The sequence below is a fragment of the Streptomyces sp. NPDC037273 genome (genome assembly GCF_055603625.1).
The window spans coordinates 144,098-232,402 of sequence record NZ_JBVJVO010000012.1 but is presented as its reverse complement, the minus strand read 5'-3'; the positions used below and the strand labels follow the sequence as shown (position 1 = coordinate 232,402).

Sequence of the window (88,305 nt, the reverse complement as noted above, 5' to 3'; positions counted from 1 at the left end):
CCCCCCTCCTCCCCCCCCCCCCCCCCCCCCCCCCCCCCCCCCCCCCCCCCCCCCCCCCCCCCCCCCCCCCCCCCCCCCCCCCCCCCCCCCCCCCCTCCGCCGTACGCCTCAGGGGCAGGTCACGGTCGGGTTGTAGCGCGCGAACAGGCCGGCCGGGTTCTTCTTGTACAGCCAGACGTGCCGGTCGTAGATCTTGCCGAGCACCGGGTTGTCGAAGGGCCCGTCGAAGGGCCGGTCGAACATCTTCGGCGCCGGCTGTCCCGTGTACGCCACCACCCACTCGACGGCGACCAGGTGCCGGTCGCCGTCCTTGCCGGTCGCGTAGATCACGACGGCGGGCCGGGACGGGTCGGTCGAGCCGATGTTGGCCGGATTGACGTAGTGGTAGCCCATGCCGCCCTCGCCGGGCATGGCCACGCACACGTTCGTCTTCAGGTAGCCCGCCTTGACGGCCAGCGGCTCGTACGCGTACTTCGCCGTCGCCGTGTACGCCTTGCCCAGGTCCCGGGCCACGTCGCCGGGGCCGGCGGCCTGCGCGGGGCCCGCCACGAGCGCCGTGGCGGCGAGCGCGGTGAGGCCGAGGCCGGTGGCTATGAGCGGACGGTTGCGGCGGGGTCGTGCGGACATGGAGTGCTCCTCGGGATGGGGTGCGCCCCGCCCTGGGGGCGCCGGAGTCGCGTGGCCCCTCCCCTGAGCCCGCTGTCTGGAGCATGTGCCGCCGCCCGGGTGCCCCGCACGCGGGGGTGACCCATTGGAGGTCCCGTGGCATCGTGGAAACCGCCCCGAATGGTCTGTACCAACTGTCGAGAGGGGAAGCGTTCCGCATGCGTGGCACGACCGTCTTACCCGGCACCCCCTGCGCCGCCCCGAAACCCGGCGACCCGCCCATGCACCGCCTCGAACTGAGCCTCCCCGACGCCGTGCCCTTCGCCGCCGGGAGCTTCGACGCCGTCGGCCCGCTGTCCCGCGCCGCCTTCCCGCACCGGCACACCTTCCACGAGATCGTCCACGTCACCTCCGGCACCGGCACCCACGTCGTCGACCTGTCCCGCTGGCCGCTGAGCCCGCCCCACCTGGGGGTCATCCTGCCCGGCCAGGTGCACCGCTGGGAGGACGCCGAAGGCCTCGACGGCACCGTCGTCCTCTTCACCGAGGACTTCCTCCTCGACCACCCCGGCGACCGGGACCTCCTCCGCCGCCTCGGCGAACGCCCCTGGCACACCCTCGACGGCCCCACGCACGCGCGTACCGCCCGGCTGATGGCCGAACTCGTCGAGGAACACCGGCACGGCGCCGACGGCTTCGCCACCGTGCTGCGGTCCCTGCTGCACGTCCTCCTGGTCCGCACCGCACGGCTCCCGGGCCCCGGCGCGGACGGGCCACCGCCCGTGGCACCCCCGCAGGGCAGGACCGGGGCCGTCGCCGAGGAGTTCGCCCGCCTGGCCGCCCGTACCGGAGCGGAGGGCAGGACCGTACGCGAGTGCGCCGAGCTGATCGGCGTCACCCCCGGCTATCTCACCGAGGCCGTCCGCACCGCCACCGGCCGCACCCCCGGCGACCTCCTGCGCGCGGCCCGCACCCGCGAGGCCCAACGGCTGCTCGTCGGAACGGAGCTGTCGATCCGTCAGGTGGCGGCCAGGGTCGGCTTCGACGACCCCGCCTACTTCTGCCGCTTCTTCCGCCGCGAGACCGGACGGAGCCCGGGGGACTTCCGAAAACACCACGACCGCCGTGCTCCGTCCCTCGAAGGCGACGGCTCACCCGCCTAGGTTCGTGCCGATCCCGAAGCCCCCACCTCCGAGGAGCAGGCATGGAGAACGAGACCGGCACCGGGCACGTCACCCGCAAGGCGGTGCTGCGCGCCGCGCTGGCCGCCGGCATGGCGGCCCCCGCCGTCCTCATGGGCGTCCCCGCGCTCGCCCGCACGCTCACCACCGGCGACGCCCCGCCCGCGCTCACCCCGGCGTGCGACGACGGCGACGACCCCACCCCGTCACAGACCGAAGGGCCGTACTTCAAGCCCAACTCCCCGCTGCGGAGCAGCCTGGTGGACGCCGGGACACCCGGGGTGCGGCTCACCGTCAGCGGTTACGTCTTCGGTCTCGCCTGCAAGCCGGTCTCCGGTGTCCTGCTGGACTTCTGGCAGGCCGACACCAACGGCGCCTACGACAACACCGGATTCCGCTTCCGCGGCCACCAGTTCACCGACGCCGGCGGCGCGTTCAGGCTCACCACGATCGTGCCCGGCCTCTACCCCGGCCGCACCCGGCACATCCACGTCAAGCTGCAGGCCCCCGGCCGCCCGGTGCTGACCACCCAGCTGTACTTCCCGAACGAGCCCCGCAACAACACCGACACCATCTTCGACCCGCGGCTGCTCATGACCGTCCGGGACGCGGGCGGCGGCCGGGAGGCGGCCTTCGACTTCGTCCTGAACGTGCCGCAGGACCCGGGGCCGTCCCCGACGTCGACCCCCACCGGCACGCCCACCGGCAGCCCCGGCGGCACCTGGGCCGCCGGGACCGCCTACCGGGCGGGCGACACCGTCACGTACGGCGGCCTGGGCTATGCGTGCCTCCAGGCACACACGGCCCAGGCCGGCTGGGAGCCGCCGAACGTCCCCGCGCTCTGGCGGCTCCGGTAGGCGCGCGGACGGTTACGCGGACGGAACGATCCGGCCCCGGACCTCGCCCAGGGTCACCCGGGTGTCGTCCGGGCCGGGAGCCCAGGCCGTGAGGACGACCTCGTCGCCGTCCTCGAGGAACGTGCGCTTGCCGGAGGGGAGTTCGAGGGCGTCACGGCCGTTCCAGGTGAGCTCCAGGAGGGAGCCGCGCTGGTGGGTCTCCGGGCCGGAGACGGTGCCGGAGCCGTAGAGGTCGCCGGTACGGAGGGAGGCGCCGTTCACCGTCATGTGGGCGAGCTGCTGGGCCGCGGTCCAGTACATGGTGGAGAACGGCGGCTCCGAGACGACCTCGCCGTTGATGGCGACGGTGATGCGGAGGTCGAAGCCGCCGAGCTCCTCCGCCTCGCTGTCGTCGAGGTAGGGGAGAAGGGGGAAGTCGCGGGCCGGCGGGGCCGTACGGGCCGCGTCCAGGGCCTCCAGGGGGGTGACCCAGGCCGAGACGGAGGTCTGGAAGGACTTGCCGAGGAACGGGCCGAGCGGCACGTACTCCCAGGCCTGGACGTCACGCGCCGACCAGTCGTTCAGCAGCGTCAGACCGAAGACGTGCTCGCGGAAGTCCGCCAGCGGCACCGGCCTGCCCAGCTCCGACGGGGTGCCGACGAGGAAGCCGACCTCCGCCTCGATGTCCAGCTTGATCGACGGGCCGAAGACGGGTGCCGGGTCCGTGGGCGCCTTGCGCTGCCCGGAGGGGCGTACGACATCGGTCCCCGAGACCACCACGGTGCCCGCGCGGCCGTGGTAACCGATCGGCAGGTGCTTCCAGTTGGGGGTCAGCGCGTCGCCGTCCGGGCGGAAGATGTGCCCCACGTTCGTCGCGTGGTGCTCGCTCGCGTAGAAGTCGACGTAGTCCGCGACCTCGTACGGCAGGTGCAGCGTCACCGCGTCCAGCGGGTGCAGCAGCGGCTCGACGTCCGCCCGGTGCGCCGGCACCGTCACCCACGCCGTCAGCGCCCGGCGCACATCGCGCCACGCGGTCCGGCCGGCCGCGAGCAGCGGGTTCAGGCTCGGCTGGTCGAGCAGGCTCGCGTACGGGGAGCCGAGCGCGCGCGCCGCGGCACCCGCGTCCAGCACGTACCCGCCGATCCGGACGCCGAGCCGGCGCCGGCCGGGCTCGTCGGCGGTGGAGAAGACGCCGTACGGGAGGTTGTGCGGGCCGAAGGGATCGCCCTCGGCCAGATCGAGCGGGCTGTGCTCGGACATCTGTGCGTGCCTCGCTTTCCAGGTGTGTGGAGGACACGTTACGGGCCGGGCCGCCGGGCGAGGATGACATGGATCACAGAGAAAGTGCGGCCTCCGTGAGCAACTGTCAGGGTTTGTCCCGTATATGCGTGGCGTGAGTCTCGGGTATCGCTGTGAGCTGCGAAAACACAACTCCGGGTCAGGGCCCCCTCGTTTTACGATCACGCCTGCGGCGCGCCGCGTGAAGTCCCCGCGCGCGCCCGCCCCACCACCACACTTCGCACTCTTTCTCTGACCAGGAAAAGGTCCGCACCGTGAAGATCCGCCGCATTCTCGCGACCGCCGTGGCCGCCGCCGTGACCACCCCGGCGCTGTTCCTGTCGGCCGCCCCCGCCTTCGCCGACACCAAGCCGACCGCCCCGCAGTCCCAGAAGCCCTCCTCGCACGAGGACGGCGACGAGGACGAGCCGACGATCGAGGAGCTCCGGGCCGCCGTCGCCGCCGCGCAGAAGGCGTACGACGAGGCCGTCGTCGACGTGGCCAAGGCCATGGACGACCTGAAGGCCCTGGACAAGGCCGACCACCCGCTCCAGGTGAAGGTCGCCGATGCGAAGAAGGCCGTCGACGCGGCCGCCGCGGCCAAGACCGCCGCCGACGCCGAGCTGGCCAAGGCCGTCCAGGCCGAGAAGGACCTGCTCGCGAAGCCCGAGGCGACGGAGCAGGAGAAGAAGGACGCCGCCGACGCCGTCACCGCCGCGAAGAAGACGGCCGCCGACGCGGCTGCCGCCAAGACGGCCGCCGACGAGGAACTGCGCAAGGCCGACAAGGCCCTCGGTGACGCCGCTGTCGCGGCTTCGCGGGTCGTCGGCCTCGCCCAGAAGGTCAGGGACGCCGCCAAGGAGGACCTCGACGAGGCCAAGGACGAGCTGGAGATCGCCGAGGAGCTCGAAGGCGAGTGCAAGGTCGACGAGGACCTCAACGTCTCGATGAGCGGCCCGAAGTCGGTCACCGCCGGTAAGCCGGCCGTCTTCTCGCTGCGCGTCACCAACAACACCGACCACAAGCTGGACTTCGTCGAGGCCTTCGCCACCGGCGTGCGGCTGCCCAAGCCGGGCGAGATCATCGACGACGAGTCGCCCATCGAGGGCCGTCTCATCCCGATCGAGTGGTCGTCCCCGGACGTCCTGGAGTGGACGCCGATCACGGACAAGTTCGAGTCCATCGAGGTCGGCGAGCTGGCCAAGGGCGCCTCGTACGACGTGAAGCTGCGCCTGACGCTGCCGGCCGACGCGGCCGCCGGCCGGGGTGTCGTCTTCGGGCACGCCGAGTACGAGAACGACAACGGTTCGTGCGGCATGAGCGACGACTTCCCGGACGCCGGGTTCGCCATCGTCGCGGCCAAGGGCACCAAGCCGTCCCCGACCCCGACCCCGTCGACCTCGACGCCCACCCCGGCCCCGTCCACCGGTGGCAACCACAACACCACCCAGCAGGGCGGTTCGTCGAACACGCCGGTGAAGGGCTCCCTGGCCGCCACCGGTGCGAACGACACGATGCCGCTTGGCCTGGTCGCGGCGGGCGCCGTGGCGCTGGGCGCGGGCGTGATGGTCGTGTCCCGTCGCCGTAAGGCCGGCGCGGACGCGTAAGCGGTCGTGTGACGCGCGAGGGCCCGCATCCCGTCTCCGGGGTGCGGGCCCTTTCGCGTGGTCAGCCGGCGGTGCGGGGGATCTGTTCCTCCCAGGTGCGGTGGAAGACGACTTCGCCGCCCTCCTTGCAGATGAGCTCGTTGACGGTGAAGAACGAGTCGGCGTCGCAGGAGATCTCGGAGCGGGTGTCGACCGTGCAGTCCCAGGCGAGTTCGGGGCGGTGGAGGCGGACGGACCACTCGGAGCGGGTGCGGGCGGAGAGGGGGCCGCTCTCGTCGATGGTGTAGGTCTCGACGGCGTCCTCGGTGAATTCGAGGCCGTCGGGGTACACGCGCGTGCCGCCGTACTTCGGGTCGACGTCGAGCCGCCATTCGCCCTTGGCGACGTCGCGGACGACGACGCGCTCGGGGCGGGGCTCCTCCAGGGTGCGCGGGTAGACGACGCCGAGGGGCTCGGACTGCTCGGGCTCCTCCCATTCGACGGCGTCCTGGGTGGGGGTGCGGACGGGCAGGGTGAGGTGCGAGCCGGCCGGGTCGAGGGTGAAGCCGGCCGCGTCCGGCTGGGGCCAGATCCAGGGCCAGTACGTGGAGGAGACGGCGAGGCGGACGCGGTGGCCGGGCGGGAAGGTGTGGCCGATGGCGTTCAGCTCGAAGACGTAGCTCTCCGTCTCGCCGATCTGGGCCTCGACGGCCCGGTCGCGGCCGTAGCGGGCGGAGAAGTTCAGCGCGCCGCGGGTGACGAGGGTCGAGGAGCCGTCGGGGGCGATGTCGCAGAGCCGGGCGATGACCTGTCCGGTGGGGGCGGCCGTGCGCAGGGCGAGGCTGACGGTGGGGCGGCCGAGGATCTCGATGGGGACGCCGCCCTCGGCGGTCTCGGGCACGGGGAAGTCGAAGCAGGCCGAGTGGGCGTCCTCGTCGCGCTGGTCCGGGGGCAGGTCGGCGTCGTTGCCGAAGGGGAAGAAGCGGCCGGCGTCGAGCCCGGTCTGCTGGGGGGAGTCGACGACGACGGGCGCGCCCTGGAAGGCGTACGTGACGGGGGTGACGTTCGGGGAGGGCCAGGAGGGGTCGGCGACCCAGCGGCCGGGGAGCTCGTCGTAGACGGTGGCGGGCCGGTGGGACTCGCTGATCCAGGAGCGGAGCAGCGGTTCGGCCATCACGTCGTTGTCGACGCCCTTGAGGTGGTGGTCCCACCAGCGCAGGGTCTCCTGGAGGAAGCCGATGGCGGGGCCGGGCGGCAGGCCGCGGTCGGGGTACTGGTGGGACCAGGGGCCGATGATGCCGCGCACCCGGTCCTGGGGGAGGTGGTGGGCGAGCCGCAGGACGGTGTCGCGGTACGGGTCGTGCCAGCCGCCGACGGCGAGGACGGCGGCCCGGATGGCGCCGTAGTCCTCGCAGACGCTGCCGTGCTTCCAGTAGGCGTCGCGGGTCTGGTGGGAGAGCCAGGTGTGGACGAGGGGCTCGACGGTCTCCAGGCGCTTGAGCCACAGGGCGCGCCATTCCTCGCCGACGTACTGGGGGTCCGGCGGGCGGGCGACGAAGGCGAGCATGGTGGCCGCCCAGGCGTGCATGTCGACGCCGAGGACGGAGCCGCCCATGTAGTGGACGTCGTTGTCGTAGCGGTCGTCGGTGGAGCAGACGGTGACGATCGCCTTGAGGGGTTCGGGGGCGAGGGCGGCGATCTGGAGTGAGTTGAAGCCGCCCCAGGAGATGCCGAACATGCCGACCTTGCCGGTGCACCAGGGCTGCTCGGCGAGCCAGTTCACGACGGCCACGCCGTCGGCGAGCTCGACGGCGTCGTACTCGTCGCCGGGCAGGCCCTCGCTGTTGCCGTGGCCGCGGACGTCGACCCGTACGGAGGCGTAGCCGTGGCCCGCGTACCAGGGGTGGCGCTGCCAGTCGCGGGGCGCGGTCCAGTCGGTGAGGCGGTAGGGCAGGTACTCCAGGAGGGCCGGTACGGGTTCGTCGGTGACCGGGCGCCACACGCGCGCGTACAGCCGGGTTCCGTCCGGGAGGGGGATGCGGACGTCTTCGTGGCGGGTCTCGTACGGGAAGTCGGTACGGATCTTCATCACGGCTCCCTGAGCGGACTAGTGGACGGGGTGCATGGTGCGGCGCAGCCAGGGCGCCAGGGCGATCACGGCGAGGCCGACGGCGACGGCCACGGCGCCGTTGACGCCGAAGTAGGCGGGCTTGGAGACGTCGTCGTAGAGCTTCACGGTCTGGGCCTGGATGCCGTTGGCGAGGGCGAGGGAGAGGAACCAGAGCGACATCGTCTGGCTGGCGAAGGCCTTGGGGGCGAGCTTGCTGGTGGCGGACATCCCGGAGGTCTCCAGGAGCACGTCGCCGAGGCCGAGCAGCAGGTACGAGCCGACGATCCACCAGGCGGCCATCTGGTACGTGTCGTCGGCGTGCCCGGAGGTCGGCAGGACCATCAGGAGGAACGAGAGGCCGCCCAGGATCACGCCGTAGGCGATCTTGTTGGAGGCGTGCGGCTGCTTGTGGCCCATCCGGGCCCAGACGGCGGCCACGACGGGCGCCAGGAGGACCTCGAAGGCGCCCAGGGCGGAGGCGTACCAGCTGGCGGGGAAGTCGAAGCCGAGGATGGTCGTGCGGGCGTTGGTGGAGGCCAGCAGCATCATCGTGGAGTAGGCCTGGAAGAGGATGAAGTTGAACGCCACCGAGGCCAGGAACAGCACGATGTACGGCTTGAGGCGGCCGCGCTCCTCGGCCGTGACCCGGGGGCTGGTGAACATCACCCAGAAGTAGACGACGGGCGCGATCACCGAGATCAGGGTCAGCAGGTCGACGAACCGGTCCATGGTGAGCCAGCCCGCGAGGGCGAGGGCGGTGGCCACGGCGGCGACCGCGACCGTGCCGACGACGATCGACCTGACCGCCCGGCGCATGGCGTCAGGGGCGAGCGGGAACTCGGCGGAGTGCTTGCGTCCGGCCAGGTGACGGCGGCCGGCGACGTACTGGATCAGGCCGAGGGTCATGCCGAGGGCGGCGGCCGAGAAGCCCCAGTGGTAGCCCTTGTGGTCGGCGAGCCAGCCGGTGATCAGCGGTCCCGCGAAGGCGCCGATGTTGATCGCCATGTAGTAGAGCGCGAAACCGGCGTCGCGGCGGTCGTCGTCGGTGCGGTAGAGCTTGCCGACCATGGTTGCCACGTTCGGCTTCAGGAGGCCGGTGCCGGCGCTGATCAGGCCGAGGCCGACCCAGGTCATGGCGGCCGTCGGCACCGCCATGGCGTAGTGGCCGCAGGCGATCAGGATGCCGCCCCAGAGGACCGCGCGGTAGGAGCCCAGGATGCGGTCGGCGAGCCAGCCGCCGGCGACCGACACCAGGTAGACGAGGGTGCCGTAGGCGGCGGAGACGGAGGCCGCGGTGCCCGGGTCCATGCCGAGGCCGCCGTCGGCGACGGTGGCGGCGAAGTACAGGACGAGGATCGCCTGCATGCCGAGGAACGAGAACCGCTCCCAGACCTCCAGGCCGGAGAGGGTCAGCAGTCCCTTGGGGTGGCCGAGGAAGGCGCGGTCGTCCTCGGGCGGAGGCTGCTCGCCGTTCGGGTCGGTATCGATCGTTGTTCGGGACAAAACGCCTACTCCTGGTCGTATGAGCTGATCACGAACATACCGGGGGTGACGGGAAGGCGCCCACGGTGATCGAAAGGTGACCGGATACGCTGGCTTGAGTGAATCCAGCGACACATCGACAATCCGTGTGATCGTCAACAGTCCGTGTGAACAATCCGTGTGATCGTCAGCAGGCGTCAGCAGACAGGAGACCCCCTCGTGACCGTCGTCGGGCCGTTCGGTCTTAGCGTGCGGGACCAGGCTCTTGAGGCCGATGTCCAGACCGGTTTGGCGGCTGTGGAGGCGGGCCTCCTGGACGCCACCAAGAGCGATGTCCCCTTCATCACGGAGGCCGCGCAGCACCTCGTGCTGGCCGGCGGGAAGCGCTTCCGCCCCCTGCTCGTGATGCTCGCCGCCCAGTTCGGCGACCCCTACGCGCCGGGCGTCGTGCCCTCCGCCGTGGTCGTCGAGCTCACCCACCTGGCCACGCTCTACCACGACGACGTCATGGACGAGGCCGACGTCCGGCGCGGCGTCGACAGCGCCAACACCCGCTGGGGCAACTCCATCGCCGTCCTCACGGGTGACTTCCTCTTCGCCCGCGCCTCGCACACGCTCGCGGACCTCGGCCCCGAGGCCGTACGGATCCAGTCCGAGGCGTTCGAACGGCTCGTGACCGGCCAGATCCTGGAGACCGCCGGACCGACCGACGGCCGCGACCCCGTCGACCACTACCTCGACGTCCTCGGCGGCAAGACCGGCTCCCTCGTCGCCGTCTCCTGCCGCTTCGGCGCCATGATGTCCGGCGCCGACGACTCCGTCGTCGACATCCTCACCCAGTACGGCGAGCGGCTCGGCGTCGCCTTCCAGCTCGCCGACGACGTCCTCGACATCGCCTCCGACTCCCACGAGTCCGGCAAGACCCCCGGCACCGACCTCCGCGAGGGCATCCCCACCCTGCCCGTCCTGCACCTGCGGGCCGCGGCCGCCGCCCACGGACGCCCCGAGGACGTCGAGCTCGTCGCCCTGATCGACGGCGACCTCACCGACGACGCCCGGCACGCCGAGGCCCTCCGCCGGCTCCGCGCCCACCCCGCCCTGGAGCAGGCCCGCCGCGACACCGTCCGGTACGCCGAGGAGGCCCGCGCCATGCTCGCGCCCCTCCCCGACGGCTACGCCAAGTCGGCTCTGGAAGAGATGTGCGACGCGGTGGTCCACCGCGCGGGCTAGGGCATCTCAGGGTCGGGTCATCCCATAGCAGTACGCCAGGTTGATCCCGGGGTCTGACGATTCCGTGCTCCCCGTTTGGTCAGATGGAGGTATCGACCACACCAGGGCGCACGGAGGTAGCGGAGACCATGGCAGCGAACGAAGCCCGTAGCGAGACCCGTCGCAAGGCGAGCCGGTACGTCGTCCCGGTCGCGGTGGCCGGAGTGGCCGCGGCGACCATCGGCCTCGTCCCGGCGCTCGCGGCGTCCGGAGACCCGGACCTGCCGGAGATCACGGCCCAGCAGCTCATCGAGAAGATCGCCGCCTCGGACACCCAGACCCTGTCCGGCACGTTCAAGATCTCCACCGACCTCGGCCTGCCGTCCCTCGGCGGCCTGGCCGGCATCGGCGGCGGCGCGGGCTCCGGCTCCGCGGACCCGACGGAGAAGCTCACCGAGCTCGTCGCGGGCAGCCACACGCTGCGCGTCTCCGCGGACGGGCCCGAGCGCCAGCGGCTCACCCTGCTCGACGGCTCCGACGAGTACAGCCTGATCCACAACGGCGACGACGTCTGGGCCTACGACAGCAAGTCCAACGAGGTCTTCCACGAGAAGGGCGCGTCCGGCGCCCCCGAGGCCGACAAGCAGCTCCCCAGCACGCCCAAGCAGCTCGCGGACGAGGTTCTGAAGGCCGCCGGCGACACCACCTCGATCACCGTCGGCGGTACGGCGAAGGTGGCCGGCCGCGACGCCTACCAGCTGGTGATCAAGCCGAAGCAGGCCGGCTCCACGGTCGAGTCGGTGAAGATCGCGGTGGACGCGGCGAACGGCACCCCGCTGAAGTTCACCCTCTCCTCGGTCGAGGGCGGCAAGCCGGTCGTCGACGCCGGCTTCACCAAGGTCGACTTCGCCAAGCCGGCCGCCTCCGACTTCACCTTCAAGGCGCCCGAGGGCGCGAAGGTGACGGAGGGTTCCGCCGACAAGGGCGACGTCGAGGGAGACCTGCCCGAGGGCTTCGAGGGCGGCATCCCCGGCCTGGGGAACCTCGGCGACCTCGGCAAGGACGGCCTCGGGAAGGACGGCGGCCTCAACGTCATCGGCGAGGGCTGGACGACCATCGCCAAGCTCGACACCGGCGCCCCCGCGCCCAAGACCGACGAAGCGCCGAAGGAGATCCAGGGCTTCCTGGACTCCTTCGGCGACAAGGTCACCGGCAAGTTCGGCTCCGGCACCGTCTTCAAGACGAAGCTGGTGAACGCGCTCCTCACCGACGACGGCAAGGTCTACGTCGGCGCGGTGACGAAGGACGCGCTCGTGGACGCGGCGAACTCCGGCAAGTAACAGCGAAGTTGGGACCCCGGGCGGGTCGGGGGCGATGTTCACCGACCCACCCGGGAGTTTCGGGCTTACGGGCTTACGGGCTTACGGGTTTTACGGGAACGTCAGCTTGAAGTTGTTGATGTAGCCGGTGTCGGCGGAGGCCTTGTCCTGGACGCGGAGCTTCCAGGCACCGTTGGCGACCTCGGTGGAGGCGTTGACGGTGAAGGTCTGCTGGATGTTGTCGGCGCTGCCGCCGGAGCGGTTGGAGAGGCTGTAGACCGAGCCGTCGGGGGCGATGAGGTCGACGACGAGGTCACCGCGGTAGGTGTGGATGATGTCCACGCCGACGGCGAGGTTGCTCGGGGCGTTGCCGGTGATGCCGGTGACGTTCACGGTCGAGGTGACCGCGGCGCCGGGGGAGTCCGGGATGGTCACGTCCGCGGAGTTCTCGAAGACCGTGCCGGTCGGCGGGGTCGTCGTCCCGGAGAGCGTCCAGATCGCGTGCGCGATGGCGTCGCTGTTGCGGTCGAGGGCGGTGTCGTTGATGTTCGCCGTCGTGTCGCAGGACGAGTGGTAGCACCGGTCGAAGGCCTGACCGGACGTGCCGCCCCACTTCTGCGCCTGGGCCGCCGTCTTGATGTAGTCGGCGCCGGTGAACAGGCCGCCGACCGGGATGCCGACGTTCTTGAACGGGGCGTGGTCGGAGCGGCCGTCGCCCTCGGTCTCGATCTCGGTGGCTATGCCGAGCCCGGCGAAGTAGTTCTTGAAGGTCTGCTCGATCGTCGGGTCGTCGTCGTAGACGAAGTAGCCCGGGTTGGGCGAGCCGATCATGTCGAAGTTCAGGTAGCCCTTGATCTTCGAACGCTCGGTGGTCGCCAGGTTGTTGACGTAGTACTTCGAGCCGATGAGGCCGAGTTCCTCGGCACCCCACCAGCCGAACCGCAGGTGCTTCGTGGGCTGGAAGCCGGCACGGGAGACCGCGAGCGCCGTCTCCAGGACGGCCGCCGACCCGGACCCGTTGTCGTTGATGCCGGGCCCCGAGGTGACCGAGTCGAGGTGCGAACCGGCCATCAGGACCTGGTTCGGGTCACCGCCCGGCCAGTCGGCTATCAGGTTGTAGCCGGTCGCGCCGCTGGAGGTGAAGGTCTGCAGCGTCGTCGTGTATCCGGCCGCGTCGAGCTTGGCCTTCACGAAGTCGATCGACGCCTTGTAACCCGCCCGGCCGTGGGCGCGGTTGCCGCCGTTGGCCGTCGCGATCGACTGCAGGTCCGTCAAGTGCTGCTTGACGTTGGCGAGCGGGATGTCGGGCGCGGCGGCAGCCGCCTGCGACCCGGCGGACGCGGTCCCGGTGAGACCGCCGAGCGCGAGCGCCGCGAGGGCGGCGACCGCGGTGACACGTCTGGGCACGGAGATGTTCATCTGTGGGGGCTCCGGATTCCGAACGGGGATGGGACGGAACGTGCGAGACGCCCCATGGCTTGGGTGCCACGAGGCGCTGGAGCTGTGCGTGTGCGTGTGCGGTGTTCAGGTATTCGTGCGTTCTTCTGTGCGTGCTGAATGTTCAGTGAGAGTTTGACTCTGCGTCAAGAGCGGAAACCGGTCAGACGCGTTCGCTCAGCGGACGGAACGGCAGTGCGTCGCTTCTCCAATACGCCCTGAGCGGTACCTGGAAGGCTCCCCCCTGGGCCCGCCTGATCCCCGGCGCACCCTAAGGCGTGTCGGCCTGGGGATCACCTTTCGGCGGCGCGGTCGGAGACGAGGCCGATCTGCGGCAGGAGCTAGGCGGCTGCTCTCGCGGTGGTGCGGCAGTCCGTGCACAGACCGTCGGACGTCGGTGGCGGGAAGGGGCGTCCGCAGTCGTCGCACTCGATGAAGCGGGAGCCCGGCGAGGGTGCGGGCGATGGCGTGGCGGGCAGGGGCGGCGGCAGTAGGGACCTCAGGCGGTGGGCGAGGAGGCCTGCCGGGTGGGCGAGGTTGTCGGGAAGGCTCGCGCAGAGCGTGCGGCGGACGGCGTCGGGGCGGGCTCCCCGGTCGAGCCAGACGGTCACCTCCGGGGCCAGGCGCAGGACGTCCCGCTCCGAGAGCAACAGCCGGGGCTCGTGCACGCGCAGCTCCGCCAGGACGGCGGCGGCGACGCGGTGGCACTCCGCGAGCGGCGGGACGGGCGGGGGCGGGGGCGTCGGCGTCGGTGCTTTCGGTGCGGGCGCCGGCTCCTGCCGTACGGGCGGTGTCGTTGCGCCTGCGGGCGCCGGGTCCTGCCGTACGGGCGGTGCCGCCCTGCGTACGGGCTCCGGCTTCTGCCGTGCGGGCGGTGCTGTCCTGCGTACGGGCTCGGGTTCAGCCCCCGGGCGGTTGTACGAGATCGTGCGGTGCACGAACCGGCCGTCCGGCAGTCGCTCCCTGGTGCGCTTGAGGTAGCCGTAGGCCTCCAGCTCCCGCATCGCGCGGGCGACGACCAGCTCGGTGTTGGGCACTTGGGCCGCGATCGCCTTGACTCCGACGGGGGCCCCGGCGGGCAGCGACTGGAGGTAGAGGGCCAGGCCTCGTGCTTCCAGCGTGAGCTTGCGGTGCTGAGCGAGGTGGTTTCCGGTGACCACGTACTGCGTGTCGTGGCGGACGTTGACATGAACGAGCCCGGAAGGGGGCAGCGGCGCGTTAGGCTGCTTGGAAGCCATCGGGAAGGTGCTTCTTCCTCGTTGGTCAGGCCCTCGATCGGGAAGTCAGTCCCGGCCGGGGGCCGACGTGTTGCTGGGGTTGGCGCCGAGCATATGCCAGGCAACCAGCCTCAAATCCAGCCCAGTTGGACTAAGTCACCCTTGTGAGTGACGGGTGGGCAATGGGAGGGATGGAGGGGTTGGGTAGGGATTTCCCAGGGCTTTAAGTCTTTTACGTCCCGGGCCCCCGCGACGCCGATCCCCGCGACGCCGATCCCGCGACGCGGCGCGGCTACGACAGGCCCAGTTCCGCCCACACCGTCTTGCGCGGTACGGGCCCGGGCCGTACGCCCCAGCTCCGCGCGAGGCCCTCCACGATGAGCAGTCCCCGCCCGGCCGTGACGGGCAGCCGGTCACCCCGCGTATCGACCACCTCGATACGGAGGGCGTCCCCGGTGGCGGACATCGCGAGCCGGAAGTCCCGGCCCGGCACCCGGCCGTGCGTCACGGCGTTCGCGGCGAGCTCGGCGACGATGCTCGCCGCCGGCGCGGCCACGTACTCCAGCCCCCAGGAACGCAGCTGCTCCACGGCGAGCAATCGTGCGAGGCGGGCGCCGCGAGGTGTCGCGGAGAGCTGGATTCCGAATTGGCGTACGGACGCCACAAGTTGGGCCTGTTCCTCGTTCATGCCACCCAGCGTGGCGGCGTGTGCCTACGCTGCCCAGCGAACATGCCCTTACGTACGGTTACTGTCCTGCGTCTGTCCGGCCCTGTCCCGACTGTCTCGCGTGGCGCGCCGGGAAGGGCTGTGCCGAAGGAGGTGGGCACGCATGGGCGTGGACGAGGTGGACGGGACGGGGACAGAGGACGCGGGCTGGGAGGTGGAGCCGGGGGATGAGTCGGGCGCGGCGGTCGTCGCGGCGGTCGGGCGCCAGATCAGGCTGTGGAGAGAGACCAAGGGGCTGAGCGCAGTCGAGTTCGGTGCGCGCATCGGCTACGGCGAGGACCTCATCCGCAAGATCGAGCGTGGGGACCGTATCCCGCGCCCTGAGTACCTGGACAAGGTGGACAAGGTGGTGGGCGCAGGCGGGATCATCTCGGCGATGAAGGGGGACATCGAGCTGGTCCGATACCCGAAGAAGCTGCGGAGTCTGGCGAAGCTTGAGGAGCGGGCGGTCGAGTTCTGCATGTACAGCAACTACAACGTCCACGGCCTGCTGCAGACGCAGGAGTTCTCGCGGGAACTCCTGTGCACGCGGCGGCCCACGTACGGGCCGGAGGAGCTGGAGCGGCACGTGGCATCGCGCATGCAGCGCCAGAAGGTGCTGGAGTGCGCGCCCGGCCCCGAATTCAGTTTCGTCCAGGAAGAGGCGACGCTCAGGCGGCCCATCGGGGGGAAAATGGTGCTGCGCCGCCAGCTCGAACACCTCTTGGAAGTGGGTGAGTTGCCCAATGTGGAGATCCAAGTGATGCCGACCGCACGGGCCGACCACCCGGGGTCGGGCGGTTTGATCGAGCTGTTGAAGTTCGGGGACGGTACGGCGGTGGGCCGCTCCGAAGGAATCTTCAACGGCCGTCCGGTCTCTGACCTCAAGCGACTCCGGATCTTGGAACTGCGCTATGGCATCATCCGCTCCAAGGCCCTGACTCCTCTGGAGTCCCGGGACTTCATCGAGCAACTGCTGGGAGAGACGTGACCGGAAACCCCGAGCTGGACTGGTTCAAGAGCAGCTTCAGCAGCAACAGCGAAGGTGACGACTGCGTCGAGGTCGCCACCACCCCCGGCACCGTCCACGTCCGTGACTCCAAGGACATCGCGCGCCCGCACTTCGCCGTCGGCCTCGCCGCCTGGGCCGGGTTCGTCGCGTACGCCTCCGGCGAGTAAGACCCGCGCGCCCGCGCCCTCATCAGGCGGGGGCGCGGGCGGCCTCCGGCGTCAGTGGACGCAGAACTCGTTGCCCTCGGGGTCGGCCATGACGACCCAGGAGCCAGAAGGCTCGTCGACGCGGCGGAGGACTTTGGCGCCGAGGGCGCCGAGGCGGTCGACCTCCGCCTCGCGGGTGCCCGGGGCCGGGTGGAGGTCGAGGTGGAGGCGGTTCTTGGTGGTCTTGGGCTCGGGGACGCGCTGGATGAGCAGGCGGCGTCCCTTGCCGCCGCCGGTCTCGGGGTCGTAAGGGTCGTCCGGGTGGCGGACGGCGGCGAGATCTCGCCAGCCGAGGCGGGAGTGGTCGGTGCCCTCGTGGAGGGTGAGCGTCGCTTCGGCGGGGACGGCCCCGAACCCGAGGAGGCGCTGGATGTGGGCGTCGTGGTCCTCCTCCAGGTAGTGGAGGGCGGCTGCCCAGAAGGCGGCCTGGGCGTGCGGGTCGTTGGCGTCGAGGACGAGCTTCCAGTGCATCGCGGTCATGTAACTAGTTATAGTGGTTACATGACCGACCTCGCCACCGGAAACGCTGGAAACGCTGGAATCGCCGGGATGGTTCTGCACCACCCCGACGGGCAGCGCTTCCGTTTCGACGCCGGCGCCCTCTGCCTCGAACTGCTGCTGACCGGCGGCACGGGGCCCGTCGCCAGCCGCTTCGAGGTCCTCGACCACGTTGACGGGTTGCTTGACTGGGTCAGGGACTGCCGGCTCGCCCCCGGACTCGACGTGACCGTCACGGAGGCGGAACTCAGGGCCGTACGGGCCACCCGGGACGCGCTGTGGGGCCTGGCCCTCGCACGGGCCGAGGGCGGACCGTACGCACCCGACGAGCTGGCCGTCGTGAACGCCGCCGCGGCCGGGGCGCCGCTCGCCGCCGAGATCCGGCCCGACGGCACGCGCGCGTGGGCGCCGGGGGCGACCGGGGCCGGGCTCCTGGCGACGGTCGCCCGGGACGCCGTCGACCTCCTGGCGGGGCCGTACGCCGACCGGATCAGGGTCTGCGGCGCCGACGACTGCGCGCTCCTCTTCGCCGACACCTCGCGCCCGGGGCGCCGCCGTTGGTGCTCGATGGACCGCTGCGGCAACCGGCACAAGGTGCGCGCGCACCGGGCTCGTACCGGCGAGGCCTGACCTCGGGAAAGGGCCCGGTCGTCACGGGACGGAACGGGACGGCGCGCGGGACCGCGAGGACGTAGGGTCGGGCTCCGGAACAGCCGGTACGCGTACGGGAGTCGGGCTCCCGGGTCGGCCCGCCGGTCACACGTCCTCGAAGGAGCGCACGTACATGCAGATCGCCGTACTGGGAACGGGTGAGGTCGGCCGCCGCCTCGCCGGCAAGCTGGTCTCGCTCGGCCACGAGGTCACGCTGGGCTCCCGCACCGCGGACAACGCCGAGGCCGTGAAGTGGGCGGCGGAACACGGCGCCCGGAACGGCACGTTCGCCGACGCGGCCGCCGGCGCCGAGCTGGTCGTGAACGCGACCGGCGGGCTCGTCTCGCTCGCCGCCCTCCAAGCGGCGGGCGCCGAGAACCTGCGGGGCAAGGTCGTCGTCGACGTGTCCAACCCGCTGGACTTCTCCGAGGGCTTCCCGCCGAAGGTCGCGACGTTCGACGGGCTCAGCCTCGCCGAGCACCTGCAGAAGGCGTTCCCGGAGGCCCGGGTGGTCAAGACGCTCAACACGATGACCAACACGGTCATGGTCGAGCCGGGCCGTGTGCCCGGAAACCACAACGTCTTCCTCAGCGGCGACGACGAGGCCGCGAAGGCGGTCGTCACCGAGCTGCTGGTCTCCTTCGGCTGGACGGCCGACCGGGTCCTCGACCTCGGCGACCTCTCCACCGCCCGCGCGACCGAGCAGATGCTCCCGATCTGGCTGCGGCTCTACGGCGTGCTCGGCACCGGGGACTTCAACTTCGCGGTCTCCGTCGCCGGGTCCTGAACGAGCAGGTGGTCCAGGAGGCCGCCGGGCACCGGATACGGCTCCTCGCGGGGGAGCAGCCGGCCCGCGGCCTCCAGGTCACCGGCCCTGACGAGGCCGTGCACCTCGCGGGCGAGCGCGGTCACGTCGGTGATCCCGACCGTCCACTCGTCCGCGTACGCGCGGGAGGCCTCGCCCGCCAGCCCGAGCTGGAGCGAGCGGTGCGGCAGCGGCCGCAGGTGAAGGTCGCGCTCCGGGTCCCACTGGACCCGCGCCGGGGACGTCTTCAGCTGCCGCTGCCAGGTGGCGCGGTCGGCGTGGAAGCCGCGGACGTAGTGCGAGAGGCAGGCGTTCCGCAGGGCCCATTCGAAGCCCTCGCGGATGATCTCCACGGCGAGGACCGTCTCCTGGCCCTCCTTCTCGCCCCAGCCGCAGCGGTACATCATCCACAGGAACGACGGCTTGATCCACGTCATCCGGTCCCGCTTCCACGTGGACGGAAACCGCCCGTTCCGTGCCGCCGGCAGCCCGATCCCGGGCCGGTAGGCCTGGTAGACGGTGACGGTGTCCGGGGTGTGGAGCGCCCGGATCCGGTACTTCGGTTCTTCCATGGCCCCCAGAGTGCGGGGCGGCCGCCCGCCGGGGCCACCGGATTTCCGGGCCCTCCGGCGTGCCCGGCTGCGACCGAAGTCACGGCCGGGGCGGCCCCGGGCGGCCCTAATGTGGAGGGATGAACGATTCGCCCGGCTGCCCGCTGATCGGTGTCGCCGCCGCGTACCTGCCCCGGCTCTCGGAGCTCGCCTCCGACCCCGGGCTCGCGGCCGCCGTCGACCAGCACGCCGCGGCCGTCCGCGACGCCCTGATCCCGGCCCAGCGCGGCGCCGCCCGCCGCCGGGCCGTGCGGCGCGAGGAGCTCGGCGACTACGTCCTCGGCTTCACCGACTGGCTCACCGAGGCCCGCTGGACCGAGCCCGCCGGCCACGACTTCGCGACCCTGCGCCTCACCGCGGTCTGCTGGCTCATCCGCGAACACGACCTGCTGGCGGCGTAGCACCCTCCGCCCCGAGCGCCACCGGGGCCTCCGGCATGGGCGCCACCGGGGCCACCGGCGCCTCCGACCCGAGCGTCACTGGCGCCTCCGGCGCCTCCGGCGCCTCCGGCGCGGGCGCCTCGGCCGCCGACGTGGCCAGGGCCGCCTCGACCTCGGCGCGGCTGCGGCGGGCCGTGCGCAGGGCGTCCCAGGTGAGGAGGGTCAGGGCGAGCCAGACGAGGGAGAAGCCGGCCCAGCGCTCGGCGGGCATCGCCTCGTGGAAGTAGACGACGCCGAGCAGGAACTGGAAGGTCGGCGCCAGGTACTGGAGGAGGCCCAGGGTCGACAGCGGTACGCGGATGGCGGCCGCGCCGAAGCAGACCAGCGGCAGCGCGGTCACGACGCCGGTGGCGGCGAGCAGGGCCGTGTGGCCCGCGCCGTGGGCGCCGAAGGCCAGGCCGCCGCCGGCGCCGAGCCACACGAGGTAGCCGAGGGCGGGCAGGAACTGGACGGCGGTCTCGGCGGCGAGCGATTCGAGGCCGCCGAGGTTGACCTTCTTCTTGACCAGGCCGTAGACGGCGAAGGAGAAGGCGAGGGTGAGCGAGATCCACGGCGGACGCCCGTACCCGATGGCGAGGACGAGGACGGCGGTGAAGCCGACGCCGACGGCCGCCCACTGCGCGGGCCGCAGCCGTTCCTTCAGGACGAGGACGCCGAGGGCGATGGTGACGAGCGGGTTGATGAAGTAGCCGAGGGAGGCCTCGACGACGTGGCCGGTGTTCACGGACCAGATGTAGAGGCCCCAGTTCACCGTGATGACGGCGGCGGCCAGGGTGATCATGCCGAGCTTGCGCGGGCTTGCCACCAGCTCGCGGATCCAGCCCCAGCGGCGGAGCGCGAGCAGCGCGACGCCGACGAAGACCAGGGACCACACCATCCGGTGGGCGAGGATCTCGATCGCGCCGGCGGGCTTGAGGAGCGGCCAGAAGAGCGGGACCAGGCCCCACATGCCGTAGGCGCCGATCCCGTAGAGCAAGCCTGCTCTTCCTTCGTCTTCCGTCTTCACCGGACCTCCCGCCCTGCCTGCCCCGCGCCGTGCTGTCCTGTCGAAGGTAGCGCCGCGCGGGGCGGGTTGTCATGCCCGTACCGCGATACGGTCATGACGCCCTCAGGCGCCGGCCAGCGCCTCCTTGATCGTGACCGCGACCGGGGTCGTCGGGCGGCCGATCAGGCGGGCCAGATCGCCGGTCCGCCGGGCCAGCGCACCGCCCCGGACGGCGCGGTCGACGTCGACCAGGATCTCGGCGAAGACCTGCGGGACGCCGGCACCCGTGAGGATCGTGAGGTGGGTCTCGGCGGGCACGTCGCTGTACGTGATCTCCCGGCCGGTCTGCGCGGCGACCTCGGCCGCGTACTCCGCGAACGACCACGCGGTGTCGCCGCTGAGCTCGTAGACCTTCCCCAGGTGCTCGTCGGCCGGACCGGTCAGGACGGCGGCCGCGGCGGCCGCGTAGTCGGCACGGGAGGCGGAGGCGACCCGGCCCTCGCCGGCGCTGGCGACGACGGCGCCGTGCTCCAGTACGGGGGCGAGGTTGCCGGTGTAGTTCTCGGAGTACCAGCCGTTGCGGAGGAAGGTGTACGGCACGCCCGACGCCAGGATCAGCCGCTCGGTCTCCTTGTGCTCGGCCGCCAGGTCGAAGTCGGCCTCGTCCCCGCCGAGGACCCCGGTGTACGCGAGCTGGGCCACGCCCGCCGCCTTGGCCGCGTCGATCACCGCGGCGTGCTGCGGCACCCGCTGCCCGACCTCGCTGCCCGAGATCAGCAGCACCCGGTCGCCGGCCCCGAAGACCTCCGCGAGCGTCTCCGGACGGCTGTAGTCGGCGATCCGCAGCTCCACCCCGCGCTCCGCCAGCTCGGCCGCCTTCTCCTTGTTCCGCACGACGGCGGCGACGGACTCGGCGGGGACGGTGGCGAGGAGGGCGTCGATGACGAGACGGCCGAGCTGGCCGGTGGCTCCGGTGACGACGATGCTCATGATGCTTCCTTCTTCCCGGGGTGCGGTGGGGTGCTGCTCACTCGATGCACTCACCGTACGTGGGGCGCTAACTAAAGGAAAGTACCCACTTTGAAGTAAGGTACTGGCATGGGAGTAAGTAAGCCGGCGAACGTGAACGAGCCGATGTGCCCCTCGCGCCTCGTCCTGGAGCACGTCACCAGCCGCTGGGGCGTCCTGATCCTCGCCGCCCTGCTGGAGCGCTCGTACCGCTTCAGCGAGCTACGGCGCCTGATCGGCGGCGTCAGCGAGAAGATGCTCGCCCAGACCCTCCAGACCCTGGAGCGCGACGGCTTCGTCCACCGCGACGCCAAACCCGTCATCCCGCCCCGCGTCGACTACACCCTCACCGACCTCGGCACCGAGGCCGCCCGACAGGTCTGGGAGCTCGCCCGATGGACCGAGCGCCGGATCGGCGTCGTCGAGGAGGCCCGCGCCCGCTACGACGAGGCACGTCGCGAGCGTGCCACGGATCGGTCCCAATGATGTTGTAAGTGGGGCGAGTTGTCGGTGCCTCGCCGTACGATCTGCTCACTGTTCGTGGGGAAACCGTGAGTGACCGTGGGGGAACTGTGGCGTACGGGGACCGAAGACTGTGGCGTGCCTGCTGTGGCGTACTCCTGGGCGGGGTGATCGCCGCCGGCTGCACCAGCGGCGGTGAGAAACCCGACGACAACGCAGCCAAACCGAGCACGAGCGCGCCGGCGGCCCCGACCAAGGCCCCCACCACCGCACCCACCCCGACCGCGCTCGACTTCACGCCCGACCCCAAGCGCGCCCCCAAGACCGAGGCCGAGGCCCGCCGCCTCGCCCTCGCCGTCGTCGCCGGCCCCGACGCCTGGGCCCCGGGGTACGTCAAACGCACCCCGTACCTCAGCGACCCCGACTACTGGCCCGTCCTCGGCGAGAACTGCTCCTGGGAGACCGGCACCAAGCCCGCGAGCGTGCTCGCCAGCGTCACCGCCTACAGCGAGTTCCCCGCGACCGGTGGCAAGGGCGTCCTGAGGGTCGCCGCCACCGTCACCGTGCACCGGACTGAGTCCGACGCCGACTGGGAGATGGCCTCCACCCTCGAAGAGGCGCTGAACTGCCCTGACCAGAAGCTCCGGGACGGCGAGCGCGTCACCGGACTCATGTCGCTCGGCAACCCCTTCGGCGTCGGCGGCAACGCCACCGCCCACGACGCGATCCGCGAGGGCGGCTCCTACGTCAACGACGCGGTGAAGGGGAAGCAGCCCTACAGCTGGTACCAGTCCCGGCTGGGCCAGGTCACCGTCGCCACCGTCGTGAAGGGAGCCCCCGGCTACCAGGAGTTGAGCGACGCCACCACCACCGGCACGTCCCAGGCGCAGGTCCAGGCCCTCGTCACCATGCTCGAACGCGCCGAGGCCGAGCTGGAGGTCAAGTAATGAACCCCACCACACCGCAACCCGAACCCGGCGCCCTCCAGCCGCTGCTGCCCTCCGACCCCTCGGCCATCGCCGGCTACCGGCTCCTCGGCCGGCTCGGCGCCGGCGGCATGGGCGTCGTCTACCTCGGCCGCACCGCCGCGGGCGAACTCGCCGCCGTCAAGGTCACCCACGCCGACCAGGCCGACCAGCCCGACTTCCGGGCCCGCTTCCGCCGCGAGGTCGAGGCCGCCCGCCGGGTCTCCAGCCCGTGGGCCGTCCCCGTCACCGGCGCCGACCCCGACGCCCCCGAACCCTGGATGGCCACCGCCTTCGTCGCGGGCCCCTCCCTCGGCGAGGCCGTCGCCGCACACGGCCCGCTGCCCGAGCGGAGCGTCCGCCTCCTCGGCTGGTCCGTCGCCCGCGCCCTCGCCGCCGTCCACGCCGCCGGACTCGTCCACCGCGACGTCAAGCCGGGCAACGTCCTCCTCGCCGTCGACGGCCCCCGCCTCATCGACTTCGGCATCGCCCGCGCCACCGGAGAGACCGCCCTCACCGCCACCGACATGGTCGTCGGCACCCCCGGCTTCCTCGCCCCCGAGCAGGCCGAGGCCCGCACCGACGCCATCGGCCCGCCCGCCGACGTCTTCGCCCTCGGCTGCCTCCTCGCCTACGCGGCGACCGGCCGCCCGCCCTTCGGCACCGGCGCCGTCGACGCCCTGATGTACCGGACCGTCCACGACGAACCTGACCTCACCGGCGTACCCGAAGGCCTGCTCGACCTCGTCCGGGCCTGCCTCGCCAAGGACCCGGCCGGACGGCCTACCGCGGCCGAGATCGGCGTCCGGCTCGTCGAGGACAGCCCCGGCGACGGCGCCGAATGGCTCCCCGCGCCCGTCGTCCGGACGATCGCCGAACGCTCCGCCCGGATGCTCGCCCTCCCCGAGATCGACGCCACCGAGGCCGGCGCCACCACCGGCCCGGCCGCCCCGGAGAAGAGCCGACGCGGCTTCCTGCTGCTCGCCTCCGGCGCCGCCGTGCTGGCCGTCGGCGGCGGCGCGGCGGCCGTCTGGGCGGGGCTCGGCGACGACGACAGGACGGACGGCAAGGGCGGCGGCAAGAAGCCCGCACCGCCCCGCACCAGCTGGACCATCGGCGTCCTCGCCGACCTGTCCGGGCCGACCAAGGAGATCGGCCGTGCCCAGGAGAACGGCGCACGCCTGGCCGTCGAGCAGTTCAACGCCCGCAAGGACAAGCCCTTCACGCTCGGCCTCAAGGTGGTCGACGACCGCGGTGACGCGTCGCGGGCTCTGAAGACTGCCGGGGTACTCACCGCCGACCCCGGAGTCCTCGCCGTCCTCGGCCCCACCGGCGACGCCGTCGCCGAGGCCGCCATGCCCGCCTTCGAGGAGTCCGGCATTCCGCTGATCACGGTCTCAGCCGGGTACAACCTGCTCACCCTGCGCTCGGGCAGCGCGAAGAACGAGACGTTCCTGCGCGCCATCCCGAACCACATCAGCGCGGGCACGCACCTCTCCTTCGCCGCCACCCTGCTGCCCGAGATGCGTCGCCCCGGAGTCCTGGAGGACCGGACCGAGGACCGATACAGCTGGCAGGTCACCGGCGGCGTCCGCTTCGGCTTCGGACAGGCCGGCATCGCCCCGCACTTCCGGGTCGTCCCCGCCCACGGCGACGCGCGCGCGTACCGCCGGGTGCTCGGCGAGATGATCGACGCCGGCATCGACGCGTACATCCACTGCGGCGTCACCGAGACCGCCGTCCACGCTGCCCGAGCCCTCGCCGAACTCGGCTTCACCGGACCGAGGTTCACCGGCCAGGCCGTCTTCGGGCAGGACTTCGTCAAGCAGGCCGGGGCCGCAGCCGAAGGCTGGTACGTGTGCGCCCCCGTCGCCGACCCCGCCACGCAGAAGACGGCCGCCGCCTTCATCGCCGCCCACCGCAAGCGGTTCGGGACGGCCCCCGCGTACTACGCCGGCGAGTCGTACGACGTGGTCACGATGACGATCGGGCAGCTGGTGGCCCAGGCGAAGGCCGGCGGCAAACCCGCGCGCAAGGGCCTGTGGGCCGCGCTGCGCAAGCAGGACTACAAGGGCGTGATGGGCGGCTACAACTTCAACGAGTACGGCGACCTGGGGATGGGCGGGACGTTCGTCTTCGCGGTGCAGAACGGCGCGTACAAGCCGATCGGCTCCGCGCCCCTGCTGCCGAACAAGCCCAAGAACGACAAGAAGGCCTGACCCGTGCAGCCGCTCCGCAAGGCCGACCCGTCGACCCTCGCCGGCTACCGGCTCCTCGGGCGGCTCGGCGCCGGCGGCATGGGCGTCGTCTACCTCGCCCGTGGTGCCGGCGGAACCCTCGCCGCCCTCAAGCTCATCCGTGCCGAGCACGCCGCCGACCCCGGCTTCCGGGAACGGTTCCGCCGCGAAGCCCGCGCCGCCGAACGCATCACCGGCCGCTGGGTCGTCCGCGTCCTCGGCGCCGACCCCGAGGCCCGGGAGCCGTGGCTCGCCACCGAGTACGTCCCCGGGCCCTCGCTCGCCGAGGCCGTCGGCCTGCACGGCGCTCTCCCCGAACCGACCGTCCGGGCCCTGGGTGCCCGCCTCGCCTCCGCCCTCGCCGACATGCACGAGGCGGGGCTCGTCCACAGGGACGTCAAGCCCGGGAACGTCCTCCTCGCGCTCGACGGGCCGCGCCTCATCGACTTCGGCATCGCCCGCTCCGCCGGGCAGACCGCCCTGACCGCCACCGACGCCATGGTCGGCACCCCCGGATTCCTCGCACCGGAACAGGCACGCGTCGCCGGGGCGGGCGAGGTCGGCCCGGCCAGCGACGTCTTCTCACTGGGCTGCGTCCTCGCGTACGCGCTCACCGGCGAACGCCCCTTCGGCACGGGCGGGGTGGCCGCCGTCGTCTACCGCACCGTCCACGAGGAACCTGACCTCGACGGCGTCCCCGACTCCCTGCTCCCGCTCGTCGCCTCCTGCCTCGCCAAGGACCCGGCCGACCGGCCCACGGCCGCCGACGTCCGGCAGGCCCTGGGGCGCGCCGACGGCCCGGCCGGCGACTGGCTCCCGCCCGGTCTGCCCGCCCTGATCGCCCAGCGCTCCACCCGCGTCCTCGACCTGCCCGTCGCCGACCCGACCCTGCTCACTCAGGAGGAGCGGTCGTCGGGCGTCTCGCGGCGCCGCGTCCTCATGGCCGGCTCCGCCGCTGCCGTCGCAGGCGCCGGTGGCCTCACCGCCTGGCTGCTCACCCGCACTCCGGGCGGAACAGGCACGGGCGGCATTGGCGGCTCTCTCGCCTCGTACACGTTCGGCGTCGTCACCGACCTGAGCGGCCTCACCAAGTCGGACGGGCGCGGCCAGGAGCGTGGTATCCGGCTGGCCGTGGAGGAGTTCAACGCCCGCGCCGACCGGCCCTTCGACGTGCGACTCAGGGTCGAGGACGACGGGGGGAAATCGGAGCGGGCGAAGGCCGGGGCAGCCGCGCTGCTCAAGGACCCCGCGCTGGTAGGGGTGCTGGGGCCGACCACGGTTGACACCGCCATCGCCGTGGGGAACGAACTCGTCCGCCGCCGGACGGCATTGGCGAGTGTCATCGCTGACGTATCGATCGACCGGATCGAGGGCCAGGACACCAGGGTGACGTACTTCCAGCCGCGCCCTCTCCACGACCTGATGACCGTGCCCTTCGGCCGCTACCTCACCGCTCACGGAGCCGTCCGGACCGCCGTCGTGGAGGACCGGGCGGCGGGCCGGTACAGCTGGTACGCCGTCAAGAGCCTGAACGAGTACCCGCCGTCGGGAGACAAGGGCGGAGCGGTGACCTCGCACCCCGTCGAGGCGGACAGCGAGGACTTCGGCCCCGCCGTACGGGCCGCCCTCGCGACCGACCCGCAGGGCGTGATCTACGCGGGGATGTCGCCGCGCCGGGCCGCGCTGTGCGCCAAGGCCCTGCGCGAGCAGGGGTACCGGGGGCCCTGCGGCACCGTCGAGTACGTGCTTGAGCCGGAGTTCCTCGCCGTCGCCGGCACGGCCGCCGAGGGCTGGTATTTCGGCACCGGCTACGTCGACCCCGACGTGCTGCCGGCGGCCCGGAAGTTCGCGGCCGCGTACCGGAAACGCTGGGGCCTCGCCGGCGGGACCCCGGTCGACCGGTTCGCGACGGAAGCGTACGACGTCGCCAACTGGGCGCTCCAGGCACTGCGCACGGCGGCTGTGAACCACGCGGAGTCCGCCGCGTCGGGCGTCATCAACAGTCTGCTGGCGACCCCGTACACAGGGATCGCCAAGACGTACTCGGCCCGGACGACCAGGAACACGACCGCGGCCCTCGTGGGCCTCTACCTCTGGCAGGTGAAGGGCGGAGTGCCTCGATGCCTCGGGGAGTTCAAGGAGGCAGCCGCGAAGGGCACGTAAAAGGGCCCGGCCGACGCTCGTCGGCCGGGCCCCAGTGGCGTACGGGAACGGCCTCAGCCGACGACCGTCCACGTGTCGTTCCCCGCCAGCAGCCGGCCCAGGTCGCCCTGGCCGTTGCGCTCGACGGCCGTGTCGAGCTGCTCGGCCATCAGCGTGTCGTACACCGGGCGTTCGACCGACCGGAGGACGCCGATGGGGGTCTGGTGGAGGGTGTCGGGGTCGGCGAGCCGGGAGAGGGCGAAGGCGGTGGTGGGGGAGGCCGCGTGGGCGTCGTGGACGAGGACGCGGGACTCGTTCTCGGCCGTGACGGTGACGACCTCCAGGTCGCCGGTGGCGGGGTCGCGGACGACGCCCTTCTCGTTCTCGGCGCCGAAGCGGATCGGCTGGCCGTGCTCCAGGCGGATGACGGCTTCCTTGGCCTGGTCCTTGTCCTTGAGGGCCTCGAAGGCGCCGTCGTTGAAGATGTTGCAGTTCTGGTAGATCTCCACGAGCGCGGTGCCGTCGTGGTCGGCGGCCTGGCGGAGGACCTCGGTGAGGTGCTTGCGGTCGGAGTCGACCGTGCGGGCCACGAAGGAGGCCTCGGCGCCGAGCGCGAGGGACACCGGGTTGAAGGGGGCGTCGAGGGAGCCCATCGGCGTCGACTTGGTGATCTTGCCGATCTCGCTGGTCGGGCTGTACTGGCCCTTGGTGAGGCCGTAGATCCGGTTGTTGAACAGCAGGATCTTGAGGTTCACGTTGCGGCGCAGCGCGTGGATGAGGTGGTTGCCGCCGATGGAGAGGGCGTCGCCGTCGCCGGTGACGACCCAGACGGACAGGTCGCGGCGGGAGGTGGCGAGGCCGGTGGCGATGGCCGGGGCGCGGCCGTGGATGGAGTGCATCCCGTAGGTGTTCATGTAGTACGGGAAGCGGGAGGAGCAGCCGATGCCGGAGACGAAGACGATGTTCTCCTTCGCCAGGCCGAGTTCGGGCATGAAGCCCTGGACGGCGGCGAGGACGGCGTAGTCGCCGCAGCCGGGGCACCAGCGGACTTCCTGGTCGGACTTGAAGTCCTTCATGGTCTGGGCGGCCTCGGCCTTGGGCACCAGGTGCAGCAGGTTCTCAGCCATCGATGGCCTCCTTGAGGGCGGCGGCGAGCTGCTCGGCCTTGAACGGCATGCCGTTGACCTGGGTGTGGCTGCGGGCGTCGACGAGGTACTTGGCCCGGACGAGGGTGGCGAGCTGGCCGAGGTTCATCTCGGGGACGACGACCTTCTCGTACCGCCCCAGGACCTCGCCGAGGTTCTTCGGGAAGGGGTTGAGGTGGCGCAGGTGGGCCTGGGCGATGGGCTTGCCGGCGACCCGGAGGCGGCGGACGGCCGCCGTGATCGGCCCGTAGGTGGAGCCCCAGCCGAGGACCAGGGTGCTCGCGCCGTCCGGGTCGTCGACCTCGATGTCGGGGACGTCGATGCCGTCGACCTTGGCCTGCCGGGTGCGGACCATGAACTCGTGGTTGGCGGGGTCGTACGAGATGTTGCCGGTGCCGTCCTGCTTCTCGATGCCGCCGATGCGGTGTTCGAGGCCGGGGGTGCCGGGGACGGCCCAGGGGCGGGCGAGGGTCTCGGGGTCGCGCTTGTACGGCCAGAAGACCTCGGTGCCGTCGTCGAGCGTGTGGTTGGGGCCGGCGGCGAACGGTGTCCGCAGGTCGGGGAGCTCCTCGACCTCGGGGATCCGCCAGGGCTCGGAGCCGTTGGCGAGGTAGCCGTCGGAGAGCAGGAAGACCGGGGTGCGGTAGGTGAGCGCGATCCGGGCGGCCTCCAGGGCCGCGTCGAAGCAGTCGGCGGGGGTCTTCGGGGCCACGACCGGGACCGGGGCCTCGCCGTTCCTGCCGTACATGGCCTGGAGGAGGTCGGCCTGCTCGGTCTTGGTCGGCAGACCGGTCGACGGGCCGCCGCGCTGGATGTCGACGATCAGCAGCGGCAGCTCCAGGGAGACCGCGAGACCGATCGTCTCGCTCTTGAGCGCGACGCCCGGGCCCGAGGTGGTGGTCACGGCGAGTGAGCCGCCGAAGGCCGCGCCGAGCGCGGCGCCGATGCCGGCGATCTCGTCCTCGGCCTGGAAGGTGCGGACACCGAAGTTCTTGTGCTTGCTGAGCTCGTGCAGGATGTCCGAGGCCGGGGTGATCGGGTACGACCCGAGGTACAGCGGCAGGTCGGCCTGCCTGCTCGCGGCGACGAGCCCGTACGACAGGGCGAGGTTCCCGGAGATGTTGCGGTACGTGCCGGTGGGGAAGGCGCGGGTCGCGGGGGCGACCTCGTAGGAGACGGCGAAGTCCTCGGTGGTCTCGCCGAAGTTCCAGCCGGCCCGGAAGGCGGCCACGTTGGCCTCGGCGATCTGCGGTTTCTTCGCGAACTTCTGGCGCAGGAAGGTCTCGGTGCCCTCAGTCGGCCGGTGGTACATCCAGGAGAGCAGCCCGAGCGCGAACATGTTCTTCGAGCGCTCGGCCTCCTTCCGGGAGAGGCCGAACTCCTTCAGCGCCTCGATCGTCAGCGTCGTCAGCGGCACCGGGTGGACGTGGTACGCGTCCAGGGAGCCGTCTTCGAGGGGCGAGGTCGCGTAGCCGACCTTGGCCATGGCGCGCTTGGCGAACTCGTCGGTGTTGACGATGATCTCGCCGCCGCGCGGTACGTCCCCGATGTTGGCCTTCAGGGCGGCGGGGTTCATCGCGACCAGCACGTTCGGGGCGTCGCCCGGGGTCAGGATGTCGTGGTCGGCGAAGTGCAGCTGGAACGAGGAGACGCCCGGCAGGGTTCCGGCGGGTGCCCGGATCTCGGCCGGGAAGTTCGGCAGCGTGGAGAGGTCGTTCCCGAAGGACGCCGTCTCCGAGGTGAACCGGTCACCCGTGAGCTGCATGCCGTCACCGGAGTCGCCCGCGAAGCGGATGATCACGCGGTCGAGACGGCGCACTTCCTTCTCGGTGCCGTTGTGCGACGTCGCCGGGGCGCTGCGCTGCTCTCCGAGCAGGGCCTCACCGGCCTCGCTACTGACCTGGCTGGTCACTGAACTGGACCTCCCTCGCGGCAAGGGGACTCTCCGCCGGAGGCGGGAGAAGGCTCGGGATGCGGTCGGTCGATCACCGCCCGTCCCGAGGCCCACCCTACGACGGCAGGGTGGGCCTCCCCGGGACTTCTCATATGACGGACCTCTTTTTGAGACGCCCTCTTGCCCTGAATCGTCACGTTCTGTCGCCACCCGGAGTGTTCTGGAATGTCATATTCCGTCTCATCCCTTGGGTCTAGGACCAGGCTATCTGACAGGGTGTCAGATGATCAGGACTTCAGATACGTCAACACCGCAAGTACCCGGCGATGATCACCGTCACTCGGGGAAAGCCCGAGCTTCAGGAAAATATTGCTGATGTGCTTCTCCACCGCGCCGTCGCTCACCACCAGCGCCTTCGCGATCGCCGAGTTCGTCCGGCCCTCCGCCATCAGACCCAGGACCTCCCGCTCGCGCGGGGTCAGGTTCGCCAGCACGTCCTGCTGACGGCTCCTGCCGAGCAGCTGCTGCACGACCTCCGGGTCGAGCGCCGTACCGCCGCCGGCCACCCGCACCACCGCGTCCACGAACTCCCGGACCTCCGCGACCCGGTCCTTCAGCAGATACCCCACACCCCTACTGGAACCGGCCAGCAGTTCGGTGGCGTACTGCTCCTCCACGTACTGCGACAGCACGAGCACACCCAGTCCCGGATGCTCCTTCCGCAGCCGCACCGCCGCCCGCACCCCCTCGTCCGTGTGCGTCGGCGGCATCCGCACGTCCGCCACCACCACGTCCGGCAGCGCGCCCTGCTCCGCGAGCCCCGCCACGGTCTCCACCAGCGCCTCGCCGTCGCCCACCCCCGCGACGACCTCGTGCCCCAGATCCGTCAGCAGCCGCGTCAGCCCCTCCCGCAGCAGCACCGAATCCTCCGCGATGACCACCCGCACCCGCGCCACGTCTTCCGCACCCACGCCCTGAAGCCCCCACGTCCGATCTTCCAATGAGGCGTTCAGCATGGCACCCGCACCGCACGCCCGGGCTATGCCCTCCAGGGCAGCTCGACGGTGATCGTGGTGGGGCCGCCGGCGGGGGAGTCGACCGCGAGGACGCCGTCGACCGCGTCGATCCGCTCGGAGAGCTTCGCGAGGCCCGCCCCGGGGGTCACGGCCGCGCCGCCGACGCCGTCGTCCCGGACCTGGAGCATGAGCCGGCCGCCCGCCCGCCACACGTCCACCCACGCCCGCCGGGCCCGCGCGTGCCCCGTCACGTTGCGCAGGAGCTCGGACACCGTGAAGTACGCGATGCCCTCGATGGCCGGCACGGGCCGGGCCGGCAGGTCCACGTCCACCGAGACGGGGACGGCGCAGCGGGAGGCGACGGCGGAGAGCGCCGCGTCGAGCCCGCGGTCGGTGAGGACGGCGGGGTGGATGCCCCGGGCGAGGTCCCGCAGCTCCTGCAGGGCGAGCTTCACCTCGCCGTGCGCCTCGTCGACGAGCACGGCCGCAGCCTGGGGGTCCTGGGCGAGCTTCTCCTTCGCGAGGCCGAGGTCCATGGCGAGCGCGGCGAGCCGCGCCTGCGCGCCGTCGTGGAGTTCGCGCTCGATGCGCCGCAGGTCGGCCGCCGCCGTGTCGACGACGACGCCGCGGTCGGACTCCAGCTCCGTGACCCGGGAGGCGAGCCGGCCCGGGCCGAGCAGCCCGGCGACGAGGAACCGGTCGACGGAGACCAGGCCGCGCAGCACCCACGGCCCGAGCAGCACGAAGACGAGGCCGATGAGGCTGGTCAGGGCGATCTCGAAGGGCGCGTCGAGGTAGAAGGAGTGGGTGGCGTCGCCGTACAGCTGGATGCCGTCCTGCCCGACCCAGGTCGGGAAGACCCACTGCCACAGCGGGTACGTGAAGAGGCTCCAGCCCCAGGCCCAGAGGGCCACCACCACGGAGAACGAGAACACCGCCCACGGCATGTGGATCACCGCGTACAGCAGGTGCCGCCACGAAGCGCCGCTCTTCAGCATCGCGCCCATCCACGAGAACGCCCCGCCGGTCCGGCCGCGCACCGGCTCGGGCGCCGCCACGTCCACCCTGAGCAGGCCCCGCGCCCTGGCCCGCTCGACGACGCCGAAGCCCCGGCACATCGCGAGCGCCCCGGCCAGGATCGGTACGCCGAGGAACGTGATCAGCAGCCCCGCCCCGGCCGACACGAGGGCGACGGACAGCGCGAACCAGCAGACGCTCAGCGGCAGCCCGATCAGCACGTATCCGAAGGCGCGCCAGGTGCGGGCCTCGAACGGCGCGCGGATCGCGGCGGGGAGGCGGTGGGAGGCCATCGCGGTGTTCCTTCTCTGCTCGGAGGGTCGGAGGGAGGGGCGGGCGGTACGTGTTCCAGGGTTCCGTCCCACGGCCCGCCGGACCATGAGGCAGGTGGGCGTCCTCGGCCGGGGGTTTTCCCTACCCGTCGGGTACGGGACCCCGGGGGGGTCCGGCTCACGCCCCCGGGCGGGAGCGCCACGGAAGCTCGGCCGTGACGGTCGTCGGGCCGCCCTCGGGGGAGTCGAGGACGAGGAGCCCGTCGACCGCGCCGAGCCGCTCGGCGAGCCCGGCCAGGCCCGTACCGCCGTCGAAGCGGGCACCGCCGGCGCCGTCGTCGTGGACCTGGAGGAGCAGCCGGTCCCCGGCACGCCACACCTCGACCGAGGCGGACTTGGCGCGGGAGTGCTTGGAGACGTTCTGGAGGAGCTCGGAGACGGTGAAGTACGCGATGCCCTCGATGGCCTCGGCCGGACGTTCCGCCAGGTCGACGGAGACCTTCACCGGCACCGTGCAGCGGGCGGAGACCGAGGAGAGCGCGGCGCTGAGCCCGCGGTCCGTGAGGACGGCCGGGTGGATGCCCCGGGCGAGGTCCCGCAGCTCCTGGAGCGCGAGCTTCACCTCGCCGTGCGCCTCGTCGACCATCGCCGCCGCGGCCTCCGGGTCGGCGAGCAGCTTCTCCTTCGCCAGGCCGAGCCCCATGGCGAGGGCCACCAGCCGGGCCTGCGCGCCGTCGTGCAGGTCGCGCTCGATGCGCCGCAGGTCGGCCGCGGCGGTGTCGACGACGACGCCCCGGTCGGACTCCAGCTCGGCGATCCGCCGCTCCAGCTCGTCGGAGGGGGAGAGCAGCCCCCGCACCATGCCCCGGTCGGCGTTGGACAGGCCGCGGGAGAGGAACGGCAGCACCGGCCACAGGACGAACAGCGAGACCAGCGCGATCGTGAACGTCACGATCCCCCAGGGCAGCCGGATCAGCCCGTACAGCTGGGTCCGCCAGGCCACCGGGTCCTTCAGCGAGGTCCACAGCCAGGCGAAGAAGCCGCCGCGGCGGGGCAGCGGGGACGGCTCGGTCACCCGGACGCCGAGCAGGGCGCGGGCCCGCGCCCGCTCCGAGCGGCCGATCAGACGCGCGCCGCCGAGCCCGAGGGCCAGCAGCGGAAGCCCGATGACGGTGACCGAGAGGCCCACCCCGAGCAGGACGCTCACGACCGCGTACACGAATCCGGCCAGCGCCGTGAAGAGGTTGGAGAGGAGGAAGGCGACCTCCTTCCAGGTCTCCTTCCCGTAGGCGAACCGGAGCGGCGGACGGGGGGCGGCGGAGGAGTCGGTGGACTCGACGGGATCAAGATCGGCGCTCATGGACCCCAGAGTGCCGGTCGGGGGCGGCGGGATGCCATGGGGGAGGTGGGTGAGGAAGAGGGGGGATAACCCCACCCGCGACTGCTTACCGTCCCTTTAGCAGGGCCTACACTCGCGTCCGTAAAGAAGTGACTCATGAGACAACGAGACCGAGGGGCGGACGTGCGGGAACCGACCGTTGTCGCGGCCGACGCGGCGGACTACTTCCAGACGTACTCCGTCGTCGGCCTGCTCGCCGTCGTCGGCGTGCTCTTCGTCGCCGTGGCGTTCAGTGCCAACCGGCTGCTCAGGCCGGTCGTGCCGACGCCCGAGAAACTCCTCACCTACGAGTGCGGTGTCGACCCCGTCGGGGAGGGCTGGGCCCACACCCAGGTCCGCTACTACGTGTACGCCTTCCTGTACGTGATCTTCGCCGTCGACTCGATCTTCCTCTTCCCCTGGGCGACGGTCTTCGCGGCGCCCGGCTACGGCGCCACCACCCTGGTCGAGATGTTCGTCTTCCTCGGCTTCCTGGCCGTGGGGCTGCTCTACGCGTACAAGAAGGGCGTCCTGGCATGGACGTAACACCGCTGCCCGCACCCAAGCTGGGGCCGCTCGCCCGCCTCGCGCCCGAGCCGATGAAGGTGGTCCTGAACTGGGGCCGCCGCTACAGCCTGTGGGTCTTCAACTTCGGCCTCGCCTGCTGCGCGATCGAGTTCATCGCCGCGTCCATGGCCCGGCACGACTTCATCCGCCTCGGCGTGATCCCCTTCGCGCCCGGCCCCCGCCAGGCCGACCTGATGATCGTCTCCGGCACGGTGACGGACAAGATGGCCCCGGCCGTCAAGCGTCTCTACGAGCAGATGCCCGAGCCCAAGTACGTCATCTCCTTCGGCGCCTGCTCCAACTGCGGCGGCCCCTACTGGGACTCGTACTCCGTCACCAAGGGCGTCGACCAGATCATCCCCGTCGACGTGTACGTCCCGGGCTGCCCGCCCCGCCCCGAAGCGCTCCTCCAGGGCATCCTCAAGCTCCAGGAGAAGATCGCCCGCGAGAACCTCGCCGAGCGGTACGCCTCCGCCCCGTCCGTGGCCCAGCTGACCAGCCCGCTCGTGGCGCCCCCCACGGGAGGCACGGCATGACCGCCGCGTTCGACTCCCTCCCCGACTCCGTCACCGAGCTCTTCGGCGAGGACGCGACGGCGGAACAGGCCTACGACCTCCTGACCGTCGACGTCCCCCCGGCCTCCTGGATCGCCGCCCTCACCACCGCACGCGACACCCTCGGCTGCACCTACTTCGACTGGCTCAGCGCCGTCGACGAACCGGGCACGGGCTTCCGCGTCTGCGCACACGTGGTGTCCCTGGGCGCCGCCGAGGCCGCTGCCGGCGGCTCCGGTGGCGGCTCCGGTAGCGGCACCGGTGGTGGCTCCCGCCCCCGCCGTCTCCTCCTCCGTACGACGGTCCCGCACTCCGCCCCCGCCCTCCCGACGGCCATCGACGTCTACGCGGGCGCCGGCTGGCACGAGCGCGAGACCCACGAGATGTTCGGCGTCGCCTTCACCGGCCACCCCCACCTCGTCCCCCTCCTCCTCCCCGAGAACTTCGAGGGCCACCCCCTCCGCAAGGACTTCGTCCTCGCCGCCCGCGTCGCCAAGCCCTGGCCCGGCGCCAAGGAACCGGGCGAGTCCCACGACGGCGGCCCCAAGCGCCGCCAGATGCTTCCCCCCGGCGTCCCCGACCCCAACGACTGGGGCCCCCTCAAGGGCCAGCTCCCCCCGGCCCCGGCCCGCCCCACCCGCGCGGCCCCCGGCGACCGCCCCGCCCGCGCTGCCACCGGCGACCGCCCGGTCCGCCGCGCCCGCTCGGTCACCGAGGGCTCCGCGAGCCAGGCCCCGGCGCCGGACTCGGCGCCCCCGGAAGCCCCTGGGACCCCCGGGACTCCGGACGCTCCCGAGACCCCGGTGGCCCGTCCGCCCCGCCGTACCCGCTCGGTGGCCGACGGCTCGGCGAGCCAGGCGCCCGCACCGGAGCCGGCGACCCCGGAAGCCCCCGAAGCCGCCGGGGCCCCGGTGGCCCGTCCGCCGCGCCGTACCCGCTCGGCGGCCGACGGCTCGGCGAGCCAGGCGGCGCCCCGGGCGGAGGGGGCCGGCCCGGCCACCCCGCGTACCCGCAGCTCGGACGCCCCGTGGCACCACGCCCGCCCGGCGTTCGAGGAGGAGCGGCCCACGGGTGAGGACAAGCCCGGCGCCGAACCCGCGACCGAGCCCGCAGCCGAACCCCCGGCCGAGCCCGCAGCCCAACCCCCGGCCGAACCCGCGACCGAGCCCGCAGCCGAACCCCCGGCCGAGCCCGCAGCCCAACCCCCGGCCGAACCCCCGGCCGAGCCCGCAGCCCAACCCTCGACCGAACCTCCGGCCGAGCCCGCAGCCCACCCCCCGACCGAACCCCCAGCCGAACCCACCGACCCCGCCGGAGGCGATCCCGCGTGAACGACGCACTCGACGTCGCCCTCCGGCTGCTGATCGTGTTCGCGGTGTTCCTGGTGCTGCCGCTGGTCGTGGGGCAGACGGAGCACAAGGTGATGGCGCACATGCAGGGCCGGCTCGGTCCGATGTACGCCGGTGGGTTCCACGGCTGGGCGCAGCTCGTCGCCGACGGCGTGAAGTTCGCGCAGAAGGAGGACGTGGTTCCGAAGGACGCGGACCGGCGGGTGTTCCAGCTGGCGCCGGCCGTCGCCCTCCTCCCGTACCTGCTCGTGCTCGTCGCGATCCCGATCGGGCCGAGCGAGGGGGCCGTCGGCCAGGTGGTCGACGCGGGGATCTTCTTCGTGCTGGCCGTGATGGGCGTCGGGGTGCTCGGCAGCCTGATGGCCGGCTGGGCGTCGGCCAACAAGTTCTCGCTGCTCGGCGGTCTGCGGACGGCGGCGCAGCTGCTCGCGTACGAGCTGCCGATGCTGCTCGCCGCCGCCTCGGTCGCGATGGCCGCCGGCACCGTCTCGCTCCCGGGCATCCTGAACGCCTTCGAGTGGTGGTGGCTGCCGTGGCAGATCATCGGCGCGATCGTCTTCTTCGTGGCGGGCCTCGCGGAGCTCCAGCGTCCGCCGTTCGACATGCCGGTGGCCGACTCGGAGATCATCTTCGGCGCGTACACGGAGTACACGGGGCTGCGGTTCGCGCTGTTCCTGCTGGCGGAGTACGCGGGCATCGTCGTGCTCTGCGGTCTCACCACCGTCCTCTTCCTCGGCGGCTGGCACGGCCCGTTCGGGGCGGACGGCCTCGGCTGGGTGTGGACGCTGCTGAAGACGGCGGTGCTCGCGTTCGTCGTGATCTGGCTGCGGGTGACGTACCCGCGCCTGCGCGAGGACCAGCTCCAGAAGCTCGCGTGGACGACGCTCGTCCCGCTCGCGCTCGCGCAGATCGCGCTGACCGGCATCGTGAAGGTGGCGATCCAGTAATGGGCATTCCCGGTTCCGGCCTCGCCAAGGGCCTCGCCGTCACGCTCCGCACGATGACGCGGAAGACGGTCACCGCGCAGTACCCGGAGGTGCAGCCCGAGCTGCCGCCGCGTACGCGCGGGGTGATCGGTCTGTTCGAGGAGAACTGCACGGTGTGCATGCTGTGCGCCCGTGAGTGCCCCGACTGGTGCATCTACATCGACTCCCACAAGGAGACGGTGCCGCCCGCCGCCCCCGGCGGCCGCGAGCGCAGCCGGAACGTCCTCGACCGGTTCGCCATCGACTTCTCGCTCTGCATGTACTGCGGCATCTGCATCGAGGTGTGCCCCTTCGACGCGCTGTTCTGGTCGCCGGAGTTCGAGTACGCGGAGACCGACATCCACGAGCTGACCCACGAGCGGGACAAGCTCCGCGAGTGGATGTGGACCGTGCCGGAGCCGCCGGCGCTCGACCCGAAGGCGGAGGAGCCGAAGGAGATCGCCGCGGCCCGCAAGGCGGCGGAGAAGGCCGCGGCAGCGGCGGCGGCCGCCGCCGAGGCGGGGGAGGAACAGCAGTGATCCTGGCAGCACAAGCGGGGGCGCAGGCCCCCGGCTTCCTCTCGCCCTCCGGCGTCGAGATCGCCTTCGTCCTGGTCGGCCTGGTGACCCTCGGCGCGGCCCTGGTCACGGTCACCACCCGGCAGCTCGTGCACGCCGCGCTGTGGCTGGTCGTGGCGCTGGGCGGCCTCGCCGTCGAGTACCTGCTGCTGACCGCCGAGTTCATCGCCTGGGTGCAGGTGCTGATCTACGTGGGTTCCGTGGTCGTCCTCCTCCTGTTCGGGCTGATGCTCACCAAGGCGCCGATCGGCCGCTCCCCGGACGCCGACTCCGGCAACCGGCCGGTGGCCCTCGCCGTGGCGCTGGCCGCGGCGGCCGCCCTGGTCTGGGTGGTCGTGGACGCGTTCCGTACGACGTGGATCGACCTCGACGGGGCCGTGCAGGGCTCGACCGAGGTGACCGGCGCCGTCCTGTTCCGGCACTGGGTGCTGCCCTTCGAGGCGCTCTCGGTGCTCCTCCTCGCGGCGCTGGTCGGCGCGATCGTCCTCTCCCGCAAGAAGGAGCAGGAGCGCTGATGCACCTCGCCTATCCGGCCGTCCTGGCCGCCCTGCTGTTCTGCGTCGGCCTGTACGGCGTCCTCGCCCGCCGCAACGCGATCCTGGTCCTGATGTCCGTCGAGCTGATGCTCAACGCGGTCAACCTCAACCTGGTCGCGTTCGACGTCTGGCTCCGCGACACCCTGCACGCGGGCCAGGCCCTCACGCTCTTCACCATCGCCGTCGCCGCCGCCGAGATCGGCATCGGTCTCGCGATCATCCTGATGGTCCACCGCAACAAGGGGACGTCGGACATCGACCGGCTCCGCGACACGGCCGAGCGGCCGGACGGCGCCGACGGGGAGCGGGAACCCACCGACGAGAAGACCGAGGCAGCCGCGTGACCACGACCACCCTCGCCGTCCTTGTCCCCCTGCTGCCCTTCGCCGGCTCGGCCGCCGGACTCCTCCTGGGCCGTACCGCGCCCGGCTTCGTCCGCCCGCTCGCCGTCCTCCCGACGCTGGCCGCCGCCGTCCTCGCCGTCCTGGTGGCCTTCAAGCAGGGCGGGGACGAAGTGATCAGCGGAGCCACTCAGCTCACGCCGACAGGCTCCGTCCCTATCTATCTGAGCTTGCACATCGACGGCTTCGCGGCCCTGGTCGCGGTGCTCGTCGGGGTCGTCGCGACCTGTGTGCAGATCTACTCGACCGGCTACCTCCGCGAGGACCCGCGCTACCCCTCGTACGCGGCGCTCGTCTCCCTCTTCACCTCCGCGATGCTGCTCGTCGTCTACTCCGGCGACCTGATGGTGCTCCTGGTCGGCTGGGAGATCATGGGCATCTGCTCGTACTTCCTCGTCGGCCACTACTGGGAGACCCCCGAGGCGCGCTCCGCGTCCCTGAAGGCCTTCCTGGTCACCAAGCTCGGCGACGTCCCCTTCCTCATCGGTCTGTTCGCGCTCGCCGCCGACGCCGGCACCTTCCGGATCACGGGAGTGCTCGGCGCGGTCGCGAGCGGCGGCCTCGACCACCCCACGCTGATCGCGCTGCTGCTGCTCGCGGGCGTGGCGGGCAAGTCCGCGCAGTTCCCGCTGCACACCTGGCTCCCGGACGCGATGGCCGGCCCCACCCCCGTCTCCGCGCTCATCCACGCGGCGACGATGGTCGCCGCCGGCATCTACTTCACGGCCCGGCTGCTGCCCGTCTTCGCCGCCTCGGCCGCCGCCATGACCGTGCTCGCCGTGATGGCGGCGGTCACGATGGTCGGCTCGGCGCTGGCCGCGCTCGCGCAGGACGACATCAAGCGGGTCCTCGCCTACTCGACGATCGGCCAGCTCGGCTACATGGCCGGCGCCCTGGCCGTCGGCGACCGCGGGGCCGCCGTCTTCCACCTGCTCTCGCACGCCGCCTTCAAGGCGCTGCTGTTCCTCGCGGCCGGCGCGGTCATCCACGCCGCCGGGACGAACTCGCTCACCGCCATGTCCCGGATGAGCGGCCTCGCGAAGCGCATCCCGGACGCGTACTGGACGATGACCGTCGCCCTCCTGGCGCTCGCCGCGATCCCGCCCTTCGCCGGCTTCTTCTCCAAGGAAGCCGTCCTCGTGGCCGCCGAGCACACCGCGCTCGGCGACCGGGACGTCGCCCCCGCGGGGGCGGGCTGGATCGTGCTCGTCGCGGGCCTGCTCACGGCCCTGCTGACCGCCGCGTACGCGCTCCGGCTCTGGCTGCGGACCTTCCGCGGCCGGGGTGCCGAAGCCCCGGATCACGGTCGTCAGCCGATCGCGATGACGGCCGTCCTGTGGGCGCTGGCGATCCCCTCGCTGGGCTTCGGCCTGACCGTCACCTACCTCGACGACTGGTTCGACGGCCACGCCCTCACCCCGACGCTCACCACGGCGGTCCTCGGCACGGGCCTGGCCGCCGCCGGCGCGATGATCACGTACGCGGTCTGGCGCACCCTCGCCGCGAGGACGCCGGCCGGGGCCCCCGTACCGCATGTGGCCCACCCGGACGCGGACGCCGGTCTCGTCGAGGCGGAGGCGCTGCACCTGCCGCACCCGGCCGAGGATCCGGCCGACCCCGGCCGGGCGCTGCTCGGGCCGCTGCACGGACCGGCCGCCGACGGTTTCCATCTGGACGCCGTCTACCGGACCGTCTTCGTCCGCCCGGTCCTCGCCGCCGCCTCCCTGGTCCGCTTCCTGGACCGCGAGGTCGTCGACACCTACGTACGCGCCGCGGGCGACTCCGCCAAGGGCCTGGGCTGGCTCGTCCGCCGCGCCCAGACCGGCAACGTGCAGACCTATCTGAGCGCCCTGCTCGCCGGCTCCGTCGTCCTGGTGATCGCCGCAGTCGCCCTCGCCAACGCCGTCGCCGGAGCGTGAGCCGTGATCGATATCAGCGAATCCGTGATGCAGTTCCTTCTTGCGTTGATCGTCGCCGGCCCGCTCATCGGCGCGGCCGCCGCCCTTCTCCCCGCCCCGCCGGGGCTGAAGGGGAAGTCACCGGACCAGGCCGTGCTCCGCCACGGCGTCACCGTCACCGCCGTGATCCTGCTGGCCGCGATCGTCCTCGCGCTCGGCTTCGACCACGACCACCCGTCGAGGATGCAGGCCACGACGGACATCACGTGGATCAAGGCACTCGACGTGCGGATCCACCTCGGTGTCGACGGCATTTCCCTCCCCCTCCTGGTCCTGACCGCGCTGCTGACCTTCCTCTGCGCGCTGTACAGCTACTTCAAGATGCCGAAGGGGCCTTCCCCCAAGGCGTTCGTCGCACTTCTCCTCGTCCTGGAGTCCGGCACCCTCGCCACCTTCGCCGTCCTCGACCTGGTCCTGTTCTTCCTGGCCTTCGAGATGGTCCTCATCCCGATGTACTTCCTCATCGCCCGCTGGGGCGGCGAGGGCAGGCAGGCCGCCGCCTGGAAGTTCATCCTCTACACGCTGCTCGGCTCCGTCGTCATGCTGCTCGGCCTGCTCCTCATCGGAGTGAAGGCCGGCACCTTCGACATGCTGGCACTCGCCACTGACAACGGCCGTGGGCTCACCACATCGGTGCAGGTCATCGCCGTTCTGGCGATCGGCGTCGGGCTCGCGGTGAAGACCCCGATGTGGCCGCTGCACAGCTGGCTCCCGGACGCCCACACCGCCGCCCCGACGGTCGGCTCGGTGCTCCTCGCCGGCGTGCTCCTGAAGATGGGCACGTACGGCTTCGTCCGGATCGTGCTGCCGATCGCCCCCGACGGCATGCGGACCTTCGCGCCCTACCTCGCCGCCTTCGCGGTCGCCGGGATCATCTACGGATCGCTCGCCTGCCTCGCACTGGCGCGGCCCGGCAACAAGGGCGACCTCAAGCGCCTGATCGCGTACTCCTCCGTCGGCCACATGGGCTTCGTCCTGCTCGGCATCGCGACCATGACCCCCACCGGCGTCAACGGCGCGCTCTTCGCCAACATCGCCCACGGACTCGTCACCGGCCTGCTGTTCTTCCTGGTCGGCGCGGTGAAGGACCGGTACGGCACGGCCGACCTCGACACCCTCGCCGGCGCCACCGGAGCCGCCCTCTACGGCCGCGCCCCGCGCCTCGGCGCGCTCCTCGCGTTCGCCGCGGTCGCCTCGCTCGGCCTGCCGGGCCTGGCCGGGTTCTGGGGCGAGATGCTCGCCCTGTTCGGCGCCTTCGAGCCCGCCGAGGGCCTCAGCCGGCCCGCGTTCCTCACCTTCATGGCGATCGGCGCGTTCGGCACCCTGCTCACCGCCGCGTACCTCCTCCTCGTGGTGCGCCGGGTCTGCATGGGCGGCCCGCGGCCCGCGGGCGAGCCGGCCATCGCCGACGTCCAGGGGTACGAGTTCGCCGCCTGGACCCCGCTCGTCGCCCTCACCGTCCTCGCCGGACTCTGGCCCGCCGTCCTCCTCGGCCTCACCGACCCGGCCGTCCAGCAGCTCCTCGCCGGAGGCACCCAGTGACCGCAGCGATCGCCCTGACCGCCGTGCCGGCGGGGCAGCCCGTGACCCCCGGGACGACGCTCGCCGAAGCCTCGCTCGTCCAGTCCGTCGACTGGCTGACGATCGCGCCCCCGACCCTGACGGCCGTGGTCGCCCTCGTCGTCCTCGTCGCCGACCTCTTCGTCCCTGCGGAGCGCAAGCAGCTCCTCGGCTGGACCGCGGTCGGCGGCCTCACGGCGGCGCTCGCCCTCCTCGTGCCGCTGCGGGCCGGCGACCGCGAGACCTTCTGCCTCACCGCCGACACCCGGATCGGCGCGTGCAGCTACACCGCCGACCACTTCACCCTCGTCATCCAGCTGCTCGTCCTCGCGGGCGCGCTCCTGACGGCGCTGCTGTCGCTGTCGGAGACCCGCGAGAAGCTCCCGGCCGGCGAGTTCTGGTTCCTGCTGCTCTCCTCGGCCGCCGGCGCGGCCCTGCTGCCGGCCTCCCGCGACCTGGCGACCCTGGTGATCGCCCTTGAGGTGGCCTCGCTGCCCGCGTTCGCGCTGGTCGGCCTGAAGCGCGGGGACCGCATGTCGGGCGAGGCGGCGCTCAAGTTCTTCCTGTCCTCGGTCACCGCGACCGCCGTGACCCTGCTCGGCGTCAGCTTCGTGTACGCGGCGACCGGCACCCTGCACCTCACGGAGCTCGCCCAGCGCCTCGACGACGTCCCCGGGCAGCTCCAGACGCTCGCCGAGGCCGGTGTCGCGCTCACCCTGGTCGGCTTCGCGTTCAAGACGGCCGCCGTCCCGTTCCACTTCTGGGTCCCCGACACCTATGTGGGCGCCCCGCTGCCCGTCGCGGCCTACCTCTCGGTGGTCGGCAAGGCCGTCGGCTTCACCGGGCTGATCCTGGTGACGGTCGTCGCCTTCCCGTCGTACGCGGACGTGTGGGGCCCGGCGCTCGCCGTCCTCGCCGCGCTCACCATGACCGTCGGCAACGTCGCCGCGCTGCGGCAGGTCTCCACGCGCGCGTGGAGCGCGGTCCGGCTGCTCGCCTGGTCCTCGGTCGCCCAGGCCGGCTACCTCCTGGTGCCGATCGCCGCCGCCGCGTACTCCAGTGACGACCAGATCGGCGCCACCGTCGCGTACGCCCTGATGTACGCCGTCGTGAACCTCGGTGCCTTCGCGGTCGTCGCGCTCGTCGCCCGTACGCACCCGGGCAACCGGCTCGCGGACTACCGGGGCCTGTACGCGGCCAGCCCCGCCGCGGCCCTCGCGCTCGGGTTCTTCCTCCTGAATCTGGCCGGTTTGCCCCCGGGTATCATCGGCCTCTTCGCCAAGGTGACCGTCTTCTCGGCGGCCGTCGACGCGGGCCTGGGGTGGCTGGCCGTGATCATGGGCCTCAACGTCGTGATCGCGCTGTACTACTACCTGCGCTGGACCGCCCTGCTCTTCCGGGCGCCGGAAGGCGCCGCGGAGAAGGCCCCCCACAAGGCCCCCGTGCCGGTCACCCTGGCGATCGTGCTGACCGCCGCCGCCGGAGTCGTACTGTCGGGCTACCCGCAGTTCGCCCTCCGCTTCGCGGCGACCGCCCTGTTCTGACCCCCCCCACAGAGAAAAACCGAGGAGCAACACCCCGTGCTGAACGGATTCAAAGACTTCATACTTCGCGGGAACGTCGTCTCGATGGCCATCGGTCTGGCCGTCGGATCGGCGTTCACGGCCGTCGTCACCGGCTTCAGCAAGGCCTTCATCACCCCGCTCATCGGCCTGGCCACCGGCTCGGTCGGCGACTTCAGCGAGGCGAAGTTCACCCTCGGCAAGACCGTCTTCCCCTACGGCCTGGCGATCTCCGCCACCATCGCCTTCCTCATCACGGCCCTCGTCCTCTACTTCCTCATCGTCGTCCCGATGGGCAAGATCCAGGACCGGTTCGCCAAGGAGGAGGCCGCCGACCCCAAGTCGGAGAAGCGCGACTGCCCCCGCTGCTTCACCGAGATCCCGGCCATCGCCAGCCGCTGCGCCCACTGCACCAGCGAGGTCGAGCCCACCGCCTTCGGCCTGGACAAGATCCCCGCCGCCCGCTGATCACCCGTACGGCCCACACGGCGGCCCCCGCGAGCCGGGGAACCCGGGCCTCCCGCCTGGCGTTGACCAGTACGGGAGGTTCCACTGGACAGGGAGCCCCTCCGGACCGAGTCCGGGGGGAGCACCACCACGAAGCAAAGGGTTCCCCTGCCGCACCACTTGGAGGGCGTACCGTGCACCGCCGGCACAACGGGCTGAGGACCGCCGTACTCCTCGGAGGGCTCTCGGCCCTCATCATCGTCATCGGCAGCTTCTTCGGACGTACGGGGCTGATCGTCGCGCTCGTCGTGGCGCTCGGCACCAACGCGTACGCGTACTGGAACAGCGACAAGCTGGCGCTCCGGGCCATGCGCGCCCGCCCGGTCAGCGAATTCGAGGCGCCCGCGCTCTACCGGATGGTGCGCGAGCTCTCCACGCAGGCCCGCCAGCCCATGCCCCGGCTCTACATCTCGCCGACCCAGGCGCCGAACGCCTTCGCCACCGGCCGCAACCCGCGCAACGCCGCCGTCTGCTGCACCGAGGGCATCCTCGCGATCCTCGACGAGCGCGAGCTGCGCGGGGTCATCGGCCACGAACTGAGCCACGTCTACAACCGGGACATCCTGATCTCCTCGGTCGCCGGAGCACTCGCCTCCGTGATCATGTTCCTGGTCAACTTCGCCTGGCTGATCCCGGTCGGCCGCTCCAACGACGACGACGGCCCGGGCCTCCTCGGCTATCTGCTGATCCTCATCCTCGGCCCGATCGCCGCCTCGGTCATCCAGCTCGCCATCTCCCGCTCCCGGGAGTACGAGGCCGACGCCTCCGGTGCCCAGCTCACCGGCGACCCGCTCGCCCTGGCCAGCGCCCTCCGGAAGCTCGACGCGGGCACCAAGCAGCTGCCGCTGCCCCCCGAGCCGCGGATCGAGACCGCGAGCCACATGATGATCGCGAACCCTTTCCGTCCCGGGAAGGGCTTGTCCAAGATGTTCTCCACCCATCCGCCGATGGCCGAGCGCATCGCCCGGCTCGAACAGATGGCAGGTCGCCGCCCGTGAAGACAATCCTCAACGTCATATGGCTGATCCTGTGCGGATTCTGGATGTTCCTCGGCTACATGCTCGCGGGCGTCCTGCTCTGCATCACGATCATCGGCATCCCCTTCGGACTCGCCGCCTTCCGCATCGGCATCTACGCCCTCTGGCCGTTCGGGCACACCGTCGTCGACCGCCGTGACGCCGGCGCCCCCTCCTGCGTCGGCAACGTCCTCTGGCTGATCCTGGCCGGCTGGTGGCTCGCCCTCGGCCACATCACCACCGGCATCGCCCTCTGCATCACGATCATCGGCATCCCGCTCGGCATCGCCAACTTCAAGATGATCCCCGTCTCCCTGCTGCCGCTCGGCAAGGAGATCGTCCCCACGGACCAGGCCCGCGGGGCGTACGGCTACCAGGCCCACTGAGGGCCCCGGCGTGCGGAACCCGCGGTACGCCCTGGTCTCCGGCGCGTACGCCGTCGCCCTCTGCAAGGACGTCGACGGCCTCTACGGCGAACCCGTACCGCCGCCCCGCGTCGTCCACGAACTGCGCGGCTGCGAACCTCGCGGCGCACTGGCCAGGGCCGTCACCCAGGCCGTCGTGGAGGGCGCGGCCCCGCTCGGCCCGCTCGTGGTCGGCGCGTCCGACGGCGACCGGTGGCGCTTCGACGGCGTCCGCGTCCTGGGCGTCCGCGGCGACGTCGTCACCGTCGAGTCCACGGCCGGCCCCCGCCGCGCCCCCGGTGGGCGGGGCACCGTCGTCCCCTGCGGCAACCTGGTCCGCGTCTCCCGCCCGGAGCCGCCGGCGGTGACGCACACCCGCGTCACCTTCCTCGGCTGCTCCCCGCGCGGCGCGCTCCGGGACGCCCTCGCGGCCGGAGCGGAGGACTTCGAGGCCGTCCGCTACCAGGTCCTCACCTGGGTGGGCGGCGCGCACCACGAGGCCGAGGCGGGCCGCGTCACCGACTGGGACACCTCCGCCGAGCACCGCGGCCTGGTCGACCTGACCGTCTCCTTCCCGCGCGCGGGCCTGGTGCCGCCCGCGACCAGGGACGTCTGGGAGCTGTGGCACGGCGCCCGGCCCGCCGACGCCGGCACCTGGCGGCGGTTCACCGGCGCGGCCCGCCGCGAGTGGCTGAACCAGGCCACCCGCAGGGCGTCCGGCCTCCCGAGGATCACCCCCGGCGCCGACTACCACCTCGACGGCGCCGGCGTCGTCGACGAGGTCTCGTTCCACTGCGCCCTGGGCGAGGCCGTCCAAGGCCCCGGCCACGGCCTCGGCGGCGTCATCGGCCCCGGCCACGGGGCCGGCGCGCCCCGGGCGCTCGGCGAGCTCCTCGCGGGCACCACGCTCGTCTGGCACGACGCCGACGTGGCCCGCGCCTGCCTCGGCGTGCTGCCCTACGCCGAGGACCGGCCGCCCACCTTCCAGGAGCTCACCGACGGCCTCAGGGCCGCGGGGGTACGGCTCGTCCTCGACTGACCGCCCAGGCCACCACGCCCGCCGCGACCACCCCGGACCCGGCGAGCACGGACCCGAGCGGCAGGGCGAAGGCGAGCGCCCCGCACCCGGCGAGCCCGAGCGCGGCGAGCGCCCGGTTCCGGCCGCCCAGGGTCCAGGCGGAGGCGTTCGCGATCCCGTAGTAGACCAGCACCCCGAAGGAAGAGAAGCCGATCGCGCCCCGCACGTCCGCCGTCGCGGCCACCACGGCCACCACCGCGCCCACCGCGACCTCCGCCCGGTGCGGCACCCGGAAGCGGGGGTGCACGGCGGTGAGCGCGGCCGGCAGGTAGCCGTCCCTCGCCATCGCCAGGGTCGTACGGGACACCCCGAGGATCAGCGAGAGCAGCGAGCCCAGCGCGGCGACCGCCGCGCCCACGGTGACGGCCGGTACCAGCCATCCGGCGTCCGCCGCCCGGGCCGCGTCGGCCAGCGGCGCGGGGGAGCCGGCGAGCGCGTCCGGGCCGAGCACGGTCAGCACGGCGACCGCGACCAGCCCGTAGACCGCGAGCGTGATCCCGAGCGCCACCGGCACAGCGCGGGGGATCGTACGGGCCGGGTCGCGGACCTCCTCGCCGAGCGTGGCGATCCGCGCGTACCCCGCGAAAGCGAAGAAGAGCAAACCGGCGGCCTGCAGCACCCCGCCCGCCGTGAGCTCGCCGCCGGGGGAGACGCGCGCGGCCTCACCGGCTCCCAGGGACACCACGGCCACGGCCGCGAGCACCGCGAGGACCACCGCCACGGCGACCCGCGTGAAGAGCGCCGACTTCTGAACTCCGCCGTAGTTGACGGCCGTCAGGGCCACCACGGCGGCCACCGCCACCGCGTGCGCCTGCCCCGGCCACACATAGGCGCCGACGGTCAGCGCCATCGCCGCGCAGGAGGCCGTCTTGCCGACCACGAACGCCCAGCCGGCCAGATATCCCCAGAACGACCCAAGGCGTTCGCGACCGTAAACGTATGTGCCGCCGGAAGCTGGATAGCGGGCGGCCAGCCGCGCCGACGCCATCGCGTTGGCGTACGCGACCACGGCCGCGAGCCCCAGCGCGCACAGCAGCCCGGCCCCCGACCCGGCGGCACCCGCCGCGGGCCCGAGGGCCACGAAGATCCCGGCCCCGATCATCGAACCGAGCCCGATCACGACCGCGTCGAAGACGCCGAGCGACCGGCGCAACTCCTCTGTCATGCCCCGCACATTAGGACACGCGGGCGACGCCCAGCCCCGTCTCCCTCAGCGTGATGTTCAGCCGCCCCGCCAGGCCGAGCGCCGGCTCCGCCGTCCCCGGGTACACCCGGGGCACCCCGTGGTGCGCCCACCTGGAATCCCCGCCGAAGACGAAGAGGTCACCGGACGCCAGATCGACGTCCTGATACGGCCGCCCGCGGTTTTCCTCGTTCCCGAACCTGAAGACGCACCGGTCCCCGAGGCTCAGCGACACCACCGGCGCACCGCAGCGCTCCTCCCGGTCCTGGTGCATCCCCATCCGCGCCCCGGGCGCGTAGAAGTTCACGAGCGCCGTGTCGGGGGCGAAACCGCCGTCATCCCCGTACGCCTCCACCAGCGCCTCCCGCCCCAAGGCCACCAGCCAGCCCGGCAGTTCGACACCGAAGGAGTCGAGATAGCGGTACGGCACCCACTGCCGGCCCAGACACAGCGACCGCACCGACATGACGCCCCCGCCCGGCAGCACCGTTTGCCGGTACGGCACGGGCCCCCGCCCCCACTCCCGGCAGGCCTCCACCAGCTCCCGCTGCCGCGCGAGCGGCAGCCACCCCGGCACGTGCACGGCCCCGGGCGCGATCTCGGCCCGCTCGCGGGGGAAGAGCCCCTCGGTCACACGAGGGCCCCTTCGAGCCCCAGCAGCCGCTCCTTGCGGTCGAGCCCCGCCGCGTACCCGCGCAGGTTCCCGTCGGCCCCGATCACCCGGTGGCAGGGCCGCACCACGAGCAGCGGATTGCGCCCGATCGCCGTCCCCACCGCCCGCACCCCGGCCCCCGACGAGCCGACCCGGCGGGCGATCTCCCCGTACGACACGGTGGTCCCGTACGGGATCTCCTCCAGGGCCTGCCACACGCGCCGCTGGAACTCCGTCCCGGCGTCGGCGGCGAGCGGAAGGTCGAACCGGTCCCGGCGCCCGGCGAAGTACTCGCCCAGCTGCTCCGCGACCTCCGCGAAGGCCTCGGGCGCGAGCGTCCACCCGTCCCCGACCTCGACGCCGCCCTTCTGCCCCGGCAGCGACAGGGAGCGGAGAACGGCACGGCCCCCTTCGGCGAGCCGCCCGACCAGCAGCATCTCGCCCAGGGGGCCGTCGACGTACGCGTACACGGTGGTCTCGGTCATGTGTCCAGTGTGCGGGGCCCGCCCGACTCCCGGCTGGCGGAAATCGGACACCGCCCTCATGACCCGCTACCGGGTCAGCGGTAGTTCACGAACTGGATCGCGAAGTCGAAGTCCTTGCCCTTGAGCAGCGCCTGCACGGCCTGCAGGTCGTCCCGGCTCTTCGAGCTGACCCGCAGCTCGTCGCCCTGCACCTGCGCCTTGACGCCCTTGGGACCCTCGTCCCGGATGGCCTTCGCGACCTTCTTGGCGTTCTCCTGGGAGATGCCCTCCTGGACCGAGGCGAAGAGCTTGTACTCCTTGCCGGACAGCTGCGGATCGCCCTCGACGTCCAGCGACTTCAGCGAGATCCCGCGCTTGATCAGCTTGGTCTGGAAGATGTCGAGGATCGCCAGGACGCGCTCCTCGCCGCTCGCCTGCATCAGGATCTTCTCGCCCGACCAGGAGATCGAGGCGTTGGTGCCCTTGAAGTCGTAGCGCTGCGAGATCTCCTTCACGGCCTGGTTGAGGGCGTTGTCGACCTCCTGCCGCTCGACCTTGGACACGATGTCGAAACTGGAGTCGGCCATGACTCGTGGCTCCTTGTTCGGGTGCTGTGGGGTACAGCCCAAAGCCTAGGGCTTCCCCGCCCCGCGAACCGCTGATCAATCCGGTGGCGAACCACCCCCCGGCATCGGGTATTGTTTACGTCGTTGCCAGGGAACACCGCCCCAAAGCGGTGAGCCAAGGCGACAACCCATGGCGATGTGCCCGAGTGGCCAATGGGAGCGGACTGTAAATCCGTCGGCTTAGCCTACCCAGGTTCGAATCCTGGCGTCGCCACGTGAAGAAGGTCCCCGGTGCTTGCACCGGGGGCCTTCACTCGTTTCCGGGGGCCGGTGGGCCGGGGGTCAGTTGCCGGCGACGTCCTTCACCGCGACGGAGAGCGGGGTGGAGCCCGCGACGAGTTCGAGGGTGAGGCCGGCGGTGCCGGGGGTGTCGATGAGCTCGGCGAGGGTGGCGGCGACGTCGTCACGGGAGACCGGGCCGCGGCCCGTGCGGGCCTCCAGGCGGACCAGGCCGGTGCCGGCGTCGTCGATGAGGGAGCCGGGGCGCAGGATCGTCCAGTCCAGGGCCGTACGGGAGCGGATCTCGTCGTCGGCGGCGCCCTTGGCGCGCAGATAGGCGTCGAAGACCTGGTCGCCCGGGTGGGTGGCGTCCGCGCCCATCGAGGAGACGACCAGATAGCGCCGTACGCCCGCGCGCTGGGCCGCGTCGGCGAAGAGGACGGCGGCCGCGCGGTCCACGGTGTCCTTGCGGGCCGCGTCGCTGCCAGGTCCGGCGCCGGCCGCGAAGACGGCCGCGTCGGCGCCCTGGAGGACGGCGGCGACCATCTCGACCGACGCCGACTCCAGGTCGAGGACGACGGGTTCGGCGCCCGCCTCCCGCAGGTCGTTGCCCTGTTCCGGTTTGCGGATGATCCCCGCGACCTCGTGCCCGGCGGCCGAGAGCAGCCTCTCCAGGCGCAGGGCGATCTGTCCGTGTCCTCCAGCGATGACGATGCGCATACTCACGACCGTACGACGGGACCGGCCGGAGGGCTTCCCGGCTCGGGCGGACGCTCCGGCCGCACCTGGCGCGGCAGGTCCAGGGCCGCCGCCGAGTCGCAGTACTCCCGCACCGCGCTGGTCCGCGCCACCACCCGCCCCCGGTGCACCACGATCCGGCTGTACGCGAGGGACAGCACGCCCGACAGGCGCTCGCCGCGCACCGCCAGCAGCTCGGCCGGGAACCCGGCCTCCACCCGCACCTCGGGCAGCCCCATGGCCGCCCGCGCCTCCGTGCTCACCGCCGCGTACGCCTCCTGCGGCGGCAGTCCGCCGAGCGAGGCGAGCAGATAGGCGGCCTCCAGCGGGTCCCCGCGCCCGACCGGGTTGGAGACGTCCCGCAGCGCCCCGCTGCCCGCCGCGACCCGCACACCGGCCGCCCGCAGCAGCCGGACGGGGGCCGCGCCGCGCGTCTCCGTGCCGGCGCAGCCGCCCTGCGGCAGGCACACCACCGTCGCGCCGGCCGCCGCCAGCTGGTCCGCCGCCCGCCGGGCCGCGTCGCCGGGGAGGCGGCCGAGCCCGGCGCACGGGCCGAGCGTCACGCCGGGCCGCAGTCCGGCGGCCATCGCCGCGAGCCGGGCGAGGCGGGCCGGGTCGTCCGCGTCGGTGTGCAGGTCGACGGGGACGCCGTGCTCGGCGGCGATCTCCAGGACCGCCTCCACGTATCCCGCCGGGTCCGGGTCGAGGTCCGGGCAGCCGCCGACCACTCCGGCGCCCATCTTCACCGCGTCCCGCAGCATCGCGAGCCCGTCCGCGCCCGCCACTCCGGTGAGCAGCCGCGGTACGGCGACGGCCGAGAGGTCGGCGAGGCCGCGCAGCGAGCGCCGGGCCTGGAGCACGGCCTCCAGCGGGCCGAGCCCGTGGACGCCACCGGTCCGCACATGGGCGCGGAGCGCGGTCGCGCCGTGGCCGAGCTGGAGCAGCGCGGCCTCGGTGGCCCGGCGCTGCACCTCCTCGGGGGCGTACGAGACGGGGCCGGGGGTGTCGGCGGAGAGCGCGGTGTCGGCGTGCGCGTGGGGTTCGGCGGCGGCGGGCAGCAGCAGATATCCGGCGAGGTCGACGCGCGCGCCGACGGCGGTGAGGCTGCCGGCCGTCCCGACGGCCTCGATGCGGCCGCCGGAGAGCCGGACGTCCACGGTCCGCCCGTCGGTGAGCCGGGCGTGGGAGAGCAGGAGCGAGTTCGAGTCGGCTGTGGTGGCGGCCCCGTCCTCGGGCGGCTGGGGCTGCTTGCTGTCGGCTGACATCCGGCTCCTCAAGGCTCCTCAGGATCAAGATCACGAAGCGTGGGGCCGAGCCTAGGGGGGCTCGGAGCCACCTTCGAGGAGGTGCGCATAAGTCGTACCGACGAGTCCACGTGTGGCCTACGGGACGCCTGGTGAGGGCCGTCGCGAGGGCGGGCGGAAACGGATTTGGGTGATGGGCCGGAGACCGTGTAATGTCTTCCTCGCTCGCCCCAATAGCTCAGTCGGTAGAGCGTCTCCATGGTAAGGAGAAGGTCTACGGTTCGATTCCGTATTGGGGCTCTGGTGAGAGGGATCCCGTCTTCGGGCGGGATCCGGATCATCAAAGCGGTGTAGCTCAGTCGGTAGAGCAAGCGGCTCATAATCGCTGTGTCACCGGTTCAAGTCCGGTCACCGCTACACACGGTAGCCGATTGTGGGGTCGGTCCTGCGATCGGCTACTCTTTCATGCGTTAATCCATCCCATCCGTCCGTCAAGGAGCACTCACGTGGCTGCCACCGACGTCCGCCCGAAGATCACGCTGGCCTGCGTGGAGTGCAAGGAGCGGAACTACATCACCAAGAAGAACCGGCGCAACAACCCGGACCGTCTTGAGATGAAGAAGCACTGCCCTCGCTGCAACTCGCACACCGCGCACCGCGAGACGCGTTAATCAGGCTCGTACACGAGGCCGTCCCCACTCGGGGGCGGCCTCGTGTCGTTTGTCGCAGAGTTTGTCGCACCAGATCCAGCAGGAGGTATCGAGTCCATGGCGCTCGACCAGTCCTTCGTGGGCCGGACCTATCCGCCCACCGCGCCCTACGAGGTCGGCCGCGAGAAGATCCGCGAATTCGCCGAGGCGATCGGTGACGCGAATCCCGCCTACACCGATCAGGAGGCGGCCAAGGAACTCGGTCACCCCGATGTGATCGCTCCGCCGACCTTTGTGTTCGCCATCACTTTCAAGGCCGCCGGCCAGGTGATCGAGGACCCGCAGCTGGGTCTCGACTACAGCCGCGTGGTCCACGGCGACCAGAAGTTCGCCTACACCCGGCCCGTGCGCGCCGGGGACCGGCTCTCGGTCACCTCCACCATCGAGGCGATCAAGTCCCTCGCCGGCAACGACATCCTGGACATCCGCGGCGAGGTCCACGACGAGACCGGCGAGCACGTCGTGACCGCCTGGACCAAGCTCGTCTCCCGCGCGCCCGAGGAGGTCTGACCATGACCGCGAAGATCGCCTACGACGAGGTCGAGGTCGGCACCGAGCTGCCCGCGCAGACCTTCCCGGTGACCCGCGCCACACTGGTGCAGTACGCCGGTGCCTCCGGGGACTTCAACCCGATCCACTGGAACGAGAAGTTCGCGGTCGAGGTCGGCCTGCCCGACGTCATCGCCCACGGCATGTTCACCATGGCCGAGGCGATCCGCGTCGTCACCGACTGGGCCGGCGACCCCGCCGCCGTCGTCGAGTACGGCGTCCGCTTCACCAAGCCGGTCGTCGTTCCCAACGACGGCACCGGCGCGCTGATCGAGGTCAGCGCCAAGGTCGCCGCCAAGCTGGACGACCAGCGGGTGCGGGTGGACCTCACCGCGACCAGCGCCGGGCAGAAGGTCCTCGGGATGTCCCGGGCCGTCGTGCGGCTGGGCTGATCCGCAGGTCCCGGATGGGGGCGGCCGTCGTGACGAGGCCGCCCCCTCTCTCGGGTTGACGTAGTTAGTGATTGAGTACTAACTTCATATGCATGGTCAGGATGAGCGCAGAGGAACGGCGCGAGAGCGTGATCCGCGCGGCGATGCGGGAGTTCGCCCACGGTGGCTACTACGGCACCTCCACGGAGGCGATCGCCCGCCGCGTCGGCGTCTCGCAGCCGTACCTCTTCCGGCTCTTCCCCGGGAAGAAGGCGATCTTCCTCGCGGCCTCCGAGCGCTGCCTGGCGGACACCCGGCGGGTCTTCGAGGAGGCCTCCGAAGGGCTGGCGGGGGAAGAGGCCCTGCGCGCCATGGCCAACGCCTATACCCGGCTGATCGCCGAGCAGCCGGAACGGCTCCTGATGCAGATGCAGGTGTACATCGCGGTGGCCGCCGCCGAGGAGGCCGGTGACCACGAGTTCGGCGAGGCCGTCAGGGCCGGCTGGATGGAGCTCTGGGAGACCGTCCACCTGCCGCTCGGCGCGGACGCCGGCGAGACCACGAGCTTCCTGGCGCACGGCATGCTGATCAACACCCTCGTCGCCATGGGATTCCCGCCCGAGCACCGGGTCTGGGAGGGGTTCTACCCCTCCGCCCGCCGCCTCGGGCGACTGGAGAAGTAGCGCACACCCCGGGCCGAGGCCCGGGGGCCGGCCGCTCCGCGTTCCGGCCGACCCCTGCCCGTAGAAGTTAGTCATCAATAACTAACCCCGAAGGGGGAGCAGCGATGAACCAGCCCGCAGCCCGCCGCGGATCCGCCGCCTGGGCCCTCGTCATCACCAGCGTCGCCGGCTTCATGGCGGCCCTCGACAACCTCGTCGTCACCACCGCCCTGCCCTCCATCAGGGAGGACCTCGGGGGAGCGCTGCACGACCTCGAATGGACGGTGAGCGCCTACACCCTCACCTTCGCCGTCCTCCTCATGTTCGGCGCCGCCCTCGGCGACCGCTTCGGGCGCCGCAGGCTCTTCGTCGCCGGGCTCGCCGTCTTCACCGGCGCCTCGGCCGCCGCCGCGCTCGCCCCCGGCATCGACGCGCTGATCGCCGCCCGCGCCGTCCAGGGCGTCGGCGCCGCGATCATGATGCCGCTCACCCTCACGCTGCTCACCGCGGCCGTCCCGGCCGCCAAACGGGGCATGGCCTTCGGCATCTGGGGCGCCGTCAACGGCCTCGCCGTCGCCGCGGGACCCCTCATCGGCGGCAGCCTCACCGAGCACATCTCCTGGCAGTGGATCTTCTGGCTGAACGTTCCGCTCGGCCTCGCCCTCCTGCCGCTCGCCCGGCTCCGCCTCTCCGAGTCGTACGGCACCGGAGCCCGCCTCGACATCGCCGGCACGCTCCTTGCGAGCGGCGGCCTCTTCGGCATCGTGTACGGCCTGATCCGCGGCCCGATCGACGGCTGGACCTCCGCCACGGTCCTCACCGCGCTGATCGCCGGCACCGCGCTCATCGGCGGCTTCGTCCACCACGGCATCCACAACAAGGCGCCGATGCTGCCCATGCGGCTCTTCCGCAACCGCGCCTTCAGCGGCATCAACGCGGCCAGCCTGCTGATGTTCCTCGGCATGTTCGGCTCGATCTTCCTGCTCAGCCAGTACATGCAGGGCGTGCTCGGCTACTCGCCCACCGAGGCCGGACTGCGGATGCTGCCCTGGACCGGCATGCCGATGATCGTCGCGCCGATCGCCGGCGCCCTCTCCGACCGGATCGGCGGCCGCCCGGTCGTCGCCGCGGGCCTCGCCCTCCAGGCGCTCGGCCTCGCCTGGTTCGCCCTCGTCCTCACGCCCGACGCCTCGTACGCCGTCCAGCTCCCCGCCCTCGTCGTCAGCGGCATCGGCATGGCGCTGTACTTCGCCCCCGCGGCCAACCTCGTGATGTCCAGCGTCCGCCCCTCCGAACAGGGCATCGCCTCCGGCGCCAACAACGCGCTGCGCGAGGTCGGCGGCGCGCTCGGCGTCGCGGTCATGGCCTCGATCTTCACCGCGCAGGGCGGGTACGAGTCCGGCCAGAGCTTCATCGACGGCCTGGTCCCCGCGCTCTGGGTCGGCGCCGGCGCGGTCGCCCTCGGCGCGGTCGCGGTCCTCCTCGCCCCTTCGCGCCGCCAGGAGGCCCGCCGTGCGGCGGACGGGGCGGCGGAGCCGGGTCCGGCACCCGAGGGGCCGGCCGACGCCGGGACCGCGCCCGGGAAGCGGGGCGTGACCGTCGGCTGACGGCGTCCGCGCCGTCCGGGCCGCCCCGCCGGTGGCGCGGGCGGCGGCGGGCCGGTCGCCCGGTCGTGCCCCGCCCCGTACGGCCCCGCCGCTCCCGGTGGGGCCGTCGGCTTTTCTTCCGTGGTGGCCGCGCCCGTACGCTTGGGCGCGTGCAGCCACTCCACGACGCCCCCCTCGCGCCCCTGACCACCTTCCGGCTCGGCGGCCCCGCCACCCGGCTCGTCACCGCCACCACGGACGACGAGGTGGTCGCGGCGGTCCGTGAGGCCGACGCGACGGGCACGCCGCTGCTGATCATCGGCGGCGGCTCCAACCTGGTCATCGGGGACAAGGGCTTCGAGGGCACGGCGCTGCGGATCGCGACCGCCGGCTTTGCCCTGGAGGGCACGCGCCTGGAGCTCGCGGCGGGCGAGGTCTGGACGGACGCCGTGGCGCGGACCGTGGAGGCAGGGCTCGCCGGGATCGAGTGCCTGGCCGGCATCCCCGGCTCGGCCGGCGCGACGCCCATCCAGAACGTCGGCGCGTACGGGCAGGACGTCTCGGCCACCGTGACCGAGGTCGTCGCGTACGACCGGCGCGCGGGGGAGACCGTCACCCTCAGCAACGCCGAGTGCGCCTTCTCGTACCGGCACAGCCTCTTCAAGGAGCACCCCGAGCGGTACGTGGTGCTGCGGGTCCGCTTCGAGCTGGAGGACGCGGACGGCATGTCCGCGCCGATCAACTACCCCGAGACCGCCCGCGCCCTCGGCGTCGGGGCCGGCGACCGGGTCGCGCTCGCGCACGCCCGCGAGACGGTCCTGAAGCTCCGGGCCGGCAAGGGCATGGTCCTGGACCCGGAGGACCACGACACCTGGTCCGCGGGCTCCTTCTTCACCAACCCGATCCTCACGGCGGGGGAGTACGAGGCCTTCCTCGCGCGCGTGGCCGGGCGCCTCGGCCCCGACGTCACCCCGCCGGCCTTCCCCACGGGCGAGGACGGCGGGATGAAGACCTCCGCCGCCTGGCTGATCGACAAGGCCGGCTTCACCAAGGGATACGGCTCCGGGCCCGCCCGGATCTCCACCAAGCACACGCTGGCCCTCACCAACCGCGGCGAGGCCACCACCGAGGACCTGCTCGCCCTCGCCCGCGAGGTCGTCGCCGGCGTCCGCGAGGCCTTCGGGATCACCCTCGTCAACGAGCCCGTGACCGTCGGAGTGGAGCTGTAGCGCTCCCCCCGGGGGGCTAGTACGCGACGCCGACGCCCTGCCGGACCGTCGCGGGGTCGTCGACCATCGTCAGCATCGCGTGGGCCACGTCCGCGCGGGCGAGGGAGCGGCCGCGGGGCGGGGTGCCGCCGACGACCGTGCGGTAGCGGCCGGTGACCGGCTTGTTCGTCAGCTTGGGCGGGCGTACGGAGGTCCAGTCGGCGCCGCTGGCGGCGAGGTCGGACTCCATGACGCGCAGGTCGGCGTAGACGTCCTTCAGGACGGAGTTGATGATCGCGAGGACGGCCTTGTCGAGGACGGCCTGGCCGTCGGGGACCGGGCCGAGCGGGGCGGCGCTGACCACCAGGAGGCGGCGCACGTCCTCCGCCTCCATCGCGGCGAGGACCGAGCGGGTGAGCCGGGCGGCCACGCCCGCGTCCGCCCTGCTGCGGGCCCCCAGGCCGGAGAGCACCGCGTCCCGGCCCGTGACCGCCTCGCGGAGGGCGCCGGGGTCCGACAGATCGGTCCGCCGGACCAGCAGGCGCTCGCCCTTCACCGTCAGCCGTGCCGGGTCCCGTACGACCGCCGTGACCTCGTGGCCCGAGTCCAGGGCCTGGCGGACGATCTCCTGACCGATGCCGCCGGTCGCGCCGAAGACTGTGAGCTTCATGTCGCACCCCTCATGGTGGGTAAGTATTCACTCACCCCCAGGGTGGGTGGATACTCACTCACGCGTCAAGCGTCGATGGAGGATGCATGGAACAGAAGCCGACCCGCGTGCGGATCATCGACGCCGCCCGCGACCTCATGCGGTCCGTGGGGCTCGCCCGCACCACCACCAAGGAGATCGCCAAGGCAGCCGGCTGCTCCGAGGCCGCGCTCTACAAGTACTTCACGAGCAAGGAAGAGATCTTCCTCGCCGTCCTCAACGAGCGCCTGCCCCAGCTCGGAGTGCTCCTGGACGCCCTCGCCGCCGACCCCGGAGGCCGAACCGTCGAGGAGAACCTCACCGAGATCGCCCGGCAGGCCGCGCTCTTCTACCAGGAGACCTTCCCCGTCGTCGCCTCCCTGTACGCGGAACCGCAGCTCAAGCGGCGCCACGAGGAGGCCATGCGCGGCTACGGGCGCGGCCCCCACAAGCCCCTCGAAGGACTCGCCGCCTACCTCCGCGCCGAGCAGCGGCACGGCCGCGTCCGGCCCGACGCCGACCCGGTGGCCGCCGCCTCGCTGCTCCTCGGGGCCTGCGTCCAGCGCTCCTTCGTCTGGGAGATGAGCCAGGACCGCAGGCCGCCGGACTCCCTGGACGAGTTCGCGCGCGCGGTCGCGGGCACCCTGATCCAGGGCCTCAGCCGCTGATCCAGTCGTCGATCCCCGCCAGCAGCTTCGCCTGGACGTCCGCCGGAGCGGCCGACCCCCGCACCGACTGACGGGCCAGCTCCGCCAGTTCCGCGTCCGTGAACCCGTGGTGCCTGCGGGCGATCTCGTACTGCGCGGCGAGCCGCGAGCCGAAGAGCAGCGGGTCGTCGGCGCCCAGCGCCATCGGCACCCCCGCGTCGAAGAGGGTCCGCAGCGGCACATCCTCGTGCTTCTCGTACACCCCGAGCGCCACGTTGGACGCCGGGCAGACCTCGCAGGTCACCCCCCGCTCGGCGAGCTTCCGCAGCAGTCGCGGGTCCTCCGCCGACCGCACCCCGTGGCCGACCCTCGACGCCCGCAGATCGTCCAGGCAGTCCCGTACCGACGACGGGCCCGTCAGCTCGCCGCCGTGCGGGGCGGCGAGCAGGCCGCCGTCCCGGGCGATCGCGAAGGCGCGGTCGAAGTCCCGTGCCATGCCCCGCCGTTCGTCGTTGGAGAGCCCGAAGCCCACCACGCCCCGGTCCGCGAACCGCACCGCCAGCCGGGCCAGGGTGCGTGCTTCGAGGGGGTGCTTCATCCGGTTCGCGGCGACCAGCACCCGCATCCCGAGCCCCGTCTCCCGCGAGGCCGCCTCGACCGCGTCGAGGATGATCTCAAGCGCCGGGATCAGCCCGCCGAGGTGCGGGGCGTACGAGGTGGGGTCGACCTGGATCTCCAGCCACCCGGAACCGTCCCGCACGTCCTCCTGCGCCGCCTCCCGCACCAGCCGCTGGATGTCCTCCGGCGCGCGCAGGCAGGACCGCGCGATGTCGTACAGGCGCTGGAAGCGGAACCAGCCGCGCTCGTCGGTCGCCCGCAGCTTCGGAGGCGTACCGCTGCTCAGCGCCTCCGGGAGGTGCACGCCGTACTTGTCGGCCAGCTCGATGAGCGTCGTGGGCCGCATCGAACCCGTGAAGTGCAGGTGCAGATGGGCCTTGGGCAGTGTCGTCAGATCGCGGTACAGGTGCTCCATTGGCCGATCCTGCCGCACCCGAATGGACGAAGACAGTCCATTTCCCCGATCGGGTCCTTGCTAGAACGCAAAAACGGGCCCCCGGTCCGTGAACCGGGGGCCCGCACGCCGTGAGGATCAGTCACGCGCCTCGGCGAGCAGCTTCTGGATCCGGGACACGCCCTCCACCAGGTCCTCGTCGCCCAGCGCGTACGACAGGCGCAGGTAACCAGGGGTGCCGAAGGCCTCGCCCGGGACGACCGCGACCTCGGCCTCGTCCAGGATCAGGGCGGCGAGCTCGACCGAGTCCTGCGGACGCTTGCCGCGGATCTCCTTGCCGAGCAGGCCCTTCACCGACGGGTACACGTAGAACGCGCCCTCCGGGGTCGGGCAGAGGACGCCCTCGATCTCGTTGAGCATCCGCACGATCGTCTGGCGGCGGCGGTCGAACGCGCGCCCCATCTCCTCGACCGCGTCCAGGTTGCCGGAGACGGCGGCGAGCGCGGCGATCTGCGCCACGTTGCTCACGTTGGAGGTGGCGTGGGACTGCAGGTTGGTCGCGGCCTTCACCACGTCCTTCGGGCCGATGATCCAGCCCACGCGCCAGCCCGTCATCGCGTACGTCTTCGCCACGCCGTTCACGACGATGCACTTGTCGCGCAGCTCCGGCAGGACCGCCGGCAGCGAGACGGCGGAGGCCCCGCCGTAGACCAGGTGCTCGTAGATCTCGTCCGTGAGGACCCACAGGCCGTGCTCGACGGCCCAGCGGCCGATCGCCTCGGTCTCGGCCTCGCTGTACACCGCGCCCGTCGGGTTGGACGGCGACACGAAGAGGACGACCTTGGTCCGCTCCGTGCGGGCGGCCTCAAGCTGCTCCACGGAGACCCGGTAGCCGGTGGTCTCGTCGGCCACGACCTCCACCGGGACACCGCCCGCGAGGCGGATCGACTCGGGGTACGTCGTCCAGTAAGGCGCCGGGACGATGACCTCGTCACCCGGGTCGAGGATCGCGGCGAAGGCCTCGTAGATCGCCTGCTTGCCGCCGTTGGTCACCAGGACCTGGGAGGCGTCGACCTCGTAACCGGAGTCACGGAGCGTCTTCGCGGCGATGGCGGCCTTCAGCTCGGGCAGACCGCCGGCCGGCGTGTAGCGGTGGAACTTCGGGTTCTTGCAGGCCTCGACGGCCGCCTCGACGATGTAGTCGGGGGTCGGGAAGTCGGGCTCGCCGGCGCCGAAGCCGATCACCGGGCGTCCGGCGGCCTTGAGGGCCTTGGCCTTGGCGTCGACGGCGAGGGTGGCGGACTCGGAGATCGCACCGATCCGGGCGGAGACCCGACGCTCGGTGGGAGGGGTAGCAGCGCTCATACGGCCCATCGTCCCAGACCGTATAGAGCCCCGACACACAGGTTTCACGGACCGGACAGGACCGGTCATTACCGGTCGTACGCCCGTCCCACGGCAGGTCGGCCTGGTTTCTGTTCGACGCGGACCCCTCTGACCACGTATGCTCACTGCTCGTTGGCCCGCACCGACCACATCTCACGATGCGGTAGGTTTGGCACCGACAAAGGGTCGTAGCTCAATTGGTAGAGCACCGGTCTCCAAAACCGGCGGTTGGGGGTTCAAGTCCCTCCGGCCCTGCTACACACACCGCCAGGTGTTGTGCGCATGTACGTACTTCATTGCACCGCCGTGCGGCTCCACCCGGGCGCGGCACGGCCGACCCGGAATCAGGTGAGAGATCGTGACGGACGCCGTAGGCTCCATCGACATGCCTGATGCCGAGGACGAAGCCGCGGACTCCAAGAAGAAGTCCCGCAAGGGCGGCAAGCGCGGAAAGAAGGGCCCCCTGGGCCGTCTCGCGCTCTTCTACCGCCAGATCATCGCCGAGCTCCGCAAGGTCGTCTGGCCCACGCGCAGCCAGCTGACGACGTACACCACCGTGGTGATTGTCTTCGTCGTCATCATGATCGGCCTCGTCACCGTGATTGACTATGGCTTCCAGGAAGCAGTCAAGTACGTCTTCGGCTGACTTTTTGTTCCACCCCATCTGTATCGCAGGAAGAAGCAGCCACCGTGTCTGACGCGAACCTGAACGACGCCTTCGAGTCCGAGTCCGTCGAGGACGAGCTGGACATCGTCGAGGCCGCCGACGAGGACCAGGCGGACGCTGCTGACGACGCTGCCGAGGAGTTCGCCCTCGAGACCGAGGACGAGGACGAGGCGGAGTCCGACGAGGACGCCGAGTCCGAGTCCGACGAGGACGCCGACGACGAGGACGACACCGTCGAGGCCGAGGACGAGGACGCCGAGGAAGCCGACGCCGAGGAAGAGACCGAGGAGGAGGCCGAGCCGGCCGCCCCGGTCGACCCGGTCGCCGCGCTCCGCGAGGAGCTGCGCACCCTCCCCGGCGAGTGGTACGTCATCCACACCTACGCGGGCTACGAGAAGCGCGTGAAGGCCAACCTCGAGCAGCGTGCCGTCTCGCTCAACGTCGAGGACTTCATCTACCAGGCCGAGGTCCCCGAGGAAGAGATCGTCCAGATCAAGGGCGGCGAGCGGAAGAACGTCAAGCAGAACAAGCTCCCCGGCTACGTCCTCGTCCGCATGGACCTGACGAACGAGTCCTGGGGCGTCGTCCGCAACACCCCCGGCGTCACCGGCTTCGTGGGCAACGCCTACGACCCGTACCCGCTGACCCTGGACGAGATCGTCAAGATGCTCGCCCCCGAGGCCGAGGAGAAGGCCGCCCGCGAGGCCGCCGAGGCCGAGGGCAAGCCGGCTCCGGCCCGCAAGCTGGAGGTCCAGGTCCTGGACTTCGAGGTCGGCGACTCGGTGACGGTCACGGACGGTCCCTTCGCGACCCTCCAGGCCACGATCAACGAGATCAACCCGGACTCGAAGAAGGTCAAGGGCCTCGTCGAGATCTTCGGTCGCGAGACCCCGGTCGAGCTGAGCTTCGACCAGATCCAGAAGAACTGATCTCATCGTCTTCCGACCAGGTCAGAGTGGCTGTCAAAGCCGCTCTGACCTGCTCGGTTTTTGGCCGCACGTCTATACCCGTTATCGTTGTGCGGTATGCCTGCATCCGGATGACCGGAAGGCGGGCTGAACACTCTCACTAGGACCCGGAGAGAGCAATGCCTCCCAAGAAGAAGAAGGTCACGGGGCTTATCAAGCTCCAGATCAACGCTGGTGCGGCCAACCCGGCCCCGCCGGTCGGCCCCGCGCTGGGTCAGCACGGCGTCAACATCATGGAGTTCTGCAAGGCCTACAACGCCGCGACCGAGTCGCAGCGTGGCATGGTCGTGCCGGTGGAGATCACGGTCTACGAGGACCGCACCTTCACCTTCATCACCAAGACTCCGCCGGCCGCCAAGCTGATCCTCAAGGCCGCGGGTGTGGACAAGGGCTCCGGCGAGCCGCACAAGACCAAGGTCGCCAAGCTCACGGCCGCCCAGGTCCGCGAGATCGCCACGGTCAAGCTCCCCGACCTCAACGCCAATGACCTGGACGCCGCGTCCAAGATCATCGCCGGCACCGCCCGTTCCATGGGCATCACGGTCGAGGGCTGATCACCCCCCTCGTGACCTCAGTGGTAGGGCCTGCGCGGCCCGCACCACGACTCCATACCTGAACAAACAGGAGAAGCAGTGAAGCGCAGCAAGGCTCTCCGCTCCGCGGACGCCAAGATCGACCGCGAGCGGCTCTACGCTCCCCTCGAGGCCGTCCGCCTCGCGAAGGAGACCGCCACCACGAAGTTCGACGGCACCGTCGAGGTCGCCTTCCGCCTGGGTGTCGACCCGCGCAAGGCCGACCAGATGGTCCGTGGCACCGTGAACCTCCCGCACGGCACCGGCAAGACCGCCCGGGTCCTGGTCTTCGCGACCGGTGAGCGTGCCGAGGCCGCGATCGCCGCGGGCGCCGACATCGTCGGCTCCGACGAGCTCATCGACGAGATCTCCAAGGGCAACCGCCTGAACGAGTTCGACGCCGTTGTGGCCACCCCGGACCTCATGGGCAAGGTCGGCCGCCTCGGCCGCGTCCTCGGCCCGCGTGGTCTCATGCCGAACCCCAAGGTCGGCACCGTCACCCCCGATGTCGCGAAGGCTGTCAACGACATCAAGGGCGGCAAGATCGAGTTCCGCGTCGACAAGCACTCGAACCTCCACTTCATCATCGGCAAGGTCTCCTTCGACGAGACCAAGCTGGTGGAGAACTACGCCGCGGCCCTGGAGGAGATCCTCCGTCTGAAGCCGTCCGCCGCGAAGGGCCGCTACATCAAGAAGGCCGCCCTCACGACGACGATGGGCCCCGGCATCCCGCTGGACTCCAACCGCACCCGCAACCTCCTCGTCGAGGAGGACCCGGCCGCGGTCTGAACCCCATCGGTTCACTGAGTGGTCAGCCGGCCCCCGTCTCTCCCCGGAGAGACGGGGGCCGGCTCTTTGTTACGGTTCAAGGGACCGTAAAGAGCTGGATCAAGGGGTGGGGAACACTCATGAGCAAGTCCGCATGGAAGCGCGCGGGCGTCGCCCTGACGGCCGTGGCCGTCGTGACGGGTGTCGCGGGCTGTCAGGACGGGGACGCGAAGGCCGGCGGGGAGAAGGCCGGCGCCAAGGCGAGCGCCGCGCCGCGGACGCAGACCCTCGGCGAGGCCACGAAGGTCATCCAGGCCGCGTACCAGAAGACCTCGGCGGCCAAGTCCGCCAAGATGAAGATGACCATGAGCATGAAGGGTGTCGGCGCGGAGTCCGGCACCATGGAGATGACCGGCGTCCAGGGCTGGGCCCCGGCGTCGATGGACATCACCATGAAGGGCTCCATGCTCGCCGCGGGCGACCCGGACGCGCCCGAGCAGATGCGCATGATCATGCTCGGCCAGGTCATGTACGTGGACATGGGTGCCAAGCAGGCCGCCGAGCTGGACGGCAAGCGCTGGATGAAGCTGGACATGAAGGCCGCCGCGGAGGCCTCCGGCGACAAGGCACTGCAGAAGCAGATGACCGGCGGCCTGGACAACATGAACCAGGACCCGGCGCAGCAGCTCGCCCTGCTCCTCGACTCCCCGGACCTGAAGCACGTCGGCTCCGAGAAGATCAACGGCATGGAGACCGAGCACTACAAGGGCACGCTCACCTTCGAGCAGATGCTCAAGGCCAACGAGTCCTCGAAGCTCCTCTCCAAGGAGGAGCACGACCAGCTCATCGCCAACGTGAAGAAGGCCGGCCTCAAGGGCTACGACACCGAGCTCTGGGTCACCTCCGACGGCTACCCGGCGCGCATGGACGTCGACATGACCATGGCCCAGGGCTCCATGTCCCTGCGGGCCGACTACAGCGACTACGGCACCGACATCGCCGTCAAGGCCCCGCCGGCCAAGGACACCGTCGACCTCTTCGAGATGCTGAAGGGCCTCGGCAAGGCCTGATTTGCCCCCGGCCGCCCCGGTCACGTACTCTTCCCCAGAAGCCAAAGACCGCTGGTCGTCGCTGTGCCCCATGGGCGCGGTGGCCGAAGGATTCGCTGAGATGCGAACGACCCGCGCAGGTGACTGTGGAAGAGTTCCCGGATCCTCGTGATCTGGTCGAGTTCAGCCCCGTGCGCCTGCGCCCGGGGCGTTTTGTTTTGTTCAGCCCCTTCCGTGCGGTCCCATCACCCGGAAGGAGGCCGACGCTCATGGCAAGGCCCGACAAGGCTGCCGCGGTAGCCGAGCTTGAGGACAAGTTCCGCAGCTCGAACGCCGTCGTGCTGACCTCGTACACGGGGCTCACCGTGGCGCAGCTGAAGACGCTGCGTCGTTCGCTCGGTGACAACGCCCAGTACGCCGTGGTGAAGAACACGCTGACCAAGATTGCGGCCAACCAGGCCGGGATCGCCGCGCTGGACGACCAGCTTGCTGGTTCGACCGCGGCCGCCTTCGTCACCGGTGACCCGGTGGAGTCGGCGAAGGCTCTGCGTGACTTCGCCAAGGAGAACCCGAACCTCGTCATCAAGGGCGGTGTCCTTGACGGCAAGGCGCTGTCCGCCGACGAGTTCAAGAAGCTTGCGGACCTCGAGTCCCGCGAGGTTCTGCTCAGCAAGCTGGCCGGCGCGTTCAAGGGCAAGCAGACTCAGGCTGCTCAGCTCTTCCAGGCGCTGCCGACGAAGCTCGTCCGCACCGTGGACGCGCTCCGTGCCAAGCAGGCCGAGCAGGGCGGTGCCGAGTAATTCGGCTCGCGCATTGATCCACGCCGCCTAGTGCGTGGGTCGTAGCGGGCCGTTACGCCCGCCTCTTCAGACACATCGGCACCTGCCGAATTTAGTGGAAGGATCGCCCATCATGGCGAAGCTCTCTCAGGAAGACCTCCTCGCCCAGTTCGAGGAGATGACCCTCATCGAGCTGTCCGAGTTCGTGACGGCCTTCGAGGACAAGTTCGACGTCAAGGCTGCCGCGGCCGTCGCCGTTGCCGCTGCCCCGGCTGGTGGCGGCGACGCTGCCGGTGCGGCCGAGGAGCAGGACGAGTTCGACGTCATCCTCGAGGGTGCCGGCGACAAGAAGATCCAGGTCATCAAGGTCGTGCGCGAGCTCACCTCCCTGGGCCTCAAGGAGGCCAAGGACCTCGTCGACGGCACCCCGAAGCCGGTCCTCGAGAAGGTCGCGAAGGAGGCCGCTGACAAGGCCGCCGAGGCCCTCAAGGCCGCCGGTGCCTCCGTCACGGTCAAGTAAGACCGTTTCGGCTCACTGAGCTGACTCACGCCCCCGTGTAACGCGGGAGCAGCGAAAGGCGATCACCCTTCTGGGTGGTCGCCTTTCGGCGTTCCCGGGGAAGGGCGTGGCGGGGTCCGTGAGGGCCGCCGGAAGCGGAGTATGGTGATCTTCGCCGTGCGCCCCGCAGACCGGGGGCCTTGACGAACCGCACGCAGCGCGCAATTCTCAGGACGCGTCGTCACAACGATCCGTATCCGAGGCATGGATCGACGACTGAACGGGCAGTATCGAGGTGCGCCGCACGGCGCGAGTAGCGCGGAGTTGAGAGCAACGAGGGTCGCGAAGAACTCGCCCTGGACATCAGTGAGCCAAGTGGCTACACTGACCCTTTGCGCTGCCTGTTAGCTGCCCCCTGCCCGTCACCAGGGGCATACCTTCGCATCCGCTTCGTCGACAGACCCCGTCTGACCTGGCCTTTTAGCCATTTCAGGAAATGTCCGCCGTGAAGCGCTGCTGGGGACCGGTACGCGCGTAGTGAGTCCGAGCCCTCGGAAGGACCCCCTCTTGGCCGCCTCGCGCAACGCCTCGACCAATACGAACAACGGCGCAAGCACCGCCCCGCTGCGCATCTCCTTTGCAAAGATCAAGGAGCCCCTCGAGGTTCCGAACCTCCTCGCGCTGCAGACCGAGAGCTTTGACTGGCTGCTCGGCAACGCCGCCTGGAAGGCTCGCGTCGAGGCTGCCCTTGAGTCGGGACAGGACGTCCCCACGAAGTCCGGTCTGGAAGAGATCTTCGAGGAGATCTCGCCGATCGAGGACTTCTCCGGGTCGATGTCGCTGACCTTCCGCGACCACCGCTTCGAGCCGCCGAAGAACTCGATCGACGAGTGCAAGGACCGTGACTTCACGTACGGCGCCCCGCTCTTCGTCACCGCCGAGTTCACGAACAACGAGACCGGCGAGATCAAGTCCCAGACGGTCTTCATGGGCGACTTCCCGCTCATGACCAACAAGGGCACCTTCGTCATCAACGGCACCGAGCGTGTCGTCGTGTCGCAGCTCGTCCGGTCGCCCGGTGTCTACTTCGACTCCTCGATCGACAAGACGTCCGACAAGGACATCTTCTCCGCCAAGATCATCCCGTCCCGGGGTGCCTGGCTGGAGATGGAGATCGACAAGCGCGACCTGGTCGGTGTCCGCATCGACCGCAAGCGCAAGCAGTCCGTCACCGTTCTCCTCAAGGCTCTCGGTTGGACCACCGAGCAGATCCTGCAGGAGTTCGGCGAGTACGAGTCCATGCGCGCCACCCTGGAGAAGGACCACACCCAGGGCCAGGACGACGCGCTGCTCGACATCTACCGCAAGCTGCGTCCGGGCGAGCCGCCGACCCGTGAGGCCGCTCAGACGCTGCTCGAGAACCTCTACTTCAACCCGAAGCGCTACGACCTCGCGAAGGTCGGCCGCTACAAGGTGAACAAGAAGCTCGGCGCGGACGAGCCGCTGGACGCCGGCGTGCTCACCACCGACGACGTCATCGCCACCATCAAGTACCTGGTCAAGCTCCACGCGGGCGAGACCGAGACGGTCGGCGAGAACGGCAACGAGATCGTCGTCGAGACCGACGACATCGACCACTTCGGCAACCGTCGTCTGCGCAACGTCGGCGAGCTCATCCAGAACCAGGTCCGCACGGGTCTGGCGCGTATGGAGCGAGTCGTCCGCGAGCGCATGACCACGCAGGACGTCGAGGCGATCACCCCGCAGACCCTGATCAACATCCGCCCCGTGGTGGCGTCGATCAAGGAGTTCTTCGGAACGTCGCAGCTGTCGCAGTTCATGGACCAGAACAACCCGCTCTCCGGGCTGACGCACAAGCGTCGTCTGTCCGCGCTGGGCCCGGGTGGTCTGTCCCGTGAGCGGGCCGGCTTCGAGGTCCGAGACGTGCACCCGTCCCACTACGGACGCATGTGCCCGATCGAGACCCCCGAAGGCCCGAACATCGGTCTGATCGGTTCGCTCGCCTCGTACGGCCGCGTCAACGCGTTCGGCTTCATCGAGACGCCGTACCGCAAGGTCGTCGACGGCCAGGTCACCGACGAGGTCGACTACGTCACCGCCGACGAGGAAGACCGCTTCGTCATCGCGCAGGCCAACGCCGCGCTCAACGACGACATGCAGCTCACCGAGAACCGCGTTCTGGTGCGTAAGCGTGGCGGCGAGGTCGACTACGTCCTCCCGGCCGAGGTCGACTACATGGACGTCTCGCCGCGCCAGATGGTGTCGGTCGCGACCGCCATGATCCCGTTCCTCGAGCACGACGACGCCAACCGTGCCCTCATGGGCGCGAACATGATGCGTCAGGCGGTGCCGCTGATTAAGTCGGAGGCCCCGCTCGTCGGCACCGGCATGGAGTACCGCTGCGCCACCGACGCCGGCGACGTGCTCAAGGCCGAGAAGGACGGTGTCGTCCAGGAGCTGTCGGCCGACTACATCACGGTCGCCAACGACGACGGCACGTACATCACGTACCGCCTGCACAAGTTCTCCCGCTCCAACCAGGGCACCTCTGTGAACCAGAAGGTCGTCGTGGACGAGGGCGACCGCGTCATCGAGGGCCAGGTCCTCGCCGACGGTCCCGCCACCGAAGACGGCGAGATGGCGCTCGGCAAGAACCTGCTCGTCGCGTTCATGCCGTGGGAGGGCCACAACTACGAGGACGCGATCATCCTGTCGCAGCGCCTCGTGCAGGACGACGTCCTCTCCTCGATCCACATCGAGGAGCACGAGGTCGACGCCCGTGACACCAAGCTCGGCCCGGAGGAGATCACCCGGGACATCCCGAACGTCTCCGAGGAGGTCCTCGCGGACCTCGACGAGCGCGGCATCATCCGCATCGGTGCCGAGGTCGTCGCCGGCGACATCCTGGTCGGCAAGGTCACGCCCAAGGGTGAGACCGAGCTGACCCCGGAGGAGCGCCTGCTCCGCGCGATCTTCGGTGAGAAGGCGCGTGAGGTCCGTGACACCTCGCTGAAGGTGCCCCACGGCGAGATCGGCAAGATCATCGGCGTGCGCGTCTTCGACCGCGAGGAGGGCGACGAGCTTCCCCCGGGCGTGAACCAGCTGGTCCGCGTCTACGTCGCCCAGAAGCGCAAGATCACCGATGGTGACAAGCTCGCCGGCCGTCACGGCAACAAGGGTGTCATCTCCAAGATTCTTCCGATCGAGGACATGCCCTTCCTCGAGGACGGCACCCCGGTCGACATCATCCTCAACCCGCTGGGTGTCCCGTCCCGAATGAACCCGGGACAGGTCCTGGAGATCCACCTCGGCTGGCTCGCCAGCCGCGGCTGGGACGTCTCCGGCCTCGCGGACGAGTGGGCGCAGCGCCTCCAGGCGATCGGCGCCGACCAGGTCGCCCCCGGCACCAACGTCGCGACCCCGGTCTTCGACGGTGCGCGTGAGGACGAGCTCGCGGGTCTGCTCCAGCACACCATCCCGAACCGCGACGGCGAGCGCATGGTGCTCCCGACCGGTAAGGCGAGGCTGTTCGACGGCCGCTCCGGCGAGCCGTTCCCGGACCCGATCTCCGTCGGGTACATGTACATCCTCAAGCTGCACCACCTGGTCGACGACAAGCTGCACGCGCGTTCGACCGGTCCGTACTCGATGATCACCCAGCAGCCGCTGGGTGGTAAGGCCCAGTTCGGTGGCCAGCGCTTCGGTGAGATGGAGGTGTGGGCGCTGGAGGCATACGGCGCCGCGTACGCCCTCCAGGAGCTGCTGACGATCAAGTCCGACGACGTGACCGGCCGCGTGAAGGTCTACGAGGCCATCGTCAAGGGCGAGAACATCCCTGAGCCCGGCATCCCCGAGTCCTTCAAGGTGCTCATCAAGGAGATGCAGTCCCTGTGCCTCAACGTGGAGGTGCTGTCCTCGGACGGCATGTCCATCGAGATGCGCGACACCGACGAGGACGTCTTCCGCGCAGCGGAGGAGCTCGGCATCGACCTGTCCCGGCGCGAGCCGAGCAGCGTCGAAGAGGTCTGACGGGAGTCCGGCAGGGGGACCAGTGATGGTCCCCCCGCCGGCCCCAGGACCCCCGTATCAGACCCCACAGCCTTACAACCCTGAGAGGGATTGACGCATAGTGCTCGACGTCAACTTCTTCGACGAGCTCCGGATCGGTCTGGCCACCGCTGACGACATCCGTCAGTGGAGCCACGGCGAGGTCAAGAAGCCGGAGACCATCAACTACCGCACGCTCAAGCCCGAGAAGGACGGACTCTTCTGCGAGAAGATCTTCGGTCCGACCCGGGACTGGGAGTGCTACTGCGGCAAGTACAAGCGCGTCCGCTTCAAGGGCATCATCTGTGAGCGGTGTGGCGTCGAGGTCACCCGCGCCAAGGTGCGCCGTGAGCGGATGGGCCACATCGAGCTGGCCGCCCCCGTCACCCACATCTGGTACTTCAAGGGCGTCCCGTCGCGCCTTGGCTACCTGCTCGACCTCGCCCCGAAGGACCTCGAGAAGGTCATCTACTTCGCGGCGTACATGATCACGTACGTCGACGACGAGCGCCGTACGCGTGACCTGCCCTCCCTGGAGGCGCACGTCTCCGTCGAGCGCCAGCAGATCGAGAACCGTCGCGACTCCGACCTGGAGGCCCGCGCCAAGAAGCTCGAGAACGACCTCGGCGAGCTCGAGGCCGAGGGCGCCAAGGCCGACGTGCGCCGCAAGGTGCGCGAGGGTGCCGAGCGCGAGATGAAGCAGCTGCGCGACCGCGCGCAGCGCGAGATCGACCGTCTGGACGAGGTCTGGTCGCGCTTCAAGAACCTCAAGGTCCAGGACCTGGAGGGCGACGAGCTCCTCTACCGCGAGCTGCGTGACCGCTTCGGCACGTACTTCGACGGCTCGATGGGTGCCGCGGCGCTGCAGAAGCGCCTGGAGTCCTTCGACCTGGAGGAGGAGGCCGAGCGCCTCCGCGAGATCATCCGTACCGGCAAGGGCCAGAAGAAGACCCGTGCGCTCAAGCGCCTCAAGGTCGTCTCCGCGTTCCTGCAGACCGCGAACAGCCCCAAGGGCATGGTTCTCGACTGCGTCCCGGTCATCCCGCCGGACCTTCGTCCGATGGTGCAGCTGGACGGTGGCCGCTTCGCGACCTCCGACCTGAACGACCTGTACCGCCGTGTGATCAACCGCAACAACCGTCTGAAGCGTCTGCTCGACCTCGGTGCCCCCGAGATCATCGTGAACAACGAGAAGCGGATGCTCCAGGAGGCGGTCGACGCCCTCTTCGACAACGGCCGTCGTGGTCGCCCGGTCACGGGCCCCGGCAACCGTCCGCTGAAGTCCCTCAGCGACATGCTGAAGGGTAAGCAGGGTCGTTTCCGTCAGAACCTGCTCGGCAAGCGTGTGGACTACTCCGCGCGTTCCGTCATCGTCGTCGGTCCGCAGCTGAAGCTGCACCAGTGTGGTCTGCCTAAGGCCATGGCGCTGGAGCTCTTCAAGCCGTTCGTGATGAAGCGCCTGGTCGACCTGAACCACGCGCAGAACATCAAGAGCGCCAAGCGGATGGTCGAGCGCGGCCGCACGGTCGTGTACGACGTCCTCGAAGAGGTCATCGCCGAGCACCCGGTTCTGCTGAACCGTGCGCCCACGCTGCACCGCCTCGGCATCCAGGCCTTCGAGCCGCAGCTGGTCGAGGGCAAGGCCATCCAGATCCACCCGCTCGTCTGCACCGCGTTCAACGCGGACTTCGACGGTGACCAGATGGCCGTCCACCTGCCGCTCTCCGCGGAGGCGCAGGCCGAGGCCCGCATCCTGATGCTGTCCTCGAACAACATCCTGAAGCCGGCCGACGGCCGTCCGGTCACGATGCCGACCCAGGACATGGTCCTCGGTCTGTTCTTCCTGACCACCGACGGCGAGCTCCGTGACACCAAGGGCGAGGGCCGCGCGTTCGGCTCCACGGCCGAGGCGATCATGGCGTTCGACGCCGGCGAGCTCGCGCTCCAGTCGGAGATCGAGATCCGCTTCCCCGTCGGCACCGTCGCTCCGCGTGGCTGGGTTCCCCCGGTCGCGGAGGAGGGTGACGAGCACGCGGCCGAGTGGCAGCAGGGCGACTCGTTCCGTCTGCGGACGACCCTGGGCCGCGCGCTCTTCAACGAGCTGCTGCCCGAGGACTACCCGTTCGTCGACTACTCCGTCGGCAAGAAGCAGCTCTCCGAGATCGTCAACGACCTCGCCGAGCGCTACCCCAAGGTCATCGTGGCGGCGACGCTCGACAACCTGAAGGCGGCCGGCTTCTACTGGGCGACCCGCTCCGGCGTCACCGTGGCCATCTCCGACGTCGTCGTTCCCGAGGCGAAGAAGGAGATCGTCAAGGGCTACGAGGCGCAGGACGAGAAGGTCCAGAAGCAGTACGAGCGCGGTCTGATCACCAAGGAAGAGCGCACGCAGGAGCTCATCGCGATCTGGACCAAGGCGACCAACGAGGTCGCCGAGGCGATGAACGCGAACTTCCCGCGGACGAACCCCATCTTCATGATGGTTGACTCGGGTGCCCGAGGAAACATGATGCAGATGCGTCAGATCGCCGGTATGCGTGGTCTGGTGTCCAACGCCAAGAACGAGACGATCCCGCGTCCCATCAAGGCGTCGTTCCGCGAGGGCCTCACCGTCCTCGAGTACTTCATCTCCACGCACGGTGCCCGTAAGGGTCTCGCCGACACCGCCCTGCGTACCGCCGACTCGGGTTACCTGACCCGTCGTCTGGTGGACGTCTCGCAGGACGTCATCATCCGCGAGGAGGACTGTGGCACCGAGCGCGGTCTGAAGCTGCGGATCGCGGCGAAGGACGAGACCGGTGTCCTGCGCAAGACGGACGACGTCGAGACCTCCGTGTACGCGCGGATGCTCGCCGAGGACGTCGTCGTCGACGGCAAGGTCATCGCGCCGGCCAACGTCGACCTGGGTGACGTGCTCATCGACGCCCTGGTCAACGCGGGCGTCGAGGAGGTCAAGACCCGCTCGGTCCTGACCTGTGAGTCCGCCGTCGGTACCTGTGCGTTCTGCTACGGCCGTTCGCTCGCCACCGGCAAGCTGGTCGACATCGGTGAGGCGGTCGGCATCATCGCCGCCCAGTCCATCGGTGAGCCCGGTACCCAGCTGACGATGCGTACCTTCCACACCGGTGGTGTGGCCGGTGACGACATCACCCAGGGTCTGCCGCGTGTCGTCGAGCTCTTCGAGGCGCGTCAGCCCAAGGGTGTCGCCCCGATCTCGGAGGCGGCCGGCCGCGTCCGTATCGAGGAGACCGAGAAGACCAAGAAGATCGTCGTCACCCCGGACGACGGCAGCGACGAGACGGCGTTCCCGATCTCGAAGCGTGCCCGTCTGCTGGTGGGCGAGGGCGACCACGTCGAGGTGGGCCAGAAGCTCACCGTGGGTGCCACCAACCCGCACGACGTGCTCCGGATCCTCGGTCAGCGCGCGGTCCAGGTCCACCTGGTCGGCGAAGTCCAGAAGGTCTACAACTCGCAGGGCGTGTCGATCCACGACAAGCACATCGAGATCATCATCCGGCAGATGCTGCGCCGCGTGACGATCATCGAGTCCGGCGACGCGGAGCTCCTGCCGGGCGAGCTGGTCGAGCGGTCGAAGTTCGAGACCGAGAACCGTCGTGTGGTCACCGAGGGCGGTCACCCCGCCTCCGGCCGTCCGCAGCTGATGGGTATCACCAAGGCCTCGCTCGCCACCGAGTCGTGGCTGTCGGCGGCGTCCTTCCAGGAGACGACCCGAGTCCTGACGGATGCGGCGATCAACGCCAAGTCCGACAGCCTCATCGGCCTCAAGGAGAACGTCATCATCGGTAAGCTCATCCCGGCCGGTACGGGTCTGTCCCGCTACCGCAACATCCGGGTCGAGCCGACCGAGGAGGCCAAGGCCGCGATGTACTCGGCCGTCGGCTACGACGACATCGACTACTCGCCGTTCGGCTCGGGCTCCGGCCAGGCCGTTCCGCTGGAGGACTACGACTACGGTCCGTACAACCAGTAAGAAGTAGCGAGACCGAAGGGCGGTCACCCCGTGAGGGGTGGCCGCCCTTCGGCGTTCCTCCGGTACGGGATCAGCGCGCGGCCAGTTCCCAGACCGCGACGAGCACGCCGGCGCTCGCGGTCAGCGCGGCGATGCTGGCCAGCGGCCAGCGGGCGCGTTCCAGGGAGTCGAGGCGGGCCTCGTGGTCGGCGAGCTGCTTGTCGGTCTGGTCGCTGCGCTGCACGAGCAGCGCGAGGGAGCCGTCGACGCGGGCGAAGCCGGCCTCCAGGGTGCCGCGCAGCCGTTCCAGTTCGAGGGCGACGGCGACCGGGTCGTTCGGGTCAGACTCGGTCATCGGCACCGCCCGGGGTGCTGCGCAGCCAGGACGGCAGCAGGCTCTGGACCAGGTCGAGGGCCATCACGCGGGCCAGTCCGCCGGCGACGGCCAGGGCCCCCGCGACCCAGGGGAGGGTCGCGGGGATGCCGGAGGCGTCGACGATGGCGGGCAGGACGACGGCGATGCCGACGGCGGACTGGAGGACGGTGCGGGCCGTGCGCTTTGCGGCATCGGACATCGGTGTGCTCCTTGGGGGGTGGTTACTTCGTGTACGGGACCTTGAGCGCGTTCCAGGAGGCGGCGCCGGGTATGCCGTCGGCGGCGGTGCCGCGGAAGCCGAGCTTGTGCTGCCACTTCGCGTAGCTGAGCCGGTCGGCCTCGCCCCAGCGGGGGCTGGGGCCGACGGTGTACGCGGAGCAGCCCTCGGCGACGAGGCGGCGGCCCATGGCCGTGATGACCGGGGAGCTCGTCTCCTTGCGGAAGAACGAGGCGCCCGGGAACGGCTGGTAGCGGGGGGCGGCCGGCTTGCCGGCGGCGGGGGCGTCCTTGGCGGGCGCCTTGCCGAGCCGGGTCTGCACCCGGTCGCGCATCGTCGGCATCCCGAAGCCCTTGGGGTCGCTCTTCCAGTCGGACCACTCCAGGTGGCCGATGACGGACTTGGCGCCCCACTCGTGGGCCCGGCACAGGGCGGCGGAGACCCGTTCGATGGCGTCGAGCTGGGCGGCCGGCCAGGGGTCGGTGCCGTTGCCGAGGTTGACGCACTCGAAGCCGTAGAAGCGGGCGTTGCCGTCGACGGCGTTGGCGCTGCCCTGGTGCTCGCGCGGGGCGGGCGGCCGGTCGCCGTACGCCTCGGTGACGACGGCCCGGAGGACCGAGGGGTCGCCGCCGCCGGCGTGGTTGGCGCGGCCGGAGGCGACCAGATGGACGCTGCCGTCCTTGGCGATCACACCGTGGCAGAGCGGTCCGGGCAGCCCGTCGTAGCCGTTGTAGCAGAGCTCGACGGAGGAGGCGGTGCCGCTGGAGACGGTGTGGTGGATCATGACGCCGACCACCGGTCCCCAGGAGCCGGCCTGGTTGCGGTTGTGGGTGCGCCAGCCGGGATGTTCGACGACGTTGACGCCTTCGGCGCGGAGCGCGGCGAGGAACCGGTCCGCGGACAGGGGAGTGGCCATCTGGTGTCCTCCGGGCATGAGAAAAGCCCGCACTCGGGCGGGCGTTCGGGTGGGGCGGGCGGGTTACGGGAGGGGCTCGGGCTCCGGGACCGGCTGCTGCGCGGCCGGGTCCCAGGCGGCGCAGAGGGCCGCGTAGTTCGCGCGGCGGGTCTCGAAGTCGGCGAGCGCGGCGGCGACGGCCCGCTGGACGGCGGTCGCGTCGGGCACGGCGGGGACGCCGTCCCTGGCCTGGACGACGGCCACGCCGTAGCCGCGCAGGGTGGCGTCACCCGTGCCCGGCTTGGAGAACTCCGCGGTGATGTTCACCTGCGGGTACTCGCCGGTGAACGGGTCGCGCTCCAGGGTGTAGCCGAGCCCGTTGTCGAAGATGCGGACGGTGATGGTGTGGCCGTGCTCGGTGACGGTGGCGCGGCCGGCGTAGTCGATGGCCACGCCCCAGGGCTGGGTGGGGTCGATGTTCATGGGGTGCTCCTGGAGGTCAGGTCTGGGTGCCGTACATGCAGACGGGCTGGGCGTACACCGTGCCGGAGGCGCTGGTGACCTGGGCGTGGATCTCGACGGTCATGACCTTGCCGAACTTGCTCGGCAGGTCGACCGGGAGGAGACCCGTGTAGTCGAACGACTGTCCGGCGTTCACGATCGGGCCGAACTGCTGGCCGTCGACCATGACCTTCACCTGGCCGGCCGCGCCGCTGGACGCCTTCGTCACCATCGCGAGCCGCATCTTGGGCTGCCAGACCGGGTTAAAGGACTGGGCGATGGGGGTGAAGGCCGCCGTGTTCGTGGTGGACGGCCACTTCGCCACGTTCACGTGGTCCACCGGCGGCATCAGCTGGAGCCACGGCCTGGCGAGGCCGCCGGTGGCGATGTCGTCCGCGAAGATCTCGTGGTTGTAGCCGTCGAAGACCCGCAGGATCGGCTTGGTGAGCGGCGCGGCCTGGGCCGGCGGCTGGGGCGGGACGGGCCGGATCTCGTTGAGCGGAGGACGGGTGTTGACCGCTGTGGACAGGACCTGGATCCGGCGCTCCATCTGGACCAGCCGGTCGATGATGTTCTCGGGCAGCAGGGCCATCAGCGCTCCAGGAGTGCGAGGTCGGCGGTGTCGGGGCGGCCTCGCTCGGCCGGCCGGACCTTGACTCCGACGATGCGGAAACGGGCGTCGAGGCCCGTCGGGTGCCATTCGTCGGTGATGCGGATGCGGGCGGTGCGCCCGAGGAGAGTCGGCGGGACGATCCCGTCGAGCCGGACGCTGATCTCGGGGATCTGCACGGAGCCCCACGGAGTGTCGACCTCGGTCTGGGCGAGCGCGTTCAGCGTGGCCTTGTCGCTGATCTCGTTGTGGTCCGAGGACAGGTCGATCTGGGGCCAGATGTCCGGCAGCGGCGTCAGGGGCTGCTTGATGTCGGACAGCGTCGGCCGGGACTCGGTGCCCGCGTTGCCGTTGGTCGAGGCGCCGCGGGCCAGGGCGTGGGTCCCGCCGCGGGTGGCGTCGTCCGGGATGGAGTACGACAGGATCGAGCCGGGCCGGTCGAAGAGCACGTCGGTGGCGCCGGTGCGGATGGGCGCGCCGAGCTTGAGCCGGCGGACCCGGTTGCCGCTGTCCGGGCTGCGGTAGACCTGGATCTGGTACTCCAGGCCCTGGGCGCCGAGCTGGTCGAGGGCTTCCTGGTAGGCGGTCTCGTCGCCGTACCGCCAGGAGGCGGTCCGCAGGATGCCGGACACGTCGTCCGGGTCGCCGACGTCGATCTTGCTGGCGCCCATGCCGTCCGACAGGCTGCTCCACAGCTTGCGGGCGATGGTGAACTGTTCGGTCGGCTGGCTGAAGACGGTCTCGAAGTCGTTCGTACGGATGCGGCGGCGGGCCGCGTACGAGTCGAAGGTGGAGGCCTGGATGCCCAGGGTCAGCACGCCCCGGCCGCTGGACTGCAGGTTGGTGGTCCAGATGATGCCGCCCCACCACAGGTCTCCGCCGCGTTCCAGGTAGACGGTGGTGCGGCCGGGCTTGATGCGGTGGGCCCGCTCGGCGATGGTGCGGTCGGGGATGGGGACGGTGCCGGACAGGGAGCCGGCCCGGCCGATGTAGTCCTCGAACGACACGTCCCTCAACGGCAGGATGTCGAGGGTCGTGTCGGTCCAGAGGTCGCAGAAGATGGCCCGGTAGGGCGTGTCGATTGCCATGGGACAGCCCCCTTACAGGACGTAGGTCGCGGCGATGCGCACGGTCCGGCCGTTGACGAGAGCGCCGTTGGACGACCAGGTGCGCAGGTTGACCTGGCCGCTGGTCGAGATGTAGGCACCGCCGTTGCCGAAGCCGTCGCAGGCGGAGGTCTCGTAGTCGAAGGCCGGGCGCCATCCGGTGGGCAGGGTGCACAGCGGCTCGTCGGTGATGTTGCCGGCGCTGTCGGCGTTGATGGTGGGGCCGTTGCGGGTGACCGTGACCAGGACGGTCGCGATGCCCCGGGTGCGGCGGGCGGAGAAGGCGACGACCGTCCAGCCGGTCAGCGCGGTGGCGGCGCTGGTGGCGGTCTCCACCTCCACCGGCGGCTGGTAGTTGGCCCAGGCGCTGCCGGTCCAGCGCTGGAGGACGCCGTAGTTGTCGCGGTACTGGCCCGCGTAGGTGCCGGTCGAGACCGTGCCGCTGGGGGCGACACCGCCGATCTCCTTCGGGTACGCGACCCAGCCGAGGCCGTCCCAGCGCTGGAGGAAGTGGGCGTTGTCGTTGTCCTGGTACTGGCCCGGGTAGGAGCCGGGGACACCGGCGTTGTTGTAGACGGGCAGGATGCCGCCGACGCCGACCAGGGTGGTGCGCAGGTCGGTCGAGGCGCCGCCGGTCCAGTCGATGCCGCCGGTGCCGGCCGACGCGCCGGCCTTCACCTTGACGGAGAAGAGCGGGAGGGAGAGCGGGGGAGCGGCCGGGGCCTCCGGCTGTGCCTTCGGCTGTCCCTTGACGATCTCCAGGGCGGCCTCGCTGCGGGTGAGGCTGTCGAACTCGTCGTCGTACACGCGCAGGACGACGAGGTCGACGCGCGGGTTGAGCGCGTCGCCGTCGGCGAAGGTGATGACGGTGTCCGCGTCGAGGGTGACGGGGTAGGCGCCCTGGTTGCTCGGGCCCTGGATGACGGCCCGGCCGGCGTACACGGTCGCCGTCATCGGGCCGCTGGTGCTCATCCAGAGGCCGCCGACCCGGAACTTGCCGTCGACCGTGCCGGGCAGGATGCCGGAGCGCGAGGCGAGCGGGTTGACCGGGGTGGTGGCGCCGTGGGCGGTGAGGCGGGTGGTGACACGGGTCTGGCCGGTCGGCGGGAGCCAGCCGCTGCGCAGTGCCATGGTGTTCTCCTGTCGGGTGGTGGTGGCGGGACTACGGCAGCGGGTCGACCTTGATGAACGTGTTGTCGAAGCCGGCCTTGAGGGTGAGGGTGTTCGCGATGACCCGGAAGAAGGCCGTGAGCGTGTACGTCTGACCCGCGATCAGGTTGGAGTAACGCCGGGTGTTGGCCAGCGAGAGCATGTTCTGGCAGGCGCCGATCACCGCGTAGTCGTCCTCGAGGTCGTTGACGACCGTCGCGCCCTGGGTGAGCTTGAGCGCCATGTACGCGTAGTGGTCGTTGCTCGTCGACCGCATCTTGGCGCCGAAGCTGACCGCGACGGCCCGCGACGGCGGGGCGACGAAGCTGACCGTGAGCGGGTTCGTGGTGCGGCCCGCGAGCGTCGAGGTGTAGGTGGTCGAGGTGGTGTCGCCGTAGTCGCCGTTGTCGACGAAGGCGCCGACCGCCACGGCCGGGAGCCACGCCGAACCGTTCCAGCGCTGGAGCTGGCCGGCCGCCGTGTCGCGGTACTGACCGGTGTAGCTCGCGGGCGTGGCGGAGGCGGTGTTCGGGATGATGCCGCCGAGCGCCGCCGGGTACGCGACCCACTTGCCGCCGTCCCAGCGCTGGAGGGAGTTGGCCGCGTCCTGGTACTGGCCCGGGTAGGCGCCGTTGCCGCTGACGCCCTCGGCCGGGTTGATGCCGCCGAGCGCGACGACCGTGCTGCGCAGGTCCTTGAGCGCGGTGTTCCACGGGATGCCGCCGTTGCCCGCGCTGGCGCCGGCCGGGACCGTCACCTCGTACAGCGGCAGGCAGCGGGCCGGGATCTGCGGGACCTTCGGTGCCTGCTCCGGGGTGCCCTGGATGATCTCCAGCTTCGCCTCGGTCTTCGTCGAGGTGTCGTAGAGCGAGTCGTAGATCTTCAGGGCGATGACGTCGATGCGGGGGTACTGGGCGTTGCCCGGCGTGAAGGTGACGTTCTCGGAGGTGGGCAGGGTCACCGGGTAGGCGCCCTGGGAGATGTCGCCCTGGATGACGGCCCGGCCTTCGGAGACGGTGGCGGTCATGGCGCCGGCGCCGAAGGTCCAGAAGCCGGCCAGCCGGAAGGCGCCGTCGTACGAGCCGGGCAGGATGCCGGAGCGGACCTGGACGGGGTTCTGCAGGGTGGTGACGCCGGTCTGGGTGAGGCGGGTGTCCTCGCGGGTCTGGCCGGTCTCGGCGACCCAGCTGCTGCGCAGGTTCATGGGGTTTCTCCGTTCGAGGGGTCGAGGCGGGGGAGGGGCGGGTTCGGGGGGCGGTCCGGCGGGGTCAGGACCTGATCCACTCGGCCGAGAGGTTGCAGGAGTAGCCGCCGCCGCCGAGGGTCCGTACCGCGGTGGGGTTGGACTGGTACGCGGAGAGCTGGACCGTGGTGCCGGCGACGAGCTTGATGAGGCCCTGGCCGCCGACGACGACGGGCCCGCCGCCCGCGGGCGTCAGCCAGGTCATCCGGGGGACGCCGACGCCGCCGACGACGACCCGGGTGCCGCGCATGCCCTCGAAGGAGTCGCTGCTCCAGGCGGTGTGGCCGGAGACGCGCCACCAGCCGGTGCGGGGCACGGTGAAGGTGTCGGTGCCGTTCCAGCCGGTGAAGTCGTCGATGTCGACGGTCTGCAGGACGACCGGGGTCCAGACGGCGAACGGGATGGACTGGTACGCCGTCTGCGAGGCGCTGAACAGGATCGTCGCCTTGCCCTCGGCGTACTGCCAGGCGTTGCCGTCCCAGCGCTGGAGCACGCCCGCGTTGTCGCGGAACTGGCCGGTGTACGAACCGGTCGTCACCGTGCCGTGCGGCGCGATGCCGCCGATCGCCTTGGGGTACGAGACCCAGTTGCCCGTGCCGCTGGCGTCCCAGCGCTGCAGCAGTCCGGCGGTGTCCCGGTACTGGCCGGTGTAGGCGCCCTTGAAGCCGCTGGTGGGCATGATCCCGCCGAGCGCCACGACCGACCAGTGCTGGGTGGTGACCTGGGTCGTCCAGTTGACGCCGCCGGTGCCGGCCGAGGTGCCCTTCGGGACCCTGATCGTGTAGAGCGGGAGAGTGCTGCCGGCGCCGCTCGCGGGGGCGACGGGGTTGGCCGCGGGGGTGCCCTTGACCAGCCGCACCACGGCCTCGGTGGTGCCGCCCTGGTCGTAGGAGCCGTCCACGACGGCCAGTTCGATCAGGTCGATCCGGTCGTACTGCGCGTCGCCGTCCCCGAGGGTGAAGCTCTCCGGGGCGGTGACGGCCACGAGGTAGGAGCCCTGGGCGGTGTCCTTGCCCTGGAGGATCGCGCGGCCGGTGCCGATGGAGCACTGCATGGGCGTGCTGCCGGTCAGCACGAAGCCGCCGGGGACGATGCCCGACCGCGAGCGCAGCGGGGTCTCCTCGGGGCTCTGGCCACTGGGGGTGAGCAGGGCGGCGAGGGTCAGACGGGTGTCCTCGCGGGTCTGGCCGGTGGACTGGAGCCAAGCGGCGCGTACGGTCATGGGGTCACCTCTCCGGAAGGGGGCGGGTCGGTCGGGGTGGAGGAACGGCCCGGGGCCGGCGGAGACCACGCCGTGGCGTGCTCTCCGCCGGCCCCGGGGGGACGGTCACCGTGGCGCGGTCACCATTCGGCGCTGCGCCAGCGCACCGTCATCAGGGAGGCGGCGGTGCCCTCCTCGGGCCGGAAGGACAGGTCGGTCCGGCCGGGTTCCAGGACGAACAGCTCCTCCGGGGTGGAGTCGGCCATCGCGGTGTGCAGGCGGGCGGCCGAGTTGTTGAGCATGACCGTGCCCGCGCGGGTGTCGACGGTGAGCTCGTCGCCGTCGGCCAGGTCGATCGCGTACCGCAGGCGGCGCCTGGTGACGCGCTCGGTGACGGACGGCATGGAGCAGGGGCCGCGGAAGACGATCACCGGGTGGCAGGGGGCCGAACCGGTGTTGTCGATGACGACGTCACCGGTGCTGGTCGCCGTGCCCCAGCCGAGCGGCCAGGTCAGCGGCCAGGTGAGGCCCGACTCCGGCTGCGGGGGCGTGGTCGAGACGCTCTGCTCGACGACGCCGTAGCGGCGGGGGTCGGTGGCCAGCCACTGCACGGACATGCGGGAGCTGCCCTGGGTGGCGAAGCCCTGGTCGGCGGGGACGACGCGCTGGGCGATCCGGGCGCGTACGGCGAGCAGTTCGCCGTGCAGCCGGACGGTGAGCCAGCGCTCCTCGTCGAGCAGGGCGAACGCCTGCCGCAGCGCGCGGACGGCGCCGGCCGTGCCGCTGAACTCCGGCATCAGCACGATCGTGCCGCCGACCTTGCGCGGCTTGGCGAAGCGGGCGCCCGGCCAGGCGCCGTGCGAGGTCGGCCGGTCGGCGTCGGAGGAGTCGTACTCGGGCAGGTCCTCCCAGCCCGTCAGGCCGGACTTGTCGACGGCGAAGGGGGTGCCGGGACCGATCAGGAGCCCGGCCCACTGCATCTGCCCGTCCTGGGTGATCAGCGAGCCGGGCGCGAGGTCGGCGGTGTAGGGGTTTCCGGCGTACGGGGTCGTGGTCTCGGCCATGGGGCCGTCACCTCACTTGGGATGGGGTCAGCGGTGGGCGGACGCGCGCGTCAGCGGGCGGCGGTGGCGAGGAACAGCAGGTCCTCGGCGGTCGACCGGGGGCTCGCGCCGGGCTCCTCGTGGAAGTCCCGGATGTGGTGCGGCCGGGGGGCCGGCTCGGTGAGCGCCGGGACGCGACGGTTCTCCAGCTGGGAGAGCGAGTCGATGCGGTAGTCGTCCGCGCTTCCGGGGGAGACGATGCCGCCCTCGGCGAGCATCGGGATCTTGTCGAGCTCGATGCCGAACTTCTTGCCGGTGAGCGGGATCTCGAAGCTGAGCTTGTTGAGCCCGTCGATGATCCAGTTGACGAAGGCGATGAGACCGTTGATCGGTCCCTTCACGACGCCGATGACCGCGCTCAGACCGCCCTTGACCAGGTCGCCGATGCCCCGCAGGGCGTTGCTCACGGCGTCCTTCGCGGTCCGGAAGAAGCCGGGGATCTTGTCGGTGATCCAGTCGGAGACCGGTTTGACGGCGGTCTTGATGCCGCCGATGGTCCGGGACGCGATGCCGCGCAGCGCGTTCGAGGCCGAGGACACGGCGGAACCGATCTTCGAGATCCCGCCGATCACCGACCCGACGATGCCGATCCCGGTCTTGAACACGGTCAGATACGCCTTGGCGTAGGTGCCGATGGCCTTGCCGAGGGCCTCCATGAACGGCTGGATGAACTTCCAGACCGCCTGGAAGCCCTTCAGCGCCTGCTGCATGACCTGCTTGATGATCCGCTGGCCGGTCTCGGAGTTGACCGCCAGTTCGATCAGGTACGCCGCGATGGGCACGATCAGGCCGACGACGAAGCCCAGCGGGTTGGCCCGCATGGCGACGTTGACGCCCGTCATGGCGATCGAGGCGATGGTCATCACGGTGCCGAAGGTGTCCATCAGGCCGGAGATGACGTCCGTGATGGGCAGCAGCGGCAGCAGGATGCCGAGGATCATGCCGGCGCCGGTGCCGATCTTCCCGGCGGCCCTGCGGGCCTTGCCGGCGGCGTCGCCGATCCGCTTGACCCTGGTGGGCGCGGTGGAGCGCTTGATCTTGGTGACGGCGGTGGCGGCGCCGGAGGCGTTCGAGCCGAGGGTGCGGAGGGAGGCGCCGGAGTTCTTGGCCGTGGCGGCCAGGCTGCCGATGCCGCTCGCCGCCCGCTGGACGTCCGACCGCAGGTTCCTCAGTGCGCGGCCCCCGTCGCCGAGCCCCCGCCGCAGACTGCCCATCGGCCCGATGGCGACTTGGAACCTGGGCATGGCGACGAGCGCGGCACTCATGCGCGGGCTCCTCGCGCCTTCACGAGGTACATGAGCGCGTCGGCGGTCGAGTGCGGGTCACTGCCCCGGGCCGCGTGGTAGTGCTCGATGTGCAGTCCGGGCCCGCCGGAGCCGCCCTGGGGGCCGATCTGGCCGGTGCGGGCGCGGCGGGCGGTGAGGGCGAGCAGCCGGTCCAGCTTGGACAGCGGCAGGACGGCCTCGGCCTCGCCGGCCTCGGCGAGGATCGCCGGGACACCGCCGTGGCGGGGCATGACGACACCACCGGTGGCGAGCATCGGGATGGTCGGCAGGTTGACGCCGAAGGTCTTGCCGCCGACGACCGGGACCCAGCCGGGGACGCTGACCTTGACGCGGTTGAGGCTGCCGATCATCGAGTTGATGAGGCCGATGACGGCGTTGATCGGGCCCTTCACACCGCTCTTGATGCCGTCGAACGCCCGGGACGCGATGTCCTTGAGGCCGTTCCAGATGGACGACATCTTGTCCTTGACCGCGCTGAACGCGTTCGGGATCGCGGACTTGATCCAGTTCACCACCGGGGTGATGACGGCCTTGATGCCGTTCCAGACGGTGCTGATGACCTTCTTGATCGCGTTCATCACCGTGGTGATGACGGTCTTCCAGATCTTGACGTACGTCTTGATGACCGTGGCGACGGCCTTCACGACGGTGGAGATGGCCTTCTTGATGCCGTTCCAGACCGTCTTGATCAGGTTTCCGGCCTGCTTCATGATCGGGCCGATGGCCTTCATGACCGTGCTGATCACGGACTTGATGACGCCGAACGCCTTCTTCATGACGTTCTGCATCGTCTTCGAGCGCATCGCCATCTCGACGATCGTCTCGATGAGCGGCATGAAGAGTTCGAGCAGCCGGACCAGGAAGTTGCCCTTCATGGACTTGTTGAGCTTGTCCTGGCCCTTCGCGGCCTTGCCGGCGCCGGACTCGTACTTGCCGAGCTTCCCGCCGGCCGACTGCGCCGTGTCGCCGGCCTTCTTCATCGCCCGCTCGGCCTGCTCCGAGGCCGTCTTCAGGTTCTTGAGCTGCGTCCCGGAGCCCTGGGCGGCGGTCTTCAGGTTCTTGAGCTGACCGTTCGCCGCCTTCCCGGCGTCGCCGACCTTCTTGACCGAGGTGCCTGCGCCGGACGCCTGGGTCTTGAGGTTGCCGAGGGCGGTGGACGCGTTCTTGAGGTTTCTTACGAGAGACATGGGTTACCTCCTTTCGGGGTGAGTGGGATCAGGCGGGGTTCATCTGGGTGTTGAGCTCGCGGACGGCGTCCGCGAACCCGCGCATGTGCCTGGTCAGGGTGGTGGTGTGCTCGGCGAGTTCCCCCGCCTTCTGGGCGGCGGGGCCCAGGACCGCGGCCGTGGGGACCTTGTCCGGGTCGAAGTCCTTCATGGCGAGCTTGAGCTTGCCGATGGCCTTCGCGAACGCCGTGGTCTTCTTGGGGTCGGAGTAGGTCACCCCTTCGTTGATCTTGCCCAGGGCCTTGGCGACGAGCGGCGTCTGCGTCGGATCGACGGCCTCGCCGAGCTTCTTGACCGCATCGGCGATCTTCGTGGCCTTCCCCAGGCTCGGCATGCCGCGCAGGTTGCGCTTGAAGTCCGGCGCGTGGTTGTTGAACTTCTGCAGTTCGGGGTTCAGGTTGGTGAGCTGTCCGCGCAGGGCGTCGAAGTTGGCGTCCGCGGGGATGGCGGCCATGCCGCCACCGGCGGCTCTCTCGTTCTCTTGGACATCCGCGAGCCTCTGGCGGCGAGGCAGGATTTTTCCTTCCTGCCTCGCGTAGATCGTGTCGGTGAATGTCGCCCACTTCTGGCCGAGGAGGTTGAAGAAGGCACCTTGGATCTTCCGCTGGGTGTCCTTGAGACCCAGCGCCACGGCGAGGAGGAACGCGGGAACGGCCAGGCCGATGAAGGCCGAGATCGCGTAGACGGGCCACCAGACGCTGTCCTCGTGGAACTTCTCGACGGCGGAGGCGAAGCCTTCCAGGCCCATGGCCTCCATCCACTCCGTCTTCTTCGCCTTGGTGAGCTCGTCGTACATCGACTTGAACCGCTCGGTGAACTGCTCCGGCAGGGCCTGCTTCAGGAGCGCCTCGGTGAGGACCTTGGGATCCTCGCCGATGAGGGACTGCTTGAGTTCGGAGATGGGGCGAGGCTTCTCCTTCCCGTTCTCCGCCGCCGGCTTGACTTTGACGATGGCTTCCTTGAGGTCGGCGATCTCCTTGGAGAGCTCCGGGATTGTTTCTGCCATGAGTTGCTCCGCTTCCGGCCCGTGAGGGCCAAGCGCCGAAAAGCCCCTGCCGGTGATGGCAAGGGCTCGTTCGTGCGGGGGCAGCCGGGGCGCTAGGCGTCCTGCTCGCGGCGGGGGGCGCGGCGCGTCGTCGCGAGGGCGTCGTTCCAGCCGGCGGTGTAGGCGAGGGTCTCGTAGCGGGAGACCTCGGCGTACAGCGTGCCGAGCAACGCTCTCTTGTCGAGGGCGACGGGTCCGTCGAGGAGCTGGCGGAGGCGGTCCTGGAGCGGGATGTGCGGTCGCGATGCCTCGGCCTGCTGAGTCATGGACGCCTGCCTTCCGGTTGCTTGCCCGTGCGTGTGTGGCGGCGCCGCGGAGTGAGGAGCGGGGGCACCACGTGTTCGAACTTCTGTGCGAACAGAGTGTGGAACATCTGTTCGATGTTTGTCGAGCGGGAAACGCCTGACGGTGTGTCTTCTTGCGCGTTTTTCGAACGCATTGGCAGCTGAAACGGCCGTGAGTTCGACCGGGTAACCTGGGAGCCGCATACCCCGGACCGGACCACTACGGGGGACGCGAGGGGCGCGAGGGGCGCGCGGGGACCCCAGGGGGCTGGAAGGCAGCACTGACGCATGGATACGGAGCCGGGCGCAGGTCGCCGGGAGCGGGTCGTCGACTGGCTTGCCACCCACCCCGACCTGCCCCACCTCTTCGCGTACCTCTCGGAGCTCGTCCACGTCTCCGGGTACGCCCCCGAGGAACTCGTCGTGATCCCCAGGACCGAGGTCGACCGCCGCGAGACGACCGCCTTCACGTCCGGCTGGGCCGAGGCCGTTTCGGACGAACTGCCGCGCATCCGCAGGGAGTACGAGAAGCGCGTCGCCGACGCCTACGCGCAGGGGCAGGGTGACGCGCGTGGAATCCGCCGCCCCCAGCGCCGTACCGACGCGGGTCAGGAAGGCGGCGCCCGGGTCATCGCGCTGCCCTTCGCCCGGCTCCTGGAACCGCCCGCGGCCGTCGTCGAGGCCGAGGAGCGGGTCCGCAGGGAACGCGAGCTGTTCGAACAGCGGACCGAGAGCGAGATGAACCCGGAACCGGCGGCCGATTCCGAGCGGCGCCCCGCGCCCCGGCAGCGGACCGCCGCCGGGCAGCGGTCCGAGCCCGAACCCGACCACCAGAAGGAGCTCGAACCCGAGGCGGAACCGGACGTCCTCGTGACCGCCCAGGAGAGCAGGTCCCGCCGGAACGCCCGGCCGGTGCGGAAGGTCGTGCGCGGCAAGGGCGGCCGGCCGATCGTCCCGCCGCTGGCCGGAGTGCCGGTCCAGACCGGCCCGTCCGCCGACCGGCGCGAGGCCGACCCGGGCGAGCAGGACGCGCGCGCGAGCAGGAGGCGGCGGCTGTCCGACCGGGCCAGGGCCCTGGAGAAGGACATGACCGCCGAACGGGCACGGGAAGAAGCGCCCCCGGAGCCCACTCCCTGACGGGACGGGGCTCCGGGGGCCGCGGGGTCACCCGAAGAAGCGGGCGATGGCCTGGGGGGACACGGCCTCGCCCTCCTGGGCCGACGGGCTCTGCCCGTCCTGGTCCGCCCGCTCTCCGTCCTCGTCCTCGGCGGAGTTGCCCGGACGGGGAACGGGGGTCGGTGCTTCCGGCGGGTCGGAGTCCTCGCCCTGGTTGACGCAGGCGAACATCCAGTTCGACATGGCCAGATGGTCCACCGTGGCCGCCAGCAGATGGTCGGTGATCGACCACTCGGCGGCCTCGCCGTGCAGGTCGCGCTGGACGGCGCTGTCCCGCGGCAGGTGCTTGATCAGCACCATGAGGCGACGGGTGGAGAGCTCACCGCGGTGCCAGTCGAGGAGGTCGACCCCGTAATAGCGGATGAAGTCCGCCTCAAGGGCCTCGGCGTGTTCGTCGACGAACTCGACGAGGCTCAGTCTTCCCCCAGGCCGAGCCCGGTCTCCTTGCCGTAGGCCTCCAGGATGGCGGCGATGTCCTGCATGGTGACGTCGTGCTGTTCGAAGCGGGAGAACTGTTCCTCACCCATCAGGAGTGCGAGCAGCCCGTCCACGTCGTTGTCGTCGAGCTTGCGCAGCGCCTTGGCGGTGGCGCGGCTGAGCTCGGTCGGAAGGGTGTAGGTCTCGCCGTCCAGCTCGAAGGACCACTTGCGGCCGTGGGCCTCCTGTCGCTGGGCGCGGGCGGCGTTGACGTCGAAACGGGCCATGGTGATGCGTACTCCTTGTTCGGATGTGTGAAGAGGAGAGGGGTGGGGGGGGGGGGGGGGGGGGGGGGGGGGGGGCGGGGGGGGGGGGGGGGGGGGGGGGGGGGGGGGGGGGGGGGGTGTGGGGGGGGGGGGGGGGGAGGGATGGTGTAGCC

Annotated in this window: 86 protein-coding genes and 4 tRNA genes; 49 read left to right on the top strand and 41 right to left on the bottom strand. The window is 71.0% G+C overall.

The features are described 5' to 3' along the window. Positions 1–108 precede the first annotated feature (108 nt). A complete protein-coding gene (locus tag ACZ7G1_RS28730) occupies positions 109–627 on the bottom strand; it encodes a hypothetical protein (RefSeq protein WP_470876896.1) in 519 nt (172 codons plus the stop codon). A gap of 197 nt (positions 628–824) precedes the next feature. On the opposite strand from ACZ7G1_RS28730, the gene ACZ7G1_RS28725 reads away from it, so the two are divergent. Then, positions 825–1,769 (top strand): helix-turn-helix domain-containing protein, encoded by a 945-nt coding sequence (locus tag ACZ7G1_RS28725; protein WP_470876898.1) that lies wholly within the window; start codon positions 825–827, stop codon positions 1,767–1,769. Between the two features lie 41 nt (positions 1,770–1,810). After that, positions 1,811–2,644, top strand: a complete 834-nt coding sequence (locus ACZ7G1_RS28720) for a dioxygenase family protein (protein ID WP_470876900.1) — start codon at positions 1,811–1,813, stop codon at positions 2,642–2,644. Positions 2,645–2,656: 12 nt separating this feature from the next. Here the strand turns inward: ACZ7G1_RS28720 and fahA are convergent, their stop codons facing one another. Beyond that, a complete protein-coding gene (gene fahA, locus ACZ7G1_RS28715) occupies positions 2,657–3,883 on the bottom strand; it encodes a fumarylacetoacetase (RefSeq protein WP_470876902.1) in 1,227 nt (408 codons plus the stop codon). A gap of 293 nt (positions 3,884–4,176) precedes the next feature. On the opposite strand from fahA, the gene ACZ7G1_RS28710 reads away from it, so the two are divergent. Beyond that, positions 4,177–5,508 carry a peptidase gene (locus ACZ7G1_RS28710; RefSeq protein WP_470876904.1) on the top strand — a complete coding sequence of 444 codons (1,332 nt, stop codon included), beginning with the start codon at positions 4,177–4,179 and terminating at the stop codon, positions 5,506–5,508. A 61-nt stretch (positions 5,509–5,569) separates the two neighbouring features. Here the strand turns inward: ACZ7G1_RS28710 and ACZ7G1_RS28705 are convergent, their stop codons facing one another. Next, positions 5,570–7,576, bottom strand: a complete 2,007-nt coding sequence (locus ACZ7G1_RS28705; RefSeq protein WP_470876906.1) for a CocE/NonD family hydrolase — start codon at positions 7,574–7,576, stop codon at positions 5,570–5,572. Positions 7,577–7,594: 18 nt separating this feature from the next. Beyond that, positions 7,595–9,100, bottom strand: coding sequence for a peptide MFS transporter (locus ACZ7G1_RS28700; protein ID WP_470876908.1), 1,506 nt, complete (start codon positions 9,098–9,100; stop codon positions 7,595–7,597). 198 nt (positions 9,101–9,298) lie between these two features. On the opposite strand from ACZ7G1_RS28700, the gene ACZ7G1_RS28695 reads away from it, so the two are divergent. Together ACZ7G1_RS28695 and ACZ7G1_RS28690 are read left to right on the top strand one after the other, a co-directional pair. After that, positions 9,299–10,309 carry a polyprenyl synthetase family protein gene (locus ACZ7G1_RS28695; RefSeq protein ID WP_470876910.1) on the top strand — a complete coding sequence of 337 codons (1,011 nt, stop codon included), beginning with the start codon at positions 9,299–9,301 and terminating at the stop codon, positions 10,307–10,309. A 128-nt stretch (positions 10,310–10,437) separates the two neighbouring features. Further along, a complete protein-coding gene (locus ACZ7G1_RS28690) occupies positions 10,438–11,628 on the top strand; it encodes a LolA family protein (RefSeq protein WP_470876912.1) in 1,191 nt (396 codons plus the stop codon). 90 nt (positions 11,629–11,718) lie between these two features. Here ACZ7G1_RS28690 and ACZ7G1_RS28685 read toward each other — a convergent pair whose 3' ends face one another. The 3 genes from ACZ7G1_RS28685 to ACZ7G1_RS28675 all read right to left on the bottom strand — a co-directional run bounded on the left by ACZ7G1_RS28685 (position 11,719) and on the right by ACZ7G1_RS28675 (position 14,949). Then, on the bottom strand, positions 11,719–13,026 hold the full coding sequence (locus tag ACZ7G1_RS28685) for a M28 family metallopeptidase (protein WP_470876914.1): 1,308 nt from the start codon (positions 13,024–13,026) through the stop codon (positions 11,719–11,721). A gap of 359 nt (positions 13,027–13,385) precedes the next feature. Then, positions 13,386–14,282, bottom strand: coding sequence for a helix-turn-helix domain-containing protein (locus ACZ7G1_RS28680; RefSeq protein ID WP_470876916.1), 897 nt, complete (start codon positions 14,280–14,282; stop codon positions 13,386–13,388). A gap of 271 nt (positions 14,283–14,553) precedes the next feature. Beyond that, positions 14,554–14,949 (bottom strand): ATP-binding protein, encoded by a 396-nt coding sequence (locus tag ACZ7G1_RS28675; protein ID WP_470876918.1) that lies wholly within the window; start codon positions 14,947–14,949, stop codon positions 14,554–14,556. 142 nt (positions 14,950–15,091) lie between these two features. On the opposite strand from ACZ7G1_RS28675, the gene ACZ7G1_RS28670 reads away from it, so the two are divergent. Both ACZ7G1_RS28670 and ACZ7G1_RS28665 read left to right on the top strand, forming a co-directional pair. Then, positions 15,092–15,958, top strand: coding sequence for a helix-turn-helix domain-containing protein (locus ACZ7G1_RS28670; RefSeq protein WP_470876920.1), 867 nt, complete (start codon positions 15,092–15,094; stop codon positions 15,956–15,958). Continuing rightward, on the top strand, positions 15,955–16,146 hold the full coding sequence (locus ACZ7G1_RS28665; protein ID WP_470876922.1) for a DUF397 domain-containing protein: 192 nt from the start codon (positions 15,955–15,957) through the stop codon (positions 16,144–16,146). The genes ACZ7G1_RS28670 and ACZ7G1_RS28665 overlap by 4 nt, the downstream gene beginning before the upstream one ends. Before the next feature lie 51 nt (positions 16,147–16,197). On the opposite strand, the gene ACZ7G1_RS28660 is transcribed toward ACZ7G1_RS28665, so the two are convergent. Beyond that, positions 16,198–16,656 carry a VOC family protein gene (locus ACZ7G1_RS28660; RefSeq protein ID WP_470877095.1) on the bottom strand — a complete coding sequence of 153 codons (459 nt, stop codon included), beginning with the start codon at positions 16,654–16,656 and terminating at the stop codon, positions 16,198–16,200. Positions 16,657–16,686: 30 nt separating this feature from the next. Between ACZ7G1_RS28660 and ACZ7G1_RS28655 the strand changes: the two genes are divergently transcribed. Further along, positions 16,687–17,313, top strand: coding sequence for a CGNR zinc finger domain-containing protein (locus ACZ7G1_RS28655; protein ID WP_470876924.1), 627 nt, complete (start codon positions 16,687–16,689; stop codon positions 17,311–17,313). A gap of 154 nt (positions 17,314–17,467) precedes the next feature. Next, on the top strand, positions 17,468–18,121 hold the full coding sequence (locus ACZ7G1_RS28650; RefSeq protein WP_470876926.1) for an NADPH-dependent F420 reductase: 654 nt from the start codon (positions 17,468–17,470) through the stop codon (positions 18,119–18,121). Here ACZ7G1_RS28650 and ACZ7G1_RS28645 read toward each other — a convergent pair. Continuing rightward, positions 18,064–18,711 carry a DUF4291 domain-containing protein gene (locus ACZ7G1_RS28645; RefSeq protein ID WP_470876928.1) on the bottom strand — a complete coding sequence of 216 codons (648 nt, stop codon included), beginning with the start codon at positions 18,709–18,711 and terminating at the stop codon, positions 18,064–18,066. The two genes, ACZ7G1_RS28650 and ACZ7G1_RS28645, sit on opposite strands and share 58 nt — an antisense overlap. 119 nt (positions 18,712–18,830) lie before the next feature. Between ACZ7G1_RS28645 and ACZ7G1_RS28640 the strand changes: the two genes are divergently transcribed. Beyond that, a complete protein-coding gene (locus ACZ7G1_RS28640; RefSeq protein ID WP_470876930.1) occupies positions 18,831–19,151 on the top strand; it encodes a DUF6401 family natural product biosynthesis protein in 321 nt (106 codons plus the stop codon). Here the strand turns inward: ACZ7G1_RS28640 and rarD are convergent. After that, positions 19,120–20,196 (bottom strand): EamA family transporter RarD, encoded by a 1,077-nt coding sequence (rarD, locus tag ACZ7G1_RS28635; RefSeq protein ID WP_470876932.1) that lies wholly within the window; start codon positions 20,194–20,196, stop codon positions 19,120–19,122. The two genes, ACZ7G1_RS28640 and rarD, sit on opposite strands and share 32 nt — an antisense overlap. A 102-nt stretch (positions 20,197–20,298) precedes the next feature. After that, positions 20,299–21,165 carry an SDR family oxidoreductase gene (locus ACZ7G1_RS28630; RefSeq protein ID WP_470876934.1) on the bottom strand — a complete coding sequence of 289 codons (867 nt, stop codon included), beginning with the start codon at positions 21,163–21,165 and terminating at the stop codon, positions 20,299–20,301. Between the two features lie 108 nt (positions 21,166–21,273). Between ACZ7G1_RS28630 and ACZ7G1_RS28625 the strand changes: the two genes are divergently transcribed. From ACZ7G1_RS28625 to ACZ7G1_RS28610, 4 genes are all read left to right on the top strand, one after another. After that, on the top strand, positions 21,274–21,669 hold the full coding sequence (locus tag ACZ7G1_RS28625; protein ID WP_470876936.1) for a winged helix-turn-helix transcriptional regulator: 396 nt from the start codon (positions 21,274–21,276) through the stop codon (positions 21,667–21,669). A gap of 65 nt (positions 21,670–21,734) precedes the next feature. Beyond that, complete coding sequence (locus ACZ7G1_RS28620) at positions 21,735–22,592, top strand: hypothetical protein (RefSeq protein ID WP_470876938.1); 858 nt, start codon at positions 21,735–21,737, stop codon at positions 22,590–22,592. Then, positions 22,592–24,829 carry a bifunctional serine/threonine-protein kinase/ABC transporter substrate-binding protein gene (locus ACZ7G1_RS28615; RefSeq protein WP_470876940.1) on the top strand — a complete coding sequence of 746 codons (2,238 nt, stop codon included), beginning with the start codon at positions 22,592–22,594 and terminating at the stop codon, positions 24,827–24,829. The genes ACZ7G1_RS28620 and ACZ7G1_RS28615 overlap by 1 nt, the downstream gene beginning before the upstream one ends. Positions 24,830–24,832: 3 nt before the next feature. Next, positions 24,833–27,010: a bifunctional serine/threonine-protein kinase/ABC transporter substrate-binding protein gene (locus ACZ7G1_RS28610; RefSeq protein WP_470876942.1), complete on the top strand. Its 2,178-nt coding sequence runs from the start codon at positions 24,833–24,835 to the stop codon at positions 27,008–27,010. A gap of 53 nt (positions 27,011–27,063) precedes the next feature. Here the strand turns inward: ACZ7G1_RS28610 and ACZ7G1_RS28605 are convergent, their stop codons facing one another. From ACZ7G1_RS28605 to ACZ7G1_RS28585, 5 genes are all read right to left on the bottom strand, one after another. Next, positions 27,064–28,116 (bottom strand): 2-oxoacid:ferredoxin oxidoreductase subunit beta, encoded by a 1,053-nt coding sequence (locus ACZ7G1_RS28605; RefSeq protein ID WP_470876943.1) that lies wholly within the window; start codon positions 28,114–28,116, stop codon positions 27,064–27,066. Then, positions 28,109–30,046, bottom strand: a complete 1,938-nt coding sequence (locus ACZ7G1_RS28600) for a 2-oxoacid:acceptor oxidoreductase subunit alpha (protein ID WP_470876945.1) — start codon at positions 30,044–30,046, stop codon at positions 28,109–28,111. Before ACZ7G1_RS28600 ends, ACZ7G1_RS28605 begins: the two co-directional genes overlap by 8 nt. 269 nt (positions 30,047–30,315) lie before the next feature. Next, a complete protein-coding gene (locus ACZ7G1_RS28595; protein WP_470877096.1) occupies positions 30,316–30,975 on the bottom strand; it encodes a LuxR C-terminal-related transcriptional regulator in 660 nt (219 codons plus the stop codon). A gap of 92 nt (positions 30,976–31,067) precedes the next feature. Next, positions 31,068–32,354 carry a sensor histidine kinase gene (locus ACZ7G1_RS28590; protein ID WP_470876946.1) on the bottom strand — a complete coding sequence of 429 codons (1,287 nt, stop codon included), beginning with the start codon at positions 32,352–32,354 and terminating at the stop codon, positions 31,068–31,070. A 157-nt stretch (positions 32,355–32,511) separates the two neighbouring features. Next, complete coding sequence (locus ACZ7G1_RS28585) at positions 32,512–33,693, bottom strand: sensor histidine kinase (protein ID WP_470876947.1); 1,182 nt, start codon at positions 33,691–33,693, stop codon at positions 32,512–32,514. A 135-nt stretch (positions 33,694–33,828) separates the two neighbouring features. Here ACZ7G1_RS28585 and ACZ7G1_RS28580 point away from each other — a divergent pair, with 135 nt between their 5' ends. The 14 genes from ACZ7G1_RS28580 (at position 33,829) to ACZ7G1_RS28515 (ending at position 46,707) form a co-directional block, all read left to right on the top strand. Next, a complete protein-coding gene (locus ACZ7G1_RS28580) occupies positions 33,829–34,257 on the top strand; it encodes an NADH-quinone oxidoreductase subunit A (RefSeq protein WP_470876948.1) in 429 nt (142 codons plus the stop codon). After that, positions 34,248–34,814: an NADH-quinone oxidoreductase subunit B gene (locus ACZ7G1_RS28575; RefSeq protein ID WP_470876949.1), complete on the top strand. Its 567-nt coding sequence runs from the start codon at positions 34,248–34,250 to the stop codon at positions 34,812–34,814. Before ACZ7G1_RS28580 ends, ACZ7G1_RS28575 begins: the two co-directional genes overlap by 10 nt. After that, positions 34,811–36,163, top strand: a complete 1,353-nt coding sequence (locus ACZ7G1_RS28570; RefSeq protein ID WP_470876950.1) for an NADH-quinone oxidoreductase subunit C — start codon at positions 34,811–34,813, stop codon at positions 36,161–36,163. The genes ACZ7G1_RS28575 and ACZ7G1_RS28570 overlap by 4 nt, the downstream gene beginning before the upstream one ends. Continuing rightward, positions 36,160–37,128, top strand: coding sequence for a complex I subunit 1/NuoH family protein (locus tag ACZ7G1_RS28565; RefSeq protein ID WP_470876951.1), 969 nt, complete (start codon positions 36,160–36,162; stop codon positions 37,126–37,128). Before ACZ7G1_RS28570 ends, ACZ7G1_RS28565 begins: the two co-directional genes overlap by 4 nt. Beyond that, positions 37,128–37,685 carry a NuoI/complex I 23 kDa subunit family protein gene (locus tag ACZ7G1_RS28560; protein ID WP_470876952.1) on the top strand — a complete coding sequence of 186 codons (558 nt, stop codon included), beginning with the start codon at positions 37,128–37,130 and terminating at the stop codon, positions 37,683–37,685. Before ACZ7G1_RS28565 ends, ACZ7G1_RS28560 begins: the two co-directional genes overlap by 1 nt. Beyond that, a complete protein-coding gene (locus ACZ7G1_RS28555) occupies positions 37,685–38,239 on the top strand; it encodes an NADH-quinone oxidoreductase subunit J family protein (RefSeq protein ID WP_470877097.1) in 555 nt (184 codons plus the stop codon). The genes ACZ7G1_RS28560 and ACZ7G1_RS28555 overlap by 1 nt, the downstream gene beginning before the upstream one ends. Further along, positions 38,239–38,604: an NADH-quinone oxidoreductase subunit NuoK gene (gene nuoK / locus ACZ7G1_RS28550; protein WP_470876953.1), complete on the top strand. Its 366-nt coding sequence runs from the start codon at positions 38,239–38,241 to the stop codon at positions 38,602–38,604. Before ACZ7G1_RS28555 ends, nuoK begins: the two co-directional genes overlap by 1 nt. Further along, positions 38,601–40,580: an NADH-quinone oxidoreductase subunit 5 family protein gene (locus tag ACZ7G1_RS28545; protein WP_470876954.1), complete on the top strand. Its 1,980-nt coding sequence runs from the start codon at positions 38,601–38,603 to the stop codon at positions 40,578–40,580. The genes nuoK and ACZ7G1_RS28545 overlap by 4 nt, the downstream gene beginning before the upstream one ends. A 27-nt stretch (positions 40,581–40,607) precedes the next feature. Beyond that, complete coding sequence (locus ACZ7G1_RS28540) at positions 40,608–42,161, top strand: complex I subunit 4 family protein (RefSeq protein ID WP_470877098.1); 1,554 nt, start codon at positions 40,608–40,610, stop codon at positions 42,159–42,161. Then, on the top strand, positions 42,158–43,723 hold the full coding sequence (locus ACZ7G1_RS28535) for an NADH-quinone oxidoreductase subunit N (RefSeq protein ID WP_470876955.1): 1,566 nt from the start codon (positions 42,158–42,160) through the stop codon (positions 43,721–43,723). Before ACZ7G1_RS28540 ends, ACZ7G1_RS28535 begins: the two co-directional genes overlap by 4 nt. A 36-nt stretch (positions 43,724–43,759) precedes the next feature. Then, on the top strand, positions 43,760–44,209 hold the full coding sequence (mscL, locus tag ACZ7G1_RS28530; RefSeq protein WP_470876956.1) for a large conductance mechanosensitive channel protein MscL: 450 nt from the start codon (positions 43,760–43,762) through the stop codon (positions 44,207–44,209). A 173-nt stretch (positions 44,210–44,382) separates the two neighbouring features. Then, positions 44,383–45,246, top strand: coding sequence for a zinc metalloprotease HtpX (gene htpX, locus ACZ7G1_RS28525; protein ID WP_470876957.1), 864 nt, complete (start codon positions 44,383–44,385; stop codon positions 45,244–45,246). Beyond that, positions 45,243–45,650: a YccF domain-containing protein gene (locus ACZ7G1_RS28520; RefSeq protein WP_470876958.1), complete on the top strand. Its 408-nt coding sequence runs from the start codon at positions 45,243–45,245 to the stop codon at positions 45,648–45,650. Before htpX ends, ACZ7G1_RS28520 begins: the two co-directional genes overlap by 4 nt. A 10-nt stretch (positions 45,651–45,660) precedes the next feature. Next, the gene (locus ACZ7G1_RS28515; RefSeq protein WP_470876959.1) at positions 45,661–46,707 is read left to right on the top strand and encodes a barstar family protein; all 1,047 of its coding nucleotides are present in this window, start codon (positions 45,661–45,663) and stop codon (positions 46,705–46,707) included. Here the strand turns inward: ACZ7G1_RS28515 and ACZ7G1_RS28510 are convergent. The 4 genes from ACZ7G1_RS28510 to ACZ7G1_RS28495 all read right to left on the bottom strand — a co-directional run bounded on the left by ACZ7G1_RS28510 (position 46,673) and on the right by ACZ7G1_RS28495 (position 49,632). Further along, positions 46,673–47,911, bottom strand: a complete 1,239-nt coding sequence (locus ACZ7G1_RS28510) for an APC family permease (RefSeq protein WP_470876960.1) — start codon at positions 47,909–47,911, stop codon at positions 46,673–46,675. The two genes, ACZ7G1_RS28515 and ACZ7G1_RS28510, sit on opposite strands and share 35 nt — an antisense overlap. Before the next feature lie 10 nt (positions 47,912–47,921). Continuing rightward, a complete protein-coding gene (locus ACZ7G1_RS28505) occupies positions 47,922–48,563 on the bottom strand; it encodes an alpha-ketoglutarate-dependent dioxygenase AlkB family protein (RefSeq protein ID WP_470876961.1) in 642 nt (213 codons plus the stop codon). Next, positions 48,560–49,066, bottom strand: a complete 507-nt coding sequence (locus ACZ7G1_RS28500; RefSeq protein WP_470876962.1) for a methylated-DNA--[protein]-cysteine S-methyltransferase — start codon at positions 49,064–49,066, stop codon at positions 48,560–48,562. Before ACZ7G1_RS28500 ends, ACZ7G1_RS28505 begins: the two co-directional genes overlap by 4 nt. Positions 49,067–49,140: 74 nt before the next feature. Next, positions 49,141–49,632, bottom strand: a complete 492-nt coding sequence (locus ACZ7G1_RS28495; protein ID WP_017239530.1) for a YajQ family cyclic di-GMP-binding protein — start codon at positions 49,630–49,632, stop codon at positions 49,141–49,143. A gap of 171 nt (positions 49,633–49,803) precedes the next feature. Between ACZ7G1_RS28495 and ACZ7G1_RS28490 the strand changes: the two genes are divergently transcribed. After that, a tRNA-Tyr gene (locus ACZ7G1_RS28490) sits at positions 49,804–49,885 on the top strand. A 68-nt stretch (positions 49,886–49,953) separates the two neighbouring features. Here the strand turns inward: ACZ7G1_RS28490 and ACZ7G1_RS28485 are convergent. Further along, entirely contained in the window at positions 49,954–50,610 is a 657-nt protein-coding gene (locus ACZ7G1_RS28485) for an NAD(P)H-binding protein (RefSeq protein WP_470876963.1), read from the bottom strand. 2 nt (positions 50,611–50,612) lie between these two features. Then, the gene (locus ACZ7G1_RS28480; protein ID WP_470876964.1) at positions 50,613–51,893 is read right to left on the bottom strand and encodes an amidohydrolase family protein; all 1,281 of its coding nucleotides are present in this window, start codon (positions 51,891–51,893) and stop codon (positions 50,613–50,615) included. A gap of 206 nt (positions 51,894–52,099) precedes the next feature. Here ACZ7G1_RS28480 and ACZ7G1_RS28475 point away from each other — a divergent pair. The 8 genes from ACZ7G1_RS28475 (at position 52,100) to ACZ7G1_RS28440 (ending at position 56,979) form a co-directional block, all read left to right on the top strand. Beyond that, positions 52,100–52,172 (top strand) — tRNA-Thr (locus ACZ7G1_RS28475). A 44-nt stretch (positions 52,173–52,216) separates the two neighbouring features. Further along, positions 52,217–52,289 (top strand) — tRNA-Met (locus ACZ7G1_RS28470). A gap of 89 nt (positions 52,290–52,378) precedes the next feature. Beyond that, a complete protein-coding gene (rpmG, locus tag ACZ7G1_RS28465) occupies positions 52,379–52,543 on the top strand; it encodes a 50S ribosomal protein L33 (protein ID WP_003956487.1) in 165 nt (54 codons plus the stop codon). Positions 52,544–52,639: 96 nt separating this feature from the next. After that, a complete protein-coding gene (locus ACZ7G1_RS28460; protein WP_470876965.1) occupies positions 52,640–53,092 on the top strand; it encodes an FAS1-like dehydratase domain-containing protein in 453 nt (150 codons plus the stop codon). 2 nt (positions 53,093–53,094) lie between these two features. After that, positions 53,095–53,523: a MaoC family dehydratase gene (locus ACZ7G1_RS28455; protein ID WP_470876966.1), complete on the top strand. Its 429-nt coding sequence runs from the start codon at positions 53,095–53,097 to the stop codon at positions 53,521–53,523. Positions 53,524–53,615: 92 nt separating this feature from the next. Next, positions 53,616–54,185, top strand: coding sequence for a TetR/AcrR family transcriptional regulator (locus ACZ7G1_RS28450; RefSeq protein ID WP_470876967.1), 570 nt, complete (start codon positions 53,616–53,618; stop codon positions 54,183–54,185). Positions 54,186–54,289: 104 nt separating this feature from the next. Continuing rightward, on the top strand, positions 54,290–55,771 hold the full coding sequence (locus tag ACZ7G1_RS28445; protein ID WP_470876968.1) for an MFS transporter: 1,482 nt from the start codon (positions 54,290–54,292) through the stop codon (positions 55,769–55,771). Positions 55,772–55,920: 149 nt separating this feature from the next. Continuing rightward, the gene (locus ACZ7G1_RS28440; protein ID WP_470876969.1) at positions 55,921–56,979 is read left to right on the top strand and encodes a UDP-N-acetylmuramate dehydrogenase; all 1,059 of its coding nucleotides are present in this window, start codon (positions 55,921–55,923) and stop codon (positions 56,977–56,979) included. 16 nt (positions 56,980–56,995) lie between these two features. On the opposite strand, the gene ACZ7G1_RS28435 is transcribed toward ACZ7G1_RS28440, so the two are convergent. Further along, on the bottom strand, positions 56,996–57,628 hold the full coding sequence (locus ACZ7G1_RS28435; protein ID WP_470876970.1) for an NAD(P)-dependent oxidoreductase: 633 nt from the start codon (positions 57,626–57,628) through the stop codon (positions 56,996–56,998). Between the two features lie 86 nt (positions 57,629–57,714). On the opposite strand from ACZ7G1_RS28435, the gene ACZ7G1_RS28430 reads away from it, so the two are divergent. After that, positions 57,715–58,314 carry a TetR/AcrR family transcriptional regulator gene (locus tag ACZ7G1_RS28430; RefSeq protein ID WP_470876972.1) on the top strand — a complete coding sequence of 200 codons (600 nt, stop codon included), beginning with the start codon at positions 57,715–57,717 and terminating at the stop codon, positions 58,312–58,314. On the opposite strand, the gene ACZ7G1_RS28425 is transcribed toward ACZ7G1_RS28430, so the two are convergent. Together ACZ7G1_RS28425 and ACZ7G1_RS28420 are read right to left on the bottom strand one after the other, a co-directional pair. Next, a complete protein-coding gene (locus ACZ7G1_RS28425; protein WP_470876973.1) occupies positions 58,304–59,326 on the bottom strand; it encodes an adenosine deaminase in 1,023 nt (340 codons plus the stop codon). The two genes, ACZ7G1_RS28430 and ACZ7G1_RS28425, sit on opposite strands and share 11 nt — an antisense overlap. Before the next feature lie 117 nt (positions 59,327–59,443). After that, positions 59,444–60,670, bottom strand: a complete 1,227-nt coding sequence (locus tag ACZ7G1_RS28420) for a pyridoxal phosphate-dependent aminotransferase (protein WP_470876975.1) — start codon at positions 60,668–60,670, stop codon at positions 59,444–59,446. Positions 60,671–60,873: 203 nt separating this feature from the next. Between ACZ7G1_RS28420 and ACZ7G1_RS28415 the strand changes: the two genes are divergently transcribed. The 10 genes from ACZ7G1_RS28415 to ACZ7G1_RS28370 all read left to right on the top strand — a co-directional run bounded on the left by ACZ7G1_RS28415 (position 60,874) and on the right by ACZ7G1_RS28370 (position 74,052). Further along, positions 60,874–60,946 (top strand) — tRNA-Trp (locus tag ACZ7G1_RS28415). A gap of 103 nt (positions 60,947–61,049) precedes the next feature. After that, positions 61,050–61,337, top strand: coding sequence for a preprotein translocase subunit SecE (secE, locus tag ACZ7G1_RS28410; RefSeq protein ID WP_470876977.1), 288 nt, complete (start codon positions 61,050–61,052; stop codon positions 61,335–61,337). A gap of 44 nt (positions 61,338–61,381) precedes the next feature. Beyond that, positions 61,382–62,287: a transcription termination/antitermination protein NusG gene (nusG, locus tag ACZ7G1_RS28405; RefSeq protein ID WP_470876979.1), complete on the top strand. Its 906-nt coding sequence runs from the start codon at positions 61,382–61,384 to the stop codon at positions 62,285–62,287. Positions 62,288–62,445: 158 nt separating this feature from the next. Continuing rightward, a complete protein-coding gene (gene rplK, locus ACZ7G1_RS28400) occupies positions 62,446–62,880 on the top strand; it encodes a 50S ribosomal protein L11 (protein ID WP_015035536.1) in 435 nt (144 codons plus the stop codon). 78 nt (positions 62,881–62,958) lie between these two features. Continuing rightward, positions 62,959–63,687, top strand: a complete 729-nt coding sequence (gene rplA, locus ACZ7G1_RS28395) for a 50S ribosomal protein L1 (RefSeq protein WP_470876981.1) — start codon at positions 62,959–62,961, stop codon at positions 63,685–63,687. A gap of 119 nt (positions 63,688–63,806) precedes the next feature. Continuing rightward, positions 63,807–64,736: an SCO4651 family lipoprotein gene (locus tag ACZ7G1_RS28390; protein ID WP_470876983.1), complete on the top strand. Its 930-nt coding sequence runs from the start codon at positions 63,807–63,809 to the stop codon at positions 64,734–64,736. 248 nt (positions 64,737–64,984) lie between these two features. After that, positions 64,985–65,515, top strand: coding sequence for a 50S ribosomal protein L10 (gene rplJ / locus ACZ7G1_RS28385; RefSeq protein ID WP_041130745.1), 531 nt, complete (start codon positions 64,985–64,987; stop codon positions 65,513–65,515). Between the two features lie 112 nt (positions 65,516–65,627). Then, positions 65,628–66,014: a 50S ribosomal protein L7/L12 gene (gene rplL, locus ACZ7G1_RS28380; RefSeq protein ID WP_470876986.1), complete on the top strand. Its 387-nt coding sequence runs from the start codon at positions 65,628–65,630 to the stop codon at positions 66,012–66,014. A 546-nt stretch (positions 66,015–66,560) separates the two neighbouring features. Next, positions 66,561–70,043 carry a DNA-directed RNA polymerase subunit beta gene (gene rpoB, locus ACZ7G1_RS28375; protein ID WP_470876988.1) on the top strand — a complete coding sequence of 1,161 codons (3,483 nt, stop codon included), beginning with the start codon at positions 66,561–66,563 and terminating at the stop codon, positions 70,041–70,043. A 100-nt stretch (positions 70,044–70,143) separates the two neighbouring features. Continuing rightward, positions 70,144–74,052 carry a DNA-directed RNA polymerase subunit beta' gene (locus ACZ7G1_RS28370; RefSeq protein ID WP_470876990.1) on the top strand — a complete coding sequence of 1,303 codons (3,909 nt, stop codon included), beginning with the start codon at positions 70,144–70,146 and terminating at the stop codon, positions 74,050–74,052. 70 nt (positions 74,053–74,122) lie between these two features. On the opposite strand, the gene ACZ7G1_RS28365 is transcribed toward ACZ7G1_RS28370, so the two are convergent. The 14 genes from ACZ7G1_RS28365 to ACZ7G1_RS28300 all read right to left on the bottom strand — a co-directional run bounded on the left by ACZ7G1_RS28365 (position 74,123) and on the right by ACZ7G1_RS28300 (position 86,255). Continuing rightward, entirely contained in the window at positions 74,123–74,386 is a 264-nt protein-coding gene (locus tag ACZ7G1_RS28365) for a hypothetical protein (RefSeq protein WP_470876992.1), read from the bottom strand. After that, positions 74,373–74,606, bottom strand: coding sequence for a hypothetical protein (locus ACZ7G1_RS28360; protein ID WP_470876994.1), 234 nt, complete (start codon positions 74,604–74,606; stop codon positions 74,373–74,375). Before ACZ7G1_RS28360 ends, ACZ7G1_RS28365 begins: the two co-directional genes overlap by 14 nt. 22 nt (positions 74,607–74,628) lie before the next feature. After that, entirely contained in the window at positions 74,629–75,540 is a 912-nt protein-coding gene (locus ACZ7G1_RS28355; protein WP_470876996.1) for a peptidoglycan-binding protein, read from the bottom strand. Positions 75,541–75,603: 63 nt separating this feature from the next. After that, positions 75,604–76,002 (bottom strand): ATP-binding protein, encoded by a 399-nt coding sequence (locus tag ACZ7G1_RS28350; protein WP_470876998.1) that lies wholly within the window; start codon positions 76,000–76,002, stop codon positions 75,604–75,606. Between the two features lie 16 nt (positions 76,003–76,018). Then, positions 76,019–76,612: a hypothetical protein gene (locus ACZ7G1_RS28345; RefSeq protein ID WP_470877000.1), complete on the bottom strand. Its 594-nt coding sequence runs from the start codon at positions 76,610–76,612 to the stop codon at positions 76,019–76,021. Beyond that, positions 76,612–77,718: a hypothetical protein gene (locus tag ACZ7G1_RS28340; protein ID WP_470877002.1), complete on the bottom strand. Its 1,107-nt coding sequence runs from the start codon at positions 77,716–77,718 to the stop codon at positions 76,612–76,614. Before ACZ7G1_RS28340 ends, ACZ7G1_RS28345 begins: the two co-directional genes overlap by 1 nt. A 12-nt stretch (positions 77,719–77,730) precedes the next feature. Then, positions 77,731–78,867 (bottom strand): hypothetical protein, encoded by a 1,137-nt coding sequence (locus tag ACZ7G1_RS28335; protein WP_470877004.1) that lies wholly within the window; start codon positions 78,865–78,867, stop codon positions 77,731–77,733. A 31-nt stretch (positions 78,868–78,898) separates the two neighbouring features. Further along, positions 78,899–80,089 (bottom strand): hypothetical protein, encoded by a 1,191-nt coding sequence (locus ACZ7G1_RS28330; RefSeq protein WP_470877006.1) that lies wholly within the window; start codon positions 80,087–80,089, stop codon positions 78,899–78,901. Between the two features lie 64 nt (positions 80,090–80,153). After that, complete coding sequence (locus tag ACZ7G1_RS28325) at positions 80,154–81,350, bottom strand: hypothetical protein (RefSeq protein ID WP_470877008.1); 1,197 nt, start codon at positions 81,348–81,350, stop codon at positions 80,154–80,156. A gap of 119 nt (positions 81,351–81,469) precedes the next feature. Beyond that, positions 81,470–82,393 carry a phage distal tail protein gene (locus ACZ7G1_RS28320; RefSeq protein ID WP_470877010.1) on the bottom strand — a complete coding sequence of 308 codons (924 nt, stop codon included), beginning with the start codon at positions 82,391–82,393 and terminating at the stop codon, positions 81,470–81,472. Between the two features lie 50 nt (positions 82,394–82,443). Further along, positions 82,444–83,697 (bottom strand): phage tail family protein, encoded by a 1,254-nt coding sequence (locus ACZ7G1_RS28315; protein WP_470877012.1) that lies wholly within the window; start codon positions 83,695–83,697, stop codon positions 82,444–82,446. Further along, on the bottom strand, positions 83,694–84,905 hold the full coding sequence (locus tag ACZ7G1_RS28310) for a phage tail protein (RefSeq protein ID WP_470877014.1): 1,212 nt from the start codon (positions 84,903–84,905) through the stop codon (positions 83,694–83,696). Before ACZ7G1_RS28310 ends, ACZ7G1_RS28315 begins: the two co-directional genes overlap by 4 nt. A 28-nt stretch (positions 84,906–84,933) precedes the next feature. Then, positions 84,934–85,950 carry a hypothetical protein gene (locus ACZ7G1_RS28305; protein WP_470877016.1) on the bottom strand — a complete coding sequence of 339 codons (1,017 nt, stop codon included), beginning with the start codon at positions 85,948–85,950 and terminating at the stop codon, positions 84,934–84,936. Positions 85,951–86,042: 92 nt separating this feature from the next. Further along, complete coding sequence (locus ACZ7G1_RS28300; protein WP_470877018.1) at positions 86,043–86,255, bottom strand: hypothetical protein; 213 nt, start codon at positions 86,253–86,255, stop codon at positions 86,043–86,045. Between the two features lie 306 nt (positions 86,256–86,561). Here ACZ7G1_RS28300 and ACZ7G1_RS28295 point away from each other — a divergent pair, with 306 nt between their 5' ends. After that, the gene (locus tag ACZ7G1_RS28295) at positions 86,562–87,410 is read left to right on the top strand and encodes a hypothetical protein (protein WP_470877020.1); all 849 of its coding nucleotides are present in this window, start codon (positions 86,562–86,564) and stop codon (positions 87,408–87,410) included. 27 nt (positions 87,411–87,437) lie between these two features. Here ACZ7G1_RS28295 and ACZ7G1_RS28290 read toward each other — a convergent pair whose 3' ends face one another. Both ACZ7G1_RS28290 and ACZ7G1_RS28285 read right to left on the bottom strand, forming a co-directional pair. Then, the gene (locus ACZ7G1_RS28290; protein WP_470877022.1) at positions 87,438–87,749 is read right to left on the bottom strand and encodes a hypothetical protein; all 312 of its coding nucleotides are present in this window, start codon (positions 87,747–87,749) and stop codon (positions 87,438–87,440) included. Positions 87,750–87,862: 113 nt separating this feature from the next. Next, positions 87,863–88,153 carry a hypothetical protein gene (locus ACZ7G1_RS28285; RefSeq protein ID WP_470877024.1) on the bottom strand — a complete coding sequence of 97 codons (291 nt, stop codon included), beginning with the start codon at positions 88,151–88,153 and terminating at the stop codon, positions 87,863–87,865. Positions 88,154–88,305: the final 152 nt, after the last annotated feature.

Bases quoted from the DNA above. Each gene is read 5' to 3' on its own strand.
- ACZ7G1_RS28495 (WP_017239530.1), bottom strand. From the start codon at position 49,632: ATGGCCGACTCCAGTTTCGACATCGTGTCCAAGGTCGAGCGGCAGGAG.
- ACZ7G1_RS28340 (WP_470877002.1), bottom strand. From the start codon at position 77,718: ATGGCAATCGACACGCCCTACCGGGCCATCTTCTGCGACCTCTGGACC.
- ACZ7G1_RS28655 (WP_470876924.1), top strand. From the start codon at position 16,687: ATGACCGACCTCGCCACCGGAAACGCTGGAAACGCTGGAATCGCCGGG.
- ACZ7G1_RS28480 (WP_470876964.1), bottom strand. From the start codon at position 51,893: ATGTCAGCCGACAGCAAGCAGCCCCAGCCGCCCGAGGACGGGGCCGCC.
- ACZ7G1_RS28365 (WP_470876992.1), bottom strand. From the start codon at position 74,386: ATGACCGAGTCTGACCCGAACGACCCGGTCGCCGTCGCCCTCGAACTG.
- ACZ7G1_RS28445 (WP_470876968.1), top strand. From the start codon at position 54,290: ATGAACCAGCCCGCAGCCCGCCGCGGATCCGCCGCCTGGGCCCTCGTC.
- ACZ7G1_RS28435 (WP_470876970.1), bottom strand. From the start codon at position 57,628: ATGAAGCTCACAGTCTTCGGCGCGACCGGCGGCATCGGTCAGGAGATC.
- ACZ7G1_RS28585 (WP_470876947.1), bottom strand. From the start codon at position 33,693: ATGAGCGCCGATCTTGATCCCGTCGAGTCCACCGACTCCTCCGCCGCC.
- ACZ7G1_RS28560 (WP_470876952.1), top strand. From the start codon at position 37,128: ATGGGCATTCCCGGTTCCGGCCTCGCCAAGGGCCTCGCCGTCACGCTC.
- ACZ7G1_RS28335 (WP_470877004.1), bottom strand. From the start codon at position 78,867: ATGGCACTGCGCAGCGGCTGGCTCCCGCCGACCGGCCAGACCCGTGTC.
- ACZ7G1_RS28510 (WP_470876960.1), bottom strand. From the start codon at position 47,911: ATGACAGAGGAGTTGCGCCGGTCGCTCGGCGTCTTCGACGCGGTCGTG.
- ACZ7G1_RS28420 (WP_470876975.1), bottom strand. From the start codon at position 60,670: ATGAGCGCTGCTACCCCTCCCACCGAGCGTCGGGTCTCCGCCCGGATC.
- ACZ7G1_RS28650 (WP_470876926.1), top strand. From the start codon at position 17,468: ATGCAGATCGCCGTACTGGGAACGGGTGAGGTCGGCCGCCGCCTCGCC.
- rplK (WP_015035536.1), top strand. From the start codon at position 62,446: ATGCCTCCCAAGAAGAAGAAGGTCACGGGGCTTATCAAGCTCCAGATC.
- ACZ7G1_RS28645 (WP_470876928.1), bottom strand. From the start codon at position 18,711: ATGGAAGAACCGAAGTACCGGATCCGGGCGCTCCACACCCCGGACACC.
- ACZ7G1_RS28640 (WP_470876930.1), top strand. From the start codon at position 18,831: ATGAACGATTCGCCCGGCTGCCCGCTGATCGGTGTCGCCGCCGCGTAC.
- ACZ7G1_RS28660 (WP_470877095.1), bottom strand. From the start codon at position 16,656: ATGCACTGGAAGCTCGTCCTCGACGCCAACGACCCGCACGCCCAGGCC.
- nuoK (WP_470876953.1), top strand. From the start codon at position 38,239: ATGCACCTCGCCTATCCGGCCGTCCTGGCCGCCCTGCTGTTCTGCGTC.
- ACZ7G1_RS28360 (WP_470876994.1), bottom strand. From the start codon at position 74,606: ATGTCCGATGCCGCAAAGCGCACGGCCCGCACCGTCCTCCAGTCCGCC.
- ACZ7G1_RS28690 (WP_470876912.1), top strand. From the start codon at position 10,438: ATGGCAGCGAACGAAGCCCGTAGCGAGACCCGTCGCAAGGCGAGCCGG.
- ACZ7G1_RS28670 (WP_470876920.1), top strand. From the start codon at position 15,092: ATGGGCGTGGACGAGGTGGACGGGACGGGGACAGAGGACGCGGGCTGG.
- ACZ7G1_RS28325 (WP_470877008.1), bottom strand. From the start codon at position 81,350: ATGACCGTACGCGCCGCTTGGCTCCAGTCCACCGGCCAGACCCGCGAG.
- ACZ7G1_RS28425 (WP_470876973.1), bottom strand. From the start codon at position 59,326: ATGGAGCACCTGTACCGCGATCTGACGACACTGCCCAAGGCCCATCTG.
- ACZ7G1_RS28540 (WP_470877098.1), top strand. From the start codon at position 40,608: ATGCAGTTCCTTCTTGCGTTGATCGTCGCCGGCCCGCTCATCGGCGCG.
- ACZ7G1_RS28460 (WP_470876965.1), top strand. From the start codon at position 52,640: ATGGCGCTCGACCAGTCCTTCGTGGGCCGGACCTATCCGCCCACCGCG.
- ACZ7G1_RS28725 (WP_470876898.1), top strand. From the start codon at position 825: ATGCGTGGCACGACCGTCTTACCCGGCACCCCCTGCGCCGCCCCGAAA.
- ACZ7G1_RS28320 (WP_470877010.1), bottom strand. From the start codon at position 82,393: ATGGCCGAGACCACGACCCCGTACGCCGGAAACCCCTACACCGCCGAC.
- ACZ7G1_RS28390 (WP_470876983.1), top strand. From the start codon at position 63,807: ATGAGCAAGTCCGCATGGAAGCGCGCGGGCGTCGCCCTGACGGCCGTG.
- ACZ7G1_RS28705 (WP_470876906.1), bottom strand. From the start codon at position 7,576: ATGAAGATCCGTACCGACTTCCCGTACGAGACCCGCCACGAAGACGTC.
- ACZ7G1_RS28315 (WP_470877012.1), bottom strand. From the start codon at position 83,697: ATGAGTGCCGCGCTCGTCGCCATGCCCAGGTTCCAAGTCGCCATCGGG.
- ACZ7G1_RS28630 (WP_470876934.1), bottom strand. From the start codon at position 21,165: ATGAGCATCGTCGTCACCGGAGCCACCGGCCAGCTCGGCCGTCTCGTC.
- ACZ7G1_RS28295 (WP_470877020.1), top strand. From the start codon at position 86,562: ATGGATACGGAGCCGGGCGCAGGTCGCCGGGAGCGGGTCGTCGACTGG.
- ACZ7G1_RS28675 (WP_470876918.1), bottom strand. From the start codon at position 14,949: ATGAACGAGGAACAGGCCCAACTTGTGGCGTCCGTACGCCAATTCGGA.
- ACZ7G1_RS28345 (WP_470877000.1), bottom strand. From the start codon at position 76,612: ATGGCCCTGCTGCCCGAGAACATCATCGACCGGCTGGTCCAGATGGAG.
- ACZ7G1_RS28605 (WP_470876943.1), bottom strand. From the start codon at position 28,116: ATGGCTGAGAACCTGCTGCACCTGGTGCCCAAGGCCGAGGCCGCCCAG.
- ACZ7G1_RS28305 (WP_470877016.1), bottom strand. From the start codon at position 85,950: ATGGCAGAAACAATCCCGGAGCTCTCCAAGGAGATCGCCGACCTCAAG.
- rplJ (WP_041130745.1), top strand. From the start codon at position 64,985: ATGGCAAGGCCCGACAAGGCTGCCGCGGTAGCCGAGCTTGAGGACAAG.
- ACZ7G1_RS28500 (WP_470876962.1), bottom strand. From the start codon at position 49,066: ATGACCGAGACCACCGTGTACGCGTACGTCGACGGCCCCCTGGGCGAG.
- ACZ7G1_RS28310 (WP_470877014.1), bottom strand. From the start codon at position 84,905: ATGTCTCTCGTAAGAAACCTCAAGAACGCGTCCACCGCCCTCGGCAAC.
- ACZ7G1_RS28720 (WP_470876900.1), top strand. From the start codon at position 1,811: ATGGAGAACGAGACCGGCACCGGGCACGTCACCCGCAAGGCGGTGCTG.
- ACZ7G1_RS28430 (WP_470876972.1), top strand. From the start codon at position 57,715: ATGGAACAGAAGCCGACCCGCGTGCGGATCATCGACGCCGCCCGCGAC.
- ACZ7G1_RS28575 (WP_470876949.1), top strand. From the start codon at position 34,248: ATGGACGTAACACCGCTGCCCGCACCCAAGCTGGGGCCGCTCGCCCGC.
- ACZ7G1_RS28485 (WP_470876963.1), bottom strand. From the start codon at position 50,610: ATGCGCATCGTCATCGCTGGAGGACACGGACAGATCGCCCTGCGCCTG.
- ACZ7G1_RS28680 (WP_470876916.1), bottom strand. From the start codon at position 14,282: ATGGCTTCCAAGCAGCCTAACGCGCCGCTGCCCCCTTCCGGGCTCGTT.
- ACZ7G1_RS28570 (WP_470876950.1), top strand. From the start codon at position 34,811: ATGACCGCCGCGTTCGACTCCCTCCCCGACTCCGTCACCGAGCTCTTC.
- ACZ7G1_RS28450 (WP_470876967.1), top strand. From the start codon at position 53,616: ATGGTCAGGATGAGCGCAGAGGAACGGCGCGAGAGCGTGATCCGCGCG.
- ACZ7G1_RS28685 (WP_470876914.1), bottom strand. From the start codon at position 13,026: ATGAACATCTCCGTGCCCAGACGTGTCACCGCGGTCGCCGCCCTCGCG.
- ACZ7G1_RS28625 (WP_470876936.1), top strand. From the start codon at position 21,274: ATGGGAGTAAGTAAGCCGGCGAACGTGAACGAGCCGATGTGCCCCTCG.
- ACZ7G1_RS28300 (WP_470877018.1), bottom strand. From the start codon at position 86,255: ATGACTCAGCAGGCCGAGGCATCGCGACCGCACATCCCGCTCCAGGAC.
- ACZ7G1_RS28285 (WP_470877024.1), bottom strand. From the start codon at position 88,153: ATGGCCCGTTTCGACGTCAACGCCGCCCGCGCCCAGCGACAGGAGGCC.
- ACZ7G1_RS28730 (WP_470876896.1), bottom strand. From the start codon at position 627: ATGTCCGCACGACCCCGCCGCAACCGTCCGCTCATAGCCACCGGCCTC.
- ACZ7G1_RS28615 (WP_470876940.1), top strand. From the start codon at position 22,592: ATGAACCCCACCACACCGCAACCCGAACCCGGCGCCCTCCAGCCGCTG.
- ACZ7G1_RS28590 (WP_470876946.1), bottom strand. From the start codon at position 32,354: ATGGCCTCCCACCGCCTCCCCGCCGCGATCCGCGCGCCGTTCGAGGCC.
- ACZ7G1_RS28580 (WP_470876948.1), top strand. From the start codon at position 33,829: ATGAGACAACGAGACCGAGGGGCGGACGTGCGGGAACCGACCGTTGTC.
- ACZ7G1_RS28355 (WP_470876996.1), bottom strand. From the start codon at position 75,540: ATGGCCACTCCCCTGTCCGCGGACCGGTTCCTCGCCGCGCTCCGCGCC.
- ACZ7G1_RS28455 (WP_470876966.1), top strand. From the start codon at position 53,095: ATGACCGCGAAGATCGCCTACGACGAGGTCGAGGTCGGCACCGAGCTG.
- ACZ7G1_RS28330 (WP_470877006.1), bottom strand. From the start codon at position 80,089: ATGAACCTGCGCAGCAGCTGGGTCGCCGAGACCGGCCAGACCCGCGAG.
- fahA (WP_470876902.1), bottom strand. From the start codon at position 3,883: ATGTCCGAGCACAGCCCGCTCGATCTGGCCGAGGGCGATCCCTTCGGC.
- rplL (WP_470876986.1), top strand. From the start codon at position 65,628: ATGGCGAAGCTCTCTCAGGAAGACCTCCTCGCCCAGTTCGAGGAGATG.
- ACZ7G1_RS28350 (WP_470876998.1), bottom strand. From the start codon at position 76,002: ATGAACATCGACCCCACCCAGCCCTGGGGCGTGGCCATCGACTACGCC.
- ACZ7G1_RS28290 (WP_470877022.1), bottom strand. From the start codon at position 87,749: ATGGTGCTGATCAAGCACCTGCCGCGGGACAGCGCCGTCCAGCGCGAC.